The following is a 114,562-nucleotide window of genomic DNA, read 5'->3' as shown; positions in this document are numbered from 1 at the left end:
GCGGCTCCCGGTGGGACGGCGCGCGTGACGATCTACGACGTCGCGCGCGAGGCGGGTGTGAGCGCGTCGACGGTGTCGCGGGCCTTCAGCCGGCCCGGCCGGGTCAGTTCCCGGACGGCGCGGTCGATCCGGGAGGTCGCCGACCGGCTCGGGTATCGCAGCGAGACCGTCGAGCGGTTCGAGCGCGCGCGGCGGACCGACACGATCGCGCTCGCGATCTCCGACGTCGCCAATCCCGTGTACTTCCCGATCATCCGCGGGGCCGAGCACGCCGCCGCCGCGGCGGGGTTCACGATGCTTCTCGCCGACGCGCAGGAGTCGGACGAGATCGAGCGGCAGATGCTCGAGCGCACCCTGCCCCTCGTCGACGGTCTCGTCATCACGAGCTCTCGCCTCTCGGACACCGACCTGCGCACGATCGGCAAGACGCTGCCCGTCGTCGTGCTCAACCGGCACGTGTCCGGCCTCCCGTCGGTCGTGCCCGACACGGCCCGCGGGGTGCGCCGCGCCGTCGAGCACCTCGCCACCCTCGGGCACACGCGCATCGGGTACGCGGCCGGCCCGGAGGCGTCGTGGGCGGACGGGACCCGCTGGCGGGCCGTGCGGGAGGCGTGCCACGAGCTCGAGATCGCCGACGTCCGCCTCGGCCCGTTCCGGCCGTTCGTCGAGGGTGGGGAGGCGGCGGCGCAGGCGGTCGTGGAGCGGGGGCTCGGGGCGGTGCTCGCCTACAACGACCTCGTCGCCATCGGCATCATCCGCGGCCTCGCGCGGCTGGGCGTGGAGGTGCCGCGCGACGTGAGCGTCGTCGGCTTCGACGACATCTTCGCGGCCGACCTCATCACGCCCGGCCTGACGACGGTCGGCGCGCCCCTGGAGTCCCTCGGCCAGGCCGCCGTCCGCAACGTCATCGCGCTGCACCGGGGCGCGACGTGGGAGCGCCCCGACCCGGTCGTCGTCCCCACGCGCCTCGTGGTGCGCGAGTCGACCGCCACGCCGGCCGCCCCCCGAGCCACGTCGTGAGACGACACGTCGTCCCGGCCGGCGCGCGCGCTCGGCGGGAAGAAACGACCTCTCACGAGGTGGACGGGGCCGATGTGTCCCGGACGCGGAAGAGGATCTCGCCGGCGTTGTCGATGACCGTCACGTCCGGTTCGGCGCGCCACGCGTCGACGTCGATGTCGGCCGGGTCGCGGTAGCCGACGCCGATCCGCTCGCACGTCTCGCGGGGGATGGCGGTCGCGAGCGTGACCCCGATGCGCGCGCGTTCCTGCCCCGTCGCGGCGTCGTAGGTGCCCTGCCCGCGCATGTGCGTGGAGTGGGCGAGGACGCCCCAGTGGATGTGCTCGAACGCCTCCCACTGGGCCACGAAGTAGTCGCGGCAGTGGTAGCCGATCTCGTAGATCTCGGGGTGGGTCTCGGAGACCTCGGTGATGTGCGGGGCGTAGATGACGACCTCGCCGCCGTCGGCGACGGCCGGTTCGGTCTTGTAGAAGCCCTTCGCGGCGGTCCAGATGTCCTCGTAGCGCGTCGGCATGACCGCCAGCACGCGCCGGAACGGCTCGTCGACGTAGGTGACGTGCGTCTGCGCGGCGATCTGCGCCGTCGCGGCCCACGCGTCCTGCGTCGTGCCGAACGCGGCGGCCTCCAGCTCGCCGGTCCCCGACTCGACGACGCAGCACAGGGCGAGCCGCTGCGTGGGGATGAGCGCGGAGCCCTCGTCGATCATGGCCCGCACCGGGGTGATCCCGGTCGTGCCGATGATGTCGTAGCTCGTGATGAGCGCCCCGACCCAGTGGGTCATGTCGATGAACTCCTGGCTGGCGACGCCGGGGATGAAGTACTTGTTGCCGCCCGAGATGCCGACGACCTCGTGCGGGAACACCGGCCCGACGACGATCGAGACGTCGGCCTCGACGACGTGCCGGTTGATGACGATGTCGGCCCCGCGGCGCAGCCGCCCTCCCGACAGCTCGTGGATGCGGTCGGCCTCGATGCGCCCGACCTGCACGAGCTGCGCGGGGTCGGCCCACTCGTGGTTGACGACCCGCATCCCGGGGTAGGCGTCGGCGAGCGTCGCCGGCTGCGGCGAGCCGTCGGGGGCGGTGCCGCCGACGCCGAACAGCCGGTCGATCTCGTCGGGCTCCATGTAGGAGTGGGTGCCGAGGGCGATGACCGCCGTGAGCTCGGCGACGCGCTCGTGCAGGTGACGGTGCAGCGTGCCCACCAGCAGCGGCAGCGGGCACGACCGGGTCCCGTCGGGGACGACGAGGCACACCCTCTTTCCGTCGAGGTCGAGCCCGGCCAGCGACCCAGCGACGAGGACGTCGAGCGCCTCCGCCGACACGTGCTCGTGGGGGCCGCCGACCAGGGTGCACGGGATGCTCGCGTCGCTCATGGCGCCAGTCAGCCACGGGCCGGCCGCGCGGGCAAGGCGTTGCCGCGGGTTGGCGCGCAGGTCGGCCCGCGGTGACGCCGGAGGCCGGCACGACGACCGGCCGGCCGGACCTCGAAGGTCCGGCCGGTCGGCCGACACGGTCGACGCGTCAGGCGACGCCGTGCCGCGCGGCGTTGGCCGCGATGATGTCGCGCAGGTAGACGCCCAGGCCGGGCCGTCGCGCGTCGTAGTGCGCGGCGAACCGCGGGTCGTCGACGTACATCGCCGCGATGTTCCGCTGCATCTCGTGCCCGCAGTCGTAGTGGACCCGGATCGAGGCCAGGTGCCGCTCCGCGAGCGCCGCCGCCTCGTCCGAGTCGACGGGCACCCCGCGGTCGAGCGCGTCGGCGACGTCGGCCTCGAGGGCGTCGGTGTCGTCCTTGATGCGCTGCCAGTCGGCCTTGGTCCACCTGCGCTGCCGTTCCTGGCTCTGGGCCCACGCGTCGGTGTCGCCCCAGCGCTCCTGCGCCTCGGCCTGGTAGCTCTCGTCGAAGGAGTCCCCGAAGAGCTCCTTGAGCTGGGCAGGGGTCATGCTCTGGTCGGTCATGGTCGTCTCCAATGCGTCGTCGATGGCGCCGAGCAGCCCGCGCAGCTCCTCGACTCTGGACATGACCGCGGCGCGCTGGCGACGCAGGTGCGCCGCGACGTCCTCGGGCTCGTCGAGCAGACGCGCGATGACGTCCAGCCCGAACTCGAGGCGCCGGTACACGACGACGTGCTGCAGGCGGGTCCGGTCCGCCGCCGTGTAGAGCCGGTAGCCCGACCGGCTGCGCTCGCCGGGGACGACGAGACCGATCTCGTCGTAGTGGTGCAGCGTGCGCCGGGTCACCCCGAACCGCTCCGCCACCTGCCCCACGGTCCACGCGTCCTGGTCGCCGTTCGTCTCGGTCATGGCTCTACCGTGGGCCATCACGTCGCGTGAGGGTCAAGCCCGAACTCTGCTCCCGGGACGGGTCGCTGGGACGGGGCGCCGGGACGGGCCCGGGAACGCCACCGGGGCGGCCTCCGTCGTGGAGGCCGCCCCGGTGGGTCGTGCGATCGCAGCAGACCGCGCGCGTGATCAGGTCACGGCTGGATGTCGCGGTCCCAGAACCGCAGCGCCGCGCAGGTGTCGACGAACGCCGAGGCGTCCTTCGCCGTGCCGAGCGCGACCACGCCGCCGTCGGCGCCGGGCTCGACCCCGGCCGCCGCCATGAGCGCCGCGGCGCCCTCGTCGTGGGCGATGAACTTGTAGTGGTGGAACGCGTCGGTGACGAAGTTCTTCGCGCTCGCCCGCTTGGCCAGGGCCGCGGCCCCCTCCGCCGAGGGCAGGAGGGCGACGGCGTCGAAGAGCACCGACGGCGCCCCGTCGACCCCGTGGTCGACCTTGCACGCGCTGCCGTCGGACAGCGTGACGCCTCCGACGACGGGGCCCACGAGCTCGAGCATCGCGCCCGCCTTCGTCACGGCCGCCCCGAGCGCGGCGACGGCGTCGGCGTCGGTCCCGTTCGAGACGAGGGCGCCGATCTTGCGACCCGCGAACGACGTCGGGCCGTTCTTGAGGATCGAGAGCGCGTCGGAGGTCGGCAGGTCATGCCGCGGCGCCGCGGCCGGGGTGCTCGCCTCGGGCAGGGGCATGCCGAGGCCGTCGGCGACGCGCTGCGCGAGCTCGTCGTCGACGTTGCGCAGGTTCGACAGCATCCGGGTGCGGATGTCCTCGATCTCGCACTTTCCGAGCTCGAACGTGAACGCCGCGACGATGTGCTCCTGCTCGACCGGCGTCTGGCTGCGCCAGAACTGGTTCGCCTGGCTGTAGTGGTCGGCGAACGACTCCGCGCGGATGCGCAGCGTCTGGCCCGACTCCTCGCGCGGCACCGTCGCGAAGCCGCGCGCGTTGTCGGCCCGCGGCCCGCGGTCGGCGCCCGAGAACGAGTTGGGCTCGTAGTTGGCCCGGCCCTGCTGGTGGCTCGTCTGCATGTGCCCGTCGCGCTGGAAGTGCGCGACCGGGCAGCGCGGCGCGTTGACCGGAAGCTGCGTGAAGTTCGTGCTGCCGAGGCGCTTGAGCTGCGTGTCGAGGTAGCTGAAGTTACGGCCCTGCAGCAGCGGGTCGTTGCTGAAGTCGATGCCCGGGATGACGTTCTGCGTCATGAAGGCGACCTGCTCGGTCTCGGCGAACACGTTGTCGACGACGCGGTCGAGCGTGAGCCGCGCGATGGTCCGCACCGGCACGAGCTCCTCGGGGATGATCTTCGTCGCGTCGAGGACGTCGAAGTCGAAGGACTCGGCGAACTTCTCGTCGAAGACCTGCACGCCGAGGTCCCACTGCGGGGCGTCGCCGTTCTGGATCGCGTTCCACAGGTCGCGGCGGTGGAAGTCGGGGTCGGCGCCGTTGATCTTCAGCGCCTCGTCCCACACCACCGACTGCAGGCCCTGCTTCGGCTTCCAGTGGAACTTGACGAACGAGGTCTTGCCCTCCGCGTTGACGAAGCGGAAGGTGTGGACCCCGAAGCCCTCCATGAAGCGGAAGCTGCGCGGGATGGCGCGGTCGGACATGGCCCACAACATCATGTGCGTGGACTCCGGCATGAGGGAGATGAAGTCCCAGAACGTGTCGTGCGCGCTCGCGGCCTGGGGCCACCCGCGGTCCTGCTCCTCCTTGACCGCGTGGACGAGGTCGGGGAACTTGATCGCGTCCTGGATGAAGAACACGGGGATGTTGTTGCCGACGATGTCCCAGTTCCCCGCGCTCGTGTACAGCTTCACGGCGAAGCCGCGCACGTCGCGGGCGACGTCGCCCGAGCCCATGTTGCCGGCGACGGTCGAGAAGCGGACGAACGCCTCCGTCTTCGTGCCCTTCTCCTGGAAGGGGGCCGCCATCGTCAGCTCGGGGATCGCCTCGAGGGTCTCCAGCGTGCCGTGCGCGCCGTAGCCGCGGGCGTGGACGACGCGCTCGGGGATGCGCTCGTGGTCGAAGTGGAACATCTTCTCGCGGAACGCGAAGTCCTCGATGAGGGTGGGGCCGCGGTCGCCGACGCGCAGCGAGTTCTGGTCGTCGGAGATCGCGCCGCCCTGGGCGGTCGTCATGACGGGCCCGTCGGGGGCAGGCGCCTGGTGCAGTTCGCCACCGTTTCCGATGACGTCCGAGTCGTGCGATCCGGGTTGTGACATGTGTTGTTCCTCCGGCGCTGGGGGTGTCGAGCACGGGCGGGCGGCGACGAGTCTGTGCCGTCCTTGCCTCCAGGCTAGGCCGGGGGCGCGTCGTCGGCGCGGGCGCGGGGGCCTCCTACGCTGGGACGATGACCGAACCGGGCAGCGTGCGCGTCGACGTGTGGTTGTGGTCGGTGCGCGTCTTCAAGAGCCGGTCGCAGGCCACCGCCGCCTGCCGGGCGGGTCACGTGCGCATCGGCGGCGCGGGCGTCAAGGCGTCGGCGCCCGTGCGGGTGGGCGACCGGGTGACCGTGACGGGCGGGCCCTACCCGCGCATCCTCGTCGCGCGCACCCTGCTCACCAAGCGCGTCGGTGCCCCGATCGCGGCCGCGGCCTACCTCGACGAGTCGCCCCCGCCCCCGCCGCGGGAGGAGCGGCCCGCCGTCGTCGCCGCCCGCGAGCGCGGCGCCGGCCGCCCCACCAAGCGCGACCGCCGCCGCCTCGACCGCCTCCGGGGGAACTGACCCCGGCCGCACGTTCCGGGGTGCGCGCGGACGTCACGCAGCTTCGGGGGGCTTGCCGGGCCGGCCCGGGCCGGTCGGGGCCTGTCGGGGCCCCTCCTCCCGGGCGGTCCCGGCGGCCGGGAGGTCCGGACCCGCCCTCAGATGACGCCCATCGCCACCATCGCGTCGGCGACCTTGATGTACCCGGCGAGGTTGGCGCCGACGACGTAGTCGCCCTCGTGGCCGTACTCCCGGGCCGTCTCGACGCACTGCGTGTGGATGGTGCGCATGATGTGCCGCAGCCGTTCCTCGGTCTCCTCGAAGGTCCACGAGTCGCGGCTCGCGTTCTGCTGCATCTCGAGCGCGCTCGTGGCGACGCCGCCCGCGTTGCTCGCCTTGCCCGGTCCGAACAGGACCCCGGCCTCGCGGAACACCTCGACGGCCTCCGGCGTGCACGGCATGTTCGCGCCCTCGGCGACGAGCCGCAGTCCCCCCGCGACGAGGCGCGTGGCGTGATCGGCGTCGAGCTCGTTCTGCGTCGCGCAGGGCAGGGCGATGTCGCAGGTCACGTCCCAGACCGAGCCGCCGTCGACGTGATCGACCCCCTTCTCGGCGGCGTACTCGGTGAGGCGGCCGCGGCGCTTCTCCTTGAGGTCCTTGACGAGATCGACGTCGATGCCGTTCTCGTCGACGACGTACCCGCCAGAGTCGGAGCAGGCCACGACGGTGCCCCCGAGCTCGTGCACCTTCTCGATCGCGTAGATCGCGACGTTGCCGGACCCGGAGACGACGACGCGGCGCCCCTCGAAGTCCTCGCCGTGCGTGCGCAGCATCTCCTCGGCGAAGAAGACGGTGCCGTAGCCGGTGGCCTCCGTGCGCACCTGCGACCCGCCCCACGACAGGCCCTTGCCGGTGAGGACGCCGGACTCGTAGCGGTTGGTGATGCGCTTGTACTGCCCGAAGAGGTAGCCCAGCTCGCGCCCGCCCACGCCGATGTCGCCGGCCGGGACGTCGGTGTACTCGCCGAGGTGGCGGTACAGCTCGGTCATGAACGACTGGCAGAAGCGCATGACCTCGCCGTCGGACTTGCCCTTGGGGTCGAAGTCCGACCCGCCCTTGCCGCCGCCGATGGGCAGGCCCGTGAGGGCGTTCTTGAAGATCTGCTCGAAGCCGAGGAACTTGACGATCGAGACGTTGACGCTCGGGTGGAAACGCAGCCCGCCCTTGTACGGGCCGAGGGCCGAGTTGAACTCGACCCGGAACCCGCGGTTGACGCGGACGCTGCCGGCGTCGTCGACCCACGGCACCCGGAAGATGATCTGGCGTTCGGGCTCGCACAGGCGCTGCAGGACCGACCACTGGGCGTAGTCGGGTCGCTGGTCGGCGATGGGGGTGAGGCTGTTCATCACCTCGAAGACGGCCTGGTGGAACTCGCGTTCGCCGGGATTGCGGGCGAGGACCTCGTCGAAGGCGGGGCGCAGGGTGGGGTGGAGTCGCTCGTCCATGACCGACAGCATGCCAGCGCGGCTGCGGTCGAAGGGGCGTCGCGTCCGCGCGACGAGGGCGTGGGCCCGGACGCGCTGCACCGCGGGCCCCGTCGCCCGACCGCCCGCCGGGGGCGTCGCCGCCTCGGGTCAGGACGGCGGCGTCTCGCGGCTGACGGCCACGTGCTGGTGGGCGAGGCGGCGCAGCGCGGCGAGGACAGGGTCGACGAGGACGGTCCCGAGGACGACCTGCCGGACCGCGGCGGCGGGTTCGCGCGGGACGGAGGCGACGTCGACCTCGGCGACGGTCTCGGTGGCGTCGGCGTAGGCCGACATGCGGGCCTCGTCCACGCCGATGCCGGCGGCGTCGCACGCGTCCCAGGCGGCGTCGAGGTCGTCGAGGACGGGGTCGCGGGGGTCGATGCGCCAGCCGCGCGCGGCGGCGAAACGTCGGGCGCGCGACGGCGAGTCGGGGTCGAGCTCGCCGGGGGCGTCGTCGATCTCGACGAACGCCTCGCCGAGCAGGGACCGCTGGGCCGCCCCGAGGATCCCGACGCGTTCGACGTCGGGCTCCGCGATGGTCGCGAGCACCCGTCGGATCGTCGCGAGGTCGAGGCCGCCGACGTCGCCGAGCGCGCGGACGAGCCGGACCCGCTCGACGTGGGTTTCGTCGTAGTCGGCCTGGGTCCGGGAGCGGACCGCTCCCGGGTGGAGCAGCCCCTCCCGCAGGTAGTACTTCAGCGTCGCGACACTCACGCCCGTCGCCTCCGCCAGCGCAGAGATCCGCATCGGTCATCACCCCTTGACATTGGATAGTACCGCTACCCAAGATTGGATAGTCACAGTATCCAGTAGGAGGAGTCGACCGTGTCCGCTCAGTCCCCGCAGCGCAGCCCCGACGCCGCCCCGCACGCCCCCGCCACGCACGCGCACGACGGCGGGCTCGTCGTCTTCCACATCGGGATGACGATACGCAAGCCGCACCGCCCCGACCTGTGGTGGCCCGTCTTCGTCGCCATGCCGAGGATGATCGCGGAGCTGTCCCGCAACAAGGCGGCGGCCGCGCGCGGCGAGGCCGACGACCTCGGCTTCCTCGGGGCCTCGACCCTGGTGGGCGGGTCCGGGCCGTGGGTCGTGCAGTACTGGCGCAGCGTCGAGGACCTCTACCGCTACGCGCACGCCGCCGACCACGCGCACCTGCCCGCCTGGCGCGCCTTCAACCGGGCCGCCCGCACCCACCCCGGGGCCGTGGGCATCTGGCACGAGACGTTCGTCGTGCCGCCCGGCGGCGTCGAGACATTCTACGGTCAGGGCGCCCGCACCGGGCTCGCCGCCGCCACGGGCACGATCGAGGCGGGCCGCCGCGGCCGCGACGCCCGCGAACGGCTGGCGGCCGGCGCCGTCACCGGTCCCGGGGGTCGATGAGCCCCGAGGCGGCGTAGACCTCGCGCAGGGCGGCCAGGGAGGGCAGGGCCGCGTCGGGGTCGATCCAGAACGGCTCGGGGTCGGCGAGCCGGGCGTGGAAGTCGACGATGAGGGCGCCGTGCGAGGCGCCCCAGTAGGCCCGCGCGCCGTCGACGGCTGGCTCGGCCGCGAGCTCGATCGCCGCACCGGCCGCGGCCGGGTGCCAGGTCAGGGTGCCGTCGTCGATCCGCAGCGCGCCGCGGGTCGTGCCCACCTCGAGGAGCACGGGCGCGTTCGAGGCGTGCAGGTTGGTGGCGGTCAGGGTGCTGCGCAGCCCGCCCGGGTGGAGCAGCGACATCGCCGCCGTGTCCTCGACCTCCACGGGCAGCCCGTAGGTGGCCGCGTGGCCGGCCACCTCGAGCGGGGGGCCGAGGAGGAGGCCCAGGAGGTCGATCGTGTGGATCGCTTGGTTCATGAGCACGCCGCCGCCCGACCCGGCCCACGTCCCGCGCCACGGCGCGGCGGCGTAGTACTCCGGGGTGCGGTGCCACCAGAGCCCGGCCCGCGCCCCGACCGGTGACCCGAACTCGCCCGAGGCGAGCGCGTCGCGCAGCGCGAGGGTCGTCGCGTTGTACCGGTTCTGGAGGCACACGCCGGTCTTCCTCCCCGCCGACGCGTAGGCCGCCCGGGCCGCGTCCGCGAACGCGCGCGCGGCCGCGAGGGTGGCGTCGAGGGGCTTCTCGGTGAGCACGTGCGCGCCCGCCGCCAGCGCGTCCGTCCCGACGAGTCCGTGGGTCGCGTGCGGGGTGCACACGTGGACGACGTCGGGGCGGACCCGCTCGAGGAGTTCGCCGTGGGAGGCGAACCCCGGCACGCCGAGCCGCTCCGCGACCTCGGCGCACCGGGCCGCGTCCGTGTCGCACACGGCGACGAGATCGGCGTCGGGCAGGTCGGCGATCGCCGCAAGGTGCAGGGCGCTGATGTCCCCGAGGCCGACGACCGCGACGCGGCGCCGGGGGTGCGTCGACCTCGCCGCCGACGGCGCGGGCTGCTTCGACCGATCGGTCGGCACGCCGGCGGCCGCCTCGGAGCGGTCGTCCACGGACCGCCCGGTCCGACCGATCGGTCCGGCGCCGGACGTGGCCGGGGCGTCCGCGTCGCCGGCGACGCCCTCCTCGGTGGGTGTGGTACCGGGCGCGCCGGCGGGACCCGAGGCGGGATCCGGCCGCCCGGGGCTCACGCGGCCCCCAATCGGGCGACGGCCCACTCGTGGGCCATGCGCGCCGACTCGTACCGGCTCTCGACGCTGGGCACGTCGACCTCGATCATGATGTCGCCGTCGAAGCCCGCGGGCAGGGCGGCGAGGAAGGCGGTGAGGTCGACGACCCCGAGGCCCGGCTCGGCCCAGAGCCGCCGCGTGGCGCCGACGGCGTGGTAGTCCAGCGTCGGAGTCCCGCCGAGGTGGTCGGGGAAGACGTCCTTGACGTGCACTCCCACGACCCGGTCGGCGTACTCGCCCACGAGGGCGGCGGGGTCGGCGCCCGCCCAGGCGAGGTGGCCGGAGTCGGGGGCGAACCCGATCCGCTCCGCCCCGAGGGTCTCCAGCACGTGGCGGGTCTCGGCCTCGGACTCGACGAGGCTCCCGACGTGCTGGTGCAGGGCGGGGAAGAGGCCCTCGCCGCGCAGGACGTCGCACACGGCCGCGAGCCCGCGGGTGGTCGCCTCGATCCGGCGGGCGTCGAGGTCGGCGCCGCGGGTCGACGGGGGAGCGGCGGTCCGGTCGGGCGTCATGGGGGCGATGACCATCGTCGCGGTGTTGCCGAGTTCGAGCTGGTCGGCCGCGAACCGGCGGAGGCGGTCGGCCCCGCCGGGGGCCGGCGCCGCGTCGGTGCCCGCGCCACCGGCCGGGTCCTCGTCGCGCAGCGGTGCCATGACGGTGCTGATCGCGGGCTCCAGGCCGTACGACCCGATCCACTCGCGGTAGCGCGCCGCCGACATCCCGTCGGGCACGTCGGCCTTGACGGCCCGGATGCCGATGCGTCGGTAGTCCTCGAACGCCTCCTCGAACACCTCGGGCCGCTTGTCGACGCCGTCGGGGCGCGCCCAGTACGGGATGGGGTTGACGGCCACCCGTGCGGCGGCGCTCACAGCCGCACCGGCGCGCCGGTGCGGGCGCTCTCGTAGACCCCGCAGATGAGGGCCACGCTGCGCCGGTTCTCCTCGAGGCCGACGACGAGCGGTTCCTCGCCGCGGCGGGCCGCGAGGATGTTCTCGTACTGCCACACGTGGGCCTGCGACAGGGCGGAGGGGTCGGCGCCCGCGGCGCGCGGCGGCGGCGAGGACGCCTCCGGGTGGTCGGCCGCCTGGTTGCCGGCCCGGCTGCCGCCGTAGTCGGGGCCGTCGAGGTCGACGCCCGCCGGCGTCACGTGCAGGAAGGTGAGCGCGTCGTCGTCGATGACCGCGCTGCCGCGCGAGCCGTGGACGTGCAGCCGCGCCGACAGGCCGGGGTACACGGCCGTCGTCGCGTGCAACACGCCGAGCGCGCCGGACTCGAAGCGGACGACCCCGACGGCGGTGTCCTCCACCTCGATCCGCTCGTGCGCGAGGGTGGCCGTGTAGGCCGTGACCTCGACCGGGCGCCCGAACGCGGCCACGAGGAGATCGACGGTGTGCACGCCCTGGTTCATGAGGGCGCCGCCGCCGTCGAGCTCCCACGTGCCGCGCCAGTTCCCCGAGTCGTAGTATCCCTGGCTGCGGTACCAGTCGATCGAGGCGATCCCCGAGACGAGGGTGCCGAGCTCCCCGGCGGCGATCCGGTCGAGGAGCAGCCGCGTCGAGGGGTCGAAGCGGTGCTGGCTGATGACGGAGACGAACCCGCCGCTCTCGTCGCGCGCGGCGATGACCTCGTCGATCTTGGCCGGGGTGATCTCGGCGGGCTTCTCGACGACGACGTCGCGCCCGGCGCGCAGTGCCTGGATCGTCAGCTCGCCGTGCGTGCCGGTGGGGGTGCAGACGGCGACGAGGTCGGTCTGCGCCTGCTCCAGGGCGCTGCGCAGGTCGGGGAAGGTGCGCGCGCCGCGCGGGCCCGCGACCTGCTCCGCCCGCTCCTCGACGGGGTCGACGACGGCGGCCAGCTCGATCGCGCCGCCCAGTTCGTCGACGACGTTGCCGTGGTGCCGGCCGATGACGCCGGCGCCGACGATGGTCAGGGTGGGGGTGCTCATCGGTACTCGATCCCTTCCTCGCGCAGGATGCCGACGAGCGCGGCGTGGGCGCGGCTCCACTCGTCGGCGCCCGAGAACCCGCCGAAGCTGTCCTGGGTGGCGAGGTGCGGTTCGAGCGAGAGGAAGCCGTCGAAGCCGTCGGCGGCCAGGGCGCGGATCGTCTCGCGGACCTGACCGTCGCCCTCCCCGGAGGGGACGACCTCGCCGGAGCCGGCCACGGCGTCCTTGAGCTGCAGGTAGACGACGTGCGGGCGCAGGGCCGCGTACCCCTCGTCGAACGGGCGGGCCACGCCCACCTGGACGAAGTTCGCCGGGTCCCAGGTGAGGCGGTAGGCCGGGTCGGCGACTCTCTCGATGAGGTCGAGGCAGCGCACGGGGGTGTCCCCGTAGATCTCCTTCTCGTTCTCGTGCAGCAGCGTCACCCGCGACCCGTAGGGGTGGTCGTGCGTGGCCTGCGCGAAGGCCCGCGACCGGGCGATCACCTCGTCGCGATGCGAGGCCGGGTCGTCGCCCTCGGGCACGAAGAAGGAGAAGAGCCGGATGAAGGGGGCCTCGAACTCCTCCGCCACGTCGAGGCAGTGGCGGAAGCGCGCCAGGTGGGGCTCGAACGCCTCGGTGATGCCGATCTTGCCGATGGGGGAGCCGATCGAGCTGACGGCCAGCCCGTGCTCGGCGAGGATGCCGCGCGCCCGGGCCCGCTGCTCGGCGTCGAGGTCGAGGACGTTCACCCCCCACGCGCTGCGGAACTCGAGGTGACTCAGCCCCAGGTCGCGCACGTGCGCGCACTGGGTCGCGAAGTCGGGATCGATCTCGTCGGCGAAGCCGGACAGGGTCCACATGCTCGCCACGTCATCACGGCTCGGCCCGCCCGGGGGAGGGGTTGCCACGAGTTGCCACCCGCGTGCGGCCCGAGCGTCGATCGGGTCGCCGCGACAGAGTCGCCGTCGGCGTGACGGGGGAGGCCTGTTCCGGGCCACGGGTCCCAGGTGCGACATCGACCTGCTCCCCGTGTCGCGGTGAGCGCTGTTCGGTCGTGTTCGGTGCCCGCCCCTGCCCCGATCTGACCCCGAGGCCCGGGCCGGGGACGAGGCCGAGCGCCGCTCCGCGTCACGTCGACGAGGGCGGGGTCCCCCATGACGGCGGAAAGGCCCCGCCGATCGACCGTCCCCCTGGCTCGGTTGTTCGGCGGGGCCTTTCGGCGTCGCGCGCCCGTCTCGGCGCGGCTCGCGCTCAGGCCTGCAGGGCCGCGTCGAGGGCGCTGAGGCCGGCGAGGGCGGCGACGCGCTCGTCGATCTCCTGGGCCAGCGTCCACTCGACCGAGCGCTCGCCGCACGTGGGGCAGGCGGCCAGGTCGGCGGCGTCGTCGCCCGGCAGCGGGCCGGCGCCGTCGGACAGGCAGGTCGCGCAGCAGCCGGAGGCCATGACGTACTCGAGGGCGCGGGCGTCGGCCCACTCCCGCGAGACCAGCTCCGGGGCTCCGAAGGACATGAGGGCCAGGAGCTCGGCCTGAGTGGTGACGGTGTTGGTGACGGTGGTCGTGGTGGTCGCGGTGGCGTTCATGGTGTGTCCCCTGTTCGGTGTCACCGGAAGCCCCCTGCCTCCGGGTCGTGCTCGGTGTCGCGTTCCGCTGGGTCGGTTCCCGCCGGACACCCCTCTCATCGGCGTCCAGGACGGCTGTATCAGTCTTTCGTCCAGAAAAACTTGGTCGGTTGTCCTGCATGGCGGATCCCGCTCCGCGACAGGCGGATCGGCAGGAGGGGCGTCGTGGCGGGACCCCTCGCCGCCCCGGATCCCGAGTCGAGTGGGACCACGGCAGGGGCCTGAGCGCGCGCCGGTGACGCCGCAACATCCGGCAACCGATTGGCCGCGCCGACGCCCGCCGACGACGATGCGGGGCATGACGGCTCCGCTGACGCTCCACCCCGACCGGCTCCTGCCGCCCGACCCCGGCACGCGGGAGGTGGCGCGGCGCTTGTACGAGCACGTGCGCGACCTGCCGATCATCTCCCCGCACGGGCACGTGCCGCCGGCTTGGATCGCCCACGACACCCCGTTCCGCGACCCGACGTCGCTGCTCATCACCCCCGACCACTACGTCAACCGGCTCATGCACGCCTCGGGGGTGCCTCTGGCCGACCTCGGCGTCGGGCAGGGCGACCTCGACGAGGCCGCCTCCCGGCGCGCCTTCCGGCTGCTCTGCGAGCACTGGGGCGTGTACGCGGGGACGCCGGTCCGGTACTGGCTGGAGGACGAGTTCGCCGGCATCTTCGGCATCGACGAACGCCCGGACGCCGACAACGCCGACCGCCTCTACGACCGGATCGCCGCCTGGATCGCCCGCCCCGAGAGCCGGCCGCGGGCGCTGCTCGAGGCGTTCGACATCGAGGTCCTCGCGACGACCGACGACCCGCTCGGCGACCTCGCCGACCACGCGGCCATCGCCGCCGACCCGGCCGTGCGCACCCGGGTCGCGCCGACGTTCCGACCCGATCGGTTCCTCGAGCCCGGCCGCCCCGACTGGAACGCGCTCACCGACGCCCTCGCCAAGGCGGCCGGCGCGGACACCGGCGACTGGGCCGGCTGGGTCACCGCCATGGAGAACCGCCGCGCCCACTTCCGGGCCCACGGCGCCGTCTCGACCGACCACTCCCACGCCGACCTGCGCACCGACGTCCTCGACGACGCCGAGGTGCGGCGGGTCTACGCCGCCGCCCGCGCCGGGAGCGCGACCCCCGCGCAGCACCGCGCCCTGCAGCGGCACATGCTCGCCGAGATGGCGCGGATGAGCTGCGACGACGGGCTGACGATGACGCTGCACCCGGCCGTCGCCCGCAACCACCATCCCGGGACGTTCGAGGCGTACGGCGCGGACGTCGGCGTCGACATCCCCACGGCCGTCGAGGCCACCCGGGCCCTGCAGCCGCTGCTGGCGCGGTACGGCACGCATCCGAACCTGAAACTCGTCGTGTTCACCATCGACGAGACCGTGTACTCCCGGGAGCTCGGCCCGCTCGCCGGGTTCTACCCCGCCCTGTACGTCGGCGCGCCGTGGTGGTTCATCGACGCGCCCGACGCGATCCGCCGCTTCCGCCGGGCCGTCACCGAGTCGGCCGGGTTCACCCGCACGAGCGGGTTCATCGACGACACCCGCGCGTTCTGCTCCATCCCCGCCCGGCACGACATGGCGAGGCGCCTCGACGCCGGACACCTCGCCGAACTCGTCGTCGACCACCGACTCGCCGAGGACGAGGCCGCCGACATCGCCCGCGCCCTCGTCGTTGACCAGCCCCGAAAGGTGTTCAAGCTGTGAGCCCCACGACGTCCCGCCGCCTGTCCCGCGCCACCGACGGCCGCCGCGCCGCCCCCGTCCGCCACGTCCACCTCGGCGCCGGCAACTTCTTCCGCGCCCACCAGGCCTGGTACACGCAGCACGCCGGCGACGCCGGCGAGTGGGGCATCGCCGCGTTCACGGGCCGCTCCCCGGCCGTCGCGGAGGACCTCGCCCCCTCCGACGGCCTCTACACCCTCGCGATCCGCGCGGCCGACGGCGACCGGACCGAGGTGATCTCGTCGCTGTCCGCCGTCCATCCCGGCGACGACCTCGAGGCGTGGCGCGGCCACCTCGCCGACCCGGCGGTCGTCCTCGTCACGAGCACCATCACCGAGGCCGGCTACCGCCGCGGGCCCGAGGGTGGCCTCGACCGCGACGACCCCGAGGTGGCCGCCGACATCGAGGCGCTCGCCGCCGACCCGCGCGCCGACGTGCGGACCGCGCCGGGGCGCCTCGTGGCCGGGCTCGCCGCGCGCCGCGCCGCCGGCGCCGGCCCCATCACCCTCGTGCCGTGCGACAACGTGCCCGACAACGGCGAGATGGTCCGCGCCGTCGTCCTCGACCTCGCCGACGCGGTCGACGAGGACCTCGCCGCGTGGATCGACGAGAACATCGCCGTCGTGACGACGATGGTCGACCGGATCACCCCGCGGACGACGGACGAGGACCGCGCGGCCCTCGCGAGTGGCGGCGAGGTGGACGGAGACGCGGCCGGCGTCGTGGGGGGCGGTGAGGGCGGGGGCGTCGACGACCCCGCCCTCGTCGTCACCGAGCCGTTCACCGAGTGGGTGCTCGCGGGCGAGTTCGCCGCGGGCCGGCCCGCCTGGGAGGACGCGGGCGCCCGCTTCGTCGACGACATCACCCCCTTCGAGACGCGCAAGCTGTGGCTCCTCAACGGCTCCCACTCGCTCATGGCGTACGCGGCGACGATCCTCGGCCACGCGACCGTCGCGGACGCGATCGCCGACCCGCAGGTGCGCGGGTGGGTCGAGGCGTGGTGGGACCTCGCCGGCGGCCATCTCGATCTGCAAGCCGACGAGGTGAACGCGTACCGCGCCGCCCTGGTCGAGCGGTACGAGAACCCGCGCATCCGCCACCTGCTCGCGCAGATCGCCTCCGACGGCAGCCAGAAGCTGCCCATCCGGATCGTGCCCGTCCTGCGCGCCGCCCGCGCCGCGGGGGAGCCGACGACGGCGGCCTCCCGCGTCGTGGCCGCGTGGCTGCTGCACCTGCGCGGCGTCGGCGCGCCCGTGACCGACCCGAAGGCCGACACGCTCGCCCCGCTCGTCGCGGGCCCGCTGCGTCAGGCCGCCTCGGCGGTCGTCGCGCACCTCGGCTTCGACGGCGAGGACGCGCGCGCCTTGTCGCAGGAGGTGTTCGCCCTCGCGGAGGAGCTGAACGGGAGAGAATCGGCGACATGAGCGAAGACGACGTGGTCCTGCCTCCCGCCGAGGTCGTCATCGGCCTGGACGTCGGCACGACCGCCGCGAAGGCGTCGGCGTTCGGCATCGACTCGTCCTGGCGGCACACCGTCGTCCGCGAGTACCCGCTGCTGCACCCCAAGCCCGGATGGGAGGTGCAGGACCCGCAGGTCGTGCTCGCCGCCGTGATGGCCTCCCTCTCGGAGGCCGCGGAGGCGGCCGGCGGCGCGAAGGTCGTCGCCATCTCGCTCAGCTCGGCGATGCACGGGCTCATCGGCCTCGGGCCCGGCGGTCGCCCCCTGACGCCGCTGCTCACGTGGGCCGACTCGCGGGCCGGCGACATCGCCCGCGAGCTGCGCGCCGACCCCCGCGCCGCCGAGCTGCACCGCGTGTCGGGGACGCCGGTTCACTCGTTCTCGCCGCTGGCGAAGCTCATGTGGTTCCGCCGGAACGAGCCCGAGCTGTGCGCGAAGGTGACGAGCTGGATCGGGCTCAAGGACTGGATCATCCAGGCGCTGACCGGCACGCTCGCCACCGAGCTGTCGTGCGCGTCGGGCACCGGCCTGCTCGACCTGACGACCCGCGACTGGAACCCGACCGCGCTCGAGCTCGCCGGCGTCGAGTACGAGCAGCTCCCGCCCGTGCTGCCGACCACCTCCGCGCTCGGGCTGAGCCGGTCCGTCGCCGCCCGCATCGGGCTGCCGACGGCCACGGGGGTGGTGCTCGGCGCCGGCGACGGACCCCTCGGCAACCTCGGCACCGGCGCGCTGACGCCCGGTGTGGTCGGGCTCTCCCTCGGCACGAGCGGCGCGCTGCGGATGGCCGTCGACGGGCCGGTCGTCGACCACGGCGGCGGCCTGTTCTGCTACGCCCTCACCGAGCAGACGTGGGTCGTCGGGGGCGCCGTGAGCAACGGCGGCGTCGTCGTCCGCTGGTGCGGCGACGTCTTCGCTCGCGACCTGCTCAAGGCGCGGGCGGGGCAGGAGGACGCGCATGTCGACGCCGAGCTGCTGTCGATGGCGCGTTCCGTGCCCGTCGGGTGCGACGGGCTCGTCATGCTTCCGTACCTGCTCGCCGAGCGGGCCCCCCTGTGGAACCCCGACCTGCCGGGCGCGTACCTCGGCGTGCGCCGCTCGCACACCCGCGGCCACTTCGTGCGCGCCGCCATCGAGGGGGTCGCGCTGCAGATGTCGACGATCCTCGACGACCTCGACGCCGTCCACCCCGTCGAGTCCGTGCGCGCCACGGGCGGGGTGTTCCGCTCCGCGCTGTGGCGCGTCGTGCTCGCCTCCGCGCTCGCCCGGCCGCTGACCGTCACCGGTGGGGCGGAGGGCTCGGCCCTCGGCGCCGCGGCCCTCGCGCTGTACGGGCTCGGCCGCGCCGACTCGCCGCTGGCCGGCCTCGCCCTCCTGCCCGCCGGGCAGGACTCGGAACCCACGATCGCCTCGCAGGCCGACGTCCGCGCCTACCGCGAGCTGCGATCCCGCGTCGTCGCCCTGTCGGAGTCCGTCGCCGAGGCGGTGACGATCTTCGCCGGATGACGGGCGGGCCGAGAGACGGTCCCGAGGATCGAAGAACCGTACGGACGACATGGATCGCGGTGTGCGCGGACTCGCACCCCGGTGACCTGGGCCGATGGGATCGGCGCCGCGGTCGATGTCGTCCGTACGGATCTTCCTCCCGGGAGACGTCGCGGGCCGGGTGGTCCGGCGCGCCTGCGGGTGCGGGGGAGTGGCGGGGGGTCGAATGGGTACTGTCCCAGCGTTCCCGACCTCTCCCACAACCACGGCCGGCCCTCGGCCGGACCGACGAAGGAGTAGCCATGGCCGTCCTCGGCGTCCTGCTCATCCTCATCGCCCTCATCGTCGCCGGAGCCGGCCTCTGGGTGGCGTCCTCAGCGGGGGCGCAGGCCTCGACCGTCGAGATGTTCAACAACACGCTCTCCCTGACCCCGCTGACCATGATGCTCATGGGTGCGGCGGCCGTGCTGCTCCTGCTGCTGGGCATCTGGCTCATGACGTCGGCCGGCAAGCGCCGCTACCGCACCCACCGCGAGCGCCGCGACCTCGAGAAGCAGCAGCGGGCGCAGGAGAAGGAGCTCGAGAAGACGCGCGCCGAGCTGGCGAAGAAGGACCGCGCCGCCGACCGTCACGACGAGCGCGCCGTCGGCCACGACGACCGCGCGGTGGGTCGCGGCGACCACGACCTGCGCCGCGACGACCACGCCGTGGGCCGCGACGAGCGGGACCTGCGCCACGAGGAGCGCGTCGTGGGTCGCGACGACGACCGGATCGGCCACGGGGCCCGCGAGGACGGCACCTACGACCGCGGCGCCCACTCCGGCGGCCTGCGCGAGGCCGGCGGGTCGGGCCTGACCCGCGAGGAGGAGGTCCGCCGGGCCGCCGAGCGTCGCCGCGACGGCGGCATCTGACCGGTTCCCCCAGCGATGCGCCGCCCCCTGCCACCCCGGTGTCAGGGGGCGGCGTGCGTTCGATGAGCAGGGCGGATGACCCAGAGTTGAGCGGAATAGACGCAACTTCGAGCCGGTTGTCCTGAGCAGACATCATTCCGACGGACCAGGAGCCGCCCCACCATGAACCTTCAGCTCACCACGAAGGCCCAGGAGGCCTTCTCCGCGGCGACCCGTTCGGCCGCCGCGGCCGGGCACCCGCACGTCGAGCCCGCCCACCTCCTCCTCGCGCTCACCGAGCAGCCCGAGACGACGACCGGCCCGCTGCTCGACGCCTCCGGCAGCTCGCTGCTCGCCGCGCGCCGCGCCGCCGAGGCCGCCCTGCGCAAGCTGCCCAGCGCGCAGGGGTCGTCGATGACCCAGCCCACGCTGTCCCGCTCCGGCCTCACCGTGCTCGAGCAGGCCCGCCAGATCATGGAGTCGATGGGCGACTCCTACGTCTCGACCGACCACATGCTCCTCGCGCTCGCGCGCACCGGCGAGTTCGGCCTCGACGCCGAGGCCATCGACCGCCTCGTCCCGCAGATGCGCGGCGGCGGCAAGGTGACGACCGAGAACCCGGAGGACCAGTTCAACGCCCTCGCCAAGTACGGCACCGACCTCACCCTCGCCGCGCGCGAGGGCAAGCTCGACCCCGTCATCGGCCGGGACGACGAGATCCGCCGCGTCGTGCAGGTGCTCAGCCGCCGCACGAAGAACAACCCCGTGCTCATCGGCGAGCCCGGCGTCGGCAAGACGGCCGTCGTCGAGGGGCTCGCGCAGCGCATCGTCGCCGGCGACGTGCCGGAGTCGCTGCGCGACAAGCGCCTCATCGCGCTCGACCTCGGCTCGATGGTCGCGGGCGCGAAGTACCGCGGCGAGTTCGAGGAGCGCCTCAAGGCCGTCCTCACCGAGATCCGCGAGTCCGAGGGCAAGGTCGTCACGTTCATCGACGAGATCCACACGATCGTCGGCGCGGGCGCGACCGGCGAGGGCTCGATGGACGCGGGCAACATGATCAAGCCGCTGCTCGCGCGCGGTGAGCTGCGGCTCGTCGGCGCGACGACGCTGGACGAGTACCGCAAGCACATCGAGAAGGACGCCGCGCTCGAGCGACGCTTCCAGCAGGTCTACGTCGGGGAGCCGAGCGTCGAGGACACCATCGCGATCCTGCGCGGGCTCAAGGAGCGGTACGAGGCGCACCACAAGGTGGCCATCGCCGACTCCGCGCTCGTGGCGGCCGCGACGCTGAGTCACCGCTACATCCAGTCGCGTCAGCTGCCCGACAAGGCCATCGACCTCGTCGACGAGGCCGCCTCGCGGCTGCGGATGGAGATCGACTCCTCACCCGTCGAGATCGACGTCCTGCGTCGCCAGGTGGACCGCCTCAAGATGGAGGAGATGCACCTCGCCCGGGAGACCGACGAGGCGAGCATGGAGCGCCTCGACCGGCTCCGCGCCGACCTCGCCGACCGCTCCGAGGAACTCGCCGGGCTCACCGCCCGGTGGGAGGCCGAGAAGGCCGGACTCAACCGGGTCGGCGACCTCAAGGCGCAGCTCGACGAGCTGCGGATGACGGCCGAGCGGCTCCAGCGCGAGGGTGACTTCGCGGGCGCGTCCCGGGTCCTCTACGGCGAGATCCCCGAGCTCGAGAAGCAGCTCGCGGCGGCCTCGTCCGAGGCCGGCGACGCCGAGTCGGCCGCCGGTGCCGCGGGCGAGCCGATGGTCTCCGACGAGGTGGGCGCCGACGACATCGCCGACGTCATCTCGAGCTGGACGGGCATCCCCGCCGGCCGCCTGCTCCAGGGCGAGACCGAGAAGCTCCTGCACATGGAGGAGGTCCTGGGTCGGCGGCTCATCGGGCAGGCCGACGCGGTGCGCGCCGTCAGCGACGCCGTGCGCCGGAGCCGGGCCGGCATCGCCGACCCCGACCGGCCGACCGGCAGCTTCCTCTTCCTCGGCCCGACGGGCGTCGGCAAGACGGAGCTGGCGAAGTCGCTCGCGGACTTCCTCTTCGACGACGAGCGGGCCATGGTCCGCATCGACATGAGTGAATACAAGGAGAGGCACAGTGCGGCACGCCTGTTGGGCGCGCCGCCCGGGTACGTCGGCTACGACGAGGGCGGTCAGCTCACCGAGGCCGTCCGCCGCCGGCCGTACTCGGTCGTGCTGCTCGACGAGGTCGAGAAGGCGCACCCCGAGACGTTCGACATCCTCCTGCAGGTGCTCGACGACGGGCGCCTCACCGACGGCCAGGGCCGCACGGTCGACTTCCGCAACGTCATCCTCGTCATGACGAGCAACCTGGGCAGCCAGTACCTCATCGACGCGACGCTGACGCCGGAGGCGAAGCACGAGGCGGTCCTCGCCACGGTGCGCGGGGCGTTCAAGCCGGAGTTCCTCAACCGGCTCGACGAGACCGTGGTCTTCGAGCCGCTGAGCACGCAGGAGCTGGCCCGGATCGTCGAGCTGCAGGTCGACGCGCTCGCCGGCCGGCTCGCGGCGCGCCGCATCACCCTCGAGGTGACCGAGCCGGCGCGCGAGTGGCTGGCGATCACCGGGTTCGACCCCGCGTTCGGGGCGCGGCCGCTGCGCCGCCTCGTCCAGCGCGAGATCGGCGACCGGCTCGCCCGGGCGCTGCTCGCGGGGGAGGTGCGCGACGGCGACCACGTCACGGTCTACCTCGACGCCGCCGCCGACGCGCTCAGCCTCTCACCGGTCCCGCAGGACGGGCCGGAGGACGGCCCCGTCGCCCTCACCACGGGCGACTGACTGCGTTCGACCGACGCTGCGTGACCGACGCTCCACAGAGAAGCTGCCCGCCGGGACCCGGCGGGCAGCTTCTCCGCGTTCCGGGCCCGCCGCACCGCACCGACGCGAAGGGCCGCACCGACGCGGACGTCCCGCGCGCCGGGCTGCCCCGCTCGCTCGTGCGGCCCGGAGCCCGTGTCACCGGGCGACGGAGACGACGACTCGAACCCGGGGGTCGTCGCGGAGCGAGACCTCCCGACAGCCGGGCCCGGGCACGGTGAACCCGGTCGGCCCCGGCCCCGGGATCCCCGAGGTCGTGGGGGCCAGGTCGACCCGCCCCGTGCCCACGGTGCCCGCCACGCCGACGACGTCGATCGTGGGCAGAACGCGACGCCCCACCCGGACCGGGACCTTCGCGACCCTGGTCCCGTCGTCCCTGGCCTCGAACGACGACACGTCGTCCGGCCCCCGGAACGAACCGATGAAGGTGTCTGCCGTCCCCGACCCGCGGGTGATGCCGACGCGGCCGGCCTCCGGCGGCGCCGGCGCATCCCGGGTGGGCGAACACTCCGGGGGACTGGTCGACGGGCGACCCGTCGGGGGTCCCGGGGACCCGGAACAGCCGACGAGGGGGGGCGGCGAGAAGCGTGACGACCGCGACGCGGCATCGCGTGACGGACGACGGCCCGGGTGCCTCCAGCAGGGTGCGGCGGACCCGGTCGCGCGAAGGGGTCTCGGTGGGAACACGTGCACGGCAACGCCTCTCGCGCGATGTATCGATCCGGCGTACCCACGCGGCGGTCGGGGCGTCTACCCTGCTGCCTGGATCATGACCCGCGGGAGCGGCCGAGGATGCGGGGGCGCCTCGACCGGACCGACCGACCTCCCGGCGTGCGAGCGATCCGTCCGTATCCGTGTCGCCGTTCACCGAAGTCGAGGCCCCCGTGTCATTCCCCCTGCGCTCGCGCGCCGCCGCCCGCCGCGTCGCCCACGTCGTCCCCGCCCTGCTCGCCGGGGCGCTCACGTTCGGCGCCGCGCCGAGCCCCGCCGCCTCCGCGGCGCCGGCCGCGCCGGTCGCGGCCGCACGCCCCGCCGCCGCGGCGGCCGTGCCCGTCCCGGCCACGTGCCGGACGGCCGTGACCGTCGTCCGCCCCGACGGGTCGCTCGCGCTCGGCGCCGTGCGCGGCGCCAAGGGTGCCCTGTACCCGATGGGCGTCAAGCTCGCGTACACGCCCACGGCCGTCGTCTACCTCGGCACGTCGTCGAGCGCGGGCGTCTCGATCGACCGGCACTACGCCATCGACCGCGCCGGCGCCCTGCACCTCGTGTCCGTCGTCGACCGGACCGCCGCCGGAGGCCGCCTGAGCCTGACCGACGCGGTCCTCTCCCGCGGCTGGGGGTCGATCCGCTCGCTCACCTACGCCGGCCCCTACCTCTACGGCCTGACGACGACGGGCGGGCTCAAGCGCTACACGGTCGGCGCCGACCATCGCCCGGTCGGCGCGGGCACGGTCGCCACGCGCGGCTGGAGCGGCGTCACGTCCCTGGGCTACGCGGGCTGGTGGAAGCTGCCCGGCGGGAAGGCCGCCGACGACCTCGTCGGCGCCAACCGCTCCGGCGGGCTCGTCGCCTACGTCGTGCCGCGCGCGACGCCCACGAAGGTGAGCAGCCGCCGGCTCGCGGCGAAGGGGTGGCAGGTGTTCTCCCACGTCGCCGTCGGCGAGTGCTCGACCGGCTCCGCGCGCCCCCTCGTGGGCATCACCCGCGCGGGCGACGTCCGCGTGTACCTCGACGCGAACGGCAACGACCAGTCGGGCGCCGACATCCGCTACGCCGGCCGCGCGGCCACCGGCTGGACGGGCGTGGTCGCGGACTGAGCCGGCGCCGGCCTCAGCCGACGGGCCACCCCTCGAGCCGGTACGCGGCGTCCCAGAACATCCACTCGTACCGGCTCGCGGCGACGAACGCCTCGAGCATCCGCGCCCGGACGGCCGGCGAGGCGGCCCGCGCGGCGGCGTCGGCGATGTCCCGGGCCTGCCGGGTCTGCTCGGCGAAGACCGGGTCGCCGTACGTGCCGATCCAGTCGCCGAACGGGTGGGCGCCGAGATCGTCGACGTCGGCCCTCAGGCGCGTGCCCACGTCGTCGTAGATCCAGAAGCAGGGCAGCACGCCCGCGACGAGGACCGGGTAGCAGCCCTCGCCGGCGAGCGAGAGCAGGTAGGACGAGTACGCCGCGCACGTCGGTGAGAGCGCGGCCCCGTCGGGGTCGGTGATCCGCGCCGCGTGCAGCTCCCGCTCGACGACGATGCAGTCGCGCGCCCGCTCGGCGAAGAAGACGAGCTCGTCCGTCGACGGGCTCTGCGCCGCCGCGAACGCGAGGGCCCGGCCGTACCGGGCGAGGTAGAGGGCGTCCTGGGTCATATAGTGCCGGAACGTCGCCTCGGGCAGGGTGCCGTCGCGCAGCTCCGACAGGAAGGGCAGGGCGTCGATCGCGGCCCGGAGGCCGGCCGTCGCGGCCCACGCCTCGTCGGTGAAGCGGGGGCCGCCGCCGGCGGAGTCTGCGGCGTCACCGGGGTCTGCGGCGTCACCGGGGTCGACGAGCGCCGGTCGCGTCAGGGTCGAGTCGTTCATCGGTCCCCCCAGAGGGCGTGGAAGTGGTGGACGGGTCCGTGGCCCTCGCCGCGCCCGATGTGGAGGCCGGGCCCGGCCTCGATGGCGTCGGTCAGCCACACCTTCGCGTCGGTGCAGGTCGTGGCCCAGTCGCCGCGCCGCGGGCGCAGGGCGGCGAGCGCCGATGACAGGGTGCAGCCGGTGCCGTGGGTGGTCCGCGCGTCGACGCGGCGCCCGCGCAGGTCGACGACGCCGTGTTCGTCGGCGAACACGTCCGTCGCGCCGCCGCCGCGCAGGTGCCCGCCCTTGGCGAGCACGCGGTGCGCGCCCGCCGCCCGCAGGGCCTGCGCCTGCTCGCGCAACCCGTCGAGGTCGGTGGCGGGGTCGGCGTCGAGCAGGACCGCGGTCTCGGCGAGGTTGGGGGTGACGATGCTCGCGCGCGGCATGAGCTCGCGCACGGCCTGCGCCGCGTCCTCGTCGAGGAGGCGGTCGCCGGACGTCGCGACCATGACCGGGTCGAGGACGACGTACGGAGCGCCGCGCTCGTCGGGTCCGGTGCCCAGCCGGTCGAGCACCTCGCCCACCGCGCGCGCGATCCGGGCGTTCGCGAGCATCCCGAGCTTGATGGCGTCGACCCGCACGTCGTCGAGGATCGCCTCGACCTGGTCGAGCACGAACGCGGCCGGCACGACGTGCACGCCGCTCACCCCGCGCGTGTTCTGTGCGGTCAGCGCCGTGATCGCGGCCATGCCGTAGGCGCCCAGGGCCGAGAAGGTCTTGAGGTCGGCCTGGATGCCGGCGCCGCCGGATGGGTCGCTGCCGGCGATGGACAGGACCGAGGGGGGTGGGCCGGTCGCCGCGTCGGGCCGTGGGTCGATCTCCGTCATGGGCGTCTCCTCGTCGGTCGGGGGTCGGTGGGTCTCACGGCGCGACCTCGCCTGGTTGTCGGCGGCGGATGGCGGTCCAGGGTGCGCGGGGGTCGGCGGGTCTCACGACGTGACCTTGCGTGGCTCGCTGCGGCGGGCGGGGGTCCAGGCTGCGCGCGGGGTGGGCGGGCCCTCACGGGACGGGGCGACCTCGCCCGGCTCGTTCCGGCCGGCAGCGGTCCACGCCGCGTGCAGCGCCGCGGCCGCCGAGCGCGGGTCGGGCCGACCGCAGATCGCGCTGACGACGGCCATGCCGGCGATGCCGGCGGTGCGCAGGTCGGCCGCGTCGGCCGCCCCCACGCCGCCGATGGCGACGCACGGCCACGGGGACCGGGCCGCGAGGTGCCCGAGGTGGCCCAGGCCGCGCACGGGCTCGTGATCGAGCTTGCTCCGCGTCGCCCGCAGGGGTCCGATACCGAGGAGATCGATCGTGCCCGGAGGCAGGGCGAGCGCCGCGTCGAGCTCGGCGTCCGTGTGGACCGACAGGCCGAGCAGGCCCTCGTCGCCGAGGATGTCCCGCGCCTCCTCAACGGGGGTGTCGCCCTGGCCGACGTGGGCGCCCTGGGCGCCGATGGCCGCGACGAGGTCGACCCGGTCGTTGACGACGACCGGCACCCCCGTCCCGGCCAGCGCGGCCACGAGGTCCCGGCCGAGCGTGACGAGCTCGGCGTCGCCGGCCGCCGGATCGCGCAGCTGCACGAGGCTCACCCCGCCCTCGACGGCTGAGCGCGCCGTCTCGGCGACCCCGACCTCTCCGCACAGGGCGGTGTCGGTGACGAGGTAGATCGACGGGTCGACGGGGCGCCCGCCCGGGCGTCGGGCCGACGTCTGCGCCGCGGCGTCGTCCCGGGTGCGAGGTGTCGCCGGGCCGGTCACGAGAGGCGGACGCGTGCGGCGAGCTCGTCCGGGCTCAGGGTGTGGAGGCGGTCGAGCAGGCCCACGGCGAACGATCCCGGCCCGGTGGCGGCCTCGGCGGCGTCCTCGGCGGCGACGCACAGCAGGCTCGTCGCGGCGGCGGCCGCGACGAGCGGGGCGTCGACGACGCCGGCGAACCCGGCCATGAGCCCGCCGAGGCTGCACCCGACGCCCGTGACGGCGGTGAGCCACGGGTGGCCGTTGGCGAGGCGGACCGTGGTCTCGCCGTCGGTGAGGTGGTCGACCGGGCCGCTGATCGCGACGACGCACCCGCGCTCGCGGGCGAGGCCCGCACCCGCGTCGAGGGCCGCCTCGACGGGGTCGGAGCTGTCGACCCCGCGCCCGCCCTGCCCGCCGGTGAGGCCGAGGATCTCGGACGCGTTGCCGCGGACGATCGCCGGCGCGCCCTCGTCGACGAGGTCACGCGCCACGTCGGTGCGCCACGGCAGGCCGGCGCCGGCACCGACCGGGTCGAGCACCCAGGGCGTGCCCGCCCCGTCGGCGCCGTGGACCGCCTGGAACATGCCCGCCACGGTGTCGGGCTGGAGGGTGCCGAGGTTGACGAGGACCCCGCTCGCGACACCCGCGAACCCCGCCGCCTCGCGCTCGTTGTCGATCATCGCCGGCGCCGCGCCCGCGGCGAGCAGGACGTTCGCCGTCCAGTTCGTCACCACGGTGTTCGTCAGGCACTGCACGAGCGGGCTGCCCTCGCGCAGGGCGGCCAGGGCGGCCGCGATCGCCTCGGGCGTGACGGCTGAGGCAGGGGATGGCGTCGACATGTGACGTCCCTTCGCTAGTTCGAACTAGATCAGGTTCGACGGGTGTGTTCTCAGCCGGCGACCGGCACCCCGCGTCGAAGCCACTCTAGGGCCTGGGCGCCACGTCCGGCCCTGGCATCAGGTCGGAGCCACTCGTTTCTCACGCCGGCCGACGTCTCGTCGCGGCGGCGGCCACCGGCGCCCGTCGTCCGACCGGTGAGGGTGATGACCGGTTCGCTGCCGGATGCGGGGCGTTTCGCCCGTCTCGCGCGTCGGCGGCGGCCACCGGCGCCTGTCGTCCGACCGGGTGAGGGCGAACACCGGCTCGCCGCCGGAGGGGAGGCGGTTCACCCGTCTCGCGCGTCGGCGGTGGCCACCGGCGCCTGTCGTCCGACCGCGTAAGGGTGAACATCGGCTCGGGGCCGAAACGGAGGCGGTTCGCCCGTCTCACGCGTCGGCGGTGGCCACCGGTGCGTGTCGTCCGACCGCGTGGGGGTGGTCACCGGCTCGGGGCCGAAACGGAGGCGGTTCGCCCGTCTCGCCCGTCGGCGGCGGCCACCGGTGCGTGTCGTCCGACCGGGTGAGGGTGATCACCGGTTCGCCGCTGGAAGCGGGGCGGTGCGCCCCCTCACTCGCGCCCCGAGGCGGTCGGGCCGTCGTGACGGCGTCGGCCTCGTGCCGTCCGGTTCGCAGTCCTCCGGCGGCGGGCCGGGGTCCGGGCGGCGCTAGCGTGACGTGATGACGGTGAGGCACCTCGGGCTCGCGGACCGGGCGGCCGTGGCGGAGCTGTTCGCCGCGACGCCGGACTACGTCGCGCGCCTCTCGGGCCGTGGCCAGACCGAGGCCGATGTGCGGGAGCTCTTCGAGTCGCGGCCCCCGGGTGTTGACGCCGACGCCAAGGTGGTCCTCGGGCGGTTCGAGGGCGGAGAGCTCGTCGGTGTCGCGGACCTCGTCCGAGGGTTCCCCCGCACGGGCGTCGCCTACGTGGGGCTGCTGCTGGTCCGCGGCGACCGGCAGGGGCGCGGGACGGGGCGCGCCCTGCACGAGGACCTGGTGCGGCTGGCTCGCCGGTGGGGCGCGACGACCATGCGGCTCGGCGTCGTGGCCGCGAACGCGGCCGGCGCCGAACCGTTCTGGCACGCGTGCGGCTATCGGCCGACCGGGGAGGTGCGGCCGTACGAGACGGAAGGGGTGCGCTCCGTCGTCACGCTCTGGGAGCGGCCGGTCGGCTCCCCGGCGGTGTCCAGCGGGTCCGACGTCGACCGCATCGTCGCCGACCTCGGCCTCGAGCCGCTGCCGCACGAGGGGGGACGTTTCGCCCGCCATCACCTCGACGAGCACATGTCCGCCATCTACTACCTGCTCGAGCGGGGGGAGTGCTCGGCGATGCACCGGCTCGCCGCGACCGAGGTCTACCACCACTACGCGGGAGCGCCGCTGCGGCTGCTGCTCCTGGACGCCGACGGCGGCGTGCGGGAACCGGTCCTCGGGCCGGACGTCACCGCCGGCCAGCGGCCGTGCGTGGTGGTCCCGGCCGGCACGTGGCAGGGCTCGTCGCCTCTCGGGGACCGGACCCTGATCGGGACGACGATGTCCCCGCCGTTCGACTGGTCCGGCTTCGAGCTGGGCGACCGCGCCGCGCTCGTCGCCCGCTACCCGGCGGCGGAGTCCCGGATCAGGGACCTCACCCCCACCACATCGTGAGATCGCGCGAGTGACCGACGCTCGGGCGCACGGGTCCGGTACCGAGTGATATCTCACCATCCGGACGCCGGCGCGGGTGGAGGAAGTTCACCGGGGCGCGGTGACGCCTGGTGAGATCGCACGAATGACCGTCGATCGGCGCGAGGGCACGGTAGCGAGTGACATCTCACCACCCGGGCGCCGGCTCGGGGTGGGAGCGGGGGAGGCCGCGGCCCGAACGGGCGACCCGGCGGGAGAGTTTTCACGCGAACTGCACTGCCAATGGGTGAGTCGCGGATCAGCCGGGCCCCTGACCAGCATCGACGTGGGAGCGTCGAGCATTGGCAGTGCAGTTGTCGTGAAAACTCCCTGCCTCGACCGCCCTGACTGTCGGGCCCGTCGTGATGCGCGCTGCGCTCGATGGTCGCGGAGGTGTCGGGCGCCGTCCGCGCCGGGACGGGACGGGCTCGGTCGGAGCGGGTGGCGCAGCCCCCGCGGCACGTGAACCGGGCCCGATGCGTCGGGGCCGAGTCGCTCCTCGAGTCGGTCAGGAGCCGTGGGGGGTGAGGTCGTGGCCGTGCGCGCACCGATGGGGGGAGTGGGTGGCGACGTCGACGATCGCGGGCAACGCTGTCCTGGGGCCGGGGGCGGGTCCGCCGCGGCGTCGGGCAAGGAAAGGCGACGTCAGCCGTGCCGCCCGGCTGCACCGGCTTGCCGTCCTCGTCGACGTGCGCGTCCAGAGTCGGAGGGTGATCGGGCGTGGACCGGATGGCCGGGTCGGGTCGGGAGTGGGCGGCGGCGTCGACGATCGCGGGCGACGATGTGCTGCGGTGGGGCGGGTCTTTCTGCGGTGGGGCGGGTCCGCCGCGGCGTCGGGCAAGGAAAGGCGACGTCAGCCGTGCCGCCTGGCTGCTCGGCGAGCCGCCCTCGTCGATGTGGTGCGTCGAGTGTCGGAGGTCGGTCGGGTGCGGACCGGATGGCCGGGTCGGGTCGGGAGCGAGCGGCGGCGTCGACGATCGCGGGCAACGTTGTGCTGCGGTGGGGCGGGTCTTTCTGCGGTGGGGCGGGTCCGCCGTGGTGTCGGCACGTCAGGGCGACGTCGGCCGTGCCGCCCGGCTGCTCGGCGGGCCGTCATCGTCGACGTGGTGCATCGAGTGTCGGAGGTCGATCGGGTCCGAACCGGGTGACCGGGCCGGGGTGGCCGGGGCCCAAGAGATGGGGTGTGTGGACCGGTCGGTCAGGACGCGTCGTGGGCGCGGCGGTAGCCGGCGCGGGCGACGGCGTCGAGGATCGCGTCCTCGTCGAGGGTGAGCGCCCGCCCGTCCCGTACGAGGGTGCGGCCGCCGACGACGACGTCGCGCACGTCCGAGCCCCGGGCCGCGAAGGCGAGGAACGAGACCGGGTCGTACAGGGGCGTCGCGGCCGGGCCGTCGGCGCGGACCACCACGACGTCCGCCCACTTCCCGACCTCCAACGCGCCCGCACGATCGAAACCCAGGGCACGCGCGCCGCCCGTGGTCGCCCACGCCAGCGCCTCGCTACCGAGCACGACGTCGGGGCTCGCGGCCACGCCGCGCTGCAGCAGAGGGGCCGTCTTGATCTCCTCGAACAGGTCGAGGGTGTTGTTGCTGGCCGCCGAGTCGGTGCCCAGGGCGAGCGGCACACCGGCATCGCGCAGCGCGACGAGCGGGGCCACCCCCGCCCCGAGCTTGAGGTTGCTCACCGGGTTGTGCGACACGCTCGCCCCGCGCGCGGCGAGGATCGCCACGTCCTCCGGGGTGGCGTGCACGGCGTGCGCGACGTGGACGGGGACCTCGAACAGCCCGAGCCGCTCGACGTGCGCGATCGGGGTCACCCCGAATCGCTCCCGGCAGACGTCGACCTCGTGGCGCGTCTCGGACAGGTGCGTGTGCACCCCGATCCCGAGCCGGGCGGCCCGACGGGCGACGTCGGCGTAGAGCTCCGGGCTGCACGTGTACGGCGCGTGCGGGCCGAAGGCGAGGCGCACGTGGTCGTCGCCCGCGAACTCCCGCGCGAGGTCCTCCGTCGCGGCGAGCACGCCGGTGCCGTCCGGCCCGGCGGCGCCGGGGTAGCCGACGTCGTCGTAGTCGAACACCGCCGGTGCGGCGACGACGCGCAGCCCCGCGTCGGCGACGATCGCCAGCAGGTCGGCGTCCCAGTGGTACATGTCGGCGAACGCGGTCGTCCCGGTCGTCACCATCTCCAGGAGGGCGAGGCGCAGCCCGGAAGCGACGTCGCGGGCGCTCATGCCGACCTCGAAATCGCGCACGTGCCCCAGCCAGGTCTGCAGGTCGCAGTCGTCGGAGTAGCCGCGCAGCATCGACATGCCCGAGTGGGTGTGGGCGTTGACGAGACCGGGCAGGACCACGCAGCCGGTGGCGTCGACGTCACCCGCCCCCGCCGGCCCGCGCGCCGGGCCGACGTAGGTCAACGTGCCCACCGCGTCCCACGCCACCTCGCCGTCGGCGAGGACGGTGCCGGCTCCGCCACCCGCGCCGTCCATGGTCACCACGTGACCGCCGACGATGCGCCGACCCGAATCCTCGGTCGCGCCGACTGCGGCTCGCGAGCTCGCCTGCGTTCGCCGCTCGGAACCCTCGGTCGCGCTCACGTCCATGCCGTTCTCCCTGCTCGTGGGTCCTCCCGACGCCGGTGAGGGCGCCGTCGCGGATGCGCGCACGGTGACGCGCCCGTTCACTGTGCATCACGCGGTGTGCGGCCCACGGCCGGCGGCGTGTCGCGCGGTGGACTGCGCCGAACGGCCCGCCGGCGGTGCAGCTCGGCGCCCGCGGGGCGTACGCGGGACTCACCAGGCCGGGACGGCCGACATCCCGCCGTCGACGACGAGGTCGGTGCCGGTGACGAACGACGCCGCGTCGGAGGCGAGGAAGACACACGCCTGACCGACGTCCAGCGGCGTGGCCGGGCGGCGCAGGGGCACCGCCTCGGTCCAGCTCGCGAGGCCCTCCGGCCACCGGTCGGCGAGGCCGCCGTCGTCCACGAGGCCCGGCGAGACGGTGTTGATGCGGATCCCCGCGGCCCCGAGCTCCAGCGCCGCGGCGCGGGCGTGCATGAGCAGGGCCGCCTTGGCGGCCGCGTAGTGGGCGTGACCGACGGCGGGGCGGTGGCCCTCCACCGAGGCGATCGCGACGATCGCTCCGCCGCCGCGCGCCGTCATCGGCCCGGCCAGCAGCCGGGTGAGGTCGAACGTCGCGACGACGTTGGCCTCGAACATCGCCCGCACGTCCTCGGCCCTCAGCTCTCGCAGGGGCGTCACCGGCTGCACCCCGGCGGCCAGCACGGCCGCCTCGACCCCGCCGAGCGCCTCGCACTCGGCGACGAGACGCTCCCGGTCGGCCTCGATCGTCAGGTCGGCGCGGACGACGCCCGCGACGGCCTCGCCGTGCGCGTCGGCCAGCTCCCGGACCCGGTCGGGCGACCCACGATGGGCGAGCACGACCCGGGCGCCCGCCGAGACGAACGCCTCGACGATGCCGCCGCCCACCCCGCCGGTCGCGCCCGTGACGAGGACGAGCGGACCGCGGTCGTCGCCCTCGGGACCGCCCTCGGTGCCCTCCGAGATGCCCTTCTCGGCGCTCTCGATGACGCGATCGCGCACCGCCCGCGCCCCGCCCAGGAGGCGACCGCGCCCGGCCCCGGTCACGGCTGCAGCTCGACGACGACGGGCGCGTGATCGCTCGCGCCCTTGCCCTTGCGCTCCTCGCGGTCGATGAACGCCCCGCCGACGCGAGACGCGAACGCCGGCGAGCCCAGGCAGAAGTCGATGCGCATCCCCTGCTTCTTCGGGAACCGCAACTGCGTGTAGTCCCAGTACGTGAAGACCCCCGGCCCGGGCGTGAAGGGCCGCACCACGTCGGCGAATCCGGCGTCGACGACCCCCCGGAACGCCTCCCGCTCCGGCGGCGACACGTGCGTCTTGCCCTCGAAGAACTCGGTCGACCACACGTCGTCGTCGGTGGGGGCGACGTTCCAGTCACCCATGAGCGCGACCGGCAGGTCGGGGTCGGCGGCGAGCCACGACGACCCCGCCGCCCGCAGCGCGTCGAGCCAGGCGAGCTTGTACGCGAGGTGCGGATGCCCGAGCTCGCGGCCGTTGGGCACGTACAGCGACCACAGGCGCACGCCGCCGCACGTCGCGCCGAGCGCGCGGGCCTCGGCGGCGGCGTCGGGCTCGCCGAACGTCGGCATCCCCTCGAAGCCCACGCTCACGTCGGCCAGCCCCACCCGCGAGACGATCGCGACGCCGTTCCACTGCGAGAAGCCGTGCATGGCGACCTCGTACCCGGCGTCGGTGAACCGCTGCAGGGGGAACTGCTCGTCCTTGCACTTGGTCTCCTGCAGGGCGAGCACGTCGAGGTCGTGCCGCTCGAGCAGGGCGACGGCCCGGTCGACGCGGGATCGGATCGAGTTGCAGTTCCACGTAGCAATGCGCACGCTCCACACCCTAGGAGCCGCCACCGACACCGTCTCGTCCCCGTTCCGGCCGCCGGCGCCGCGGCCGACCCGACCCGCCGCTCACCCGGGCCGTTCCCGCTCGCCCGTGCCGCACGAACGGCCCGGGCGAGCGTGACGGGCACGGACCACGATGTGGCGCCCTCAGGCCGAGGCCGGGCCGAGGTCGTCGAGGTAGGCGTCGAGGGCGCCCTGGTCCCAGCGGGCCTCCAGCTCGGCGGAGAGCCGCTCGGCGGCCTCGGTGACGTCGCCCTCGGTGGGGGTCCACTCGCCGCGGGCCCACCCGTCGAGGTAGTCGCCGGACCCCGTGGCCCCGAGGCGCATCGCCGCCTCGTCGATGGCCTCCTGGAAGCGCGGGGCGAGCGAGACCTTCCGCGTCTCGTCGCCGTCGCGGACGGTGAGCATGGAGGGCAGGTCGCGCCACGACATGATCTGGTACTCGGTCATGGACGCATCGTGTCATCGCCGCCGCGCGATCGGGGTGGGGCAGGGCGCCGGTGACACGATGACCAGATGAACGCCGCTGCCGCCGACGACCTGGTGTCGGCCACCGCCATCGAGCTCGTCCGCGGGTACGCCGAGGCCCGGTTCACGCCCACCGAGGTGCTCGAGGCCGTCCTGCGCCGGATCGACGCCCGCGAGCCCACCCTCAACGCCCTCTACGTCCGCGAGGACGAGACCGCGCGTGAGGCGGCCCGCCACAGCGACCGTCGGTGGGCGGAGGGGCGGCCGGCGGGTCCGCTCGACGGGGTCCCGATCACGCTCAAGGAGAACATCGCGACCGTCGGCGCATCCCTGCCCGCCGGCACCGCGGCGAAGGCGGGTGCGCCGCCGGAGACCGTGGACGGGCCGGCCGCGCTGCTCACCGCCGCCGCCGGCGCCGTGCGGATCGGCAAGACCGTCATGCCCGATTACGGAATGCTCTCCTCGGGGGTGTCGAGCCTGCACGGCGTGACGCGCTCGCCGTGGGACGCGGGATGGACCGTGGGCGGGTCCAGCGCCGGGTCGGCGGCCGCCGCCGCGGGACGCTACGGCCCGATCCACGTGGGTTCCGACATCGGCGGCTCGATCCGGCTCCCGGCCGGGTGGACCGGGCTCGCGTCCCTCAAGCCCACGTACGGCCTCGTGCCCGTCGACCCGCCCTACCTCGGGCGGGTCGTCGGCCCGCTGGCCCGCACCGTCGACGACGTGGCGCTCGCCATGGAGGTGCTCGCGGCGCCCGACCCGCACGGGCCGACCCCCGAGGCCCGGGACGTCACCGCTCTCGCCCACGTCGTCCGGCTGGGCACGTGGTCGTCCGTGCGGGAGGCGCCGCTGCGGGAGGCCGACGTCGCCGGACTGCGGGTGGGTCTCCACGCCACGGCGGGCTGCGGGATGCCCACCGACCCCGCCGTGGCCGCGGTCGTCGCCGCGGTCGGGGAGAGGTTCGCGCGGGCCGGCGCGCGGGTCGAGGAGATCGCCCCGATCATCGGGGCCGGGCACCTCGCCGCCCTCGACCGCTTCCTGCGCGCCCGCTCGTGGCTGGACCTGCAACGCCTGGCCCCCGCGGCCCGAGCCCGGGTGCTGCCCTACATCGAGGCGTGGGCCGCCGGCGCCGCCCACCTCACCGGCTCGGACGTCATGGACGCCTATCAGGTGGTCCAGGCGATGCGGGCGGCGACGAGCGCGGCGACCGCGCCCTACGACGTCGTGCTCTCGCCGATCGCGCCCGTCGCCGCGTTCCCGGCCCACCACCACGGCCCGACGAACGACCCGGCCACCGCCCTCGACCACATCGCCTACACGGCGCCGTACAACGTCTCGGAGCAGCCGGCGGCGACGGTCAACGCGGGGTTCCTGCCCGACGGCCGGCCCGTCGGGGTCCAGCTCGCAGGGCGCCGCTTCGACGACGTGCGCCTGCTGGGCGTCGCCCGCTGGTACGAGCAGGCGCGCGGCCCGGCCGCCACGCCGGAGTGGCCGGACTGACGCGTCGGACCGGCGCGCCGGACCGGCCACGGCGAGCACGGCGAGCACAGCGAGGTCGGAGGGTCGTCCGGTCCGCGCTCGTGCCAGGCTGGTCGTCATGACCACCGCCCTCGTCACCGGCGCAAGCGCCGGCCTCGGCGCCGAGTTCGCCCGCCAGCTCGCGGCCACCGGCCACGACCTCGTCCTCGTGGCGCGGACGGAGGCTCGGCTGCGGGAGCTCGCCACCGCACTGGAGGCCGCCCACGGCATCCGCACCGAGGTCCTGCCCGCCGACCTCGCCGACCGCGACGACGTGGAGCGGGTCGCGCGCCGCGTCGCGGGCGACGGGCCGACCGGGCCGGTCGACCTCCTCGTCAACAACGCCGGCTTCGGTCTGCGGACCGGCTTCCTCGACTCCGACGTCGCGGAGGAGGAGCGGATGCTCGACGTCATGTGCCGCGCCACCCTCGTGCTCTCGCACGCGGCGGGGCGCGCGATGGCCGCACGGGGGCACGGCGGCATCCTCACGGTGTCGTCGGTCGCGAGCTTCGTGGCCATGGGCACGTACTCGGCCGCCAAGGCGTGGGAGACGGTCTTCTCGGAGGGCCTGGCCCAGGAACTCGCGCCCCGCGGCGTGGCCGTCACCGCAGTCTGCCCCGGTTTCACCCGCACCGAGTTCCACGATCGTGCCGACATGACCATGTCGCACCTGCCGAACTCGATGTGGCTCGACGCCGAGAAGGTCGTGGCCGACGCCCTGGCCGACCTGCGGCGACGCCGGGCGATCAGTGTGCCGGGGCGGCCGTACCGCGCCCTCGTCGGGGTCCTCGGCGCGACACCGCGGCCCGTCGTCGCCCGGGTCTCCTCGGCCCTCGCGCGCCGGAGACGGCCCGCCCGCGCCGCCGGGAAGGCCGACCGATGAGCGCCGCGCGGATCGGGGTCACCGGTGCCACGGGCCGCCTCGGGGGCAGGGTCGCCCGGCTCCTCGCCGACGCCGGGACGCCCACGCGCCTGCTCGTCCGCGATCCGTCGCGCGCCCCGGAGCTGCCCGGAGCCGAGGTCGCCCGCGCCGTCTACGAGGACTCGCCGGCCACCCGCGAGGCCCTGACCGGGCTCGACGTGCTCTTCCTCGTGTCCGCGGCCGAGGACGAGAAGCGACTCGCCCAGCACCGCGCCGTCATCGACGCCGCGGCCGCCGCCGGTGTGGGGCACGTCGTCTACACGTCCTTCCTCGGCGCCGGCCCGGACGCGACGTTCACCCTGGCGCGCGACCACGGCGCCACCGAGGAGCACCTGCGCGCCTCGGGCATGACCACGACGTTCCTGCGCGACGACTTCTACCTCGACGTGTTCCCCCTGTTCGCCGACGAGGACGGGGTGCTGCGCGGGCCCGCGGGCGACGGGCGGGTGACGGCGGTCGCGATCGCCGACGTCGCCCGCGCGGCCGCGGCGGTGCTCGCCGACCCGGCCGCGCACGCGGGCGCGACGTACGACCTCACCGGCCCGCAGGCGCTGAGCCTGGACGACATCGCGGCGACGATGCGCGAGGTGACCGGGCGCCCGGCCCGCTACGTGCCCGAGACGGTCGAGGAGGCCTACGCCTCCCGCGCGGGGTACGGCGCGCCGGATTGGCAGGTCGACGCGTGGGTCTCGACGTACACCGCGATCGCCTCCGGCGAGCTCGCCGAGGTGACCGACACCGTCGAGCGCCTCACCGGCGCCCCGCCGCGCACCTTCGCGCAGCTCCTCGCCGAGCAGTCCTGACCGCGGGCCGGGCGCCGGCGCGGCACCCGCGGCCGTCGTCGCCTCAGGCGGTGGCCGTGGCGGTGCGGTCGACGGTGCCGCGCCGCGCGCGCAGGGCGGCCCCGACGACGACGAGGGCGGCGATGATCGCGGCGACGGCGGTGGCCGTCGAGGCCGGCGCGTCGGTGAGGCGCCCGACGGCGATCCACGCCAGGCCCCACGCCATCGCCGCGGCGATGCTCAGGCGCCCCCCGAACGTCCGGGCGAAGAGCACGCCCAGACCCGCGGCCACCGCGAGGACGACGACGGCGGCGAGGTCGGCGACCCCGTCCGAGAAGCGGACGCCGGAGGCCACCAGCGTCGCGGTGATGTTCGCGCAGGTCGCGACCGCCACCCAGCCGAGGTAGAGCCCGAGCGTGCCGTCGACGACGACGCGGGTGAGGGCGTCGCCGCGAGGCAGCTCGACGAGCCGGACGTGGACCGCGCCGAGCACGACGGCGAGGGCGAGGATGACGAGGACGCTCACCCACAGCCACCCGACCTGGGTGACGAGCAGCCAGGCCGCGTTGAGCAGCATGGACGCCGCCACGAGCCAGCCGGTGCGGCGGGCCCGCACGTCGGCCGCGCGCCCGGGCAGCCACTGCCACACGGTGTAGGCGAAGAGCCCGAGGTAGATGACCGACCAGATCGAGAACGCCGGTCCCGCCGGCGCGATCCGGGTCGCGTCGGCGGACAGGCTGCCGCCCGAGCTCTCCGCGACCCGTGTCCCGATGACGCCCGTGCCGACGAGGGTCCCGAACAGGCAGGCGATCTCGGCGACCGTCACCCCCACCTGCCGCAGTCGGTCGGCACGGTTCGGGCGCAGGGGTGAGAGGTCGGCGATGCGGTTCATGTCCTGATCCGACCACACGCCACCGACAGCGGCCCGGCGCCACCCCGGGCGCGACCCTGCTCGTCCGGCCCGGCTCCGCGCGGCGATCCGTGCCCTGGTGCGCTGGATAGGCTGTCGCGCGTGACCGACTTCGACACCGCCGCCGACCGTTCCCGCCTGCTCGAGCTCGTCAAGGCCAAGGCCGTCGTGCACGGCCGGGTGACCCTGTCCTCGGGGAAGGAGGCCGACTACTACGTCGACCTGCGCCGCATCACCCTCGACGGCGAGGCGGCCCCGCTCGTGGGGCGCGTCATGCGCGACCTCGTCGCCGACCTGCGCGTCGATGCGGTGGGGGGCCTGACGATGGGCGCCGACCCCGTGGCGACCGCGATGCTGCACGCCGCCGCCGCGGCGGGTGACCGGCTCGACGCCTTCGTCGTCCGCAAGGCCGAGAAGGCGCACGGCCTCCAGCAGCGCATCGAGGGGCCGTCGATCTCGGGCCGCCGCGTGCTCGTCGTCGAGGACACGTCGACGACCGGTGGGTCGCCGCTCACGGCCGTGCAGGCGTGCCGCGAGGCCGGCGCGGAGGTGGTCGCCGTCGCCGTCATCGCCGACCGGTCCTCCGGTGCCGGCGAGAAGATCGAGGCGCAGGGCGTGCCCTACCGGTACGCCTTCGGCCTGTCCGACCTCGGCCTGTCCTGAGTCGGCCCGTCCGCGAGCGGCGGGCCCCCGGCGACTCAGTCCTCGTGGGCGTGGCTCTCGATGATGTCGTGACCGGCGGTGACGGTCTCCGCCACGATCGCCCGGGTGCGACGCCGGTGGAGCAGGAACTCGACGACCATCGGGAGCACCGAGACGAGCACGATCGCCAGGATCGCCGACTCGAGGTGGTCGTGGATGAAGGCGATGCCGCCGAGGAAGTACCCGATCAACGTGACGCCCGTGGCCCAGAGCACGGCGCCGACCGCGCTCCACGTGAAGAACCGGCGGCGGTCCATGCGGCCCACGCCCGCGACCACGGTGACGAAGGTGCGCACGATCGGCACGAACCGACCGAGGACCAGGGCCTTGTTACCGTGCTTGTCGAAGAACGCGTTGGTCTGGTCGAAGTACGTGCGCTTGAGGAACCGTCCGTCGCGGCTGTAGAGCGGGGTGCCCAGCGCTCGCCCGATCTCGTATCCGACGATGTTGCCCAGGAAGGCGCCCACGGACAGGAGGACGCAGGCCGTCACGATGTCGAGGGAGACGTCGCCGCGGCGGACGAACATGCCGACGGCGAAGAGCAGCGAGTCCCCGGGCAACAGCGGGAACAGGAGGCCGCACTCGATGAAGACGATGGCGGTGCTGACCCAGAAGAAGCCGGTTCCGAATCGGCCGAGCAGGTACTGCGGGTCCAACCAGTCGATGGTGGGCGGTGTCATCACGGGCGTGACGGTACGTCACCCACGTCGGAGGTGCCTGCGTCGACCGCTGCGTGGGCGACCGACGTGACCGGTTCGTCGCAGGTCCCGCCGCCGCGGCAGGTGGGGGTCGGACCCTGGACCGGGCCCGGGCCCGACGATCCACGACTCGACCCCGAGTTGCTCGCCGCCGGAGACCGGCGCAACGTCGTCGACGCCTACCGGTACTGGCGGCACGACGCGATCGTCGCCGACCTCGACACCCGCCGGCACGAGCTGCATGTCGGCGTGGAGAACTGGGAGCACGACTTCAACGTCGGCTCGGTCGTGCGGACGGCGAACGCGTTCAACGTCGCCGCGTTCCACGTCGTCGGCCGGCGGCGCTGGAACCGCCGTGGCGCCATGGTCACCGACCGCTACCAGCACGAACTCCACCATCCGACCGTCGCCGACCTCCTCGACTGGGCGGCCGGGCAGCCCGGCGACGACGGCTCCGGGATGCCGGTGCTCGGGGTCGATAACGTGCCCGGATCCGTGCCCCTCGAGACGTACCCGCTGCCGCGCCGCTGCCTCCTGCTCTTCGGACAGGAGGGCCCCGGCCTGTCCGAGGAGGCGCGCGCCGGCGCCGCCGCCGTGCTCGACATCGCGCAGTTCGGCTCCACGCGTTCGATGAACGCCGGCGCCGCCGCCGCGATCGCCATGCACGCCTGGGTCCGCGCGCACGTGTTCGGCCAGGGCCCCGGCCCGTCCGGCCGGCCCACCTAGGCCCCGCGCCGGCGGGACGGGCCCGGTCGGGCGGCGCCGAGGCGCCCCGATCCGCCGTTGCGTCAGTCTCGAGCCGGCACCCGCACGGGTCGCAGCCGCGCCGCTCCGCCCTCGGGCACCCGCAGCCGCCACCTCGCCGTGGCGACGTGGCGGTGGGTCGCGGGCACGTGGGGCCCGGGGCCGGTGCCGTCGGCCTGCGCGGGGTAGACCTCGACGACCTCGCCGTCGACCCACACCTCGGCGGGCACGTCGGGGAGGACGATCTCGCCCTCCTCGGAGAGCAGGGCGCCCCCGAGGGTCCGCACCATCGCCGCGGCGGGCAGGTCGTGCTCGCCCGGGACCAGCTCGTCGGCCCCGTCGACGCTGTCGGCCACGAGCGCGTCGGTCGCGGGATCGCGGGTGACGACGACGCGATCGCCGCCGACGCGCATCCGCCGGGGCAGGGTCAGGCAGCCGGCGACGAGGTCCTCCTCGGGTGCGGTGTCGTCGGCGCGCACCCCCTCCTGGCGCACCCAGCCGAGGTGCCACGCACCGCGGTGGTCGGTCGCGACCTGCGGCGCGTAACAGACGCTTCCGACGTCGAGGAGCTGCGCGGCGGCGGCGCGGAAGGCCGGGTACCCGGGGCGGTCCGCGTCGTCGACGAGGTCGCCGACGACGGCGACGACGTGCTCGAGCCGCCCCTCGAGCTGGGTCGAGACGACGAGCACGGCCCGCCCGTCGACGAACGCGAGCTGGGGGCACTCGTAGATGTCGGCCGTCCACTCCCCGACGAGGTCGGGCCGGTCGCGCCCGAGGAACCACAGCCCCTCGTACGTCCACGCCTCGAGGTCGTCGGCGCAGCACAGGAGCACCGCCGGCGTCCCGTCGGTCAGGCCCGCCCCGTGCAGCGCCCACCGCCGCCCGCCGTACGTGAACACGAACGGGTCGCGCATGACGGCGACCCCGTCGGGCCCGTCGGAGGCCGGGGTCGTGGCCACGGTCCACGGCGCGCTCCACGTGTCGAGGTTCTCGTCGAGGGCGCGCCGCAGCACGGTCGTGCTCGCATACGTCTCGTCGACCACCCCGCTGTAGGCGACGAAGGGGCCGGGCTCGGGTGCGTCGACGAAGACACCGCTCCAGCAGCCGGCCCGGTCGGGTCCGTCGGGATCGGGGCCGAAGGCGACCGGGTGCTCGCGCCACGTGACGAGGTCGTCGCTGGAGGCGTGACCCCAGTGGATGTCGCCGTGGACCGCAGCGGCGGGGTTGTGCTGGTAGAAGACGTGCCACCGCCCGTCGCGGTACGTCATCCCGTTGGGGTCGTTGAGCCACCCGCGGCGCGGCCGGAGGTGGTAGCTCGGGAGGGCGGGTTGGCGGGGCATGGCGCCTTTCTGGTGGATTCGGTCCTGGCAGACGGCCGCGCCTGCGGAGCCGGGAACCGGCGGGCGAGGGCACCGGCCGCTGGTACTTGTTGTGGCTCGCAAGCTCGCCTGCGTTCGCCGCTGGTGCTTGTTGTCGCGCTCACTGCGGCTCGCAAGCTCGCCTGCGTTCGCCGCTGGTGCTTGTTGTCGCGCTCACTGCGGCTCGCAAGCTCGCCTGCGTTCGCCGCTCCGACCATCACCGAAGCGGGCAGCCGGGCCCGTCGAACCTACCGCGGGGCCGGGTCGCCGGCGCCTCGCCGCCTCCGGACCCTCGGGGCCGCATCCCGGACGGGACCTCGCTCCCGGGCTGCCGAACGGGGCAGGGTCATAGGATGGCGGTGATCCAGGTCCGTGCCGCAGGGCCGCTCCGCGGGCGCACGCACGAGTGTGGCCGCCGATCGGCCCGGCGCGACCGTCCCGTGAACCCGACGCAGAAGAGGAGTCGCAGTGCCCATCGCAACCCCCGAGGTCTACGCCGACATGCTCGACCGGGCGAAGTCCGGCGCCTTCGCCTACCCGGCCATCAACATCACCTCCAGCCAGACGATCACCGCCGCCATCCGCGGCTTCGCCGAGGCGGGGTCCGACGGCATCATCCAGGTCTCGACCGGCGGCGCCGAGTACGCCTCCGGCGCCACGATCAAGGACATGGTCACCGGGTCGCTCGCGCTCGCGGCGTACGCCCGCGAGGTCGCCAAGAACTACGACGTCAACATCGCGCTGCACACCGACCACTGCCCGAAGGACAAGCTCGACGGCTTCGTCCGCCCGCTGCTCGAGCTGTCGCGCCAGCAGGTCGAGAAGACCGGCGTGCCGATCTTCAACTCGCACATGTGGGACGGCTCGGCCGTGCCGCTGGAGGAGAACCTCTCCATCGCGCAGGAGCTGCTCGAGAAGTGCGCGGCCGCCAAGGTCGTGCTCGAGGTCGAGATCGGCGTCGTCGGTGGCGAGGAGGACGGCGTCGAGGCCGAGATCAACGAGAAGCTCTACTCGACCCCGGAGGACGCCATCGCCACCGCCAAGGCCCTCGGCACCGGCGAGAACGGCTACTACATGACGGCGCTCACGTTCGGCAACGTGCACGGCGTCTACAAGCCCGGCAACGTCAAGCTGCGCCCCGAGGTGCTCAAGGCCGCGCAGGACGCGGTGCGCCAGGAGTTCGGCACCGACACCGACAAGCCGTTCCACCTCGTCTTCCACGGCGGCTCGGGCTCCCTGCCCGAGGAGATCGCCGCGGCGGTCGACTACGGCGTCGTCAAGATGAACGTCGACACCGACACGCAGTACGCGTTCACGCGCCCCGTCGTGGGCTACATGTTGCAGAACTACGACGGCGTCCTGAAGATCGACGGCGAGGTCGGCAACAAGAAGAAGTACGACCCCCGCTCGTGGGGCAAGGAGGCCGAGGCGGGCATGGCGGCCCGCGTCGTCGAGGCCTGCGAGAACCTGCGCAGCGCGGGCACGCACCGGTGACCTCGGGCGACAACCTGCTCGGCATCCCGGAGACGCTGCTGCCGGAGGACCCGGCCGCGGAGCTGCTCGAGGCCGGTCAGGACCCGGCCGAGGTCGCGGCCCGCCACCCGGTCTCGTCGTTGGCGTGGGCGGTGCTCGCCCAGGACGCGCTGACCGCGGGGTCCACCGTCGAGGCGTACGCGTACGCGCGCACCGGCTACCACCGCGCGCTCGACCAGCTCCGCAAGGCGGGCTGGCGCGGGCAGGGACCGGTGCCGTGGTCGCACGAGCCCAACCGCGGGTTCCTGCGCAGCCTGGCCGCGCTGTCCCGCGCGGCGGGCGAGATCGGCGAGACCGACGAGCAGCAGCGCTGCTCGGCGTTTCTGCGCGACTCCAGCCGCGAAGCGGCCGAGGCGCTCGGCCTCTGAGTCGACCGAGCGCGACGTCGACCAGGCACGACGAACGGCTCCCACCGCACGAGCGGGGGAGCCGTTTCGTCGTCCGGGGCGCCGGGGTGGACCCCGGCCGGTGCGGGTGGGTCGGTCAGGCGGCGGACACCTTGGCGGACACCACCGCGTGGGCGGCGCCGGCCTCGACCTTGGCCCGGTCGAACGTCAGCGTCACGCGGCGCCCGGCCTCGTCGGCGTAGCTGCACATGTCGCCCTCGCAGGCGACCCGCAGCATGCCCGACCCGGCCTTCGCGGCGCCGAGCGCGGCGGCGGCCTTCGGGGCCGCGTGGGACGCGATGGTGGCCTTGTCGCCGCCCTCCCAGGCCGCGACGAGCTCGTCGCCGTAGTCGCCGGCGTCGGTCGGCAGGCCGGCGGCCTTGCCGCCGCCGCTCACGCCGCCCGAGGTGGCCGAGGGCGCCTTCGACGCCGACCCGCCCGGGGTCGCGGTCGCGGCGGCACCGCTCGACGAGCCCGTCTCGGAGGCCTCGCTCGTCTCGGGCGCCTCGCCCGAGGCCGTGGGCTGCGGCGAGGCGCTGGTGCTCGTCGCGGAGGGGCTCGCCGCCGGAGCCACCGACCCGCTCGACGTCGGGGCGTTCGTTCCGCAGGCGCCGAGGAACACCGCCGCGAGGGCGATCGTGCCCAGGCCCGCGATCCGGGCCGTGCGAGGCTGCGTCATTCTGACCTTCCTTCTCCCGGCGCACTGCTCGGGCCGGGCGTGATGGTGGGGCGCGGCCGGGTCGGCGCGCACTGGTCCTCCGTCGTCCTTGTCGGCCGGCCGGCGCCCGACCTGAGGGCCCTACAGGCGCCGGAAAGTCCTTCCCCGCCAACCATTCTCAACCCGGCGACGCCTCAGGTCACGCACCTCGGGATCCGGGCCCGCCGGGGGCCGCCGGCCGGCACGGGACCAGCACAGGGACGATTCGATAGGGTGGGCGGCGGCGAGTCCCGAGCGTTCGGCGCTCCGGGGCTCGCGGCATGTCCGTCGCGGACCCGACCGCGGCAGGTCCGCGTCCGGGATGCCCGGGGGCGGACGACGACGAGGTGGAGAGTAGGTGGCCGCGATGCCGGCGATCGTGCTGGTCGGCGCCCAGTGGGGCGACGAGGGCAAGGGCAAGGCGACGGATCTTCTGGGCGACCGGATCGACTACGTCGTGAAGTTCAACGGCGGCAACAACGCCGGCCACACCGTCGTCGTCGGCGGCGAGAAGTACGCCCTGCACCTGCTGCCCAGCGGCATCCTCACGCCGGGGGTCACGCCGATCATCGGCAACGGCGTCGTCGTCGACCTCGCGGTGCTCTTCACCGAGCTCGACGCCCTGGAGGCCCGCGGCGTCGACACCTCGCTGCTGCGTGTGAGCGCCAACGCGCACCTCATCGCGCCGTACAACACGGTGCTGGACAAGGTCACGGAGCGCTTCCTCGGCCAGCGGAAGATCGGCACGACGGGCCGCGGCATCGGCCCCACGTACGCCGACAAGATGAACCGCGTCGGCATCCGCGTGCAGGACCTCTACGACGAGTCGATCCTGCGCCAGAAGGTCGAGGCCGCTCTCGAGGTGAAGAACCAGCTCCTGGCCAAGGTCTACAACCGTCGCGCCGTCGTGGCCGACGAGGTCGTGGCGGAGCTCCTCTCCTACGCCGACCGGCTCGCGCCGATGGTCGCCGACACCTCCCTCGAGATCAGCCAGGCCCTCGACGCGGGCAAGACCGTGCTGTGCGAGGCCGGCCAGGCGACCCTCCTCGACGTCGACCACGGCACCTACCCGTACGTGACGAGCTCGAACGCGACGGCCGGCGGGGCCTGCACCGGCGCCGGCCTCCCGCCCACCCGCGTCGACCGCGTCATCGCCGTCCTCAAGGCGTTCACGACCCGCGTCGGCGAGGGGCCGTTCCCCACCGAGCTCACCGACGAGGTCGGCGACCGCCTGCGCATCATCGGTCACGAGTTCGGCACGACCACGGGCCGCCCCCGCCGCGTCGGCTGGCTCGACGTCGTCATCGGCCGGTACGCGACCCGCATCAACGGCGTCACCGACTTCGTGCTCACCAAGCTCGACAACCTCGACGAGTTCGAGACCATCCCCGTGTGCGTCGCGTACGACGTCAACGGGGTCCGCGTCGACGAGATGCCGATGAGCCAGAGCGACTTCCACCACGCCGTGCCGATCTACGAGGAGCTGCCGGGCTGGCAGGAGGACATCACCGGGGCGCGCACGTTCGAGGACCTGCCGGCGCGCTGCCAGGAGTACATCCTGTTCGTCGAGAAGCAGATCGGCGCCCGCATCTCGGCCATCGGGGTCGGCCCGGGCCGCGACGAGATCATCCAGCGATACCCCCTGACGGAGGACTGAGCGTTCGGTGGCAGCAGCACGAGCACGGGAAGCGACGCAGCAGGGCGAGGCCGATTGGGTGGCCCGGCTCGCCGACGAGGTCGTCGCCGAAGCGGATCGGCGTCGCGCGGCAGCGGGGCAGGACCGCCCTATCGTGTGCGCGTCGGGCCTGAGCCCGTCGGGCCCCATCCACCTGGGCAACCTGCGGGAGGTCATGGTCCCGCACCTCGTCGCCGACGAGATCGCCCGCCGCGGCCGGGCCGTCGAGCACCTCATCAGCTGGGACGACTACGACCGCTTCCGCAAGGTGCCCGCCGGGGTCCCCGGCGTCGACGCGAGCTGGGCGGAGCACATCGGCAAGCCGCTGACCTCCGTCCCCGCCCCCGCGGGCAGCCCGCACGCGAACTGGGCGGAGCACTTCAAGGCGGCGATGGTCGACGCCCTGAACGAGCTGGGTGTCCGCTTCCGAGGGATCTCGCAGACGCAGATGTACACCTCCGGCGCGTACCGCGACGAGGTGCTGCACGCGATGGCCCGCCGCGCCGACATCGACGCCGTCCTCGACCGGTACCGGACGAAGAAGAAGACCTCGGCCCCGCCCGCCGGTACCTCGCGTCCCGCCCTCGACGCCGAGAGCGCCGCCGCCTCGGATCTCGCCGAGGAGGGCTCGGGAGCAGCGCAGGAGGACGACGGCACGACGGGCGGCGGGTACTTCCCGTTCAAGCCCTACAGCCTCGCCTTCGGCACCGACGAGACCCGCGTGCTGTCCTACGACGACGACACGACGGAGCTGACGTACGTCGCGACGGGCCCCGGAGGTGAGCAGGTCACCGAGTCGATGCGCCTCGACTCCGACTTCCGCGGCAAGCTCGTGTGGAAGGTCGACTGGCCGATGCGGTGGGCCCGCGAGGGCGTCGACTTCGAGCCCTCCGGCGTCGACCACCAGTCGCCGGGGTCGAGCTTCGTCGTCGGGGGGCAGCTCGTCGAGGAGATCTTCGGGGGCCGGCAACCCATCGGCCCGATGTACGCGTTCGTCGGCATCAGCGGCATGGCGAAGATGAGCTCCAGCCGTGGCGGCGTGCCCACCCCCGGCGACGCGTTGCGCGTCATGGAGGCGCCGCTGCTGCGCTGGTTGTACGTGCGGCGCCGGCCCAACCAGTCGTTCACCGTCGCCCTCGACGCCGAGATCCAACGGCTCTACGACGAGTGGGACGCCCTCGGCCGCAAGGTGGGTACCCAGGCGGCCCAGCCGGGGGACCTCGCCGCCCACGCCCGCTCCGTGCGCACGGCGTCGGAGGACCTGCCGCTCACCCCGCGGCCGGTGCCGTTCCGGGCCATCGCCTCGGTCGTCGACATCACCGGCGCCGACGAGGAGCAGTCGCTGCGGATCCTGCGCACCGTGGACCCGCACGTCGAGACCCTCGACGACGTCCGGCCCCGCTTCGACCGGGCCGTCGAGTGGATCGACACCTACGTGCCCGACGAGGACCGCATCCGCGTGCGGGCCGAGCCCGACGTCGACGCTCTCGACGCGCTGTCGGCCGACGACCGCGCCGCCCTCGACCTGCTGCTCGACCACCTCGAGGACGACTGGTCGCTCGACGGGCTCACCACGCTGGTCTACGGGGTGCCCAAGCTGCGGGCCGGCCTGCCCGTCGACGAGAAGAAGCTGCCGCCCGAAGTCAAGGCGGCCCAGCGGTCGCTGTTCGCACTCCTGTATCGCCTGCTCATCGGCTCGGACACCGGCCCACGCATCCCGACGCTGCTGTTGTGCATCGGCCCCGAGCGGGTGCGGCCACTCCTCGGCCGCGGCTGACCCGCCGCGACCCACCGCCCGAAACGCGCGGCCTCGCAAGGAGATTGCGGGGCCGCGCGGTCGTCGTTCCGCTCACGTTCGCGGACCGAGCTGCCGATAGGACCTCGGCAACGGGGGACGATGGCAGGGGTGTCGGGTGCGGGTCTGGAAGATCGTGGCCTCCGTCGCCATCGTGCTGGCCGTCGCCGTCGTCGGCCCGGTCGTCGACGCCTGGCGCCACGGCGGGTCCGCCCTCGGGCTGCCCCTCGGCATCGCCACCGCGCCCGGTCTCCCGCGGCCCACCGTGACCGTGACCGCCGCGCCCACCGACGAGCCCGCCGCGCCACCCGAGGCGGAGCCGAGCACCCCGCCCGCGACGCGTCGACCGTCGACCACCCCCGCCGTCCCGCCGTCGTCGGCGGGCGGCCGTCCGCCGACGCACGACGCGAGCGGCCGGCCGATCCTCTACCTGACGTTCGACGACGGGCCCGACCCCACCTGGACGCCGGCCGTGCTGCGGCTGCTCACCGCGCACCGGCCCAGGCCACGTTCTTCCAGGTGGGCCAGGAGGTCACGCGGTTCCCGGCGCTCGCCCGGAGCGTGCGGGCGCAGGGCCACCTCATCGGGAACCACACGTACACGCACCCGTGGTTGACGGGGAAGCAGGCCGCGGTGGTGTCGAGGGAGCTCGCCGACACCGACGCCGCGCTCGGGCTGTCCACGCGCTGCGTGCGCCCGCCCGGCGGGTTCGTCGACGCGAAGGTGACCCTCGTCGCCTCCCGGCTCGGCAAGTCCGTGGCCATGTGGGACGACGACACGAAGGACTGGGCCCGCCCCGGCACCCCCGCCGTCGTCGCCTCGATCCTGCGCGACGCGGGCCCCGGCAAGATCGTGCTCCTGCACGACGGCGGCGGGGAACGCTCCCAGTCGGTCGCCGCGTTGGGCCAGGTCCTGCCCGTGCTCGCGGCCCGCGGGTACGTCTTTCGCGGCCTACCGTCCTGCTGATCGGTCGCGAGGGATCATCACCGGGGCCCGGGTCGCGGAGCGCCAAGAACCGTACCGACGACATCGACGGGCCCCCCGCCGGAGGGCCGACGCTCTGAGCAGGCCCGATACGGAGCGGCGTCGGATCGATGTCGTCCGTACGGTTCTTCGATCGACGGCATCGCCTCGCGCGAGAGCTCGGGTTGCGTCGGCCCAACACCCGGCCCTGACGCTCAGGGCCGGAGCACGATCATCCGGTGCGCGGCGCGGGTGAGGACGACGTAGAGCACGCGCGCGCCGCCGGGGGACTCGGCGACGATCTCGTCGGGGTCGACGACGACGGTCGCGTCGTACTCCAGCCCCTTGGTCGAGAGAGGGTCGACGACGCTGACGCGCGCGTCGGGCCGCGTCTCGCCCTCGTCGAGGTCGGCCAGCGCCGACCGCCACGCCGCGGGGGCGACGACGGCGATGGCGCCCTCCACCTCGCTGCGCAACGTCTCGACCGCGGCCCGGGTCTCCTCGACGAGGCGAGCGGCGCCGACGACCTCGTCGATCGGGTCGACGCCCGACTCGCGCACGGCGTCGGGGATGTCCGCGTCGGGCATGACGGCGGTGATGACGCGGGCGGCGTGCTCGAAGATCTCGCGCGCGTTGCGGTAGTTCGTGCTCATGTGGAACGAGCGGCGCGGCAGGGAGCCGAACGCCTCGTCGCGCGCGGCGTCGGCCTCGGCTGCGTCGGGCCAGGACGCCTGCGCGGCGTCGCCGACGACGGTCCACGACGCCCAGCGGCCGCGCCGCCCGATCATCCGCCACTGCATGGGGGAGAGGTCCTGGGCCTCGTCGACGAGGACGTGCGCGTACTCCGACGGCGGCTCCATCGGGGTCCGCAGCAGGGCGTCCATGCCGGTCGGGGTGCCGTGGCTCGTCTGCCCGAGGCGGCGGCCCGTGCGGGCGCTCGTCGCGTGGCCGAGCTCGGAGACCTCGCCGAGGGCGTCGTCGAGCTCGTCCACCTCGTAGAAGCCGCGCTCCTCCTTCTCGACGCGGATGGGTCCGAGGCGGGCGGCGAGGTCGTCGACGAGGGCGGCGTCGGCCACCGACCACGAACTCGCCGAGACGGCCGCGCGCACGGACGCGCTCAGGGCGTCGGCCTGCGCGGGTTCGAACACGCCGGCGCAGTAGGAGCGGGCGCGCTCGGGGTCGCCCAGCCAGAGCAGCACCTCGCGGGGATCGACGCCCCGACCCCACGTGCGCAGGAACGACTCGACCTCGCGGGAGGCGGCGAACGCCTCGAGGAAGTCGGCCTTCTCGCCCTCGTGCACCTGGCGCCACGCGGCCTCGGCGAGGGCCTGCTCCAGCGCCGGTCCGGATGCGTTGCGCTGCTGGCGGCGGAGCACCTGGGAGCGCACGCGGTCGAGGTCGCGTGACGTGAGGTGGATCGGGCGGCCGGCGATGAACGTCCGCAACTGGGTGGGCGCGCCGGGGATCGCGTCGCGGGACGCGCGGGCGAGGACGCGGCGGATCGCGAGCGACCCCTTGAGGCGGGCCACGTCCGGCGGGTCGAGGCGGGCCGTGGTGATCGACTCCACGACGTCGCCGACCGAGCGCAGCGTGACCGAGTCCTCGCCGAGGGAGGGCAGCACCCGCTCGATGTAGGCCGTGTACGCCGCCGACGGGCCGACGACGAGGATCCCGCCGCCTTCGAAGCGACGCCGGTCGGAGTAGAGCAGGTAGGCGGCGCGGTGGAGGGCGACGACGGTCTTGCCGGTGCCGGGCCCGCCCGTGATGAAGGTGACGCCGCGGGCAGGGGCGCGGATCGCCTCGTCCTGGTGGGCCTGGATCGTCGCGACGATGTCGCGCATCCGCCCCGAACGGCTGCGACCGAGGGCGGCGAGCAGCGCGCCCTCGCCGAGGACGACGAGATCGTCGGGGGCCTCCGCGACCATGAGGTCGTCCTCGAGGCCGACGACCCTCTCCCCGAGGCAGCGCAGCACGCGGCGACGCAGCACCCCGAGCGGCTCGACGGGGGTCGCGCGGTAGAAGGGGGCGGCGGCGGGTGCGCGCCAGTCGATGACGAGCGGCTCGTACTCGTCGTCGCGGACCCCGAGGCGGCCGATGTAGCGGGCCTCGCGGTCCTCGCCGGTCGAGCCGTCGGCGTGGTCGAGGTCGAGCCGCCCGAAGACGAGGCCCTCGTACTGCCGGTCGAGGGCGTGCCGGCGGCGGCTCGCGTTGAACATCAACGCGTCGCGCTCGAAGAGGCCGGTGATCTCCTCGTCGCGGACGTCGCCCGTCCGGTCGGTCCGGCCGCGCGAGAGCCCTTCCACGGCGACGAGTTCGGCCCGTCGCCCCGCCTTGACGAGCTCGGCGTACACCCGGTCCACGTGAGCCTGCTCGATGGCGATCTCCCGGGCCAGCAGGTCGTCTCCGGTGCCGGGGGTGCGCTCGTCGGTCGTCACGAAACCGCCTGTCGTCGTTCGATGGAGTCCTCGCGCCGCGTCACGGATCGAGCGATGGCGCGAAGAGGGGAGAATCAAGTCTACCCAGGGCCCGCCGGCTCCCACCCGGCCCGTCGGCAGGGGGCGGGTCGTCGTCGCGGCCCGGGACGCCGGACGGAGCGAGGGGGTGCGGAGGAGCGTCAGGTCCCGCAGTACGTGACGTGCGGCATCGCGTCGGCGGGCGCGGGCCCGGCGAGGTCGGCGTACTCGGGGCGTTCGTCGAAGGGGTGGGACACGGCGTCGACGAGGCGCTGCACCGGGTCGAGGTCACCGCCCACGGCCGCCTCGAGCGCCTCCTCGACCCGGTGGTTCCGCGGGATGTACACGGGATTGACCCGGTTCATCGCGGCCGCGACGCTCTCGCCGTCGGTGCCGCCGCCCCGCAGCAGCGCCTCGCGGCGCGCGGCCCAGGCGTCGAACCGATCGGTCAGTCCGGCCGGGAACAGCGTCCGCGCGTCGCCGGCGGCCAGCGCGCGGAAGAAGCCCGTGTGGTCGACGCGGCCCTCCGCCAGCAGGGGCAGCAGGTCGGTGACGAGGGCGCGGGTCGACTCGCCGGGGGCCACGCCGAGCTTGGCGGCCATGCCCCGAGAAACGGCCTCGTCGTAGGCCGGCGCGAACGCGGTGAGGACCCCGGTGGCCGCCTCGACCGCGGCCTGCTCGTCGGTGTCGACGAGCGGCAGGAGCGTCTCCGCGAGTCGGGCGAGGTTCCACTGCGCGACGGCCGGCTGCTGCCCGTAGGCGTACCGGCCGCCGTGGTCGATGGAGCTGAAGACGGCGGCCGGGTCGGCGGCGTCGACGAACGCACACGGGCCGTAGTCGATCGTCTCGCCCGAGATCGTCATGTTGTCGGTGTTCATCACGCCGTGGACGAACCCGACGAGCATCCACCGCGCCACCAGCTCGGCCTGGGCCCGGACGACGCGGGCGAAGAGATCGAGGTAGGGGTTGCTCGCGTCCGCGGCGCCCGGGTGGTGGCGGGCGATGGCGTGGTCGGCGAGGTCTCGCACGAGGGGCGGGCCCCCGGTGGCCGCCGCGAACTGGAAGGTGCCGACCCTCAGGTGGCTCGAGGCGACCCGCGCGAGCACCGCGCCGGGCAGCATCCGACCGTCGCGGAAGACCTGCTCCCCGGTCGTGGTGACGGCCAGCGCCCGCGTCGTCGGGATGCCGAGAGCGTGCATCGCCTCGCCCATGACGTACTCGCGCAGCATCGGCCCGAGGACGGCCTTCCCGTCGCCGCCCCGCGCGAACGGCGTCCGCCCCGAGCCCTTGAGGTGCAGGTCGCGCCGCCGCCCCGCCGCGTCGATCACCTCGCCGAGCAGCACCGCCCTCCCGTCGCCGAGCCGCGGCGAGTACATGCCGAACTGGTGGCCGGAGTACGCCTGCGCGTACGTCGTCACCCCGTCGGGGACGGTGCCGGTGAGCAACCGCGCCCCCTCCGGCTCGCGCAGCGCCTCCGGGTCGACCCCCAGCTCGCCCGCCACGTCGGCGTTGAGCAACCGCACCACGGGGTCGGGCGCCGTGGCCGCCTCCCAGGGCAGCGACAGCGCCGGCACCGCGCGGGCGTAGGTGTCCTCGAAGCGGAACGGCGTCGCGTCGGTCATGGTTCGAGCCTACGGACCGGGCATCCGGCGCGGATCGCCGCGGGAGGTCGAGGAGTGAGTCGACGGGCTCGTCGCCGAACAGCCGGGCGCGATGCACCCACCGCACGGGCCTGCTCGACGGTAGGTTATACCGAGTTATACTGCGAGGGTGAAGACAGCAATCTCCTTGCCGGACGAGACCTTCGAGCAGGTGTCCCGGCGTGCCGAAGCCCTGGGCATGAGCCGGTCGGAATTCTTCGCGCAGGCCGCCAGGCGCTATCTCGACGAACTCGACGCCCGATCCCTGACCGACCACATCGACGACGTCCTCACCCGGCTCGACCTGCACGACGACGGGACCGACGACGCCGTCGACGTCGGTCGGCGGCGGCTCGGCGCGAGCGACGAATGGTGACGCGTCGATCCGAGATCTTCTGGGCCGACCTCGGGCCGCCCGTGGGCAGCCGACCGGCGACACGGCGACCGGTGCTGGTGATCCAGGCGGACCCGTACAACGAGAGTCGCCTGGCGACGGTGCTCGTCGCCGTCATCACCTCGAACACGGGCCTGGCCGCCATGCCGGGCAACGCGTTCCTCCCCGCGGCTCTGACCGGCCTGCCGCGGGACTCCGTCGTGAACGTCACCGCATTGCTCACCCTGGACACCGCCGACCTCACGGACTACGTCGGGAGACTCTCCCCGGGCCTGATGGAGGAGGTGGATCGCGGGCTCCGCGGCGTCCTCGCGCTGTGAGGCATCGGCCGGGGGCTTTCTGTCGCGCTCACTGCGGCTCGCACGCTCGCCTGCGTTCGCCGTTTTGATCACAGAGCCGAGCGGGCCTGCCACTGCGCGTACGTGAAGTTCCAGATGCCGCCGAGGCCGTTCCACGTCTCGGCCTTGCGGCCGGTGCCGGTGGTGACGACGGGGTCGCCGATGAGGGTGCGGGAGTAGAGCCAGGCGGCGGCCGAGGGGGAGAGGTTCGTGCAGCCGTGGGAGACGTTGCGGCGGCCCTGGTCGCCGACCGACCACGGGGCGGCGTGCAGGAACTCGCCCGAGTCGGTGATGCGCTGGGCGTGCGTCACGGTCGTCACGTACGGGTCGGCGGCCTCGCCGCGCATCGTGTACGGCGTGTGCTTCTCGTAGACGATCTTCGTGCCCGACCGCGTCGTGTGCCCCGGCTTGCCGAGGGAGACGGGGAACGTGCCGACCGTCTTGCCGGCCTGCGTCACCGTCATCTCGTGGGTGTCGTCGTTCACCGTCATGCGCAGGTCGCGTCCGACGGTGAACGCCACGGTCCGCTTCGTGCCGCCGAACAGTCCCTTGCCGAGGTGGTGGTCGGCGACGTCGATCGCCGCCGACACCTTCGTGCCGGCCGGCCAGAACGTCTTCGGACGCCACAGGACCGTCACGTCGTCGGCCCAGCCCCACGAACCCGTCACGGGGGGAACGGTCTTGATGCTCAGATGGCGCTCGAGCGCGGCCTTGTCGGGGACCGCCCGGCTGAAGCGGAGCTGGATCGGCATCCCGACCCCCACGACCTGGTCGTCGCCGGGGTTGACCCGCGTCTGGATGCGCGGGGCGTCGTTCGTCGTGAAGGCGAAGGTCCGGCGCGCCTCGACGCCGTCGGCGTTGCGCCCGGTCACCGTGGCGCGGTAGGCCGTCTTCGGGGCGAGCACCCCCGAGAGCCGCCACGCCTGCGGCGTCTTGCTCCATCGGGCGAGCGTCCCGTCGGGCGCGACCGAGGCGGGCAGGGGCGTGCCGTCGGCGCGTTCGACCCGCACGTCGGTGACCTCGCCGCCCTTGGCGCCGAACGCGACGAACTGCGTGGCGAGCACCGGGTCGACGCCGCCCTTCGGCGTCGCCATCGAGACGGTCGCCGGCGGGGCGGGCGTCTTCGTGGGCGGCGCCTCGCCCTGCGGTGCGGCCCCGCCGCTGCACGCGGCCAGGCCCGTCACGAGCAGGCATGACGCAATGGCGACGGCACGGCGGGTGGGCAACGCGACCTCCGGGAGGGTGTGAGCGGTCCTCTCCCCATCGGTCGGAACCGGCGCAGCACAAGCACTTTCGGGTCACGAAGGCCGAGCGTGCCCGGACCGCCCGGCCAGGTCTCCCCGAGCCGCGGAAAGACGGGTGTTCCGGGTCGGGTCGGGGTCGGGGCGGCGGTCGAGCTCGGCCCGGCGGGCTCGGGTCAGGTCAGGTCAGGTCAGGTCAGGTCAGGTACGGAGCCAGCAGCTCGACGGCGCGTCCCACGTCGTCGGGGGTGTTCGGCAGGTGGAACGACAGCCGCAGCCGCCCGGCGCGCATCGCGGCGGTGATGCGGTGCCGCGCGAGGGCCGCGGCCACCTGCTCGGGAGCCACCCCGGGCGCGAGGGGCACGCTCACGATCGGCGACCCGCCCCGCCCCTGGCGCACGCCCACGGCGTCCCGAAAGGCGTCGGCGAGCGCGATCGAGTGGGCGCCGACGGCCCGCACCCCCACGCCCTCGAGCAGCTCCAGCGAAGGCCGGGCCCCGACCCAGGCCGGCCACGCCGGTGAGACGTCGAACCGCCGGGCCGTGTCGGCCAGCCGCAGCGGCCCGCCGTAGATACTCGACCACACGTCGCCGCCGGCGTACCAGTTCGCCGCGTGCGGGACGATTCCGTCGAGCCGGTCGGGGCGCACCGTGAGGAAGGCCGCGCCGCGCGGGCAGAGCAGCCACTTGTAGGCGGCGCACACCGTGTAGTCCGCCCGGCGCGCGTCGATCGGGAGCCACCCGGCGGACTGGGTCAGGTCGAGCAGGAGCCGCGCGTCGCGGGCCTCGCACGCCGCGACGAGCGCGTCGAGGTCCGCCATGGCGCCGTCCGCGGACTGGACGAGGCTGACCGCGACGATCGTCGTCTCGTCGGTGACCGCCTCCGCGAGGTCACCCAGGGGGACCTCGCGCACGGTGATGCGGGGCTCCTGGGCGAGGAACGGGAACGAGACGCTCGTGAAGTCACCGGCCGCGAGCAGCACGGCCGCGCCGTCGGGCAGGCTCGCCGCGACGAGCCCGACGAGCGCGCTCGCCTGGCTGCCGATCGCCACCTCCTCCGGGCCCACCCCGACGAGCCGGGCGTACGTGGCCCGGCTCGCGTCGACGGCGTCGTCGAAGTCGCCCGCGTTGAGCTCGCCGCTCGCGATCGCGTCGACGGTCTCGTGGAGCGCCGCCGTCGTCCGCGCCGGGGGAAGACCCATCGACGCGGTGTTGAGGTAGAGGGTGGTCGGGGCGAACTCCCGTTGCGCCCGCTCGAGGCTCAGGGATCCCGCCCCGCCCGGTGTGCCGTCGGTCATCGTGACTCTCCCGTCGTCGGTGGCCGGTCGGGACCCGCCCGGCGGCGACCGCCGAACGGGTGCCGGCGGTCGGCGGGCGGGCACCCGGCGGGATCAGACGGTGCTGGGCTCCCGCTCGCGCCCCTGCTCCTCCAGGGTGGCCTGCTCGTCCGCCGCGCGCTGGGCGAGCAGCTTGGTCCCCTCGACGTCGAGGTCGGGCAGGATGCGGCCGAGCCAGGCCGGCAGGTACCAGGCCCGCTCGCCCAGCAGGTGCATGAGCGCGGGCATGATCGTCATCCGCACGACGAAGGCGTCGAAGATGACGCCCGCCGCCAGGGCGAAACCGATCGGGCGGATCATCGCCGACGGCGCGTGGACGAAGCCCGCGAACACGCCGACCATGATGAGCGCCGCGGCGGTGACGACCTTCGCGCCGTGCGAGAACCCGGTGCGCACGGCCGTGCGGGCCGCGTGACCGTGCGCCCACGCCTCGCGCATGCCGGACACGAGGAACATCTGGTAGTCCATCGCCAGCCCGAAGAGGATCCCGATGACGAGCGTCGGCAGGAAGCTGAGGATGACGCCCGGCTGCGAGACGCCGAACACCGAGCCGAGCCAGCCCCACTGGTAGACGGCGACGACGGCGCCGAACGACGCGGCCACCGAGAGCAGGAACCCGCCCGTCGCGAGCAACGGGACGATGACCGACCGGAAGACGAGCAGCAGCAGCAGGATCGAGATGCCCACGACCACCGCCAGGTACTTCGGCAGCGCGTCCGCCAGCAGCTCCGACATGTCGATGTTCGCGACGGTCTGACCGGCGAACCCGATCGAGTCCACCGCGGTCGCGTCGACGATCTGCCCGCGCTCGTCGCGCAGCTCGTGGATGAGCTGCTGGGTGGCGTCGTCGTTCGGGCCGCTGCCGGGCACGATCTGGTAGACGAGCGTGCGGTGGTCGTCGCTGACGGCGGCGGGGACGACGTACTCGACGTCGTCGTGCGCCTTGAGCTGCTCGGCGACCGTGAGCTGCAGCTCGGTGACCTGGTCGTCGGTCATGGCGTCGGCCTGCGCCGGGTCGACCTTGGCGACCGCGAGGATCGCCGCGTTCTGACCCGGGCCGAAGGCCTGCGAGATCGTCGAGTAGGTGCGGTAGGCCGTCGAGTCGTGCGCCTCCTGCGAGGCGTCCGGCAGGCCGAGCTTGAGGCTCGCCGCCGGCAGCGCGACGAGGCCGAGCAGCAGCACCGACGCGGCCACGGCGATGACCGGGTGCCGGGTGACGAGCCCGCCCCAGCCGCGCCCGCGCGCGGCGTGGTGCGCCGCGCGGGAGGCAGCAGGTTCGCCGGCCTCCTCGGCGTCCGCCTCGGACTCCTCCTGCGCCCACGACTCCTTCAGCGCGCGGCGCGCCTTCGGCGAGAGCACCCTCGGGCCCATCAGGGAGAGCAGCGCCGGCGTGAGGGTGAGCGCGACGAGCACCGACGTCGCGACCGTCGCCGCCGCCGCGAGACCCATGACCCCGAGGAACGGGATCCCCGTGACCGTCAGGGCCGCGAGGGCCACGACGACCGTCATGCCCGCGAAGAGCACAGCGCTGCCGGCGGTGCCGACGGCCCGGCCGATCGACTCCTGGACGTCGACCTCGCCCGAGGCAAGCGTCTGCCGGTGCCGGTGGACGATGAACAGGGCGTAGTCGATGCCGACCGCGAGGCCGAGCATGACGGCGAGGGCGGGCGTGACGTCGGTCATCTCCACCCAGTGGGTGAGCGCGAGCATCCCGGCCACGCCGGTGCCGACGCCGATCATCGCGATGAGCAGCGGCAGCCCGGCCGCGAGCAGCGACCCGAGCATGACGATGAGCACGATCGCGGCGAGGACGATGCCGACGACCTCGCTCGCCCCGCCGACGGAGATGCTCTCAGCGATGTCCTTGGAGTAGTCGACCCGCACGCCGGCGGCGTCGAGCGCCCCGGCCGACGCGGGCAGCTCGTCCTTCGTGCTCTGGGGGACCTCGTTGAGGGGGGCGTCGAACGACACGTTCGCCATCGCGACGTGCCCGTCCTTGCTCACCGACCGGAGGCCGTCCATGAGGGCGAGGCGACGCTCGCCCTGACGGAGCTCGACCGTCTTCTCGGCGATGGTGGTGCGTCCGTCGGACAGCTTGGCCTCGCCGTCCTTGAGCTGCTTCGCCGCCGCGTCGAGATCGACGCGGCCCTGCGCGAGCTGCGCCTTGCCGGAGGACAACTTCGCCCGGTTCGCCGCGATCTCGGCCTTGCCCGCGTCGAGCTTCTCTCGGCCGGCTGCGAGCTGGGCCTCGCCGTCGCGCAGCTGCGCCCAGCCGGCCTGCAGCTTGCGCTCGCCGGCGGTGAGCTCGGCGGTCTTCTCGCGCAGCGTCGCGCGGCCGGCGTCGATGTTGCGCTGGTTGGCGGCGATCTCACGCTTGCCGGCGGCGAGCTCGGCGGTCTTCTGGTCCAGCGTGCGGCGCGCGGCCACGAGGGGCGCGCTCTGCTGCTTCAGCTGCGCGGCGCCCGCGTCGAGCTGGGCGGACTGCTGCAGGGCCTGCTCGCCCTTGGTGATCTCCGCCTCCGACGCGTTGAGGCGCTCCGTGGCCGCCGCGATCTGGGCCTCCAGCGCCGCGATGCGCTCGGGGTCGGGCGCGGCCGCGACCCGGGCGAACACGCCGACCGCGCCGGCCACGGCCTCGGTGCTCGTGGGCGCGGGCGTCGACGTGGGCTCCTCGGCCGGCGCGTCGTCGGAGGGGGTGGGCGTGGGTGCGTCGGTGGCGCTCGGGGAGGGGGAGGGGTCCCCGTCGGTCGGCTTGGGGGCGTCGGTCTCGTTCTTGAGCGCCTCGAGCTCGGCCCGCTGCGCGGCCACCTGCGCCCGACCCGCCTCGAGGCGGGAGCGCGCGTCGGCGAGTTCGGCCCGCGCGGCGGCGATCTGCTTGCGACCCGCCGCGATCTTGGCCTGCGCGGGGGCGAGCTGCTTCTCGCCCGCCTCGACCTTCGCGCGCGCCGCCGCGAGCTGGTTCTCGCCGTCGGCGAGCTGGGCCTTCCCGGCGTCGAGCTTGCGCTGACCCGCGTCGAGCTCGGCGCGCCCCGCAGCGAGCTGCTCCTTCCCGTCGTCGATCTTCGCCTGGTTGCGTTCGAGCTCGGCGCGACCCTGCTCGAGCTTGCGGGCGTTGGCGACGATCGCCGCCTCGCCGTCGGCGAGCTGCGCCGCGCCCTCGTCGAGCTGGCGCTCACCGTCGGCCAGCTTGTCGGCGTTCTCGTCGATCTTCGCGCGGCCGTCGGCGATCTCGACCTTGCCGTCGGCGATCTTCTTCGCGTTCTCGCGGATCTCCTTCTCGGCGTCCGCGAGCTTCGTCTTCCCCTCCGCCAGGTCGGAGCGGCCCTCGTCGAGGTCCTGCTGCGTCGCGAAGGGGTTGCTCGCCTCGTCGACACCCTGGATGCCCGACCAGGCCTTCGTCACGCGGGCGACGGCGTTCTTCTGCTCCTGCGTGAAGGGGGCGCCGTCCTTCGTGGAGAACACGACGCCCGCCGAGCCGCCGGCCGCGTCGGGCAGCGAGCGGTCGAGGTCGTCGAGCACCTGCTGGAACTCGGTGCCGGGGATCGACAGCTTGCTCGTGAACGGCTTCTGGAGCGCGGCCGCGGCGCCCCCGACGGCGGCGACGACGAGGATCCAGACGAGGACCACGGCCCAGGCGCGACGGGCGGCGAGCCGGCCCAGTCGGTAGAGGTAGACGGCCATGCGGGCACTCCTGACGGGGTGGAGGAGGGTGGTTCGAGAGGCGGCTGGTCGCGGGGTCGGCGACGAGCCGGATCAGTGCGGGCCGAAGGTGGGGCGCACGACGTCGATGGCCCGGCCGACGGTGTCGAGGAACTCCTCGAGGGCGCGCTCGTCGACGTCGCCGGTGTGACCGGCCAGCCAGAGCCGGCGCCCCTGGTCGAAGGCGGTGAGCAGGACGGCGGTGCACACCATGCGTGGCAGAGGGTCGGCGTCGGTGTCGAGTCGGCGCCGCACCCAGTCGAAGGCGAAATCGTTGACCCGCTCGGCGTGCGCCTCGAGGGCGTAGCGGCGGGCGGCGGGGATGCGCTCGACGATGCGCCACGAGCGGGTCGCCTCCGTGAGGAGCTCGACGGTGAAGATGCCGCGCAGCACCGCCTCCATCGCGTCGGGAAGGGGCGCACCGTCGGGCTGGGCGTCGAGGGTCGCGCGGACGCGGTCGAGGACCTCGTCGGCGCCCGCGGCGATGAGCGCGTCGACGGAGGAGAAGTAGTTGAAGAACGTGCGGCGCGAGATCCCGGCCGCGTCGGCCACCCGCTCGGCCGTGAGGGCGTCGACGCCGTCGGTCTCGACGAGGTCGTACACGGCGGCCACGAGGGCGGCGCGCGTGCGGGCCTTGTTGGCCTCGCGGCGGCTCGGGGTCGCCGTGTCCGACGTCGCGCAGGCGGGCTCCGGGGCGGCCGTGCCGGGCGGCGAGCCGAGTGCCGGGCGGGAGGGCGCGGCGGTCGAGGGCGTGGTCACGTCTTCGACGGTAACCCCGTCGATGCGCACCGTGCAAAGTTGCATACCGCGCACGGCGGCATGCTTGCGCAATCGACAAACCTCTTGTCAAGAACGTAGCAGGACTACTACATTTTCGAGCATGACCATCTCACCGCTTCCCACGGTCACGCTGCCGGAGGAGCCGCCCGGCGCCACCGTCGAGGTCCGGGACCTGCGCATGAGTTACGGCACCACGCCGGTCCTGCGCGGCGTCGACCTCACCGTCGGCGCGGGGGAGGTGGTCGCCCTCCTCGGGCCCAACGGCGCCGGGAAGACGACGACGATCGAGATCCTCGAGGGCTTCCGGGCGCCCTCGGCCGGGCACGTGCGGGTGCTCGGCGTCGAGCCGATCACCGGCGACGAGGTGTGGCGAGCCGACCTGGGCGTCGTGCTCCAGTCGTGGCGCGACCACGGCCGGTGGCGGGTCCGTGAGCTGCTCGCGCACCTCGCCGGCTTCTACGTCCCCTACTCCACGCCGCAGCGGCCGCGACCCTGGCCCGTCGACGACCTCCTCGACCGGGTCGGGCTGGCCGACAAGGCGAATCGTCAGATCCTCACCCTCTCGGGCGGGCAGCGGCGGCGTCTCGACGTCGCGATCGGGCTCGTCGGGCGGCCGCGGGTGCTCTTCCTCGACGAGCCGACCGCCGGTTTCGACCCGCAGGCCCGACGCGACTTCCACGACCTCATCCGGTCCCTCGCCGACAGCGACGTGTCGATCCTGTTGACGACCCACGACCTCGACGAGGCCGACAAGCTCGCCGACCGCGTCCTCGTCCTCGCCGGCGGGCGGATCGTCGCCGACGGCAGCCCCGACGACCTGCGCCGCTCCGTCTCGACGACCGCCGAGGTCCGCTGGGCCCGCGACGGGACGACCCACGTCCACTCCACGGACGACCCGGTCACCTATCTGCGCGGGGTGTTCGGCGCGCCCGGCGGGCCGTTCACCGACCTCGAGGTCCGGCGGGCGAGCCTCGAGGAGGCCTACCTCACCCTCGTGCACCGGGTCGAGACCGGCGCCGATGTCGACCACGCCGAGGCGCGCCGCCTGCTGTCCGCCGTCCCCACTCCGACCGAGGAGACCTCATGAGTGCCCCGGCGTTCCCCCCGTCGTTCGCGGCCCGCATCGGCGCGGTCCTGCGTGGCGCGCTGCGGCAGACGGCGATCGAGCTGCGCATCCAGCTCCTGTCGCCGATGCTCGCGAGCTGGCTCTTCCTGCCCGCGGTCGGCCTCATCGGCCTGTCCTTCCTGCGCGACGCGCCGGTCATGGACAGCGCGATGAGCATCGCCCAGCTCGGGGTGCCCGGCATCCTCGTGATGACGCTCGTCACCTCGGGGCTCCCGGGCATCGCCGGCCAGCTCATCACCGAACGCGACGACGGCACCCTGCTGCGCGCCAAGACGATCCCCGGAGGGGTGACGAGCCGGCTCCTCGGTGACGTCCTCGTCACGGCGGGCACCGCGCTGGGCCCGATGCTGCTGCTCATGGCGGCGGCCGCCCCGTTCTTCGACGGCGTGACGCCCGCCTCGGCCGGTGGGTGGTGGACGCTGCTGTGGGTCAGCGTGCTCGGCCTCACCGCGACGCTGCCGTTCGGGGCGCTCTGCGGAGCGCTGCTGCGCAACGCGATGTTGCTGTGGACGCTCGCCATCGGCCTCTACGCCCTGCTCGCGATCAGCGGCGTCTTCTACCCGATCTCCTCCCTGCCCGGGTGGCTGGAGGTCGTCGCTCAGGCCCTGCCCGTGTACTGGATCGGCCTCGGGCTGCGGCACGCGGTTCTGCCCCCAGAGGCGGTCTCCCTCGAGCTCGGGCAGTCGTGGCACGTGCTCGAGACGGTGGCCGTGCTCGGCGGCTGGACCCTCCTCGGGCTGCTCCTCGCCCCCGCCGCGCTGCGCCGCATGGCCCGGCGGCAATCGGGATCGCAGCTCGAGGAGGCGCGCGACCGCGTCCTCGCGCGCGGCTACTGAGCGGCGCCGGTCATGCCCGAACAGATCCACAACCGGATCGCGATGCTGCGCGCCGAGCGCGGCATCAGCCGCCGCGACCTCGCCGACGCCCTCGGCGTGCACTACCAGACGATCGGCTACCTCGAACGGGGCGAGTACGCGCCCAGCCTCACGCTCGCGCTGCAGCTCGCCGCGCACTTCGAGGTGCCCGTCGAGGTCGTCTTCTCCCTCGAACCGTTCCCCCGCCTCGGGTCGGGCCGGGCCGGCTGACGGGGGCGAGGCGCCCGGTCATCGGGCGGCCGCCCCCGCCTCCGGCGCGGACGGCCCGACCGCTCCCGGAGCCGGGCAACTAGCCTGGGGTCGACCCCTTCGCCTCCAGCCCAGGAGACCCGTGCCGATGGCCCCGTCGCCCGCCCACGTGCTCACGACCTACCCGGGCGGCGCCGCCCTCTCCGACTTCCGGGCGGCCGCGCTGCTGCGCCGCCTGCGCACGATCGCGCCCCAGGTCACGGGGGTCGCCGCGCGGTACGTGCACTGGGTCGCGGCCGACGCCGAGCCCACGCCCGAGCAGCGCGCGGCGCTGACCGCCCTCCTCACGTACGGCGACCCCTACGGCGGCCCGGAGGAGGGCACGCGGATCGTCGTCGCCCCCCGGCTGGGCACGATCTCGCCGTGGGCGAGCAAGGCGACCGACATCGCCCACTCCTGCGGGCTGGCGGTGCAGAGGGTCGAGCGCGTCACCGAGCACGTCCTGACGGTCGAGGACGGCGCGCGCCTGTCGGACGTCGAGCGGGCCGCCTGCGCCGACCTCCTGCACGACCGCATGACCGAGACGCCCCTGCCGAGCCCCGAGGCGGCCGCGCTCCTGTTCGACCCCCGCGACCCGCAACCGATGGAGCGCGTCGATGTCCTGGCCCGGGGCCGGGAGGCCCTCGTGGAGGCCGACGCGGCGTTCGGTCTCGCGCTCTCGGACGACGAGATCGACTACCTCGACGCGGCCTTCCGCGGCCTGGGCCGCAACCCTTCCGACGTCGAGCTCATGATGTTCGCGCAGGCCAACAGCGAGCACTGCCGCCACAAGATCTTCAACGCCGACGTCGTCCTCGACGGGCAGCCGCAGCCGCGCTCGCTGTTCGGGATGATCCGCCACACCGAGGACGTCGCCGGCGACGGCACGGTCGTCGCGTACGCGGACAACGCGTCGATCATGGCCGGCGGCCGCGCGACCCGCTGGCTCCCGGAGGGCGACCCGGGCGGCCCGAGCCGGTACGCCGCCCGCGAGGACGACGTCCACGTGCTCATGAAGGTCGAGACGCACAACCACCCCACGGCGATCTCGCCGTTCCCCGGCGCCGCGACCGGCGCCGGCGGCGAGATCCGCGACGAGGGTGCCACCGGCCGCGGTTCGGCGCCCAAGGCGGGGCTCGTCGGGTTCGCCGTGAGCAACCTGCACCTGCCCGGCACCGACGAGCCGTGGGAGCGGGGCCCGGCGGCCGCGCCGGGCCACCTCGCCGGCCCCCTCGACATCATGCTCGAGGGCCCGATCGGGGCGGCGGCGTTCAACAACGAGTTCGGCCGGCCCGGGCTCGGCGGGTTCTTCCGCGTGTACGAGCAGGAGGTCGACGGCGTCCGCCGCGGCTTCCACAAGCCGATCATGAGCGCCGGCGGCCTCGGGTCGATCAGCGCGTCGCAGACGGCCAAGGTGCGCTTCGGCGCGGGCTCGCTGCTCGTGCAGCTCGGCGGGCCCGGCATGCGGATCGGGATGGGCGGCGGCGCGGCGAGCTCGATGGCCTCGGGCGCGAACGCCGCCGAGCTCGACTTCGACTCCGTCCAGCGCGGCAACCCCGAGATGGAGCGGCGCGCGCAGGAGGTCATCAACCACTGCTGGGCGCTCGGGGCGGACAACCCGATCCTCGCGATCCACGACGTCGGGGCGGGCGGGCTGAGCAACGCGTTCCCCGAGCTCGTCGACGACGCGGGCATGGGCGCCCGGTTCGACCTGTCGGCCGTGCCGCTCGAGGAGTCGGGCCTCGCGCCCAAGGAGATCTGGTGCAACGAGAGCCAGGAACGGTACGTCCTCGCCCTCGCGCCGGAGTCGTTGACCGCCTTCGCCGCGCTGTGCGAGCGCGAGCGCTGCCCGTTCGCCGTCGTGGGCGTGGCCCGCGACGACGGGCAGCTCGTCCTCGCCGGCGAGGGCGACGACGCGCCCGTCGACATGCCGATGGAGGTCCTGCTCGGCAAGCCGCCGCGGATGACGCGGGACGCGCGGCGGGTCGAGCGCCGCGTGCCCGCGTTCGACCCCGCCGGCCTCGACCTGCGCGCGACGGCGTACGCGGTGCTGCGGCACCCGAGCGTCGCCTCGAAGCGCTTCCTCGTGACGATCGCCGACCGGACCGTCGGCGGCCTCACCCACCGCGACCAGATGGTCGGACCCCACCAGGTGCCGGTGGCCGACGTCGCGGTGACGCTGAGCGACCACGTCGGGTTCGCCGGCCAGGCGATGAGCAGCGGGGAGCGGATGCCGCTCGCCGCGGTCGACGCACCCGCCTCGGGGCGCATGGCCGTCGGCGAGGCGCTGACGAACCTCCTGGCGGCGCCGGTGGACTCGCTGCGCGGGGTCAAGCTGTCGGCCAACTGGATGGCGGCCTGCGGCGAGCCCGGCGAGGACGCGGCGCTCTACGACACCGTCCACGCCGTCGCCATGGAGCTGTGCCCCGCGCTCGGGGTCTCGATCCCCGTCGGCAAGGACTCCCTGTCGATGCGCACCCGCTGGACCGACGACGACGGGCGCGGCCACCAGGTGACCTCGCCGGTCTCGCTCGTCGTCACGGCGTTCGCCTCGCTGCCCGACGTGCGCGGCACCCTCACCCCGCAGGTGGGGGCGGGCGACGAGCTCGTCCTCGTCGACCTCGGTGCCGGGGCCGACCGTCTCGGCGGCTCGATCCTCGCGCAGACCGCCGCACAGTTCGGGGGTGTCGTGCCCGACCTCGACGACCGCGCGCGGCTCGTCGCGCTCGTCGCCGCCCTCGCCGACCTGCGTCGCGAGGGGCTGCTCACCGCCTTCCACGACCGCTCCGACGGTGGCCTGTGGGCGGTGCTGTCCGAGATGGCGTTCGCCGGCGGCGTCGGGATCGAGGCCCGGGTGGGCTCGCGGGCCGCACTCTTCGCCGAGGAGCTCGGGGTCGTCCTCGGGGTGCCCGCCGGGCGCGCCGAGGACGCCGTCGCCGTCCTCGGCCGCCACGGCCTCGGCGACCTCGCGCGGCGGATCGGCGCCGCCGGCGAGCAGCGCCGCGTCCGCGTCGAGGTGGCCGACGAGGTCCTCGACGAGCCGCTGGCCGACCTCGCCCGGGAGTGGGACGAGCCGTCGTGGCGGATCGCGGAGCTGCGCGACCGCCCGGAGTGCGCGCGCGAGGAGCACGAGGGGTTCGGGGCCGACCGACCCGGTCTCGTCGTCGCCCCCACCTTCGACCCGCGCGACGACGTCGCCGCCCCCTACCTCAACCGGGGTGCGCGGCCCAGGGTCGCGATCCTGCGCGAGCAGGGCGTCAACAGCCACGTCGAGACGGCATTCGCGTTCGACCGCGCCGGCTTCGACGCCTACGACGTCCACATGACCGACCTGCAGGCGGGCCGGTTCGACCTCGCCGAGGTGGTGGGCCTCGTCGCGTGCGGCGGGTTCTCCTACGGCGACACGCTCGGCGCGGGGGAGGGGTGGGCCCGGTCGGTCCTCTTCGACCCCCGCCTCACCGACGCGTTCGGGGCGTTCTTCGACCGGCCCGACACGTTCGGCCTCGGGATCTGCAACGGCTGCCAGATGTTCGCGGCCCTCGCGCGGCTCATCCCCGGCGCCGACGCCTGGCCGCGGTTCACCCGCAACGCCTCCGAGCAGTACGAGGCGCGGCTCTCGCAGGTCGAGGTGCTCGACTCCCCGTCGCTCTTCTTCGCGGGGATGGCGGGCTCGCGCCTGCCCATCGCCGTCGCGCACGGCGAGGGCCGCGCCGACTTCTCCGCCCGCGGCGACGCGTCGGCCGTCCGGGCGGCGATGCGCTTCGTCGACCCCGGACCGGCCGGCGGTCCCGCCACGACCTACCCCGCCAACCCCAACGGCTCGCCCGGCGGCCTGACGGCCGTGACCACCCCCGACGGCCGCTTCACGGCGATGATGCCGCACCCCGAGCGGGTGCAGCGCAACGTGCAGATGTCGTGGACCGACGGGCCGATCGACGCCGAGAGCCCCTGGCTGCGGATGTTCCGCAACGCCCGCGTGCACGTGGGGTGACGTCGCGCGCGGCCCGCTCCGGGCCCGCCGAAGGGGCCGCGGCCGGCGGCCCCGTCGGTAGGGTCGGTCGCATGCGCTCCCGCCCCGATCTTGAGGACGCCCACCGCATCGCCGAGGAGAACCGGCTCCGCACCGCCGACCTCCTCGCCGGGCTCACGCCGGAGCAGTGGGAGACGCCCAGCCTGTGCGCCGGGTGGACGATGCGCGAGGTGGCGGCGCACCTGCTGGACCCGCTGGAGCGGGACTGGCGGTGGCCCAGCGTGATCCGCGAGGTGGTCCGCTACCGGGGCGACCTCGACCGGCTCATGGACGAGAGCACGCGGTCGGTGGCCGCGCGGCCGACCGAAGAGCTCGTCGCGGGGTTGCGGGGCCGCGCCGCGACGCGGCTGCGGGTGCCGATGACCGGCGTGCTCGGCCCGATGTCGGACACGTGCATCCATCTGCGGGACATCGCCCGCCCACTCGGGTCGTCGGTCGGCCCGTCCACTCGGGCGTGGGGCCCGACGATCGACTTCCTCGTCTCGTCGGGGGCGCGGGGCTACATCCCGCGGGAGCGGTCCCGCGGCCTCCGGCTCGTCGCGACCGACCTCGACCGGTTCTGGGGCGAGGGCGAGACCGTGACGGGGACCGGTGAGGCCCTCGCCCTGGCGATCTCCGGGCGCGCGGTGACGCTGCCCGAGCTCGACGGACCCGGCGCCGCGACGCTGCGCCGCCGACTGGCGGCCTGACGCCCCGAGGTCGGCCGGGACCCGGTGACCGGGTCCTAGGACTCCTGGTCCCCCGCGGCCCCCGGCGCCGCGGGCCCGGAGTGGCGGCGGGCGTGCAGGTCGCGGACCCAGGCGGCGAGCGTCGGTGCGGGGCCGTCGACCTCGAGGCCCGGCACGACCTCACGGACGGGCAGGGGCGCGACCGGCCCCGCGGGCACGCCCAGCTCGCGCAGCCAGCCCCCGAGCTGCTCCGACGACGAGGCGTAGACGATCCGGCCCAGGCCGACCCAGCCGTGGGCGGCCGCGCACATGGGGCAGTGCTCGCCCGAGGTGTAGACCGTCGCCGGCGCCCGCTGCTCGGAGGACAGCCGCTGCGCCGCCCACCGGGCGATGGCGAACTCCGGGTGCTGCGTGGCGTCGCCGCCGGCCACGTGGTTGTGGTCCTCGAAGAGGACGCGTCCGCCCTCGGAGACGAGCACCGAACCGAACGGTTCGTCGCCCGTGCCGACGGCCCGCTCGGCGAGATCCACGGCGCGGGTGAGGAACTGCAGGTCGGTCTCGCTCAGGGACATGCGCCGAGTATGCCCGTCCCGCCCGTCGCCTCTGCCCCCCTCCCCGCCCCCGCCCCGGAGGTGCCACGTTCCACGAGGTGCCGGGGATCGAAGAACCGTCCCGACGACATGGACCGGAGACCAGAAACGAGGGCAACGCGCTGACCTGCGGTGATGCCCGTCGCCGCCGGATCGGTGGCGCGTCGATGTCGTCGGAACGGTTCTTCGGTTGACGAGACCGCCGTTCCCGACCAGGAACGCCGGCCTCAGAGCCGGTCGACGAGGACGATCGAGTTGCGCGCGGGGTCGTAGGCGTCCTGGCGCCGGCGCGGGAGGTCGGTGCGTGCGCCGCGCACGAAGCCGTGCTCGATGAACCAGTGTGGGGCGAACGTCGTGAGGGCGAGCACCCGTCGGCGCCCCCGCGCGCGGGCGAGCTTGCGGGCGCGGCGCAGGAGCACGGCCCCGAGGTCCTGCCCGCGATAGTCGGGGTGGACGGCCACGCAGGCGAACTCGACCGCGTCGTCGTCGGGGTAGTCGATGAGGGAGTTGCACGCGATGACCGTCCCGTCGCGCACGACGACCGAGAAGCTGTCGATGTCGAGCTCGAGCTGTTCGCGGCTGCGGGGCAGCAGCGCACCGGAGCGCTCGAGCGGCGCGATGAGCGCCATGATGCCCGCGACGTCGTCGATCGTCGCGTCGCGGGTGGACTCGTAGTCGTCCTGCATGGAGATCATCAGCCCGCAGCCGTCGCGCGTGTACAGCTCGCGCAGCAGGGGACTCGCGCCTGCGGTCCCGATGAGGTGCACGCGACGCACCCCCGACCGGCACGCCGACAGGGCCGCCCGCACGCAGTTGCGGTCCTCGGGGGAGAGGTTGCGCTCCTCCATCTCGGAGGCGAGGATCCCCTCGGCCGCGCCGATCCCCAGCTGGCCGGCGTCGCCCGCGTCGAGCGCGAGCCGCCACGAGCCGGGCTCGGACTCGATGACGAAGATGAGCTTGTCGGCGCCGAGCCCCGCGGCGACGGCCTCGGCGACGTCGGCGTTGCGCAGGTTGAACGCCTCGCCGGTCGGTGAGTACCCGACCGGCGAGATGAGCACGATCCGGTCGGTGTCGAGCTCGCGGCGGATCTCGGCGATGTCGACGCCGCGCACGTCCCCGGTGAGCAGGTGGTCGACGCCGCCCCGTACGCCGACCGGCCGGGCGGTGACCCACGTCCCGCCGACGACCTTGAGGCGCGAGCCGGCCATGGACGTGTTCGCGAGGCTGCAGCTCAGCCGTGCCTCGATGTCCATGCGCAGGACGCCGACGGCGGCCTTGACGGCCTGCATCGCCGCCTCGTCGGTGACCCGCAGGTCGCCCTCGAACCGTGCGGTCAGGCCGCGGATCGCGAGCTCGGCGTCGATCTGCGGGCGCGCGCCGTGCACGAGGACGAGGCGCACCCCGAGCCCCGACAGCAGCGCGATGTCGGCGAGCAGGCGGTCGGTGTCCTCCCGCAGGCAGATCTCACCCGGGAACGCGATGACGAAGGTCTTGCCGTGGTGGGTGTGCACGTAGGGGGCGGCACTGCGGATCGCCGCCACGAAGTCCGCGCCGGTCACGGGAGCCGGGGCTGCCTCGAGGGGGTCGTCGCTCACCCGCCGCAGCCTAGCCCGGCCCCGCCCGCCTGGCATCGAGCGGCGAACGAAGGCGAGCGGGCGAGCCGCAGTGAGCGCGACAGAAGGTTCTGTGCGGCGAACGAAGGCGAGCGGGCGAGCCGCAGTGAGCGCGACAGAAGGTTCTGTGCGGCGAACGAAGGCGAGCGGGCGAGCCGCAGTGAGCGCGACGGGAGGTTCTGTGCGGCGAACGAAGGCGAGCGGGCGAGCCGCAGTGAGCGCGACGGGAGGTTCTGTGCGGCGAACGAAGGCGAGCTTGCGAGCCGCGGTGAGCGCGACAGACGGTGCTGTGCGGCGAGCGGAGGCGAGCTTGCCGGACCCCCGGTCAGGCGTATCGCGCGAGGACGCGGGTCGCGGCGGCACCGTAGTGGCCGCCGAAGAGGATGGCGTGCACGAGCAGGGGGACGAGCTGGTACCACGGCACCCGGTCCGACCAGCCGTCGGCGAGCGGGTAGGCCTCGCCGTAGGCCGACAGGCACGCGTCGCCGAACCCGCCGAAGAGCTGCATCATCGCGAGGTCCACCTCGCGGTGACCCCAGTGCGCGGCGGGGTCGATGAGCCAGTTGACGCCGTCGGCGTCGACGACGCGGTTGCCGGCCCACAGGTCGCCGTGCAGGAGCGCGGGCGGCTCGTCGGGGCCGCACAGCTCGGCCGCGCGGGGGCGGACGCGGTCGAACAGGTCGGCCGCGCCGGGGTCGATCGCGCCCTCGCGGACCGCCCGGTCGAGCAGCGGCCCGACGCGGCGGTCGACGTAGAACTCGACCCAGTCGGTGCTCGGCGTGAGGTCCACCTCGGCGGACCCGAGGTAGCCGAACGTCACACCGTCGAGCCCGCCGAACGTGTCGTGCGTGGTCCGGTGCAGACCCGCCAGTGCGCGGCCGAAATCGGCCTCGGTGGCCCGGTCGCGTCGCCCACCGAGGTCGATCCACTCCAGGACGAGCCCGTGGGGGCTCTCGCGGACCACCTCCGGCACCCGCACCGGCTCGGGCGTGTGCGCTGCGAGCGCCCGGAGACCCGCGGACTCCCGCTCGAACAGGCCGGGCGTGGGGGAGTCGTGGGTCTTGAGGAAGAGGCGCCCGTCGGCGGTGTCGAGCCGGTAGGCGGCGGAGATGTCGCCGCCCGAGAGCGGCGTCGCGTCGTGGACGTCGAGGCCGTCGACGAGGTCGGGCGGGAGGAGATGGGCATCGCTCACGTGTCCTTCTCTACCCGACCGCGCCGCGCCGGCCCGGGGCGGGGGTGGGGTGCGCGCGTCGCGGCCCGACCGGCGCGACGGCGCCCGCGGCGGGCCCGGGGCCCCGTGCCGGCGCCGCGAGCGGTCCGCCGCGACGGCGGATGTTCGCCGATCCCTGGACAGGGGTCAGAACGTTTGCGAGAGTTCAGGTCTCACCGAGGGTCACCGCCCCCTCCCGATGCGGGTGGCGCTCCGGTGGGGAGCCGGACGGTGCCCGTCCCCTGTGGGCGCCGCCCGGCGGACCACCTGCGACCCGCCTGCGGCGGCCGAATGCGGTGGCCGCAGACCTCGAGCGGCGCGCTCCGGACGCCGAGCCCGGCGTGAGGGCCGGTTCGAGGGGCCTGCCCGGCTCCTGATGCGTCGCTCGGCCGCGTCGCCCCGCTCGCCCGCCGCCCGAGCCGACCGACGTACCCCCCGCACGGCCCGGCAGCCGGCCCGCAGCCCGGCACGCCGGACGCCGCCCGAGCGCCGCTGACTAAGGTTGGGCGCGTGAAAATTCTCGTCGTCGGATCCGGTGCCCGTGAGCACGCCCTGGTCCACCGGCTCCACGCGGATCCGGACGTCACTGAGCTGCACGCCGTGCCGGGCAACCCGGGCATCGAGGCCCTCGCGCGTTGCCACGGCGACGTCGACGTGCTCGACGGCCCCTCGGTCGCCGCGCTGGCCCGCGACCTGGGGGTCGACCTCGTCGTCGTCGGCCCCGAGGCGCCCCTCGTGGCGGGGGTCGCCGACGCGGTGCGCGCCGCGGGCATCGACTGCTTCGGCCCCTCCGCCGCGGCCGCGCGCCTCGAGGGCAGCAAGTCGTTCGCGAAGGACGTCATGAGAGCCGCCGGCGTACCGACGGCCCGGTCGCGGACGTGCCGCGACGCCGACGAGGTCGCCGCCGCGCTCGACCTCTTCGGGGCGCCGCACGTCGTCAAGGCCGACGGGCTCGCCGCCGGCAAGGGCGTCGTCGTCACCTCCGACCGGCAGACCGCCCTCGACCACGCCGCCGCGTGCCTCGGCGAGACCCCCTCGACGCGCGCGTCCGACGGCGGGGAGGACCACGGCCCGCGCGTCGTCGTCGAGGAGTACCTCGACGGCCCGGAGGTGTCGCTGTTCTGCGTCAGCGACGGCGAGCACGTCGTCGCGCTCGAGCCCGCCCAGGACTTCAAGCGACTCGGCGACGGCGACGAGGGGCCGAACACCGGTGGCATGGGGGCCTACTCGCCGCTGCCGTGGGCGCCGCCCGGGCTCGTCGACGAGGTGATGCGCACCGTGGCCCGCCCGACGATCGCCGAGATGGCCCGCCGCGGAACCCCCTTCGCGGGCGTGCTCTACGTCGGGCTCGCCCTCACCTCGCGGGGCATCCGCGTCGTCGAGTTCAACGCCCGCTTCGGCGACCCCGAGACGCAGGTCGTCCTCGCCCGGCTGCGCAGCTCCCTCGCGGGTCTGCTCCGGGCCGCCGCCCGCGGCGAGCTCCTGCCCTTCCCCGAGCCGAACTGGAGCGACGACGCCGCGGTGACCGTCGTCGTCGCCGCCGAGGGCTACCCCTCCGGCCCGACGACGGGCGACCGGATCGTGGGGGCCGACGATCTGGGCGACGCCTACGCCCTGCACGCCGGCACCCGCCGCGACGGCGACGCGATCGTCTCCGCGGGCGGCCGGGTGCTCACCGTCGTCGCGACGGGCCCCGACCTCGCCGCCGCCCGCGAGCGCGCCTACGCGGGCGTCGACCGCGTCGGCCTGCGCGGTTCCCGGCACCGCACCGACATCGCGCTCGCCGCCGCGCAGGGGCGCGTCGGCACGCCGTGAGCCCGCGCCACCCCACCGCAGCCTGAGCCACGCCCGAGGAACGGACCGCCATGAGCACGCACGACACCACCGCACCGCAGCTCCCCGGCTACGCCCACGTCTACTCGGGCAAGGTCCGCGACCTCTACGCGCCGCTCGGCCCGGACGGGGAGCCGAGCAGCGACGAGCTGCTCCTCGTCGCCTCCGACCGGATCAGCGCCTACGACCATGTCCTGAGCAGCGTCATCCCCGACAAGGGTGTGCTCCTCACGCAGATGTCGCTGTGGTGGTTCGACCGCTTCGCCGACCTCCTGCCCCACCACGTCGTCTCGACCGACGTCCCCGAGGCCGTCGCCGGCCGCGCGGTCCTCGTCCGGCGCCTGCGCATGGTGCCGGTCGAGTGCATCGGCCGCGCCTACCTCACGGGCAGCGGGCTCGCCGAGTACCGCGAGAGCGGCTCGGTCTGCGGCGTCCCGCTGCCGGCGGGCCTGGGTGAGGCGTCCCGGCTGCCGGAGGCGATCTTCACGCCGACGACGAAGGCGCCGCTCGGGGAGCACGACCAGCCCATGACGTTCGCGCAGGTCGAGGCCGAGGTAGGGGAGTCGCTGGCCGCTCGACTGCGCGCGCTGACGACGGCCGTGCTCGCCCGCGGCAACGAGATCGCCGCCGACCGCGGCATCCTCATCGCCGACACGAAGGTGGAGTTCGGCATCGAGGACGCCCCCGCGGGGGAGGAGCCGCGCCTCGTGCTCGCCGACGAGGTCCTCACCCCCGACTCCTCCCGGTTCTGGCGGGCCGACGACTACGAACCCGGCCGCCCGCAGACCTCCTACGACAAGCAGTACGTGCGTGACTGGCTCACCTCGCCCGAGAGCGGCTGGGACCGGAACTCCGGCGCCGCCCCGCCGCCCCTGCCGCAGGAGGTCATCGCCGCCACGCGCGCGACGTACGTCGCCGCCTACGAGGCACTCACCGGCCGCACGTTCTGACCGGCCCGACCGCCGGCCGCGTAGGGCGGGTCCGGAGCGGCGGGCCTCGGAGCGTCGCGGCGGCGTCGTCGTGTGGCCGACCCTGGCGTACTCGCGGCGCCGGTGGCCGCCCTCGTGCCGCCGAGCCGCTGGTGGCCACCCTCGTGCCGCGGCGCGGATGCCCGGGACGCTTGTATGCAACGTTCCTGGTCGGACGTCCGACTTCATGGTTATGCTCGAGACCGGCCGATCGCCCGTGGGGGGCGTCCTGGGGAGGACGAAGATCGGCCGCCGGCCCGGATCATAGGGTCGGCAGGGGGGATCTTCACTTGGGGGAATCATGCACATCGACCTGCGCGCGCGCCGTCACGCCACCGTGGCCACGCCCTGACCGCCCTGACCGCCGGGGCCGTCTTCGCCGGCCCCGCGTCCGCGACCAACGAGGGCACGAAGAGCGGGAACGCCACCACCGGCTGCGCGCTCTCGTGGGACGCCCACACGATCATGGACCGCGACGGCCTCGCCGACGGCAACGGCGACGGCTCGCCCGACGTGCCCGCCGCGCTCATGACGACGCTGGCCGGCGCCGACCGACTACTCCAACGGCGGCTACGTCCGCGAGGTGTCGCCGAAGCTCGACGGGTCGCCCGGCAACTTCGAGATCCAGCACTGGGTCGAGAAGAAACCAGGTCAACTGGCGCATCTTCGTCGCCACCGACCACCCGATCTCGAACGCCGAGCTCACGCTCGACCTCCCGCCCGTGCCCGGTGGCGGCGCCTACACGGCGTCGGCGACCTCGTGGGGCTCGACCTGCGTCGAGCGGATCAAGGCGCCCTGGACGACGGTGAACACGCCCGAGAGCGTCTCCTCGACCCGGGTGGACCTCGGCGACATGCCGGCCATGTCCCACACGATGATCATGGTGTCGGCGCCGATCGACGCCGACTCCACCGCCTACCTCGACACGTACGAGGCGAGGGCGCACCTCTCGGGCTCGTACGCCCAGGGCGCCGGCTGCCAGGTCTCCCTCCCGCCCGTCCCGGCCACCCCGCAGGAGGGCCGCTGCGAGCAGGTCCTCGCGGGCCGGACCGTCCGTTCGCTGTCGGCGGGCGACATCGAGGTCCGCGACAAGTCGGGCGACGGTGGCGAGACGAACGCCGACGGATGGGGCGCCGCCCCGACCCCGATCTTCCGCCTGTACGGCGCGACGGACCGCGAGCTGACCGACGTCACGTACACGGCGAAGGCCGCGCAGGGCGTCGTCTTCACCAGTCACGACAGCTTTGGCTCCCCGGCCGCCGGACGCCTCACCTGGCCCTCGGCCGGGGCGTACACCGGCGCGGTCCAGGGCGCGAGCGAGCCTGTCATCAGCGCCGACGGCCGGACCGCCTCGATCACCTTCGCCAAGCTGCCCGCCAAGTCGTCGTTCAGCTTCAACGTGGTGGGCAAGGTCGACGGCAGTGGCGCGGCCATGGTTCTCGACCACGTCCTCGCCGGGTCGCTCACCGGGTGCGCCGCGACGCCGACCACGCCGCCCGCTCCGACGACGCCGGCACCGACGACGCCGTCCACGCCTGCGCCGACCACGCCTGCGCCGACCAGGCCGAGCACCCCGGCCCCGACGGTGCCGGCGCCGGCGAAGCCGACCACGCCCGCCACGCCTGCCCCGGCCAACCGGGTCGTCGTGCCGGCGAAGCCCGCGGCCAAGACCGTCACGCGCACGTTCCAGGTCGACCGGTACACCCCGCGCACCGCCGCGCAGGCCGCGGTCGTGGCCCGCCTCGACGACGACGGGCGCCTGCGCTACCGCGAGGACCGGGCGCTGTGGGGCGCGAGCCGCCACCAGTTCGTCCGCGTCACCGTCCCGGCCCGCGCCACGAACGACCAGGTCGCCGCCGCGATCAACCGCGCCACCGGCCGCGCCGTCGGTGACATCGCCACCGGCGCCCGCCTGCGCACCGCCGCCAAGGGCCGCGCCTACGTCATCGCGTGGGAGCTCGGCCGCGGCGCGACCACCAAGGCCGCGTGGGGCCCGCGCACGAACGTCGCGCAGACCTTCTTCGGTCGCTCCTGATCCACGGTCCCGGCTCGGCCGGTGCGGGTCCTGACGGTCCTCCCGGGCCGCCCGCTCCGGCCGATACCGGGGCCGCGCACACCCCCTCCGCCCCCTCCGAGAGCGGGCCCGCCCCCGGGCCCGAGGCGACTCTCGCGCGACGCCCGTCACGGCCTCACTCCGGTGAGGCGGTGGCGGGCGTCGTCGTTCTCGGCGGACGCCCCGGGGCGGGGAGGCGGTCCGACCGGTGGACCATGCCGTTCGTGCACGCCCGGGCGCTGTGGCGGCGTGGTCGAGCGCCGCGGCACAGCTCACGGGGCGGGACCTCGGTTCGCCTGGTGGACGATGCCGTTCGTGCTCGCCCGGCGCGCTCCGACCCCCTCGTCGAGTCGCTACGGCGTGGCTCAGCGTAGGCACCGACGCGCGACGGCAGGGGCGTGCCGTCAGACCGGGCGCCAGCGTTCCCCGCGGGGCGGCTCGGGCGAGCCCGTCGCGTCGTCGGGCGTGAACGGGCGGGCGGTCGCCGACATCTTCGTCACCTGCGCGGGGCCGCGTACCCCCGACGGGAAGGGTGAGGCCCGCAGCCACCGGTCGAGACCCTCGACGTCGAGCGCGGTCGCGCTCGCGGCGAGGACGACGTTGCCGAACCGCCGCCCCTTGAGGATGTCGTGGGTCGCGACGAGGGCGCGCTGACCGAGCCCGGCGGCGGCGCACCCGGCGGCCACGCGCGCGACGAACCGCAGCCCGGGCTCGTCGGTGAGGTTGCACAGGACGATCCCGCCGGTCCGGAGCACCCGCGCGACCTGCGCGAACCACGCCCCCGTCGTCAGCTCCGCCGGGACCCGGCCGTCGGCGAACGCGTCGAGCACGGCGACGTCGGCCGAGGCGTCCTTGAGGGCGGCCATGCCAGCGGCGCCGTCGACCCCGCGGACCCGGATGCGGTGCCCCCGCGGCAGCGGCACGACCTCCCGCACGGCGGCGGTGAGCGCCTCGTCGGGTTCGAGGACGATCTGCGGCGACCCCGGCCGCGTGTGCTGCACGTACCGCGGCACGGCGAGCCCCGCCCCGCCGACGTGCGTCACCGCGAGCGGCGCCGGCGCCGGGGCGGGGAGGGCGTCGAGGCAGGCCGCGAGGTGCTGCACGTACTCGAACGGCAGGAAGCCCGGGTCGTCCGGGTCGACGAACGACTGCGGGAACCCGTCGGCGAGGACGGTCACCCCGCGCTCCTCGTCGCGGAACTCGACGCGGCTCACGCCGGCGGCTCGAACGCGCGCACGGGCGGCGCTTCGCCCTCGAACCGTTCGACCTGCACGAGGACGTGCTGGCCCGTGCACGCCTGCGCGAGCCCCGAGGTGGGGCGGTCGGCCGTGAGCGCGTTGGGGTTGCCGTGCCGGCACGTGCCGGGCAGCCCCGGGGACAGGGCGGCGTCGCCTGGGTGGTCGTGGTCGTGGTCGGGCCGGGGGTGGCCGGCGCCGTCCGAGTGTCCCGAGTGGTCGCCGTCGTCGGGGTCGAACCAGGCGCCCGTCGAGAGCTGCGCGACCCGGGGCCGCACGTCCTCGGTGACGACCGCGCCCGCGAGGCACGCCCCGCGCGCCGAGAACACGCGCACGACGTCGCCGTTCGCGATGCCCCGCGCCGCCGCGTCGGCCGGGTGGAGCCGGATCGGTTCGCGTCCCGCGACCTTGCCCGCCTGCGACGCGGCGCCGTGGTCGAGCTGGCTGTGCAGCCGCGCCGCGGGCTGGTTCGCCACGAGGTGGATCGGGTACTCCTGCGCGACCGGTGAGCCCAGCCACTCGACGGGTTCGAGCCACGTGGGGTGCGGCGGGCAGTCGGGCAGGCCGAACCCGGCGATCGTCTCGCTGTACAGCTCGATCCGCCCCGAGGGCGTCGGCAGCCGGTGCCGCACGGGGTCCCCGCGGAAGTCCGCGAACGCCGTGATCGGGCCGAGCGTGGGCAGGTCGAGCGCGCCGGCGGCGAGGAACTCCTCGACGTCCGGCAGCGTCGGCGTCGGCACGTCCGGCGGCACGACCCGCCGCGCGTGGACGTCCTCGCGCCACCCCTCATACAGGTGCCGGATCCACGCGTCGGCGTCGCGACCCTCGGTGAACGTCTCGCCGACCCCCAGGCGGCCGGCGAGGGCCGCGAAGGTGTCGTAGTCGTCGCGGGCCTGGGCGAAGCGCGGTACCGCGGCCCGCATCGACACGAGCCGGGCCGAGCCCCGCGTGCCGCCGATGTCGTCGCGTTCGAGGCTCGTCGTCGAGGGGATGACGATGTCGGCGTGCCGCGCCATCGGGGTCCAGTACGGGTCGTGGACGACGACCGTGTCGGCCCGCCCGAGCGCGGCCCGGAGCCGGAACAGGTCCTGGTGGTGGTGGAACGGGTTGCCGCCCGCCCAGTACACGAGGCGGATGCCGGGGTAGACGAACCGGCCGCCGTCGTACGTGAACTCCTCGCCCGGCCGGGTGAGCAGGTCGGTGACGCGCGCGACGGGCGCGAACGCCCGCACGGGGTTGACGCCCTGCGGCAGCGACGGCAGCTTGAACGGGGCCGGCGACAGGCCCGGCTTGTTCATCGACCCGTACCCGTTGCTGTAGCCGCCGCCCGGCAGCCCGATCTGCCCGAGGAACGCGGCCAGCGCGAGGGCCGCCCACAGGGGCTGTTCGCCGTACTGGGTGCGCTGCAGCGACCACGTCACCGTCACCATCGTGCGGCTCGCGGCCATGAGCCGGGCGAGCGCGACGATGCGCCCGGCCGGGATCTCGCAGATCGCCTCCGCCCAGGCGGGGGTCTTCGGCACGCCGTCGGACTCCCCGCGCACGTAGGCGCGCACGGCCGGCGCGCCGACGCAGTACCGGGCGAGGAACCCGTCGTCGGCCAGGCCCTCGGCGTCGAGGACGTGCACGAGCGCGAGCATGAGCGCGACGTCGGTCCCGGGCCGGATCGGCAGCCAGGCCGGGGCAGCCGGGCCGCCGTGGCGCCCGGACCCGACGAACCACGTGTCCTCGACGGCCTGCGCCCCGCCGAGGTCGTCGCGCAGCGGGCTCACCGAGACCAGCCGTGCGCGCCGCGCCGCGAGCCCGGCGAGGCCGTCGGGGGCGGGGTGGTCGCCGGTGCCGCCCGAGTCGGTGCCCGTGTTCTTCACCGGCACCCCGCCGAAGCACACGAAGACCTCGGTGTGCTCGGCGAGGACGTCCCACGTCGTCGCGAACTGGGTGAGGACGCCCTCGTCCGTGACGATGTGCGGCAGGATCACCTCGCTCGCGCCCGTCGAGTAGCTGTTGACGGAGCGCGTGTACCCGCCGATGACGTTGAGGAAGCGGTGGAGCTGGCTCTGCGCGTGGTGGAAGCGACCCGCGCTGGCCCACCCGTAGGAGCCGCCGTAGATCGCCGCGTTGCCGTGCTCGCGGCGGACCCGGTCGAGCTCGGCCGCGAGGGCGTCGAGGACCTCGTCCCAGCCGGGGCGGACGAACTCGTCGCGGCCGCGGCGGTCGGTCGGGCCCGGCCCGCCCTCCAGCCAACCGCGGCGCACCGCCGGGCGATCCACCCGGGAGCGGTGCGTCACCGAGCCCGGGATGTTCGCGAGCAGCGGCGACGGCGCGCGATCGCCGCTCCACGGGGTGACCGCGGTGACCTCGCCGCCGTCGGCGTGCGCCGTGAACATGCCCCAGTGCGCGGCCTGGGAGACCTCGGTGCTCATCCCCCTACCTTCCCACCGCCCCGCCGGGCACTGCTCACGCCCGTTGCCCGCCCGCGGCTCGCGCTGTCCCCACGTCTGCCGCCGGTCCCGACACGGCGCGACGCCCGCTCCCCGGGGTGACCGGGGGCGGGCGTCGCGGGTGAGGTGCGCGCTCGCGCTCAGCGCGCGGCGGCGAGCTCGCGCTCGGGCGCCTCCTCGTCGAGGGAGGCGTTGGGGCCGTCGTACACGTCGCGGTCGAGGATCCCCTCGCGGGCGGCGACGAGCGTCGTCATCGCGGCCTGACCCGCGACGTTCGTCGCGGTGCGCATCATGTCGAGGATCGGGTCGATCGCCAGCAGCAGTCCGGCGCCCGCGAGCGGGAGGCCGAGCGTGCTCAGCGTCAGCGTGAGCATGACGATCGCGCCGGTCAGCCCCGCCGTCGCGGCCGAGCCCACCACGGACACGAACGCGATGAGGACGTAGTCGGTGACGTCGAGCGGGACGCCGAAGATCTGCGCCACGAAGATCGCGGCGAGGGCCGGGTAGACCGCCGCGCAGCCGTCCATCTTCGACGTCGCGCCGAAGGGGATGGCGAACGAGGCGTAGTCGCGCGGCACGCCGAGGCGCTCGATCGCCACCCGCTGCGTGAGCGGCATCGTCCCGACGGAGCTGCGCGAGACGAACGCGAGCTGGATCGCCGGCCAGGCGCCCGCGAAGAACCGGCGCGGGTTCAGGCGGCCGAACACCGACAGCAGCAGCGGGTAGACGACGAACATGACGATCGCGCAGCCGACGTACACGTCGACGGTGAACGTCGCGAGCGGGCCGAGGAGGTCCCAGCCGTACTCCGCGACCGCGTGCCCGATGAGGCCGAGCGTGCCGATGGGGGCGAGGCGGATGACCCACCAGAGGGCCTTCTGCGTGATGTCGAGAGCGGCCGTGTTGAGCGTGAGGAACGGGCGGGCCCGCTCGCCGAGCTTCATCGCGGCGAGGCCGACGACGACGCCGAGGAACACGATCTGCAGCACGTTGCCCTCGACGAAGGCCGCGACGGGGTTCTCGGGGACGATGCCGGTGAGGAAGTCGGTCCAGCTGCCGGACTTCTCGGGGGCCTGCGCGCTGCCGGTGTCGAGGGTGACGCCCTGGCCGGGGTTGGTCAGCAGGCCGAGGCCGAGGCCGATCGACACGGCGATGAGCCCCGAGATCGCGAACCACAACAGCGTGCGCCCGGCGAGGCGCGCGGCGTTGTCCACGTGGGCGAGCTGCGCGATGCTCGCCACGACCGCGGTGAACACGAGCGGCGGCACCGCGAGCTTGAGCAGCTGGACGAACAGCGACCCGACGGTGTCGAGGGTCGCGGTCAGCCAGGTGAGGTCGCCCGCGCGGGCGACGAAACCGAGCGCGACGCCCAGGACGAGGGCGAGCAGCACCTGCACGCCGAACGACGGCAATCGGCGCGCCGGCCGGCGCGGGGTGGAGGAGGCCGCCGTGGCGGCCGAGGACGAATCGGACATGGGGGTCCTCCGGGATGTCGGAAGGTGAGGGTGCGGCGAAGGCGGGCCGCGAGGGGTGGGGGCGTCAGGCCGGACAGGCGGAACTGGCCAGCCGTCGCAGGTCGACGTGCCGGCGTCGGGTGAGTCCCCAGACGTTGTCCACGACGGCGTCAACGTGGCCCGCAGGGGGAATCTTCCGCACCCGTGCGCAAGCCCGGTGGGAGGATGAGCGGATGCCACCTCGTCGCCGCATCCCCGAACCGGACGGTCGGGCCGCCCTCGCGAGCTGGCGGGCCGACCCCGCGTCCGCCTCCCGAGCCGTCACCGCCACGGCGGTCCGCTACACCCTCGAGGAGCTGTCGCTGCGGGCTCCGGGCCACACGCTCGAGGTGCGCGTGCCGCCGTTCGGCGCGGTGCAGTGCGTGGAAGGCCCCCGGCACACGCGGGGGACGCCCCCGAACGTCGTCGAGACCGACGCGCCCACGTGGCTGGCGCTCGCGACGGGGGCGACGACCTGGGCGGACGCGGCGGCGTCGGGCGCGGTGCGGGCGAGCGGGCAGCGCGCGGACCTCACCGGTCTGCTGCCGCTGACCTGAGCCGGTCCGAGGCTCCGCGATCGAAGTACCGTACCGACGACATCGACGGGGCGCCGCCGCGCGTTCCCGCGCGTCGTCGCAGGTCGGGGCGGCGCGGGCCCAGTGAGGTTCCGGCCCGTGTCGTCCGGACGGTTCTTCGATCGCGGCGACGCCTCGCCCCGTAGCCTGCGGGCATGCGATTCGGCCTGGTGATCCTGCCCGAATACCCCTGGCGCGGGGCCGCAGCCATGTGGCGAGCGGCCGAGGAGCTGGGCTTCGACCACGCGTGGACCTACGACCACCTCGTGTGGGGCGGCCTCGTCGGGCACCCGTGGCACGCGACGATGCCGACGCTCACCGCCGCGGCCACCGTCACCTCGCGGATCGGGCTCGGCACGTTCGTGGCGAGCCCGAACTTCCGCCACCCCTACCCCTTCGCCCGCGACCTGATCACCCTCGACGACGTCAGCGACGGCCGCGCGATCGTCGGGATCGGCGCCGGGGGCGAACCCGACCTGACGATCCTCGGCGGCGAGGAGCTCACTCCGCGCCGCCGCGGCGACCGGCTCGGGGAGTTCGTCGACCTGCTCGACGCGCTGCTCACCCGCGATCACGTCGACGCCACGGGGGAGTGGTTCACCGTCCGCGACGCCCGCACCGCACCCGGCCCCACCCGGTCGCCGCGGATGCCGTTCGTCGTCGCCGCGAACGGGCCCCGCTCGATGCGCATCGCCGCGCGGCGCGGCCAGGGCTGGGTGACGACCGGACGCGGCGGGGACGACGCCGCCACGTGGTGGCGCCGCGTCGCCGACCTCGTCGACCGGTTCGAGGCGGCCCTCGCCGACGCCGGCCGCGACCCCGCCGGCCTCGACGGTACCTGTCCCTCGACGCGGCTCCCGGCTACTCCCTCGCCTCGGCCGACCGGTTCGTCGACGACGTCGGGCGCGCCGCCGACCTCGGCTTCACCGACGTCGTCGCCCACCGGCCCCGCCGCGACGGCCACTACGCGGGCGACCTCGCGGTGCTCGAGGAGGTCGCCGCCCTCCTGCCCTCCCTGCGTCCAGGCGCGTGGGGGGCGCTCGTAGGCTGGTCCTCATGCCCGAGACGACCGACGAGCCCGACCCCGTCCGCGACGAGCGAGCCGCCGGGCGCACCGGTGCCGGCCCGGCCGGCGACGAGCGGACGGGCGACGAGCCGACGGGTGAGTCCGGCGCGGGACCCGAGCGGCGCGGGGTGGTCTACGTGCCCGTTCGGCGGTCGGTGAACTACCGCGCCTTCCTGCTCACCGGGGCGGTCGTCGGCCTCCTGCTCGGGCTGGCCTTCGACGCGATCACGCCGCAGGCGCCGGCGGTCACCGCCACGTCGGCCGCGGCCTACGTGGCCGTCATCGGCGCCCTGCTCGGGACGCTCGTCGGCGCGATCGTCGCGCTGCTGCTCGACCGCCGACGCTGACGCCACCGACCACCCGCCGGGCGTGTGGGAGACTGGCCGCGTGGCACGTGGTGACGGACGTCTGAACCATGACATTCTCCCCGGCGAGAAGGGCCCTCAGGACGCATGCGGCGTGTTCGGGGTCTGGGCGCCGGGCGAGGAGGTCGCCAAGCTCACCTACTTCGGGCTGTACGCCCTGCAGCATCGCGGGCAGGAGTCCGCGGGCATCGCCGCCAGCGACGGACACCGCCTCCTCGTCTACAAGGACATGGGGCTGGTCAGCCAGGTCTTCGACGAGACGAGCCTGACCATGCTGTCGGGCCACATCGCCGTCGGGCACACCCGCTACTCGACCACGGGCGGCAGCACGTGGGAGAACGCGCAGCCCACGCTCGGCGGCGCGGACGACTCGACCATCGCCCTCGTGCACAACGGCAACCTCGTCAACACCCGCGAGCTGCGCGACCTCGTCGCCGACAGCGGCAGCGCCAACGCCCTGTCGGGCGAGCTGCGGCGGGGCAACACGACCGACACGGCCCTGGTCACGGCCCTGCTCGCCGACGGCGAGCACCCCGACCTCGAGCAGCGCGCGATGCAGGTGCTGCCCCTGGTCAAGGGCGCGTTCACGTTCGTCTTCATGGACGAGCACACGCTGTACGCGGCGCGAGACCCCCAGGGCATCCGTCCCCTCGTCCTCGGCCGCCTCGAGCGGGGGTGGGTCGTCGCGAGCGAGACCGCCGCCCTCGACATCGTCGGGGCCAGCTTCGTGCGCGAGGTCGAACCCGGGGAGCTCGTCGTCGTCGACGTCGACGGGCTGCGGTCCCGGCAGTTCGCCACGCCGGACCCGAAGGGCTGCGTCTTCGAGTACGTCTACCTCGCGCGCCCCGACACGACGATCAGCGGCCGCGGCGTCCACGAGTCGCGCGTCGAGATGGGCCGCGTCCTCGCGCGTGAGCACCCGGTCGAGGCCGACATGGTCATGCCCACCCCGGAGTCGGGGACCCCGTCGGCCATCGGGTACGCCGAGGAGTCGGGCATCGCGTACGGGCAGGGCCTCGTCAAGAACGCCTACGTGGGCCGGACGTTCATCGCCCCCAGCCAGACCATCCGCCAGCTCGGCATCCGCCTCAAGCTCAACCCGTTGCGCGAGGTCATCCACGGCAAGCGCCTCGTCGTCGTCGACGACTCCATCGTGCGCGGCAACACCCAACGCGCGCTCGTGCGGATGCTGCGCGAGGCCGGCGCCCGCGAGGTGCACGTGCGCATCAGTTCGCCGCCCGTGAAGTGGCCGTGCTTCTACGGCATCGACTTCGCGACCCGGGCCGAGCTCATCGCCAACGGGCTCGACACCGACGAGATCTGCCGCTCCCTCGGCGCCGACTCGCTCGGCTACATCTCGGCCGACGGCATGATCGCCGCGACGCAGCAGCCGCGGGAGCGGCTGTGCACGGCGTGCTTCTCGGGCGAGTACCCCATCCCGGTGCCGACGGCCACCGCCACCGAGCACCTCTTCGAGCTCGAGCTCATGCCCGACAACACCGGCCCCGACAACGTGGCCGGCGGCCACGACGTCGCCCGGACCGCCCCGGTCGACGCCCGCTAGCCTGCGCGGTCGAGCGGCCGGGCCGGCCGTGCCGGCATCGCCACCGGCGCCGTGCCGGTCAGACCCTTCCGCCACCCTTCCCGCCCCCTCCACCCGCGTCGCGACGGCGACGCCCAGGAAAGGACCCACGAGCATGAGCGAGCCCAGCGGCACCCCCGGACTCACCTACGCCGCGGCGGGGGTCGACGTCGAGGCGGGCGACCGGGCCGTCGAGATCATGAAGGCGCACGTCGCCCGGGCGCAGCGGCCCGAGGTGATCGGTGGCCTCGGCGGCTTCGCCGGCATGTTCGACGCGTCCGCGCTGCGCGGCATGCGGCGCCCCGTGCTCGCGACGAGCACCGACGGGGTGGGCACCAAGGTCGCCGTCGCGCAGGCGATGGACAAGCACGACACCGTCGGCTTCGACCTCGTCGGGATGGTCGTCGACGACATCGTCGTCAGCGGGGCCGAACCCCTGTGCATGACCGACTACATCGCGTGCGGGAAGGTCGTCCCCGAGCGGATCGCCGCGATCGTGTCGGGCATCGCGGAGGCGTGCCGGGTCGCCGGCGTCGCGCTCGTCGGCGGCGAGACCGCGGAGCACCCGGGGCTGCTCGGCCCCGACGAGTACGACATGGCCGGGGCGGCGACCGGCGTCGTCGAGTTCGACGACGTGCTCGGGCCGCAGCGTGTCCGCGCGGGGGACGCCGTCGTGGCGCTCGCGTCGTCGGGTCTGCACTCGAACGGCTACTCGCTCGTCCGGGCCGTGTTCGGCGCCGCCGGCTGGGGGTACGACCGGTACGTCGAGGAGTTCGGGCGCAGCCTCGGCGAGGAGCTGCTCGAGCCCACGCGCGTGTACGCCGCGATGCTCCTGCAGCTCGCGCGGGACCCGGAGATCGACCTGCACGCCCTGAGCCACGTCACGGGGGGCGGGCTCGCCGCGAACCTCGCGCGCGTGATCCCCGCTGGGGTCGTCGCGACGATCGACCGGTCCACGTGGGAGCCCCCGGCCGTGTTCGAGGTCGTGCGCGGCCTCGGCGACGTGCCCGTCGCCGACCTCGAGCGCACCCTCAACATGGGGGTCGGGTTCGTGGCCGTGCTCCCCGCGGAGCAGGCCGAGGCCGCCATCACCCGCAGCACCGAACTCGGGGTCGAGGCCTGGGCGCTGGGCACGGTCGAGGACGACATCGACGGTGACACCGAGGGCGCGGCCGACCCGGACGTGGTCCGCGGGGCCAAGGGCGTCGACGGGGGCGCCGTGAGGATGATCGGGCGCTACGACGGGGCGTGACGCACGTCCACCCCGCAACCGCCGACCCGCCGGCCTCCCTGCCCCGTCCGTGGGGGACGTGGAGGGGAGGCCGGCGGGTCGTGGTGGAGGGGTGGTGTGGCGGGTGCTCCCGGAGGAGCGATGCTCAGCGGTCGCCCGACACCCAGCGGTCGTCGTCGTCGTCGGCGTAGTCGTCGGAGTCCCGACTCGGCCCTCGGCTCGAGTCCGGCACCCTCGGTCCGTGAAGCTCACGCTCCAGGGCGCTGAAGTCCGTGTTGGGCGTCGAGTACTTCAACTCGCGCGCCACCTTGGTCTGCTTCGCCTTTGCACGGCCGCGCCCCATGGCGTCGACCCCCTCACGCGTCTGCCGGAGCCGCATCATCCGGGCCCGCTGTGCGGAGTCGCACACCCGCGCGGGTCGAGACGGAGCAGCTCCGGGAATCTCGTATGTTCGTGCTGACCACCGTACAGGAGCGGCGCGCGTCCTCGGAACCGCAGGGCGGTGTCGCGGGCGCCCGACGGGAGGACTCGTCGGTCCTCAGCGCGTGGTCCCGTGGTCCGTCAAGGATACGCTCGTGGTCCATTGCCCCGTCGCCCATCGCTGATCGCCAGCGGCCGGGAGCGCCGGCAAGACTTCCCCTGAAGACAGCGCTGAGAAGCAAGCGTGAGGCCAACCCCATGAATGATCGTTCCCCGTCCCCGTCCGCCACCGTGCCTGCCGCCCCGCCCGCCCCCCGGCCGGGCGATCCCCCGGAGCCGTCGGGCGCGGACACCCTGATGACCCCCGCCGAGGTGGCGGCCCTGTTCCGGGTCGATCCCAAGACGGTCACGCGGTGGGCCGTGGCGGGCAAGCTCCAGTCGTTCCGCACCCTCGGCGGCCATCGGCGGTACCGCTCGTCCGAGGTGCACGCGCTGCTCGCCGACGCGCGCGGAGAGCGCCAGGGCGACTAGCGGACGGGCGTACGCGAACCGCCCGGGACGCAGGGAGCGTCTCGGGCGGTTCGGCGGACCGGGCTCAGGCCTGATCGGGTGGCGGCGACGCGCAGCCCCCCGAGGTCGGCCCGTCGGCGCCGGTCCCGCGCGGCGAGGCCGCGTGGATGCGCTTGGCGAGGGCGGCGGCGGAGCCGGGCTTGACGGCCGAATCCGCGTTCGCCTTCTGGAGGTCGTGGTAGATCTCCTCCCGGTGGATGTCGACGTCGGACGGTGCCTTGATGCCGATGCGCACCGTGTCACCGTTCACCTCGAGCACGGTGACCACGACGTCGTGGCCGATCAGCAGGCTCTGCTGCGGGCGGCGACTGAGAACCAACACGGGAAGGTCCTTCTCTTGGAGGGGAGTTGCTGTTGCCTTCTCGTCAGGCTACAGCGCGGGCGTGAGCCCCGGGCGTCCTCGACGCGCCGTCCTGCGCGCTCTCGGGTCCGCCCGGGGCCGCACGTGGTGCGTGGCGGCGCCCCCGGTCGAGGGGCCGGGATCAGGAGGTCGGGAACGCCGCCCGGAGCGGGAGCTCCTGGTTGACGAGCACGACCTGCATCGCGTTCTTCGTCCGCTTGTTGACGACGACGGGGGCCAGGAGGTTCGCGCCGGGCGGCTCCTCCTCGCTACCGAGGTTGACGAGCAGGAGCACGAGGGCGTCGTCGGCGCTCTCGAGCTCGAGGCGCTGCGCCGTCTCGGGGTCGATGACCGGCGAGTACTCCGGGAAGTAGGGGCTCGGGACGACGACGACGAATCCCATGTCGGGCACGTCGAGGCAGTCCATCTCGTACAGGCCGCCCTCGCTCTCGGTGAGCCGGAAGCGCTGGGCCGCCGGGAAGCCGACGAGGCCCATCGGCAGGTTCAGGTCGACGTGCGTCATGGTCTGCGCGGTCGTGGTCATGTGTTCGTGCTCCCCACTCAGGTTCTCTGATCGAACAGGTGAAGCGAACGGCGGCTCTCTCGGGTGCCGCTCGCGGTGTACGTCGCCCCTTCGGGCGAGTGATTGAAGCGTTCGAGCGTCTCCTGAACGGCCCGGTAGCTCGCCTCGAGCATCTCGCTGTTGGACCGGCTCAGCCGGGACAGCTCGTTCGTGGCGGTCGTGAGGGCGTTCCGGTGCTCGCCCAGGACCTGGTCCCAGGGGGCCGGCGCCGCGGCGGCGATCTCGGAGAGGGGAGTGTCCGGGGCCAGGCCCAGTGCGTCGCACACCGGGCCCGCGTCGACCGCGCGCATGAGTTCGGCCTCGCGCATCTCGGCGATGACCGCCTCGATCTCGCGAGTGGAACGGCCCATCCACCTGGTGCGGCCGTTCTCCATGAGGACCTGCTGCACCTCGAGCTTGTACGACAGGACCTCGATGAGTTCCTGGATACGCCACAGGCCGGTCGACAGACCGGACAGTGCCATCAGGGCGGCGTCGGAGGGGAGGGCCGTGTTCACGCGTGCCTCGCTTCGTTCACGAGTCCCACATCGACCCCGGGCGGGCACACCTGAGGGGTTCGTTCGCGCGGCCTGAGTCAGAGTCGGCCCGTGTTGGCCACGGCGGCAGGGGGATTGGTTCGCGGGCGCGAAGGGGGTGCGCGCCGCGGCCGCGGGAGGGGCGCCGAGCCGCGTCGCGCCGCGGGCGGTGGATCGAGGGGATGCGTGGGCCGGCGTCGCCGGGCGGCCGGCCGTGGCCGGGCCGGGGCGGCCGTGGCGAATCGGCGCGCCATTGCAGAATGTTCGTCGAATTCCGGGGTGGAACGACACCATTGTCATTCGTGTGCGGATGCGCCGGACGATCGTTCAGGAATTGCACCGAAGCGGCCTTGCCGGCCCTTTATTGGACACTCGTTCATCAATCCTCGGACCATCGTCCTGAAAGTAGGCTGGATGCATGCAACTCGAACTCTCAGACCCCTTGGGGACGATAAAAAGGCGTCTTGACCTGCGACGTCTCGAATAGTGGACTTAGTTGAGGGTTCAATGAATCCCGTCTGTACTGCGTAGGTGACTGCTTCTGAGAACCACCCGAAGGGCGCCTTGCCGGGCGTCGACGTGGATGAGCTGTGTCGGGCGCATGTGCCGTTGGTGCATTTTGAGGTGCGGGCGATCTCGTCGAGGTTGCCGGGTCATGTGTTCACGGATGATCTGGTGTCGGCGGGGATGGCTGCGTTGGCGATGGCGGCGCGGAGTTTTGATGTGAGTTTGGGTGTGCCGTTCGGTCGGTATGCGGTGCGTCGGATTCGTGGTGCGTTGTTGGATGAGTTGCGGTCGGCGGATTGGGCGACGCGGTCGTTGCGGTCGAAGGTGCGTCGTCGTGATGGGGTGCATGATGCGTTGGCGGCGTCGTTGGGTCGGCGTCCGTCGGATGTTGAGGTGGCGGCCGAGATGGGTGTGTCGGTGGCTGAGTTGGAGCGGGTGGATGCGGATCTGCATTCGTCGGTGGTGTTGCGGTTGGATGTGATCACGGACAGTGTGGGGGCGGATGCGGTGTTGCCGTCGTCGTCGGCGACGCCGGAGGCGGTGTTGGTGGCGCGGGAGCGGGCGGCGTATTTGCGGGATGCGGTGGAGGCGTTGCCGGAGCGGTTGGCTGCGGTGGTGCGGGGGTGTTTTTTCGAGGATCGGCCGATGCGGGAGTTGGCGGAGGAGCTCGGGGTGACGGAGTCGCGGATTTCGCAGATGCGGGCTGAGGCGTTGAAGTTGTTGCGGGATGGGATGAATGCGCAGTTGGCGCCGGAGTTGGTGGAGGCGGCGTCTGGTGGGGCGGTGGCGCGTCGGAAGGCGGCGTATTACGCGCAGATCGCGGCGCGGTCGTCGTATCGGGATCGGTTGACGTTGCCGGAGGGCATGAACCCCGCCCACGAGACCTACGAAGCGGTGTGAGTCGGCCGATAGGACGACCGGAACCACATGAGCCCGGGTGCGAGGCCCCCCAACCTCGACACCCGTGACGCCGGCTCCCCCTGCCGGTGTCGTCCAAGAGCCCCCGATGGTGTGCCCCCCAACACTCCAGCGGGGGCTCTTGCCGTCCCCGTGCCCGTCGGGCCGCCGCTCAGCGCCGTCCCGGCGTCACCCGGCGTCGGCGTGGCCGTGCCCGGAGGCGTCGCGGTGCGGGGCGTCGACTGGTGGCGATCATCGGACCGGCTCGCTCGGCAGGGCCCCGGAGGAAGCAGTTGCGGCGATCGCCGACGCGGAGGACCCGCGCCCCCCGCAGTTCCGCCCCGCCCCTGTCGGGAGGCTCAGGGGAGCGTCGTCGTCCACAGGCCGGGCGACGCGGCGTCGCCGGCGATGACGTCGATTCCGCCGGCCCGCAGGTGGACCTCACGCACGGGCGCGGCCGGCGTCGCGAGGCTCGCCCAACGCCCACCCGTCCGCAGGAAGACCCGGTCCCCGGCCGCCACGGCGAGGCGGTCGCCCCTCAGTGCCGGCGCCGGCGCCGGTGCGCCGGTCGGCGCGGGCGCGTCCGGCGCCGCCAGCCGCAGGGCGGGCCCCGAGCCCGGCGCCCACCACCACGCCCCGCGGTCGTCGACCCGCCCCAAGACGACGCATCCCGACGGGTCGCAGTCGGCGCCGGTGGCCTCGCCGACCGAGCCGCCCTCGGGGAGGTCGACCCGGGCGGCCCCGTCCGCGCCGGACCGCGTGCGCCACACCGCCGGTGCCCGCTGTACCGACCCCGGCCTCAGGTGGGTGACGCTGCCGGCCACGAGGACGCCGTCCCCGGCCGCCGTCACGCCGCTCACTCCGGCCAGCTCCGTCGCGGTGCTCGCCAGCGGGGTCGCGGCGGAGTCGCGCCGGACCCAGCGCCGGCGGGAGTCGAGGGTCCACAGCGCCGCGTCGAGCCCCGCCGCGCCCTCCCAGGACCCGGCGAGTACCGGCCCCGCCGGCGTGATCGCGGCCCCGACGAGGCCACCCGCACCCCACCCGCCGAACGCGTAGAAGCTCTGTGGGCGTTCGCGGATCTCGGCAAGGTCGCCCTCCCACGTCGTCCAGCGGGTGTTGGCGTGCGCGCCGCCGGGAGCGCCGCCGACGGCGACGACCCGCCGCCCGTCGGTCGCGAGCGATGTCCATCGGGCGAGCGGCGCGTAGGGCGACCCGGCGCCGGGCCGCGCCGGGACGTCACGCGTCACGGACCCCTCCTCCACGAGGAGCAGCCGCGGGCGGACCGCGGCGTCCGGGGCGTAGCCGCCGACGAGCAGGGAGGTGCCGGCGACGACCGCCGTGACGGGTAGGACGCCGTCGCGCAGCGCCACTTCGCGCCAGTCGGGGGTGACCTCGGTCGCCGGGATCTGCGCGCTCGGCGGTAGGACGGACGGGCCCCGGGAGGTGGTCTCGGCCGGGCCGGCCGGCGCGCTCGTGCACGCGGCGGCGACGCACCAGGCGAGGACGAGGACCGACGCCCAGGCCCGGCGGCGCGAGCGCCCCCGCGGGTGCGCGAATGGGCGTTCGGGTGGGCGGTGGCTCGGCCCCGCCCACCGCCCGGGGCTCATCGCCCCTCCGCCGCCTCGCCCGCGTCGGTCCCCGAGCTGGTCCTGCCCGCGTCCGTCCCCGAGTCGGTCCTGCCCGGGTTCGTCCCGGCCGCGTGGGTCCTCGTGTCTGTCGCGCCCGGGTTCGCCGTGGCTGCGTGGGTCGTCGTGTCTGTCGCGCCCGGGTTCGCCGTGGCTGCGTGGGTCGTCGTGTCCGTCCCGCCCGAGCTCGGCCCGGCCGCGTCGGTCCTCGTGTCTGTCCCGGGTGACGCCTTCCGGGCCGCGTCGGCTTCTGCGTCTGTCCCGGGCAGGTTGGGCCGGGACGGATCGGTCTTTATGTCTGTCCCGGGCGGGTTCACCCCTGCCGTGTGGGTCTTCGTGTCCGTCCCGTCCAGGTTCGTCCCGGCCGCGTCAGCCCCCGCGGCCGCTTCGCCGGCGTCCCCGTCGCCCAGAGTCGCCCCGTCCGCGTGCGCTCCGGCCCTGTCGGCGTCCACGTATCCGAGCAGCTCGGTCCAGGTGGCGATCTTCGTCCGCGGGCGGCCCTGGGCCCGGCCCAGCGCCGTCTCCGCCGCGTCGATGTCGCGCCAGTCGGCGAAGGTCGACGGGGAGAACCCGCGGCGGCGCATGGCCTCGCGGAGGTCGAGGGTCGGGGCGGGAGCGTCGGGGGTCGCAGCGAGGTCGTCGAGCAGGTGCCCGACGGTCTGCGCGGCGTCGGACTTGTTCGTGCCGATGACGCCGATCGGCCCCCGCTTGACCCACCCGACGCAATACTCCCCGCGCAGGGGTCGGCCGTCGGTACCGAGCACCCGGCCTTCGTCGTTGGGCACGATCGCGCGGTTCGGCTCGAACGGGACGTCGGGCAGCGGGCTGCCGCGGTACCCGATGGCGCGCAGCACGAGCTGCACGGGCACGGCCTCGAGGTCCCCGGTGCCCTCGAGCGCGCCGTCGCCGCCGATCCGGGTGCGCTCGAGGACCATGGCCCGGAGCCGGCCGTCGAGGCCGTCCATCTCGACCGGGCGCCGCCAGAACGCGAAGTGCAGACGCCGCGCGGCGTCCGGTCTGGCGCGGGCGGCGGCCGCCCGCAGCGCCTCGACGTTCCCGCGGGTGCGGCGGTCGAGGTCGGCGTCGTCGATGCCGTCGAACGCACCGGGCGACACGTGCACGGCGACGCCGGGGGTGTCGAGGAGCTCCCGCAGCTCCCGCGTCGTGTAGCTCGCGTGCTGGGGCCCGCGTCGGCCGACCACCCACACGTCCCGGACGGTGTGACGCCGGAGCTCGTCGAGGACGGCGGCGGGCATGTCGGTGTCCGCGAGCATGTGCGGCTCCTTGAGGAGGATGCGCGCGACGTCGACGGCCACGTTGCCCACACCGACCGTGGCGGCGCCCCTCACCCCGCGCAGGTGTTGGGGTCGGGCGTCGGGGTGCCCGCCGTACCAGGCGACGAACTCGCGGGCGCTGCGGCTGCCCTGAAGGTCCTCGCCGGGCACGCCCATGTGGACGTCCTCGGCCGCGCCCACCGCGTAGACGACGGCGTCGTAGGCGTCGAGCAGCTCGGCCCGGGTCGTGTCGCGGCCGAACTCGATCAGCCCCCAGAAGCGCACGTCGTCGTGGTCGAACGTGCGGGCCAGGGCCGTGGCGACGGCCTTGATGTTCTCGTGGTCGGGCGCGACCCCGTAGCGCAGGAGGCCGTACGGCGTCGGCAGCCGTTCGAGGAGGTCGATGCGCACGGGCACCCGGTCTTGGGCGGCGAGGGCCTGGGCCGTGAAGAGCCCCGACGGTCCTGCCCCGACGATCGCGATCCTGCGCCTTCGCTGCCGCATCCCCCCACCCTGGCACGAGCGCCGCCCCGCCCGCCCGCGCGCGCGTCGTCGGGGCCGACGGCGTCGGCCGGGTCAGCGCGGGCCGGGCGGCCGGTTCGAGAGCCCGTCGCGGCGGTAGGACAGCAGGCAGATCCCGGTGCGCGGCGACCAGTCCCGGTCGGCGAGCCGGCGGAAGCCGAGGCGCTCGTACAGGCGGTGGGCGGCGTGCATCCAGTCGCCGGTGGACAGCACGAGGGTGTCGAGGCCGGCGTCGCAGGCCCGGTCGAGACAGAGCTCGACGAGGGCCTGCCCGACGCCGCGCCCGCGCGCGGCCTCGTCGACCGCGAGCATCCGGAACTCGCCCTCGCCGGGCCGCGCCACCTCCTGCAGCGGCGACCCGGGGGGACACCACGTCACCGTGCCGAGCAGGTCGGCGCCGTCGAGGGCCACCCACAGCTCCGCGGCCGCCGCCCGCGTGGCCGCGTCGCGCAGCGTCGCCGCGTAGGGGTGGTCGGGGCCGATCACTCCGTCGGCCGCATACGCGGCGAGGGTCAGCTCGCCCACGGCGTCGAGCTCGGCGGGTGCGGCGAGGCGCAGGTCCATGCAGGCAGCGTAGGCCGACCCGTGCGCGGGGCGACCACCCTCGGGCGTCCGGGTCCAGGTCCGCGGCGGGGGCCGGAACGTCCGTGGGGTGGAGGTTCTCGGGCCTCCAGGTCCAGGCCCGCAGCGGGGCCGGCCCGTGCGCGGGGCGACCACCCTCGGGCGTCCAGGTCCAGGTCCGCGGCGGGGGCCGGAACGTCCGTGGGGTGGAGGTTCTTGTGCGGCTGGGGCCGGGTCCGCCGCGGGCCTGCCCGTCCGCGGGGGGCGTCCGCCGCGTCCGGGGCCAGGTGCGACGAGAAGGCCGGAACGTCCGTGGGGCGGAGGTCCTCGGGCGTCCGGGGCCGGGTCCGCCCCGGGCCGGCCCGTCCGCGGATGGGCGTCCGCGGCGTCCAGGTCCAGGTCCGCGGCGGGGGCCGGCCCGTCCGTGGGGTGGACGTCCCCGGACGCCGCCGACCCCCGTCCTTCGGCCCTGCGACGGTGACGGCCGGCCGGAGCAGGCGGGGTTTTCACGACAACTGCACTGCCAATGGGGAGGCGGCCGCGGCGCCGACCCCTGACCTGCGACGTCGTAACAGCCTCCGCCATTGGCAGTGCAGCTGTCGTGAAAACGATCGTGTAGACCCGGCCTCGTCGACCACACGAACGCGGCGGCGGTCCTGTACGTCCTCGCCTCGAGCCCGTCGGGCGGCCCTCCGGCCGCTGCGCGCCACACTCGTGCGCGGACCCCGCGGACCCCGTGGACCCCGCGGACCGCGTGGGAGGCCGAGCCTCCACCGGCTAGGTCAGTCCGGCAGGGCGGCGACGACGAGGTACTCGTAGGAGTCGAGCAGCGTGCCGGCCTCCTCGCCGTCGACGCCGTAGGCCTGCAGGCAGGCGCGCAGCGGCTCGAGTTGGGCGGGGTCCCCGAGGGGGATCTGGTTCGCGGCGCACACCTCGAACCCGCCGAACCCGGCGGCGCGGAACATCGCGGCGGCCTCGACCATCGTGAAGAACCGCAGGCTCGAGCGGGCGAGGAGACCGGTGTCGGTGTACTCCCACCGGTCCTGGACGAGCAGGGGCAGGACGACGGACCAGTGCTTGACGTTCGGCACGGTCGCGACGATGCGGCCGCCGGGACGCAGGTAGGCGGCGGCCAGCTCGAGCGCGTGGGCGGGGTCGGCGAGGCGCTCCAGGAGCCCCGCGGCGACGACGACGTCGAACGATCCGCGGTCGAACGGCAGGGTCGTCGTCTCGTCGAGGTGGGCGAGGGCGACGTCGGCGAGGCGCGTGCGCGCGAGGTCCGCCTGCGCGGGCTGGTCGGTGACGCCCACGACGTGGGCGCCGGTGCCGGAGGCGATGGCGGCCCCGAGCGTCCCCGCGCCGCATCCGAGGTCGAGGACCCGGTGGGCGTCGGAGGGCAGGTGGGCGATGAGCTCAGGGTGGTCGAAGGCGATGAAGGCCTCCGAGGCGCGTCGGGCCGCACCGGCCGCGGGCCCCGTGGGCCGCCCCGCCGGGTCGTCGTGGCGGGCGAGCACGCGGGTGAGCACCTCGCGGCCGACCCGCCGGGCGTGCTGCCCCTGCGAGACCACGGCGGCGCTGCGGGCGGAGGCGGTGGCCGCGTCGGCGTGCGGGGCGACGGCGATCGAGGCGACGCTCACCCGCTCGCCCGCGTCGCGGACGCGGCGGCACAGGTCGAGGGCGTGGCCGTGGGTGCCGGTGAGCGCTTCGTCGAAACGCACCCGGGTCAGGAGCCGCGGGTGCAGGACGAGACACGCGCCGTCCGCCGCGGCGAGCGGGTCGGCGCCGCCGCGGGTGTCCGCCGGCAGGAGGACGGAGAGGGTGTCGTCGGAGGCGAAGGCGGCCCGCACCTTTTCGCGGAAGCCCGGGTCGGCGAGCGTGACGTCCTGGCGGAGGATGACGACCGCCTCGACGTCGCCGAGGTCGCCTGCGGCGTCGAGCATCTGGTTGTAGGTCGCGGCGACGGGCAGGTCGCCGGAGGTGATGAGGGTGGCGTCGGCGCCGCCGTGCGCGGCGATGCCGGGCAGGCAGTGGCGCTCGAAGACCTCGGGGCTGTCGACGAACACTCCGAACACGAACACAGGCGTCCTCCTACGGTGCGGCCTCTTCTCCCATCGACCGCCGACGGGTGCCGATGAGGCGAGGACGGCCCGCGGTGCCGCCGCCGGGATCGACCAGGGCGGGCGAAAAACCTTGAATGCCAAGGAAAGGGATGCGGAACTCACCGAGGTCGAGCGTCCGTGACGCATTCCGGTGCGTGTCGTCATCGAATGTCCAATACGTTCGTCCAAATATCGACAGGATGTCTCCAATTGCCGTCCTCACCAGGCGTTTCGCTGTTGCGCAAGACGAACAGAAACAGTCGAGCGATGCATCTAACCTAGGGTCTTGGGGGCTCACTGAGCGCTCGCTTACCCTATTTGACCTGCGATTTCTCGAAATGTGGACGCAACCTGGGACTCTGATGGGAGAGTTCCTAGCTTTCTACTTGTGACTGTTTCTGAAAGCGTGACGGGGGTTGCCGCTCCCATGGGCGATCGAGAGCTCGACGAGCTGTGTCGGGCGCATGTGCCGTTGGTGCATTTTGAGGTGCGGGCGATCTCGTCGAGGTTGCCGGGTCATGTGTTCACGGATGATCTGGTGTCGGCGGGGATGGCTGCGTTGGCGATGGCGGCGCGGAGTTTTGATGTGAGTTTGGGTGTGCCGTTCGGTCGGTATGCGGTGCGTCGGATTCGTGGTGCGTTGTTGGATGAGTTGCGGTCGGCGGATTGGGCGACGCGGTCGTTGCGGTCGAAGGTGCGTCGTCGTGATGGGGTGCATGATGCGTTGGCGGCGTCGTTGGGTCGGCGTCCGTCGGATGTTGAGGTGGCGGCCGAGATGGGTGTGTCGGTGGCTGAGTTGGAGCGGGTGGATGCGGATCTGCATTCGTCGGTGGTGTTGCGGTTGGATGTGATCACGGACAGTGTGGGGGCGGATGCGGTGTTGCCGTCGTCGTCGGCGACGCCGGAGGCGGTGTTGGTGGCGCGGGAGCGGGCGGCGTATTTGCGGGATGCGGTGGAGGCGTTGCCGGAGCGGTTGGCTGCGGTGGTGCGGGGGTGTTTTTTCGAGGATCGGCCGATGCGGGAGTTGGCGGAGGAGCTCGGGGTGACGGAGTCGCGGATTTCGCAGATGCGGGCTGAGGCGTTGAAGTTGTTGCGGGATGGGATGAATGCGCAGTTGGCGCCGGAGTTGGTGGAGGCGGCGTCTGGTGGGGCGGTGGCGCGTCGGAAGGCGGCGTATTACGCGCAGATCGCGGCGCGGTCGTCGTATCGGGATCGGTTGACGTTGCCGGAGGGCATGAACCCCGCCCACGAGACCTACCAGGCCGTCTGACCCGCCTGGCCGACGTCGCCGCCCGCCCCTTCGGGGCGACGGGCGACGACGTGCGTGCGGCCCCGTCCGGGTACCCCGCCGGACGGAGAAGTTAAAGAAATCGTCAAGACGCTTGGTCGTCAGGGCGAACGTCCGAAGGGAAGGGTGTCGGACGGCGGCAACCGCCCGGCGGCACGACACACGGGAGCGGTCACACGCACGCAGGGACGCGACGAACCCTTGGGTTCACTTGGAGAAGACGACCTCCGCACGACGTCGACCCGGCGCGGGCATCATCCGCACGAGCCGGCTCACAGGCCCCGCCTCGCCACCGCGAGGGCGGGGCCTCGTCGTATCCGGCCCGTGGGCGAAGCTGCGGGAGTCGCCGCGGCCTGTCCCGCATTGCCGCGTGGGCCCCTGGCCGAGAACCCGCCCCGGGTCGGCACGGAGCTGAGGGCGCCGCTGGACGGCCGGTGGACGGCCCGCGGCGGGGCCGATACGGCGTGGTCTACCGCATCCGCGAATCCGCCGTCGAGGTGCTCGTGCTGCCGTTGCGCATGGGCGTGACGTGTACCGCACCTGAACCTCGACGCCGGGTCCTCGATCACGGGTCGAGGTCGACCGTTCATGTCGGGTCGCGCGCGGTCGATGAGGAGGGCGGTCGACACCATCGGACGGTGTCGCGGACCGCAGGGAGGTGGTCGTCGTGAGGATTCCCGTCGATGTCGACGCGCTGGCGCGGTCCGCCGCGCGCGCCTGGGAGACCGCCGCGTCCGACGCGACCGTCGCCACCCGCCGCCTCGCCAGGGGCACCCGGGTCATGTCCGCGGTGGACGACGCCGCCGGCCTCGCGATCGCCGAGCGGATGCGGGCCCAGTTCGAGGGGCTGTTCCAGGCGAGCCGCAACGCGCAGGAGGGCGTCACCTTCCTCGCGGTGGCGGAGGGGGCGCTGTCGCGCACCGGCGACATGCTGCACCGCATCCGGGTCCTCGCGGTGCAGTCGGCCAACGGCACGTACAACGACGCCCAGCGCGCCGTGCTCCAGGGCGTCGTGGACCGCACCCTCGACGAGATCGACGCCGTCGCGCACGGCACCCGGTACAACGGCGCGGCGCTGCTCGACGGCACGCGCACCCAGTGGACCCTCCAGGTGGGGGCCGACACGGGCGACACGTTCACGGTCACGCTCGGCGCCGCGACCGCCGACGCACTCGGCCTCGACGGCACCCTCGACGAACGAGCCGCCGCCGAGGCGCGCTTCGCCCGTGCCGCCCTCGATCTCGGACCGCTGTCGATCGCCACGCAGCACCAGGCCGTGAACGCCCTCGACATCGTCGACCGCGCCCTCGCCTACCTGCTCACCGAGCGCGCCGAGCACGGCGCCTCCCTCGAGCGGCTCGAGGCGATGATCGACTCGCTCGGCGCGAGCGCCCAGGCCGTGGACGGCGCCCGGGCCCGCATCACCGACGCCGACGTGCCCGCCGAGACCGCCCGCCTGCTCCGCGCGCGGATCGCCGGCGAGAGCAGCGCGGCGGTGATGGCGCAGGCCCAGCGCGCGCAGGCCCTCGTGCTCGAGCTGCTCCGCCCGCTCGCGTCGTCGACCGCGCCGACCGGACCCGTGCGGACCGTCGCGGCCTCCGCGGCCTCCGCGGCGTCGGCCGCCGACGGCCCGGGGGGTGCGGCGGCGACCGGCGCTCCGGCGCGCTCGTCGGGCCCGTCGTCCGCGCCGGCCGCACCCTCCGCGCCCGCGACCACCGGCTCGATCCCCGTCGCGACCGGCGCCCGCCCCGCCGCGTGGGCGCCCGCACCCGCCGCCGCGTTGCCGGCGCCCACCTCGCCCCGCCCCGGCCGGGCGTGGGACACCCCGACCGGCGAGCGGACGCACGCCCTCGGCGCCGGCTGACCGGCGTCCCGGACGGCCCGCCTTTCCGGCCCTCTCAAGCGGTACCCGGGCCCGCCCGACGGGAACTCCGCAGGTCAGCGCCCCTCTCACCGAAGAGGAGGTCGCCCAGGCGGTCGAGTGGGCGAGACAATCCCGATGAGCACGCGGCAGCCGGCCTCGTCATCGGCGATCTCGCCGTGGCGGCCGAGCAGAGTCCGTCACGCAGCTCGGCCCCGCCCGGTCGTCGACTCGCCCCGCCCGGTCGTCGACCGGGTCGAATGAACCAGCTCTCGTGCGAGCCGCGCTCAGGCCACCTGCACGAACGCGGGCTCGAGGCGGGCGAAGAGGCGGTCGAAGACGGCTTCACGGTCGAACTGGAGCGCGAACGAGCGGGCGCGCAGCTTGGCCTGGCCGACCTGCTCGGGGGTCCAGTCGCACACGACGTCGTCGAGGGCGGCGCGCAGGGCGGCGGGGTCGCTCGGCGGCACGATGATCGCCGTGTCGCCGACGGCCTCCGGCACGCCGCCGGTGGCGCACGTGATGACGGGGCCGCCACCGGCGAGCATCGACTCGGCGAGGGCGATGCCGAACGTCTCGACGAACTCCGGCTGGGCGCGGGTCGGCAGCACGTAGGCGGCGCTGCCGGCCATGAGCGCGGGCTTCTCGGCGTCGTCGACGTCGGTGAGCAGGTGCACCCGGTCGGTCAGGCCGGCCTCCCGCACCCAGCGCCGCACGTCGGCCTCCTGCGGCCCGCGGCCGGCGACGACGAGCTGCACCCGCTGCGCGGCGCGGCTGCCGGCGTACGCCTCGACGAGGTCGTCGAGGCCCTTCGCCGAGGCGATGCGGGACAGGAACAACACGTAGCCGCCGCGGGTCAGCCCCCGGCGGGCCAGGGCGGCGTCGACCTCGCCCGTCGCCAGGCCGAGGTAGGCCGACGACTCGACGGCGGGGTAGGAGATCCCGATGCGCGCCCGGCACCGCTCGCCGAAGCGGGTCCCGTGCAGCGCGTCGAGCTTGTCCGCCTCGGCGACGATGAGGTCCTTCGTGTACTGCGACACCGCGACGCAGTGGTCGGCGCGCAGGTAGGTGGACAACAGCTGGAACGCCGCGCCGAAACGGCCCTGCTCGACGCAGGTGCGGACGATGTTCGTCACGTCGGAGCCCACGGCCTCCGCGACGGTGGTAACGCGGTCGTGGCCCATCTCGCGCGCCACCCGCACGGCCTCGTCGATGACGACGGTGTGCGGCGAGAGGTACAGCGACATGGCCACGGTGGGCACGTCCTCGCAGAACAGCTCGACCAACCGACCGGTCAGGCCGGCGGTCCAGCGCCCGTCGGGCACGCGGTAGTCGCCGACCGGGTCGGGGCGCTCCACGGTGATGCCCGGGCTGTACGGCGTGATCTGGTCCAGCGGTTTGAGCGGCAGACCCGCCGCCTCGAGCCGGTCGAGCGGCCATGTGAGGATCCGGACGTCATCGAAGCCGCGGGTGAGGGCGACCTCGGCGAGGCACCGTGCCTCGCCCGAGTGTCCGCAGATGACCGGGTCGGCGCGGACGACGATGACGAGGCGGCGGTGGGCCGGCTGGGGCTGCGTGGTCATACGACACCTCCGGAGGCAGGGGCGGATGCGGGGGGCGGGAGCGCGGCCGTGGACGTGGCCACGGTCGGGCCGTGCGGGTCCGACCGATCGGTCGCATCGGTCGGATCGGGCCGAGCAAGAGGATCGCCCGGATCGGGCGGGAGGGGTGCGGCGCCCGGGCCGGGCCGGGACAGTGACGGCGGGCGCACGCCGGTGCCCCACGACGTCGGCTCGGGGGCGAGCGTGACGTGCACGTGGCGGGCGGCGCGCAGTTCCGGGCCGGTGAGCCAGCTGTTCTCGTGGGGTCGGCCGTCGACCTCGACGGCGGCGACGTAGTCGACCGGGCCCCCGCGCCGGGGTGGGCGCAGGCCGCTCGCGGTGACGAGCAGCTCGCCCTCGGGGCGGGCGATGCGGGCCTGCTGCACCAGGGGCGCCCCGAGGAACACGAGGTCCTGCCCCGCGGCGGGGAACAGCCCGATCGTCGCCCACACGTACCAGGCGGACAGTCCGCCGGAGTCGTCGTTGCCCGGCAGCCCGCCCCGGCCGAGGCCGAATTGGTTGCGCACCGCGGCCTGCACGATCTCGGCGGTGCGGTCCGGTCGGCCGACGTAGTAGTAGCCCCAGGGCGCCTCGAAGTCGGGCTCGTTGTTGAGTCCCTCGAACCGCCCGAGCGCGTACCCCGCGGCGAGCTCGTCGGCGCCGGGGGCCACGCCCGGCTGGGTGACGGGCTCGGCGCCGTACCCGAAGAACCGGTCGAGCAGGGCGGTGTACGCCGCCTCGCCGCCGGCCAGCTCGATGCGGGCGGCCATGTCGTGCATGACGCGGAAGCTGTAGTTCCACTTCCCGCCCTCGTAGTACGTCGAGTCGACGAGCAGCCCGTTCTCGGGGTCGACGGCGGCGCGCCACCCGCCCGAGAGGGCCTCCATCTGCTCGGCGAGCGCCGCGTCGTCCACCTTGGCCGCCACGGCGGCCGTGCAGTGGTAGGCGAACGCGAGGTCGAGGGTGTGGCTGACCGGGTGGGCGATGCCGTAGACGAGGTAGTCCTCGCCGTACGTGCGGCGCAGGTCCATCTCGAGGTTGACGAGGGCCCAGTCCCAGTCGAGGCCGGGCTCGTCGCGGGCGGCGAGGTCGGCGAAGAGGGGGTGCGCGAGGGCGCTGCCCTGGCGCGAGAACCGGTCGGCGCCCGTGGCCATCCGGTAGCCGACGGGCAGGTTGCCCTCCCGCTCGCAGATCGCGAGCAGGGCGTTCGCGAGCTCGACCGCCCGGCCCGGCAGCAGCATCGTCAGCAGGGGGAGCTGGGTGCGGTAGACGTCCCACATCGTGCACAGGTCGAAGGCGTACGGGCCGTCGGTCGCCCACGCGGGGCTCTCGTCGGGGGCGAAGCACGGCTTGATGAGGGAGTGGTAGAGCGCGGTGGCGAAGACGGTGCGCTGCTCGTCGTCGTCGGTCGTGATGGTGATCCGGTCGAGCAGGTCGCCCCAGCGCCGGGCGGTGGCGCCGCGCACGGCGTCGAACGTGCCCTCGAGCGTGCTGCCCCTCGTGGCGCCGGCCGCGGCCAGGTCGGCGTGGAGGTTGGCCCGGGCGCGCTCGACGCCGCGCAGCGAGAACCCGAGGCGCACCTCGACCTCGCTGCCCGCCGGGGCCGGACCCATCCACATGAGCCCGAACGGGCGCAGCGTCGTCGGGCGGATGTAGTCGAAGTCGAGGCGCGTCCCGCCGGGCATGAGCCGCCGGTCATACCAGAGGAGTTGGCGCCACCCGGGCGCGTCGACCTCGAGGTGCACGGCCAGCGGCACGCCCTCGACGACGATCTCGCCCTGCGCGACCCCGGGCCCGAGGAGCTCGAGGTGGGCCCGCAGCGGCACCGTCCGGCTGCGCGGGATGACGAGGCCGCCGATGGACGCGTCGACGACGATCCGGGCGGCCTCGTGCTCGGGGAAGGTGAACCGGTGCACCGCCGACTTGGGCCCGACGGTGCTCTCGCACCCGATGCGGGAGCCGGGCCCGCCCAGCGTGGCCGCGTAGTAGCCGGGCTGCGCGCGTTCGTCGTTCAGGTCCCAGGAGTCGCCGAGGGCGTCGAGCGGCTCGAGCATCGGAGTGACGCGGAAGTAGTTGTAGTACTTGCGGATCGCGCCCGTCCCCGACTGCTGGAAGTGGGTGAACCCCGACGCGAGCGGCCGGTCGTGGATGGTGCGCGGCACGCCCTCGGTATTGAAGTCGTAGCAGCCGTAGCCGGTCGGGTAGCCGCCCGAGTAGGCGCACGAGGACACCATGCCGAGCGGGGACGTCGCGCCCGGGTGGGTGTTGCCGACCTGCGGCTTGGGCCACCACCAGGTGGCGGCCAGGCCCTGCGGGGGCGGCAGGTCGGTGGCGCCGGTGCCGATGAACGGGTCGACCGCGTCGTACACGGGCCCACCCCCCTCCTCCGGTCGGCGCGTCGGGAGGGGCCTCCCGGCGCGGACGTCTCCCGCGTGTCACGTTCAACGTAGGGCGGGGGTGTTTCGCCCGTGTGACGGTCGCGTACGGCTCCGGTGTCGTCGCGGGCGCCGGGGGATCGGCGGGGTGACGGCGGGGGCCGGCTCGTCCGAGTTCGCCCGAACGCTCAGGTGATTCGCGTGTCGGCCGACTGGCGCAGGGAAGGTCTGTCATCTCTTTCAGGAGGTTCCGGGTGGGTCGCGTCGCCGTCGTCATGATCTGCCGGGACGACGCCCGGGGGGTGGAACGGGCGCTGCTCAGCGTCAAGCCGTACGTCGACGAGCTCGTCGTCGTCGACCTGGGCTCCGTCGACGACACCCCCGAGCGGGCCCGCCGCTGCGGCGCGCGGGTCGAGACCGCCGTCTGGGGCGCCGACCGGGCCGCCCTGCGCAACCACGCGCTGCAGCGCACCGACGCCGAGTGGGCCGTCGTGCTCGAGGCGGGGGAGTGGCTCGACGGCGGCGGCGCCGGGCTCGAGGAGCTGCGCGGGCTCGCCCCCGACCGGGTCGGGCTCGTCGACGTCGTGCCGGGGGCCGCGTCGCGCGGCCTCGCGCCGGTGTCGATGGCGCCCCGCATCCTGCCCCGGGGCGTCCGCTTCGCGGGCGGACACCGCGAGCACGTCGTCATCGACGGGCTCGACGTGTGGCGCACGGGGGTCGTCATCGCCTCCGACGACGCCGACGCCGCGCGCTGGCGCCACGACCGCAGCTCGGGCGAGATGCTGCTCCTGCAGGCCCTGAGCGTGCAGCCGGACGACCCGCACCTGCTCGCGCAGCTCGGCGACATCCTGCGCAGCCAGGGCCGCCTCGCCGAGGCGTGCGAGGTGCTCGCCGCCGCGCTCGAGGTGACCGACGCCGGCGAGGCCACGCGGCACGCGCTCGTCGTCGACACCCTCGACACCCTGCGCCAGGCGGGCCGGTTCGCCGAGGCGATCGCGCTCATGGACGCCGAGATGCCGCACTGGACCGGCTCGCCCGACTTCTCGTTCGCCATCGGCGACCTCTTCTTCGAGATCATGCTCGCGCAGCCCGAGCAGGCCCCGCAGCTCGCGCCGCTCGCGGAGACGAGCTGGCTGCGCTGCCTCGAGATCGGCGACCGCCCCGACCTGCCCGGCACGCTCACCGGGCGCGGCAGCTTCCTCGCCGCGCAGAACCTCGCGACGCTGCGCCTCGTGCTCGGCGACGAGGCCGGCGCGCAGGAGTGGTGGACCCGCGCCGACCGCCTGCGCCTCGACGAGTCCCTCGGCCGCTCCGCCCGCCTCCCGGGCTGACGCGCCTGGCGCTCCCGCGGGGGCCGGGGACCGGCTCGGGCGACGCCGCGCGGCAGCGGGCCGCGCCCGCGCTGAGCGGCTAGCAGATTCAAGGTGATTCGCGCCTCAGGACACGCCGGGGGGCGTCGATAGGTGGGCATGACCACGCCGCAGATCGCCGCCGCTCTCGTCGTCACCGACGACGCCCGGGATCTCCACGGGTGCCTGCAGTCGCTGCGGCAGCTCGGTGGGCTGCTGTCGGAGATCTGCATCTACGGCGTCGGCGCGCCCGAGCTCACGCTCGCGTACGCGCGCAACGCCGGCGCCAAGGTCGAGGTCGGCGACATCGACGGCGGCCTCGCGGTGGCCCGCAACCGGGCCGCCTGCATGACGGACGCCCCCTGGGTCCTCGCGCTCGACCCGAACGAGCGGCTCCGCTGCGACCCCGACAAGATCGCCCGGCTCGTCGCCGTGCGCGCGGACATGGTCGTCGAGCCCGACGCGCTGTCGGTCGAGGTGAGCCGCGGGCGCGGGTACGGCGTCGAGCCGCAGCGCCAGCCGCGCCTCTACCGCCCCGACCGGGCGCACTTCGTCGGCGCCGTCGACGAGCACCTCGTGCCCGTGGAGGGCGACCGCAAGCTCGTGGCCCTCACGCCCGGTGCCGACGTGCTCTCGGTGTGGGCGCTCGTCGACGAGCACGTGCCCGGCGTCGAGCGGGAGCGGCTCGAGCGGCGGCACGCCCGGGCCTGCGCGGCGCTCGCGCGGCTCGAGGCCGAGGGCATCGGCGGCAACGACCTCGTGGGGGCGCTCGTCGAGCGCTCGCGCGTGCGGCGGGCGCTCGGCGACGACAACGGCGCCCTGGACGACCTCAACCGGGCGCGGCACACCCCCGCCTCGGACTCCTACCGCTGGCGCGCCCGGCAGGACCTCGCGACGCTGCTCATCGAGCACGGCTACTACGAGGGCGCCTCGAACCTCATCGGCCAGCTGCGCGCCGACGGCGCCGACGAAGGCTACTCCGACTGGCTCACCGCGCAGGTCGCCGCCGCCCAGGGGCAGGCGCGCGACGCGCTGCGCATCCTGCGCCGGCTCTCCGAGGTGAGCAGCGCCGACGGCCGGATCATCGCGACCCCCGAGATCCTCACCGAGACGATGGTCATGGCCACCCGCCTCGGGCGCGTCGACGAGGCCCTCGACTGCTGCCTGCAGCTCGTCGCCCGCCACCGCCTCGTGGAGCGGCACGGCCGGATGCTGCTCAAGCTGTGGGGATCCCGCGGCCCCGACGGCCTCGCCCGCGCCCTGATCGGCGCCGGCGGACCCCACCTCGACGACGTCGCCGAGGGCTTCGACCGGTTCGGCGGCCTCGGCTCCGACGTCGCCGCCGCCCTCCGCGCCGTCAAGGAGGAGAAGCCCGTCGCGATGCGGGTGATGTAGCTACCGCGCGCCGCGCCTCACGCCCGTCGTCGGGCCCGGTCGAGCCCCGCCTCCAGGAGCTCCCGGGTCAGCGAGAAGTGCGCCGTGGCGAGGCGCGCCGCCTCCTCCGCCCGGCCCGCCGCGACGGCGTCGGCGAGCTCGGCGTGCTCGTGGGCGGCCCGCGCCAGGGAGTCCGCCGGGTACGGCTCGGAGGCGAACCCCAGGGTCGCCTCCGTCGTGAGCTGCACGCACAGCGCGGCGAGGTGGTCGTTGTGGGTCATCGCCGTGACCTGTCCGTGCAGGAGGCGGTCGAGCTCGCGGGCGCGGGCCGGCTCGCTCGTGGCGCGGAACTGCGCGAGCAGGTCGCGCAGCGCGGCCCGCTCCGACTCCGTCCCACGGATCGCCGCGGTCCGGGCCACCGTCCCCTCGACGAGGCACCGGTAGTCGAAGAGGTCGGCCAGCCGGGCGAGTTCGTCCTCGAGGACCCGTCGCGTGCCCTCGGCCCCGGCGGCCTGCGGGTCCGTGGCCGTGACGAAGGTGCCGCCGTCGCGGCCGCGCCGTGCCTCGACCAATCCCAGCTCGGCCACCTGCTTCAGCGCGTCGCGCACGGTGACGCGGCTGACGTCCTGCAAGCGGGCGAGCTCGCGCTCCGGGGGGAGGCGTTCACCGGGTGAGAAGGCGCCGACGGCGATGGCCGCGACGAGCCGGTCGGCGAGCTGCTGGGTGCGGGTGCGGCGGCCGAGCGCGCGCGGGTCCGGCGCCGCGTCTGCCGCGTCCACCGCCATCGCCCGACCTCCTCGTTCGTCGTGGACGCCCACGGTAGGCCAGCGGCCGCCGCCGGTGACGCCACGGGCAAAGGTATTGTCACCTGACCTTTGGGGTGGTTCACTACTCGCGCACACCGTCCCGAGCTCCCGAGGTGATGACGTTGGCCACGACGATCGATGCGCGTTTCCCGCCCGCGACGACGGAGGGCGCCGTGCCCTTCCGCGGCGGGCAGACCTGGTACCGGATCACCGGCGACCTCCAGGCCGGCGGCCCCGCCCCGCTCGTCGTGCTCCACGGCGGCCCCGGCGTCGGCCACAACTACGCGCTGATGATGGCCAACCTGGCCCGGCAGGGGCGGGCCGTCGTCCACTACGACCAGCTCGGCTGCGGGGGCAGCACGCACCTGCCCGAGGCACCGGCGGACTTCTGGACACCTGAGCTGTTCGTCGCCGAGTTGCGCGCGGTCGTCGAGGCGCTCGGCATCGCCGACCGCTTCCATCTGCTCGGCCAGTCGTGGGGCGGCATGCTCGCGCCGGAGGTCGTGCTCGCCGACCCTCGCGGCGTCCGCTCGATGACGGTCTGCGACTCGCCGGCGTCGATGGAGCTGTGGCTGCGTGCCGCGAACGAGCTGCGCGACCGGCTGCCGCGGGAGGTGCAGGAGACGCTGCTCGAGCACGAGGAGGCGGGGACGACCGACTCGCCCGAGTACGAGCGGGCCATGCAGGTGTTCTACGACCGGCACGTGTGCCGGGTCGTGCCGAACCCGCCCGAGGTGGCCGACTCGTTCGCGCAGCTGGCCGAGGACCCGACCGTCTACCACACGATGAACGGGCCCAGCGAGTTCCACGTCGTCGGCTCGCTGCGCTCCTGGAGCGTCGTCGACCGCCTGGGCGGGATCGACGTGCCCACGCTCGTCGTCGCCGGCGCCCACGACGAGGCGCGGCCGGAGACGTGGGCCCCGTTCGTCGAGCGCATCCCCGACGTCCGCTCCCACGTGTTCGGCGACTCCAGCCACATGCCGCACGTGGAGGAGCCCGAGGCGTTCCTGAGCGTCGTCGGCGACTTCCTCCGCTCCCACGACTGATTCTCGAAGGACCTACATGACCGATGACCACCGTTCCGCGGGCGACCTCGAACAATTCGGGCACAAGCAGGAGCTTTCCCGAGGACTGTCCACCGTGGACCTCCTCGTCTACGGCCTCGTTTTCATGGTGCCCATCGCGCCGTGGGCGATCTACGGCACCGTCTACAACGAGGCCGCCGGCATGGTGCCGTTCGTCTACCTCGTGGGGCTCGTCGCGATGACGTTCACGGCGCTGTCCTACGCGCAAATGTCGCGCGCCTTTCCCATCGCCGGCTCGGTCTATTCCTACGTCGGGCGGGGCATCGACCCGCGCCTGGGCTTCATCGCCGGGTGGACGATCCTGCTCGACTACCTGCTCGTCCCGACGCTGCTCTACGTGTTCGCCGCCGAGTCGATGTCGGGGATCTTCCCGGCCGTGCCCAAGTGGGCCTGGATCGTCGTCTTCCTCGTCATCAACACGGCGATCAACTACATCGGCATCTCGTTCACGGCCGTCGTCAACCGATTGTTCCTCACGGCCGAGGTGCTCTTCATCGTCATCTTCGCCGTCATGGCGGTGACGGCGATCTCGAAGGGCCTCAACGGGGCCCGGTTCACGACGGCGCCCCTGTTCAACCCCGAGCAGTTCAGCGCGCCCCTCGTCGCGACGGCCCTGTCGATCGCCGTCCTCTCCTTCCTCGGGTTCGACGGCATCGCCACGCTGGCCGAGGAGAGCAAGGGCGGCCACCGCTCGGCGGGCTTCGCGATGATCACGGGCCTCTTCGTCGTCGCCTTCTTCTTCGTGACGCAGACCTGGCTCGCGGGGATGCTCGTCCCCGACACGGCCTCGTTCCCGGAGGAGGAGACCGGCAACGCGTTCTTCGGCATCGTCGAGTCGGTGTCGTCGCACGGCTGGCAGCTGGCCTTCCTCGCGATGAACGCGCTCGCCGTCGGCATCGCGAACGCCGTCGCGGCCCAGAGCGCGACCTCGCGGCTATTGTTCTCGATGAGCCGCGACGGCCAGTTGCCGCGCTTCCTCTCCCACGTGAACGTGCGGAACCGCGTGCCCGAGCGGGCCATTCTTCTCGTCGCGGGCCTGACCCTCGTGCTCGGGCTGTTCTTCGTCGGGCAGATCGGCCTCATCTCGAGCCTCGTCAATTTCGGGGCCCTGACGAGCTTCATGCTGCTGCACGTCTCGGTCATCGTGTACTTCGGCGTCCGCCGCCGGTCGCGGAACGTCGTCCTGCACTGGATCGGGCCTATCATCGGCTTCCTCATCATCGGCTTCGTCCTCGTCAACGCCGATCCGGCCGCGAAGATCGGCGGGCTCGTGTGGCTCGCGATCGGCGTCCTCGTCATGCTCTATTACCAGCGCCGCGGGATCGGCATCCTGCCCGAACACCGCGCCGACAGCGCCACCCAGGAGATCCGATGACCACGCACGTCCTCACCAAGGAGCAGTCCGGCCCCGGCTGGTCGCCCGACGCCGAGCCGGTCCTGCGCGTCGCGCCCGGCACGGGGGAGCGGATCGCGTTCGAGACCGACGACGCCGCGTACGCCCAGATGGAGGAGTTCCGCGACCTGTCCAAGGTGACCGCGACCCTCAACCCGATCACCGGCCCGGTGTTCGTCGAGGGCGCCGAGTCGGGCGACGCGCTCGCGGTGACGATCCACGACATCGAGCTCGCGGAGCAGGGCTGGTCGCTCTACATCCCCGGGGCCGGGGCGCTCGCCGACCCGATGGGGGAGGAATTCTACGTGCGGCGCATCCCGGTGTCGGACGGCGTCGTGCGGCTCACGGACTCGATCTCGTGCCCGGCCCGCCCGATGGTCGGGTGCATCGGCGTCGCCGCCGCCGAACAGGACATGTCGACGGTCATGCCGTCGTACCCCACCGGCGGCAACATGGACCTCACCGACGCCCGCCCCGGCTCGACCGTCTACCTCCCGGTGCAGGTGCCCGGCGCGCTGCTCGCGATCGGCGACATCCACGCCGTGATGAGCCGCGGCGAGTCGTCGTTCGTCGCCATCGAGATCGCCGGCCGCGCCACCGTGAGCGTCGACCTGCTCAAGGGCAAGAACCTGCGGGCGCCGCGCGTCGACACCGGCGACGAGATCGTGTGCGTCGGCCTCGGCGACCCGGTCCAGACCTCCATCGACCGCGCCTACGAGGACCTCTTCGCCGTCCTCACCGACGAGCGCGGCTTCTCCGCCGGCGACGCCTACACGGTGATGAGCGCCCTCGCCCACACCGAGCTCGGCGGGCCGACCGGGTCCGTCGCCCCCGACCCCCTGCATCCGTTCCGGGCCATCGGGCAGGTGACGCTCGCGCGGATCGCGAAGGACGTGCTGGGGCGCTGATCGCAGAAGGCCGAGCACGACGGCGCCGCCGACCCCCTGCAGGTCGGCGGCGCCGTCGTGTGCGATCAGCCGTGGATCAGTTGGCGAGGCGGTAGTCCTTGGCCAGCTTCGGGGTGACCTTCGGGGTGGACGGGAACACGATGGTCGCGCTCGTCGCACCCAGGGCCTCGATCTCGCCGGGCTTGACCGACAGCGTCTTCGTCGTCGTCCTGGTGCCCACGGTCTGCGTGTACTTGACGTCCCACGCCGTCACGCCGAGGTACGGCTTGAAGGTGACGCTCTCGGCCGAGACGCTGTTGTTGTCGGCGGCGACGATGGTCGCTTCGCGGGTGAAGGCGTGGCTCGGGGTGATCAGCTTCGTGGTGTCGAGCACGTATCCGCGGTTCGGGACCGGCTTGAGGTACACCGTCGCGTCGGTCGTCGCCTTGGCCGCGTGCTTCACCTTGTAGACGACCGCGCCGTTCTTACCCGGCTTCTGGGCGGCGTAGACGATCCTGCCCTTCGCGTCGGCCTGACCGACCCACCAGGCCATGCCCTGCTGCGCGGCGAGCGTGATCGTGTCGGCGGAGATTCCGCCCCGGTCCGTGGTCTTCACGTCGGCGTCCTGCACGACGATCGTGGGGATGGTGGCGCCGTCCGTGAAGTCGAGCACCTTCGACCAGCCGGCCGGAACCGTGTACCCCTTGGCCGCCACGGCCGTCACCGTCATCATGCCGGAGACGATGTCGTCGTCGTCGACGGGCAGGTAACCGACGCCGGTGACTGCCTTGGGCGCGAGGCTGCCGACCTTCCACTTCACGCCGGGGATGCCGGTGACCTTGACGGACTCCTTGGCCGCGCCGGGCCCGTAGCCCTTGATCTTGTCGCTGGGGTTCTCGCCGACCTGGACCAGCGAGTCGAGGTAGGTGGCACTGAGCGCGACCTCGGGGGTCGCGGTGACGGAATTGGAGAACGTGGGCAACGCTGCGCTGCCGGTGTAACCGGGCATGAGGCGCGCCGCCACCGTGGAGGTGCTCGTGACCGGGACCGCGACGGAGGCCTTGCCGGCCAGAGTCGTCGAGTCGTGCGTCGTCACGGTCGTGCCCGACGTGACGGTCCAGGCGACACCCTTGACGTTGGTGAGGGTCACGGTGTCCTTCGTGGCGCCGGGCAGGTCGTTGAAGACGGCGGTGATCGTGGAGACGTCCACGGCCGGCGCGAGGTCGGCGCTCGGGGCCGGGTAGTTCCATGCGGTCGGCATCCCGACGGGGACCGCCCACGTGGTCTCGTCACCGGTGACGGCCGCGAGCGTGGCAGTCGAGGCGGCGGTGACGTTGACGTCGGCCGTCGTGCGACCCGAGGCAAACGTGACCGGGGCAGCTCCGAGCTTCCACGCGGCGCCGGGGACGTTCGTGAAGCGGACCACGTCGTCGGCGGCGCCCGGGTTGTCGATGAGGCGCGGGTACTGCGTGGCCTTGACCGCGATGTTCTTGGGAGCCGGAGTGGTGGCGGCCAGGGCCGGGGCGGCGAGTCCGGCGCCGGCCAGGCCGAACGCGACCAGCGTGGCCAGGGTGCGGGGCGTATGGGTGCTCATCAGAGATCCTTCTCTCGTCGTGTCGTCCTTGATGCACGGAGCCACAGGTCCCCCCCGCAGCGCCCGGCGGTGCGCGTCCGGCGCGCGGCGAGCTGACGATCTATACGGCCGTCCGAGTCGCGCCTCGACCTGAAACTTGATAACGGCCTGATAACGCTGCCGGGATCAAGGGGTCAGAGTCCTGTCAGGTGTCGTCACGACTCGCGTCATCGGCGTGTCGCCTGAATCGACCCTGTTGCAGACCGGCGCCGACGGGCCTAGATGGGCCGCCCGGAGGCAGCGGATCTCGTTGGCATCTCAGAAAACTCCCAGGTCCGCCGATAGGGGAAATCGCAGGGCCGCGCTCGGTATGTTGCACTCCGTGGCGATGGTCCATGGTCCGCGTGGGTAAGCACGGCTAGCATCCGGGAGGGTACGTGTCCGACGCTAAGGCCGTCTATGTAGGTGACGGGCGTCTGTTGGTTCAAACGGTTTGGGGCTTCCATCTCTACTGTCCGTCGAGAGAGATGAGTATCGTCCCCCATCTTGCCTTGTCGGGCTCCTTTGAGAATGAGTTGGCGAGCTACCTGATGACGGCCGTCAAGCCGGGGGATACGGTCATCGACATTGGCGCCAACATAGGGGTCTTCACGACATTGCTGGGGCATCTTGTCGGATCCGAGGGGCAGGTCCTGGCGTTCGAGCCAGTTCTAGAGAACTATATGTTCCTACGCGATAATGTCGAATCTAACTGGCTTGGCCAGCGCGTATCCACACACCGAATGGCGCTGGGGGACGCTAACGGCGAAATTCGTATCAAATCAGACCCTCGCTGGGGTGGGCTCTCGTCCGCCATGACCGTCGACGACGGGACCATGACCATGGGGGTTGGCGATGATACGTCCCATGTCGAGCAAGTTGATTGTTTTGTATTGGATGACATTATCGAAGGAGTAGACGACATATCCCTCGTCAAAATTGATGTTGAAGGTGCAGAGCTCCGAGTCTTTCGGGGTATGCTGGGTCTTCTGAGGGCTAACCGCGTGGCCCGCGTTGTTTTTGAGTGCATCGCGCCGCGCATGAAGTCCGACTGGAAGCCCTTTGTGAGCTTGCTCAATGGTCTCGAGAATGATGGTTGGACCTTCTCGCTCCTGGGTTCTGCTGGGACATCTCCTGTTCCCGCCACCGTTTCTGCGATTGCTGCGCATGGGTACCTCTATCACGTGCTTATGGAGCACTCGACGAGTGTGTCCGATAGTGAGATTCTGCTGCAGCCAGCGCTCATCGTTGGGCCAGAAGATCTGAATAGCTCAAAGTGACCTTTACTCGGACGGAGAAATAGGCCATGACCGTTCCCAAGATTCTGCATTTTGTTTGGGTCGGCGACGATTCCAAGCGCCCAAACGGTTGCATAGATTCCTGGCGCATCCAAAATCCCGAGTATGAAGTTCGGGTGTGGGGAAACTCAGAGCTGGCCGCGCAGCCGTGGGTGAATGCAAGTCATATGCGAGAGATGAGTCGTCGTGAGTTGTGTGGCGTGGCTGACCTCATGCGCTACGAGATCCTGTATTCTCACGGCGGGGTCGCGTTGGATGCCGACTCAATGTGTGTTCGGCCACTCGAGGACTGGCTTCTGGAGCCCGAAGATTTCACCTGCTGGAGTAATGAATTACATCTACCAGGACTTCTCGCCAACGGTGTAATGGGAGCGAAAGCAGGCTCCTCGTACATTGCGGCCATAATTATGGCCATCCAAGACGCGCCGTCAGTTGTTCACGATAGGGCTTGGAAGACAACTGGTCCGATGGTCACAACCTCGGTATGGCACGAGTATGGCTACCCGTTGACAGTCTATCCGTCGCATTACTTTCTCCCGGACTATCACTCGGGGCCTTCGTATGCAGGAAGCGGTGCTGTTTTCTCACGCCAGTTCTACGGATCTACTTACAATGGAATAGAGGGAGTTGACGCCTATGATCGCATCAGTGCCCTGACCCTCGAAGATTTCTAGTGGGCCGTGTTTGAAGTTGATGGACGGTTGGCTTTCTTGAGGATGTGGTCGGCGGTCATGGTCCACACGAAGGGGTGCTTGCGGTCGTTCCAGCCGGTGATGAAGGCACGGATCTTGGCGTTGAGGTCGGCCACGGATCGGAAGGTACCGCGGTGGATGGCTTGGCGTTCGATGATGCCGAACCAGACCTCGACGAGGTTGCGCCAGGATCCCGAGGTCGGCGTGAAGTGGACGTGGACGCGGGGATTGGCGCCCAGCCAGTCACGGACCTCGGACTTCTTGTGCGCGGCGTAGTTATCCATGGCCAGGTGCAACTCGCGGTCGGGGTAGGCCTTGGCGACCTGCTTGAGGAAGGCCAGGAACTCCTGGTGGCGATGCCGGGGTTTGCAGGCCGCGGTGACCTGCCCCGTGGCGATCTCCGGTGCCGCGAACAGGGTCGTCGTCCCGTGCTGGCGGTAGTCGTGTGTGCGACGCTCGGGCAGGCCGGGCTGCATCGGCAGCATCGGCGCGGTCCGGTCCAGCGCTTGGATCTGGGACTTCTCATCCACGCAGAGCACGACCGCGTTCTGCGGTGGCCCCACGTAGAGCCCGACGACGTCGGTGACCTTGGCCACCAGCTCGGGATCAATCGAGAACTGGAACGTCTCCGACCGCCACGGCTGGATTCCGTACTCCTTCCACGCCGTGGCCGGTGAGGGACCAAGGGGGGCCTCCTTACGGAGGGAATTAAGCATTCCAAGTCGATACGGGATCGTTCCGACGGAGGCCTTCGGGTAGCCGGGGTTAGCCCGGAGATTTCATCGGGTGAGTGACCCCTGAACGCGAGAAGTGCCCTTGACCTGCAAGGATGTCGATTGCTGAAGTCGATAACCGCAGGATCTGAAGGGCACTTCTCAGGTGAGTAAGCGTAGCGGGCTGTACCCGCATGTCCGAGTCGACGCCGCTCATGTGCCGGCGGTGGCGCAGGCGGGCGGTGCGCTGCTGACGCGCACGGTGCGGGTCGCGGGCCTGGACGCGGTATTGAGTGAGGCGTTGCGGCCGTGGCGTAAGCCGCTGGCCAGGCACGATCCCGCGAAAGTGCTGCTGGATGTCGCGGTCTCGTTGGCGTTGGGTGGGGACGCCTGCCGTGACGCAGCCCTGTTGCGGGCCGAGCCGGGGGTGTACGGGCTGGTGGCCTCGGACGCCACGATCTGCCGCACTATCGCCGCCCTGGCCCGCGATGTGGCGCGGGTGGAGAAGGTCATCGCAGCCGCCCGCGGCACCGCGCGTGGCCACGTGTGGGACCTTGCCGCCGACGCGTCGCCGAGTCACGCTATCGACG

General features: G+C 73.8%; 96 protein-coding genes, 1 pseudogene and 1 riboswitch (1 of these 98 cut by a window edge). Of the genes and pseudogenes, 47 read left to right on the top strand and 50 right to left on the bottom strand.

Annotated features, from left to right (window positions below; translation table 11 throughout):
• Nucleotides 1-1,020: the 3' portion of a LacI family DNA-binding transcriptional regulator gene (locus ICW24_RS09245; RefSeq protein WP_226345437.1), read on the top strand. Its footprint begins 6 nt before the window's first position; the window shows 1,020 of its 1,026 coding nt (coding positions 7-1,026); its start codon lies off the left edge, out of view; it ends in the stop codon at nt 1,018-1,020.
• Between the two features lie 52 nt (nt 1,021-1,072).
• Here the strand turns inward: ICW24_RS09245 and ICW24_RS09240 are convergent, their stop codons facing one another.
• From ICW24_RS09240 to ICW24_RS09230, 3 genes are all read right to left on the bottom strand, one after another.
• Nucleotides 1,073-2,395 carry a lactate racemase domain-containing protein gene (locus tag ICW24_RS09240; protein ID WP_226345436.1) on the bottom strand — a complete coding sequence of 441 codons (1,323 nt, stop codon included), beginning with the start codon at nt 2,393-2,395 and terminating at the stop codon, nt 1,073-1,075.
• Nucleotides 2,396-2,543: 148 nt separating this feature from the next.
• The gene (locus ICW24_RS09235; protein WP_226345435.1) at nt 2,544-3,326 is read right to left on the bottom strand and encodes a MerR family transcriptional regulator; all 783 of its coding nucleotides are present in this window, start codon (nt 3,324-3,326) and stop codon (nt 2,544-2,546) included.
• A 173-nt stretch (nt 3,327-3,499) separates the two neighbouring features.
• On the bottom strand, nt 3,500-5,581 hold the full coding sequence (locus tag ICW24_RS09230; RefSeq protein ID WP_226345434.1) for a catalase: 2,082 nt from the start codon (nt 5,579-5,581) through the stop codon (nt 3,500-3,502).
• 128 nt (nt 5,582-5,709) lie between these two features.
• Here ICW24_RS09230 and ICW24_RS09225 point away from each other — a divergent pair, with 128 nt between their 5' ends.
• Complete coding sequence (locus tag ICW24_RS09225; protein WP_226345433.1) at nt 5,710-6,084, top strand: RNA-binding S4 domain-containing protein; 375 nt, start codon at nt 5,710-5,712, stop codon at nt 6,082-6,084.
• A gap of 137 nt (nt 6,085-6,221) precedes the next feature.
• On the opposite strand, the gene gdhA is transcribed toward ICW24_RS09225, so the two are convergent.
• Together gdhA and ICW24_RS09215 are read right to left on the bottom strand one after the other, a co-directional pair.
• Nucleotides 6,222-7,568, bottom strand: coding sequence for an NADP-specific glutamate dehydrogenase (gdhA, locus tag ICW24_RS09220; RefSeq protein WP_226345432.1), 1,347 nt, complete (start codon nt 7,566-7,568; stop codon nt 6,222-6,224).
• A 129-nt stretch (nt 7,569-7,697) separates the two neighbouring features.
• Nucleotides 7,698-8,336 (bottom strand): MerR family transcriptional regulator, encoded by a 639-nt coding sequence (locus ICW24_RS09215; protein WP_226345431.1) that lies wholly within the window; start codon nt 8,334-8,336, stop codon nt 7,698-7,700.
• Nucleotides 8,337-8,414: 78 nt separating this feature from the next.
• Between ICW24_RS09215 and ICW24_RS09210 the strand changes: the two genes are divergently transcribed.
• Nucleotides 8,415-8,972: a DUF4188 domain-containing protein gene (locus ICW24_RS09210; protein WP_226345430.1), complete on the top strand. Its 558-nt coding sequence runs from the start codon at nt 8,415-8,417 to the stop codon at nt 8,970-8,972.
• Here ICW24_RS09210 and ICW24_RS19700 read toward each other — a convergent pair.
• The 5 genes from ICW24_RS19700 to ICW24_RS09185 all read right to left on the bottom strand — a co-directional run bounded on the left by ICW24_RS19700 (nt 8,950) and on the right by ICW24_RS09185 (nt 13,735).
• Complete coding sequence (locus ICW24_RS19700) at nt 8,950-10,053, bottom strand: Gfo/Idh/MocA family protein (RefSeq protein WP_226345429.1); 1,104 nt, start codon at nt 10,051-10,053, stop codon at nt 8,950-8,952. The genes ICW24_RS09210 and ICW24_RS19700 overlap by 23 nt on opposite strands.
• Nucleotides 10,054-10,187: 134 nt before the next feature.
• The gene (locus ICW24_RS09200; RefSeq protein ID WP_226345428.1) at nt 10,188-11,099 is read right to left on the bottom strand and encodes a sugar phosphate isomerase/epimerase family protein; all 912 of its coding nucleotides are present in this window, start codon (nt 11,097-11,099) and stop codon (nt 10,188-10,190) included.
• On the bottom strand, nt 11,096-12,175 hold the full coding sequence (locus ICW24_RS09195) for a Gfo/Idh/MocA family protein (RefSeq protein WP_226345427.1): 1,080 nt from the start codon (nt 12,173-12,175) through the stop codon (nt 11,096-11,098). The genes ICW24_RS09200 and ICW24_RS09195 overlap by 4 nt, the downstream gene beginning before the upstream one ends.
• Nucleotides 12,172-13,014, bottom strand: coding sequence for a sugar phosphate isomerase/epimerase family protein (locus ICW24_RS09190; protein WP_226345426.1), 843 nt, complete (start codon nt 13,012-13,014; stop codon nt 12,172-12,174). Before ICW24_RS09190 ends, ICW24_RS09195 begins: the two co-directional genes overlap by 4 nt.
• Before the next feature lie 391 nt (nt 13,015-13,405).
• Complete coding sequence (locus tag ICW24_RS09185) at nt 13,406-13,735, bottom strand: hypothetical protein (RefSeq protein WP_226345425.1); 330 nt, start codon at nt 13,733-13,735, stop codon at nt 13,406-13,408.
• Between the two features lie 337 nt (nt 13,736-14,072).
• Between ICW24_RS09185 and uxaC the strand changes: the two genes are divergently transcribed.
• The 5 genes from uxaC to clpB all read left to right on the top strand — a co-directional run bounded on the left by uxaC (nt 14,073) and on the right by clpB (nt 22,148).
• Nucleotides 14,073-15,485: a glucuronate isomerase gene (gene uxaC, locus ICW24_RS09180; protein ID WP_226345424.1), complete on the top strand. Its 1,413-nt coding sequence runs from the start codon at nt 14,073-14,075 to the stop codon at nt 15,483-15,485.
• Entirely contained in the window at nt 15,482-16,927 is a 1,446-nt protein-coding gene (locus ICW24_RS09175) for a mannitol dehydrogenase family protein (protein ID WP_226345423.1), read from the top strand. Before uxaC ends, ICW24_RS09175 begins: the two co-directional genes overlap by 4 nt.
• Nucleotides 16,924-18,468, top strand: coding sequence for a gluconokinase (locus tag ICW24_RS09170; RefSeq protein ID WP_226345422.1), 1,545 nt, complete (start codon nt 16,924-16,926; stop codon nt 18,466-18,468). Before ICW24_RS09175 ends, ICW24_RS09170 begins: the two co-directional genes overlap by 4 nt.
• 281 nt (nt 18,469-18,749) lie before the next feature.
• Nucleotides 18,750-19,358, top strand: a complete 609-nt coding sequence (locus tag ICW24_RS09165) for a hypothetical protein (protein ID WP_226345421.1) — start codon at nt 18,750-18,752, stop codon at nt 19,356-19,358.
• Nucleotides 19,359-19,520: 162 nt separating this feature from the next.
• Nucleotides 19,521-22,148, top strand: coding sequence for an ATP-dependent chaperone ClpB (clpB, locus tag ICW24_RS09160; RefSeq protein ID WP_226345420.1), 2,628 nt, complete (start codon nt 19,521-19,523; stop codon nt 22,146-22,148).
• A 177-nt stretch (nt 22,149-22,325) separates the two neighbouring features.
• Here the strand turns inward: clpB and ICW24_RS09155 are convergent, their stop codons facing one another.
• Complete coding sequence (locus tag ICW24_RS09155) at nt 22,326-22,526, bottom strand: hypothetical protein (RefSeq protein ID WP_226345419.1); 201 nt, start codon at nt 22,524-22,526, stop codon at nt 22,326-22,328.
• 545 nt (nt 22,527-23,071) lie between these two features.
• Here ICW24_RS09155 and ICW24_RS09150 point away from each other — a divergent pair.
• Complete coding sequence (locus ICW24_RS09150) at nt 23,072-24,004, top strand: hypothetical protein (protein WP_226345418.1); 933 nt, start codon at nt 23,072-23,074, stop codon at nt 24,002-24,004.
• A gap of 13 nt (nt 24,005-24,017) precedes the next feature.
• On the opposite strand, the gene ICW24_RS09145 is transcribed toward ICW24_RS09150, so the two are convergent.
• The 4 genes from ICW24_RS09145 to thiM all read right to left on the bottom strand — a co-directional run bounded on the left by ICW24_RS09145 (nt 24,018) and on the right by thiM (nt 27,357).
• Nucleotides 24,018-24,758, bottom strand: coding sequence for a TenA family protein (locus tag ICW24_RS09145; protein WP_226345417.1), 741 nt, complete (start codon nt 24,756-24,758; stop codon nt 24,018-24,020).
• Complete coding sequence (gene thiD / locus ICW24_RS09140; RefSeq protein WP_226345416.1) at nt 24,755-25,624, bottom strand: bifunctional hydroxymethylpyrimidine kinase/phosphomethylpyrimidine kinase; 870 nt, start codon at nt 25,622-25,624, stop codon at nt 24,755-24,757. The genes ICW24_RS09145 and thiD overlap by 4 nt, the downstream gene beginning before the upstream one ends.
• A 102-nt stretch (nt 25,625-25,726) precedes the next feature.
• Nucleotides 25,727-26,539, bottom strand: a complete 813-nt coding sequence (thiE, locus tag ICW24_RS09135) for a thiamine phosphate synthase (protein WP_226345415.1) — start codon at nt 26,537-26,539, stop codon at nt 25,727-25,729.
• On the bottom strand, nt 26,536-27,357 hold the full coding sequence (gene thiM / locus ICW24_RS09130; protein WP_226345414.1) for a hydroxyethylthiazole kinase: 822 nt from the start codon (nt 27,355-27,357) through the stop codon (nt 26,536-26,538). The genes thiE and thiM overlap by 4 nt, the downstream gene beginning before the upstream one ends.
• A riboswitch (TPP riboswitch) is annotated at nt 27,347-27,439 on the bottom strand. Its footprint overlaps the gene before it by 11 nt.
• Nucleotides 27,440-28,074: 635 nt before the next feature.
• On the opposite strand from thiM, the gene ICW24_RS09125 reads away from it, so the two are divergent.
• On the top strand, nt 28,075-29,040 hold the full coding sequence (locus tag ICW24_RS09125) for a GNAT family N-acetyltransferase (RefSeq protein ID WP_226345413.1): 966 nt from the start codon (nt 28,075-28,077) through the stop codon (nt 29,038-29,040).
• 1,216 nt (nt 29,041-30,256) lie between these two features.
• On the opposite strand, the gene ICW24_RS09120 is transcribed toward ICW24_RS09125, so the two are convergent.
• The 4 genes from ICW24_RS09120 to ICW24_RS09105 form a co-directional block, all read right to left on the bottom strand.
• Nucleotides 30,257-31,657 carry an amidohydrolase family protein gene (locus ICW24_RS09120; RefSeq protein ID WP_226345412.1) on the bottom strand — a complete coding sequence of 467 codons (1,401 nt, stop codon included), beginning with the start codon at nt 31,655-31,657 and terminating at the stop codon, nt 30,257-30,259.
• A gap of 189 nt (nt 31,658-31,846) precedes the next feature.
• A complete protein-coding gene (locus ICW24_RS09115) occupies nt 31,847-32,704 on the bottom strand; it encodes an SDR family NAD(P)-dependent oxidoreductase (RefSeq protein WP_226345411.1) in 858 nt (285 codons plus the stop codon).
• Entirely contained in the window at nt 32,701-33,495 is a 795-nt protein-coding gene (locus ICW24_RS09110; protein ID WP_226345410.1) for an exodeoxyribonuclease III, read from the bottom strand. The genes ICW24_RS09115 and ICW24_RS09110 overlap by 4 nt, the downstream gene beginning before the upstream one ends.
• Nucleotides 33,496-33,657: 162 nt before the next feature.
• Complete coding sequence (locus ICW24_RS09105) at nt 33,658-33,960, bottom strand: virulence factor (protein ID WP_226345409.1); 303 nt, start codon at nt 33,958-33,960, stop codon at nt 33,658-33,660.
• Nucleotides 33,961-34,026: 66 nt separating this feature from the next.
• Between ICW24_RS09105 and ICW24_RS09100 the strand changes: the two genes are divergently transcribed.
• From ICW24_RS09100 to ICW24_RS09090, 3 genes are all read left to right on the top strand, one after another.
• Entirely contained in the window at nt 34,027-35,478 is a 1,452-nt protein-coding gene (locus ICW24_RS09100) for an amidase (protein ID WP_226345408.1), read from the top strand.
• 97 nt (nt 35,479-35,575) lie between these two features.
• Nucleotides 35,576-36,379 (top strand): SDR family NAD(P)-dependent oxidoreductase, encoded by an 804-nt coding sequence (locus tag ICW24_RS09095; RefSeq protein ID WP_226345407.1) that lies wholly within the window; start codon nt 35,576-35,578, stop codon nt 36,377-36,379.
• Nucleotides 36,376-37,221 (top strand): NmrA family NAD(P)-binding protein, encoded by an 846-nt coding sequence (locus tag ICW24_RS09090; RefSeq protein ID WP_226345406.1) that lies wholly within the window; start codon nt 36,376-36,378, stop codon nt 37,219-37,221. Before ICW24_RS09095 ends, ICW24_RS09090 begins: the two co-directional genes overlap by 4 nt.
• Nucleotides 37,222-37,264: 43 nt before the next feature.
• Here the strand turns inward: ICW24_RS09090 and ICW24_RS09085 are convergent, their stop codons facing one another.
• Nucleotides 37,265-38,092: a TspO/MBR family protein gene (locus tag ICW24_RS09085; RefSeq protein ID WP_226345405.1), complete on the bottom strand. Its 828-nt coding sequence runs from the start codon at nt 38,090-38,092 to the stop codon at nt 37,265-37,267.
• 120 nt (nt 38,093-38,212) lie between these two features.
• Between ICW24_RS09085 and pyrE the strand changes: the two genes are divergently transcribed.
• Entirely contained in the window at nt 38,213-38,773 is a 561-nt protein-coding gene (gene pyrE / locus ICW24_RS09080) for an orotate phosphoribosyltransferase (RefSeq protein ID WP_226345404.1), read from the top strand.
• A gap of 35 nt (nt 38,774-38,808) precedes the next feature.
• Here the strand turns inward: pyrE and ICW24_RS09075 are convergent, their stop codons facing one another.
• Nucleotides 38,809-39,492 carry a DedA family protein gene (locus ICW24_RS09075; RefSeq protein ID WP_226345575.1) on the bottom strand — a complete coding sequence of 228 codons (684 nt, stop codon included), beginning with the start codon at nt 39,490-39,492 and terminating at the stop codon, nt 38,809-38,811.
• A gap of 66 nt (nt 39,493-39,558) precedes the next feature.
• Between ICW24_RS09075 and ICW24_RS09070 the strand changes: the two genes are divergently transcribed.
• A complete protein-coding gene (locus tag ICW24_RS09070) occupies nt 39,559-40,236 on the top strand; it encodes a TrmH family RNA methyltransferase (RefSeq protein ID WP_307781323.1) in 678 nt (225 codons plus the stop codon).
• 62 nt (nt 40,237-40,298) lie between these two features.
• On the opposite strand, the gene ICW24_RS09065 is transcribed toward ICW24_RS09070, so the two are convergent.
• Nucleotides 40,299-41,594, bottom strand: coding sequence for a glycoside hydrolase family 32 protein (locus ICW24_RS09065; protein ID WP_226345403.1), 1,296 nt, complete (start codon nt 41,592-41,594; stop codon nt 40,299-40,301).
• 486 nt (nt 41,595-42,080) lie between these two features.
• Between ICW24_RS09065 and fbaA the strand changes: the two genes are divergently transcribed.
• A complete protein-coding gene (fbaA, locus tag ICW24_RS09060; protein ID WP_226345402.1) occupies nt 42,081-43,106 on the top strand; it encodes a class II fructose-bisphosphate aldolase in 1,026 nt (341 codons plus the stop codon).
• Nucleotides 43,103-43,513, top strand: coding sequence for a DUF3151 domain-containing protein (locus tag ICW24_RS09055; RefSeq protein ID WP_226345401.1), 411 nt, complete (start codon nt 43,103-43,105; stop codon nt 43,511-43,513). Before fbaA ends, ICW24_RS09055 begins: the two co-directional genes overlap by 4 nt.
• A gap of 115 nt (nt 43,514-43,628) precedes the next feature.
• Here ICW24_RS09055 and ICW24_RS09050 read toward each other — a convergent pair whose 3' ends face one another.
• Nucleotides 43,629-44,210, bottom strand: a complete 582-nt coding sequence (locus ICW24_RS09050; RefSeq protein ID WP_226345400.1) for a hypothetical protein — start codon at nt 44,208-44,210, stop codon at nt 43,629-43,631.
• 385 nt (nt 44,211-44,595) lie between these two features.
• On the opposite strand from ICW24_RS09050, the gene ICW24_RS09045 reads away from it, so the two are divergent.
• The 3 genes from ICW24_RS09045 (at nt 44,596) to ICW24_RS09035 (ending at nt 48,664) form a co-directional block, all read left to right on the top strand.
• Nucleotides 44,596-45,885 (top strand): adenylosuccinate synthase, encoded by a 1,290-nt coding sequence (locus ICW24_RS09045; protein ID WP_226345399.1) that lies wholly within the window; start codon nt 44,596-44,598, stop codon nt 45,883-45,885.
• A gap of 7 nt (nt 45,886-45,892) precedes the next feature.
• The gene (locus tag ICW24_RS09040) at nt 45,893-47,680 is read left to right on the top strand and encodes a lysine--tRNA ligase (RefSeq protein ID WP_226345398.1); all 1,788 of its coding nucleotides are present in this window, start codon (nt 45,893-45,895) and stop codon (nt 47,678-47,680) included.
• A gap of 120 nt (nt 47,681-47,800) precedes the next feature.
• Nucleotides 47,801-48,664 (top strand): polysaccharide deacetylase family protein, encoded by an 864-nt coding sequence (locus ICW24_RS09035; RefSeq protein ID WP_226345397.1) that lies wholly within the window; start codon nt 47,801-47,803, stop codon nt 48,662-48,664.
• 212 nt (nt 48,665-48,876) lie between these two features.
• On the opposite strand, the gene ICW24_RS09030 is transcribed toward ICW24_RS09035, so the two are convergent.
• Both ICW24_RS09030 and ICW24_RS09025 read right to left on the bottom strand, forming a co-directional pair.
• Nucleotides 48,877-51,096 carry a HelD family protein gene (locus ICW24_RS09030; RefSeq protein WP_226345396.1) on the bottom strand — a complete coding sequence of 740 codons (2,220 nt, stop codon included), beginning with the start codon at nt 51,094-51,096 and terminating at the stop codon, nt 48,877-48,879.
• 179 nt (nt 51,097-51,275) lie between these two features.
• On the bottom strand, nt 51,276-52,736 hold the full coding sequence (locus ICW24_RS09025; protein ID WP_226345395.1) for a protein adenylyltransferase SelO: 1,461 nt from the start codon (nt 52,734-52,736) through the stop codon (nt 51,276-51,278).
• A 148-nt stretch (nt 52,737-52,884) separates the two neighbouring features.
• On the opposite strand from ICW24_RS09025, the gene ICW24_RS09020 reads away from it, so the two are divergent.
• Both ICW24_RS09020 and ICW24_RS09015 read left to right on the top strand, forming a co-directional pair.
• The gene (locus ICW24_RS09020) at nt 52,885-53,130 is read left to right on the top strand and encodes a ribbon-helix-helix domain-containing protein (protein WP_226345394.1); all 246 of its coding nucleotides are present in this window, start codon (nt 52,885-52,887) and stop codon (nt 53,128-53,130) included.
• The gene (locus ICW24_RS09015; RefSeq protein ID WP_226345393.1) at nt 53,124-53,468 is read left to right on the top strand and encodes a type II toxin-antitoxin system PemK/MazF family toxin; all 345 of its coding nucleotides are present in this window, start codon (nt 53,124-53,126) and stop codon (nt 53,466-53,468) included. Before ICW24_RS09020 ends, ICW24_RS09015 begins: the two co-directional genes overlap by 7 nt.
• Nucleotides 53,469-53,536: 68 nt before the next feature.
• On the opposite strand, the gene ICW24_RS09010 is transcribed toward ICW24_RS09015, so the two are convergent.
• The 4 genes from ICW24_RS09010 to ICW24_RS08995 form a co-directional block, all read right to left on the bottom strand.
• Nucleotides 53,537-54,712, bottom strand: coding sequence for a L,D-transpeptidase (locus ICW24_RS09010; protein ID WP_226345392.1), 1,176 nt, complete (start codon nt 54,710-54,712; stop codon nt 53,537-53,539).
• Between the two features lie 211 nt (nt 54,713-54,923).
• The gene (locus ICW24_RS09005) at nt 54,924-56,024 is read right to left on the bottom strand and encodes an aminotransferase class V-fold PLP-dependent enzyme (RefSeq protein WP_226345391.1); all 1,101 of its coding nucleotides are present in this window, start codon (nt 56,022-56,024) and stop codon (nt 54,924-54,926) included.
• Between the two features lie 93 nt (nt 56,025-56,117).
• Nucleotides 56,118-59,744, bottom strand: a complete 3,627-nt coding sequence (locus ICW24_RS09000; protein WP_226345390.1) for an MMPL family transporter — start codon at nt 59,742-59,744, stop codon at nt 56,118-56,120.
• A gap of 72 nt (nt 59,745-59,816) precedes the next feature.
• Nucleotides 59,817-60,521, bottom strand: coding sequence for a TetR/AcrR family transcriptional regulator (locus tag ICW24_RS08995; protein WP_226345389.1), 705 nt, complete (start codon nt 60,519-60,521; stop codon nt 59,817-59,819).
• Between the two features lie 121 nt (nt 60,522-60,642).
• Between ICW24_RS08995 and ICW24_RS08990 the strand changes: the two genes are divergently transcribed.
• The 5 genes from ICW24_RS08990 (at nt 60,643) to ICW24_RS08970 (ending at nt 67,490) form a co-directional block, all read left to right on the top strand.
• Nucleotides 60,643-61,629, top strand: coding sequence for an ABC transporter ATP-binding protein (locus tag ICW24_RS08990; RefSeq protein WP_226345388.1), 987 nt, complete (start codon nt 60,643-60,645; stop codon nt 61,627-61,629).
• Nucleotides 61,626-62,504: an ABC transporter permease gene (locus ICW24_RS08985; protein WP_226345387.1), complete on the top strand. Its 879-nt coding sequence runs from the start codon at nt 61,626-61,628 to the stop codon at nt 62,502-62,504. Before ICW24_RS08990 ends, ICW24_RS08985 begins: the two co-directional genes overlap by 4 nt.
• A gap of 12 nt (nt 62,505-62,516) precedes the next feature.
• A complete protein-coding gene (locus ICW24_RS08980; protein ID WP_226345386.1) occupies nt 62,517-62,753 on the top strand; it encodes a helix-turn-helix transcriptional regulator in 237 nt (78 codons plus the stop codon).
• Between the two features lie 127 nt (nt 62,754-62,880).
• On the top strand, nt 62,881-66,762 hold the full coding sequence (gene purL, locus ICW24_RS08975) for a phosphoribosylformylglycinamidine synthase (RefSeq protein WP_226345385.1): 3,882 nt from the start codon (nt 62,881-62,883) through the stop codon (nt 66,760-66,762).
• Between the two features lie 71 nt (nt 66,763-66,833).
• Nucleotides 66,834-67,490, top strand: coding sequence for a maleylpyruvate isomerase family mycothiol-dependent enzyme (locus ICW24_RS08970; RefSeq protein ID WP_226345384.1), 657 nt, complete (start codon nt 66,834-66,836; stop codon nt 67,488-67,490).
• Nucleotides 67,491-67,525: 35 nt separating this feature from the next.
• Here the strand turns inward: ICW24_RS08970 and ICW24_RS08965 are convergent, their stop codons facing one another.
• The 3 genes from ICW24_RS08965 to ICW24_RS08955 all read right to left on the bottom strand — a co-directional run bounded on the left by ICW24_RS08965 (nt 67,526) and on the right by ICW24_RS08955 (nt 70,864).
• Nucleotides 67,526-68,041 (bottom strand): nucleoside deaminase, encoded by a 516-nt coding sequence (locus ICW24_RS08965; protein WP_226345383.1) that lies wholly within the window; start codon nt 68,039-68,041, stop codon nt 67,526-67,528.
• A 245-nt stretch (nt 68,042-68,286) separates the two neighbouring features.
• Nucleotides 68,287-69,654 (bottom strand): amino-acid N-acetyltransferase, encoded by a 1,368-nt coding sequence (gene argA / locus ICW24_RS08960; protein ID WP_226345382.1) that lies wholly within the window; start codon nt 69,652-69,654, stop codon nt 68,287-68,289.
• Nucleotides 69,655-69,997: 343 nt separating this feature from the next.
• Nucleotides 69,998-70,864 (bottom strand): fructosamine kinase family protein, encoded by an 867-nt coding sequence (locus ICW24_RS08955; RefSeq protein ID WP_226345381.1) that lies wholly within the window; start codon nt 70,862-70,864, stop codon nt 69,998-70,000.
• 528 nt (nt 70,865-71,392) lie between these two features.
• On the opposite strand from ICW24_RS08955, the gene purD reads away from it, so the two are divergent.
• Together purD and ICW24_RS08945 are read left to right on the top strand one after the other, a co-directional pair.
• Nucleotides 71,393-72,697 (top strand): phosphoribosylamine--glycine ligase, encoded by a 1,305-nt coding sequence (gene purD / locus ICW24_RS08950; RefSeq protein WP_226345380.1) that lies wholly within the window; start codon nt 71,393-71,395, stop codon nt 72,695-72,697.
• Between the two features lie 50 nt (nt 72,698-72,747).
• A complete protein-coding gene (locus tag ICW24_RS08945; protein ID WP_226345379.1) occupies nt 72,748-73,665 on the top strand; it encodes a phosphoribosylaminoimidazolesuccinocarboxamide synthase in 918 nt (305 codons plus the stop codon).
• Nucleotides 73,666-74,422: 757 nt separating this feature from the next.
• Here the strand turns inward: ICW24_RS08945 and ICW24_RS19300 are convergent.
• Complete coding sequence (locus ICW24_RS19300) at nt 74,423-74,548, bottom strand: hypothetical protein (RefSeq protein ID WP_264176421.1); 126 nt, start codon at nt 74,546-74,548, stop codon at nt 74,423-74,425.
• On the opposite strand from ICW24_RS19300, the gene ICW24_RS08940 reads away from it, so the two are divergent.
• Nucleotides 74,547-75,719: a hypothetical protein gene (locus tag ICW24_RS08940; protein WP_226345378.1), complete on the top strand. Its 1,173-nt coding sequence runs from the start codon at nt 74,547-74,549 to the stop codon at nt 75,717-75,719. The two genes, ICW24_RS19300 and ICW24_RS08940, sit on opposite strands and share 2 nt — an antisense overlap.
• 422 nt (nt 75,720-76,141) lie before the next feature.
• Here ICW24_RS08940 and ICW24_RS08935 read toward each other — a convergent pair whose 3' ends face one another.
• The 4 genes from ICW24_RS08935 to ICW24_RS19910 all read right to left on the bottom strand — a co-directional run bounded on the left by ICW24_RS08935 (nt 76,142) and on the right by ICW24_RS19910 (nt 81,120).
• A complete protein-coding gene (locus ICW24_RS08935) occupies nt 76,142-76,951 on the bottom strand; it encodes a spermidine synthase (RefSeq protein WP_226345377.1) in 810 nt (269 codons plus the stop codon).
• Nucleotides 76,948-79,395 (bottom strand): molybdopterin-dependent oxidoreductase, encoded by a 2,448-nt coding sequence (locus tag ICW24_RS08930; RefSeq protein ID WP_226345376.1) that lies wholly within the window; start codon nt 79,393-79,395, stop codon nt 76,948-76,950. The genes ICW24_RS08935 and ICW24_RS08930 overlap by 4 nt, the downstream gene beginning before the upstream one ends.
• A 158-nt stretch (nt 79,396-79,553) precedes the next feature.
• On the bottom strand, nt 79,554-80,888 hold the full coding sequence (locus ICW24_RS08925) for a dicarboxylate/amino acid:cation symporter (RefSeq protein WP_226345375.1): 1,335 nt from the start codon (nt 80,886-80,888) through the stop codon (nt 79,554-79,556).
• 64 nt (nt 80,889-80,952) lie between these two features.
• Complete coding sequence (locus ICW24_RS19910; RefSeq protein WP_372360566.1) at nt 80,953-81,120, bottom strand: putative leader peptide; 168 nt, start codon at nt 81,118-81,120, stop codon at nt 80,953-80,955.
• On the opposite strand from ICW24_RS19910, the gene ICW24_RS08920 reads away from it, so the two are divergent.
• The 5 genes from ICW24_RS08920 (at nt 81,101) to purM (ending at nt 85,746) form a co-directional block, all read left to right on the top strand.
• Nucleotides 81,101-81,463 carry a sterol carrier family protein gene (locus ICW24_RS08920; RefSeq protein ID WP_226345374.1) on the top strand — a complete coding sequence of 121 codons (363 nt, stop codon included), beginning with the start codon at nt 81,101-81,103 and terminating at the stop codon, nt 81,461-81,463. The two genes, ICW24_RS19910 and ICW24_RS08920, sit on opposite strands and share 20 nt — an antisense overlap.
• 173 nt (nt 81,464-81,636) lie before the next feature.
• A complete protein-coding gene (locus ICW24_RS08915) occupies nt 81,637-82,527 on the top strand; it encodes an LLM class flavin-dependent oxidoreductase (RefSeq protein ID WP_307781322.1) in 891 nt (296 codons plus the stop codon).
• A 10-nt stretch (nt 82,528-82,537) separates the two neighbouring features.
• The gene (locus ICW24_RS08910) at nt 82,538-82,894 is read left to right on the top strand and encodes a hypothetical protein (RefSeq protein WP_226345581.1); all 357 of its coding nucleotides are present in this window, start codon (nt 82,538-82,540) and stop codon (nt 82,892-82,894) included.
• 40 nt (nt 82,895-82,934) lie between these two features.
• The gene (purF, locus tag ICW24_RS08905) at nt 82,935-84,476 is read left to right on the top strand and encodes an amidophosphoribosyltransferase (RefSeq protein ID WP_226345373.1); all 1,542 of its coding nucleotides are present in this window, start codon (nt 82,935-82,937) and stop codon (nt 84,474-84,476) included.
• A 133-nt stretch (nt 84,477-84,609) separates the two neighbouring features.
• Nucleotides 84,610-85,746, top strand: coding sequence for a phosphoribosylformylglycinamidine cyclo-ligase (gene purM, locus ICW24_RS08900; RefSeq protein WP_226345372.1), 1,137 nt, complete (start codon nt 84,610-84,612; stop codon nt 85,744-85,746).
• A 124-nt stretch (nt 85,747-85,870) separates the two neighbouring features.
• On the opposite strand, the gene ICW24_RS08895 is transcribed toward purM, so the two are convergent.
• The gene (locus ICW24_RS08895) at nt 85,871-86,068 is read right to left on the bottom strand and encodes a DUF3073 domain-containing protein (protein WP_226345573.1); all 198 of its coding nucleotides are present in this window, start codon (nt 86,066-86,068) and stop codon (nt 85,871-85,873) included.
• Nucleotides 86,069-86,502: 434 nt separating this feature from the next.
• Here ICW24_RS08895 and ICW24_RS08890 point away from each other — a divergent pair, with 434 nt between their 5' ends.
• On the top strand, nt 86,503-86,676 hold the full coding sequence (locus ICW24_RS08890; RefSeq protein WP_226345371.1) for a BldC family transcriptional regulator: 174 nt from the start codon (nt 86,503-86,505) through the stop codon (nt 86,674-86,676).
• Nucleotides 86,677-86,740: 64 nt separating this feature from the next.
• Here ICW24_RS08890 and csrA read toward each other — a convergent pair whose 3' ends face one another.
• The 3 genes from csrA to flgN all read right to left on the bottom strand — a co-directional run bounded on the left by csrA (nt 86,741) and on the right by flgN (nt 88,135).
• Complete coding sequence (csrA, locus tag ICW24_RS19295) at nt 86,741-87,037, bottom strand: carbon storage regulator CsrA (RefSeq protein ID WP_307781321.1); 297 nt, start codon at nt 87,035-87,037, stop codon at nt 86,741-86,743.
• A gap of 160 nt (nt 87,038-87,197) precedes the next feature.
• Nucleotides 87,198-87,599, bottom strand: coding sequence for a flagellar assembly protein FliW (locus ICW24_RS08880; protein ID WP_226345370.1), 402 nt, complete (start codon nt 87,597-87,599; stop codon nt 87,198-87,200).
• Nucleotides 87,600-87,616: 17 nt separating this feature from the next.
• Nucleotides 87,617-88,135, bottom strand: coding sequence for a flagellar export chaperone FlgN (gene flgN / locus ICW24_RS08875; protein WP_226345369.1), 519 nt, complete (start codon nt 88,133-88,135; stop codon nt 87,617-87,619).
• Nucleotides 88,136-88,684: 549 nt separating this feature from the next.
• On the opposite strand from flgN, the gene ICW24_RS08870 reads away from it, so the two are divergent.
• A complete protein-coding gene (locus ICW24_RS08870) occupies nt 88,685-89,560 on the top strand; it encodes a sigma-70 family RNA polymerase sigma factor (protein WP_226345368.1) in 876 nt (291 codons plus the stop codon).
• A gap of 356 nt (nt 89,561-89,916) precedes the next feature.
• Here ICW24_RS08870 and ICW24_RS08865 read toward each other — a convergent pair whose 3' ends face one another.
• From ICW24_RS08865 to ICW24_RS08850, 4 genes are all read right to left on the bottom strand, one after another.
• The gene (locus ICW24_RS08865; protein WP_226345367.1) at nt 89,917-91,164 is read right to left on the bottom strand and encodes a hypothetical protein; all 1,248 of its coding nucleotides are present in this window, start codon (nt 91,162-91,164) and stop codon (nt 89,917-89,919) included.
• A complete protein-coding gene (locus ICW24_RS08860) occupies nt 91,161-92,960 on the bottom strand; it encodes an NAD(P)-binding protein (RefSeq protein ID WP_226345366.1) in 1,800 nt (599 codons plus the stop codon). Before ICW24_RS08860 ends, ICW24_RS08865 begins: the two co-directional genes overlap by 4 nt.
• Nucleotides 92,961-93,032: 72 nt before the next feature.
• A complete protein-coding gene (locus ICW24_RS08855; RefSeq protein WP_226345365.1) occupies nt 93,033-93,542 on the bottom strand; it encodes a GNAT family N-acetyltransferase in 510 nt (169 codons plus the stop codon).
• A gap of 779 nt (nt 93,543-94,321) precedes the next feature.
• Nucleotides 94,322-95,617 carry a class I SAM-dependent methyltransferase gene (locus tag ICW24_RS08850; RefSeq protein ID WP_226345364.1) on the bottom strand — a complete coding sequence of 432 codons (1,296 nt, stop codon included), beginning with the start codon at nt 95,615-95,617 and terminating at the stop codon, nt 94,322-94,324.
• A gap of 409 nt (nt 95,618-96,026) precedes the next feature.
• On the opposite strand from ICW24_RS08850, the gene ICW24_RS08845 reads away from it, so the two are divergent.
• Both ICW24_RS08845 and ICW24_RS08840 read left to right on the top strand, forming a co-directional pair.
• Nucleotides 96,027-96,908 (top strand): sigma-70 family RNA polymerase sigma factor, encoded by an 882-nt coding sequence (locus ICW24_RS08845; RefSeq protein WP_226345363.1) that lies wholly within the window; start codon nt 96,027-96,029, stop codon nt 96,906-96,908.
• Between the two features lie 685 nt (nt 96,909-97,593).
• A complete protein-coding gene (locus ICW24_RS08840; RefSeq protein ID WP_226345362.1) occupies nt 97,594-98,790 on the top strand; it encodes a flagellin N-terminal helical domain-containing protein in 1,197 nt (398 codons plus the stop codon).
• A gap of 284 nt (nt 98,791-99,074) precedes the next feature.
• Here ICW24_RS08840 and ICW24_RS08835 read toward each other — a convergent pair whose 3' ends face one another.
• A complete protein-coding gene (locus ICW24_RS08835) occupies nt 99,075-100,370 on the bottom strand; it encodes a glycosyltransferase (protein ID WP_226345361.1) in 1,296 nt (431 codons plus the stop codon).
• A complete protein-coding gene (locus tag ICW24_RS08830; RefSeq protein WP_226345360.1) occupies nt 100,367-102,757 on the bottom strand; it encodes a glycoside hydrolase domain-containing protein in 2,391 nt (796 codons plus the stop codon). The genes ICW24_RS08835 and ICW24_RS08830 overlap by 4 nt, the downstream gene beginning before the upstream one ends.
• A gap of 260 nt (nt 102,758-103,017) precedes the next feature.
• On the opposite strand from ICW24_RS08830, the gene ICW24_RS08825 reads away from it, so the two are divergent.
• Together ICW24_RS08825 and ICW24_RS08820 are read left to right on the top strand one after the other, a co-directional pair.
• Entirely contained in the window at nt 103,018-104,094 is a 1,077-nt protein-coding gene (locus tag ICW24_RS08825; protein WP_226345359.1) for a hypothetical protein, read from the top strand.
• Nucleotides 104,095-104,232: 138 nt separating this feature from the next.
• Entirely contained in the window at nt 104,233-105,507 is a 1,275-nt protein-coding gene (locus ICW24_RS08820) for a glycosyltransferase family protein (RefSeq protein ID WP_226345358.1), read from the top strand.
• A gap of 17 nt (nt 105,508-105,524) precedes the next feature.
• Here ICW24_RS08820 and ICW24_RS08815 read toward each other — a convergent pair whose 3' ends face one another.
• Nucleotides 105,525-106,271, bottom strand: coding sequence for a FadR/GntR family transcriptional regulator (locus ICW24_RS08815; protein WP_226345357.1), 747 nt, complete (start codon nt 106,269-106,271; stop codon nt 105,525-105,527).
• A 143-nt stretch (nt 106,272-106,414) separates the two neighbouring features.
• Here ICW24_RS08815 and ICW24_RS08810 point away from each other — a divergent pair, with 143 nt between their 5' ends.
• Genes ICW24_RS08810 through ICW24_RS08800 form a run of 3 tightly spaced genes read left to right on the top strand, consistent with a single transcriptional unit; the run spans nt 106,415 to nt 109,678 of the window.
• Complete coding sequence (locus ICW24_RS08810) at nt 106,415-107,338, top strand: proline iminopeptidase-family hydrolase (RefSeq protein ID WP_226345356.1); 924 nt, start codon at nt 106,415-106,417, stop codon at nt 107,336-107,338.
• 16 nt (nt 107,339-107,354) lie between these two features.
• Nucleotides 107,355-108,752, top strand: a complete 1,398-nt coding sequence (locus ICW24_RS08805) for an APC family permease (RefSeq protein ID WP_226345355.1) — start codon at nt 107,355-107,357, stop codon at nt 108,750-108,752.
• A complete protein-coding gene (locus ICW24_RS08800) occupies nt 108,749-109,678 on the top strand; it encodes an acetamidase/formamidase family protein (protein ID WP_226345354.1) in 930 nt (309 codons plus the stop codon). Before ICW24_RS08805 ends, ICW24_RS08800 begins: the two co-directional genes overlap by 4 nt.
• A gap of 76 nt (nt 109,679-109,754) precedes the next feature.
• On the opposite strand, the gene ICW24_RS08795 is transcribed toward ICW24_RS08800, so the two are convergent.
• Nucleotides 109,755-111,251, bottom strand: coding sequence for a hypothetical protein (locus ICW24_RS08795; protein ID WP_226345353.1), 1,497 nt, complete (start codon nt 111,249-111,251; stop codon nt 109,755-109,757).
• Nucleotides 111,252-111,667: 416 nt separating this feature from the next.
• Between ICW24_RS08795 and ICW24_RS08790 the strand changes: the two genes are divergently transcribed.
• On the top strand, nt 111,668-112,549 hold the full coding sequence (locus tag ICW24_RS08790; protein WP_226345352.1) for an FkbM family methyltransferase: 882 nt from the start codon (nt 111,668-111,670) through the stop codon (nt 112,547-112,549).
• Between the two features lie 26 nt (nt 112,550-112,575).
• Complete coding sequence (locus tag ICW24_RS08785; protein WP_226345351.1) at nt 112,576-113,241, top strand: glycosyltransferase family 32 protein; 666 nt, start codon at nt 112,576-112,578, stop codon at nt 113,239-113,241.
• On the opposite strand, the pseudogene ICW24_RS08780 reads toward ICW24_RS08785, so the two are convergent.
• Nucleotides 113,238-113,930 (bottom strand): annotated as a pseudogene (locus ICW24_RS08780) (IS630 family transposase); the annotation flags it as partial. The gene ICW24_RS08785 and the pseudogene ICW24_RS08780 sit on opposite strands and share 4 nt — an antisense overlap.
• A 208-nt stretch (nt 113,931-114,138) precedes the next feature.
• Between ICW24_RS08780 and ICW24_RS08775 the strand changes: the two are divergent.
• Nucleotides 114,139-114,562: transposase (locus tag ICW24_RS08775; protein WP_226345350.1), on the top strand; the 424-nt coding region annotated here is incomplete at its 3' end.

Origin of the sequence: Agilicoccus flavus (genome assembly GCF_014857905.1) — a bacterium.
GTDB classification, from domain to species: domain Bacteria; phylum Actinomycetota; class Actinomycetes; order Actinomycetales; family Dermatophilaceae; genus Agilicoccus; species Agilicoccus flavus.
Note: the sequence above shows the minus strand (reverse complement) of the source record. Positions and strands in the feature narration are given on the sequence as shown.

Excerpts from the sequence above, each read along its gene's own strand:
- ICW24_RS09240 (WP_226345436.1), bottom strand. The coding sequence starts at position 2,395 with ATGAGCGACGCGAGCATCCCGTGCACCCTGGTCGGCGGCCCCCACGAG.
- ICW24_RS09235 (WP_226345435.1), bottom strand. The coding sequence starts at position 3,326 with ATGACCGAGACGAACGGCGACCAGGACGCGTGGACCGTGGGGCAGGTG.
- ICW24_RS09230 (WP_226345434.1), bottom strand. The coding sequence starts at position 5,581 with ATGTCACAACCCGGATCGCACGACTCGGACGTCATCGGAAACGGTGGC.
- ICW24_RS09225 (WP_226345433.1), top strand. The coding sequence starts at position 5,710 with ATGACCGAACCGGGCAGCGTGCGCGTCGACGTGTGGTTGTGGTCGGTG.
- gdhA (WP_226345432.1), bottom strand. The coding sequence starts at position 7,568 with ATGGACGAGCGACTCCACCCCACCCTGCGCCCCGCCTTCGACGAGGTC.
- ICW24_RS09215 (WP_226345431.1), bottom strand. The coding sequence starts at position 8,336 with ATGCGGATCTCTGCGCTGGCGGAGGCGACGGGCGTGAGTGTCGCGACG.
- ICW24_RS09195 (WP_226345427.1), bottom strand. The coding sequence starts at position 12,175 with ATGAGCACCCCCACCCTGACCATCGTCGGCGCCGGCGTCATCGGCCGG.
- ICW24_RS09190 (WP_226345426.1), bottom strand. The coding sequence starts at position 13,014 with ATGTGGACCCTGTCCGGCTTCGCCGACGAGATCGATCCCGACTTCGCG.
- ICW24_RS09185 (WP_226345425.1), bottom strand. The coding sequence starts at position 13,735 with ATGAACGCCACCGCGACCACCACGACCACCGTCACCAACACCGTCACC.
- uxaC (WP_226345424.1), top strand. The coding sequence starts at position 14,073 with ATGACGGCTCCGCTGACGCTCCACCCCGACCGGCTCCTGCCGCCCGAC.
- ICW24_RS09170 (WP_226345422.1), top strand. The coding sequence starts at position 16,924 with ATGAGCGAAGACGACGTGGTCCTGCCTCCCGCCGAGGTCGTCATCGGC.
- ICW24_RS09165 (WP_226345421.1), top strand. The coding sequence starts at position 18,750 with ATGGCCGTCCTCGGCGTCCTGCTCATCCTCATCGCCCTCATCGTCGCC.
- clpB (WP_226345420.1), top strand. The coding sequence starts at position 19,521 with ATGAACCTTCAGCTCACCACGAAGGCCCAGGAGGCCTTCTCCGCGGCG.
- ICW24_RS09145 (WP_226345417.1), bottom strand. The coding sequence starts at position 24,758 with ATGAACGACTCGACCCTGACGCGACCGGCGCTCGTCGACCCCGGTGAC.
- thiD (WP_226345416.1), bottom strand. The coding sequence starts at position 25,624 with ATGACGGAGATCGACCCACGGCCCGACGCGGCGACCGGCCCACCCCCC.
- thiM (WP_226345414.1), bottom strand. The coding sequence starts at position 27,357 with ATGTCGACGCCATCCCCTGCCTCAGCCGTCACGCCCGAGGCGATCGCG.
- ICW24_RS09125 (WP_226345413.1), top strand. The coding sequence starts at position 28,075 with ATGACGGTGAGGCACCTCGGGCTCGCGGACCGGGCGGCCGTGGCGGAG.
- ICW24_RS09120 (WP_226345412.1), bottom strand. The coding sequence starts at position 31,657 with ATGGACGTGAGCGCGACCGAGGGTTCCGAGCGGCGAACGCAGGCGAGC.
- ICW24_RS09105 (WP_226345409.1), bottom strand. The coding sequence starts at position 33,960 with ATGACCGAGTACCAGATCATGTCGTGGCGCGACCTGCCCTCCATGCTC.
- ICW24_RS09100 (WP_226345408.1), top strand. The coding sequence starts at position 34,027 with ATGAACGCCGCTGCCGCCGACGACCTGGTGTCGGCCACCGCCATCGAG.
- ICW24_RS09095 (WP_226345407.1), top strand. The coding sequence starts at position 35,576 with ATGACCACCGCCCTCGTCACCGGCGCAAGCGCCGGCCTCGGCGCCGAG.
- ICW24_RS09090 (WP_226345406.1), top strand. The coding sequence starts at position 36,376 with ATGAGCGCCGCGCGGATCGGGGTCACCGGTGCCACGGGCCGCCTCGGG.
- ICW24_RS09085 (WP_226345405.1), bottom strand. The coding sequence starts at position 38,092 with ATGAACCGCATCGCCGACCTCTCACCCCTGCGCCCGAACCGTGCCGAC.
- ICW24_RS09075 (WP_226345575.1), bottom strand. The coding sequence starts at position 39,492 with ATGACACCGCCCACCATCGACTGGTTGGACCCGCAGTACCTGCTCGGC.
- ICW24_RS09065 (WP_226345403.1), bottom strand. The coding sequence starts at position 41,594 with ATGCCCCGCCAACCCGCCCTCCCGAGCTACCACCTCCGGCCGCGCCGC.
- ICW24_RS09050 (WP_226345400.1), bottom strand. The coding sequence starts at position 44,210 with ATGACGCAGCCTCGCACGGCCCGGATCGCGGGCCTGGGCACGATCGCC.
- ICW24_RS09045 (WP_226345399.1), top strand. The coding sequence starts at position 44,596 with ATGCCGGCGATCGTGCTGGTCGGCGCCCAGTGGGGCGACGAGGGCAAG.
- ICW24_RS09035 (WP_226345397.1), top strand. The coding sequence starts at position 47,801 with ATGGCAGGGGTGTCGGGTGCGGGTCTGGAAGATCGTGGCCTCCGTCGC.
- ICW24_RS09025 (WP_226345395.1), bottom strand. The coding sequence starts at position 52,736 with ATGACCGACGCGACGCCGTTCCGCTTCGAGGACACCTACGCCCGCGCG.
- ICW24_RS09015 (WP_226345393.1), top strand. The coding sequence starts at position 53,124 with ATGGTGACGCGTCGATCCGAGATCTTCTGGGCCGACCTCGGGCCGCCC.
- ICW24_RS09005 (WP_226345391.1), bottom strand. The coding sequence starts at position 56,024 with ATGACCGACGGCACACCGGGCGGGGCGGGATCCCTGAGCCTCGAGCGG.
- ICW24_RS09000 (WP_226345390.1), bottom strand. The coding sequence starts at position 59,744 with ATGGCCGTCTACCTCTACCGACTGGGCCGGCTCGCCGCCCGTCGCGCC.
- ICW24_RS08990 (WP_226345388.1), top strand. The coding sequence starts at position 60,643 with ATGACCATCTCACCGCTTCCCACGGTCACGCTGCCGGAGGAGCCGCCC.
- ICW24_RS08985 (WP_226345387.1), top strand. The coding sequence starts at position 61,626 with ATGAGTGCCCCGGCGTTCCCCCCGTCGTTCGCGGCCCGCATCGGCGCG.
- ICW24_RS08980 (WP_226345386.1), top strand. The coding sequence starts at position 62,517 with ATGCCCGAACAGATCCACAACCGGATCGCGATGCTGCGCGCCGAGCGC.
- purL (WP_226345385.1), top strand. The coding sequence starts at position 62,881 with ATGGCCCCGTCGCCCGCCCACGTGCTCACGACCTACCCGGGCGGCGCC.
- ICW24_RS08970 (WP_226345384.1), top strand. The coding sequence starts at position 66,834 with ATGCGCTCCCGCCCCGATCTTGAGGACGCCCACCGCATCGCCGAGGAG.
- ICW24_RS08965 (WP_226345383.1), bottom strand. The coding sequence starts at position 68,041 with ATGTCCCTGAGCGAGACCGACCTGCAGTTCCTCACCCGCGCCGTGGAT.
- ICW24_RS08945 (WP_226345379.1), top strand. The coding sequence starts at position 72,748 with ATGAGCACGCACGACACCACCGCACCGCAGCTCCCCGGCTACGCCCAC.
- ICW24_RS08940 (WP_226345378.1), top strand. The coding sequence starts at position 74,547 with ATGTCCCACACGATGATCATGGTGTCGGCGCCGATCGACGCCGACTCC.
- ICW24_RS19300 (WP_264176421.1), bottom strand. The coding sequence starts at position 74,548 with ATGGCCGGCATGTCGCCGAGGTCCACCCGGGTCGAGGAGACGCTCTCG.
- ICW24_RS08930 (WP_226345376.1), bottom strand. The coding sequence starts at position 79,395 with ATGAGCACCGAGGTCTCCCAGGCCGCGCACTGGGGCATGTTCACGGCG.
- ICW24_RS08925 (WP_226345375.1), bottom strand. The coding sequence starts at position 80,888 with ATGTCCGATTCGTCCTCGGCCGCCACGGCGGCCTCCTCCACCCCGCGC.
- ICW24_RS08920 (WP_226345374.1), top strand. The coding sequence starts at position 81,101 with ATGCCACCTCGTCGCCGCATCCCCGAACCGGACGGTCGGGCCGCCCTC.
- ICW24_RS19910 (WP_372360566.1), bottom strand. The coding sequence starts at position 81,120 with ATGCGGCGACGAGGTGGCATCCGCTCATCCTCCCACCGGGCTTGCGCA.
- ICW24_RS08915 (WP_307781322.1), top strand. The coding sequence starts at position 81,637 with ATGCGATTCGGCCTGGTGATCCTGCCCGAATACCCCTGGCGCGGGGCC.
- ICW24_RS08910 (WP_226345581.1), top strand. The coding sequence starts at position 82,538 with ATGCCCGAGACGACCGACGAGCCCGACCCCGTCCGCGACGAGCGAGCC.
- purM (WP_226345372.1), top strand. The coding sequence starts at position 84,610 with ATGAGCGAGCCCAGCGGCACCCCCGGACTCACCTACGCCGCGGCGGGG.
- ICW24_RS08895 (WP_226345573.1), bottom strand. The coding sequence starts at position 86,068 with ATGGGGCGCGGCCGTGCAAAGGCGAAGCAGACCAAGGTGGCGCGCGAG.
- ICW24_RS08890 (WP_226345371.1), top strand. The coding sequence starts at position 86,503 with ATGACCCCCGCCGAGGTGGCGGCCCTGTTCCGGGTCGATCCCAAGACG.
- ICW24_RS08880 (WP_226345370.1), bottom strand. The coding sequence starts at position 87,599 with ATGACCACGACCGCGCAGACCATGACGCACGTCGACCTGAACCTGCCG.
- ICW24_RS08865 (WP_226345367.1), bottom strand. The coding sequence starts at position 91,164 with ATGAGCCCCGGGCGGTGGGCGGGGCCGAGCCACCGCCCACCCGAACGC.
- ICW24_RS08860 (WP_226345366.1), bottom strand. The coding sequence starts at position 92,960 with ATGCGGCAGCGAAGGCGCAGGATCGCGATCGTCGGGGCAGGACCGTCG.
- ICW24_RS08855 (WP_226345365.1), bottom strand. The coding sequence starts at position 93,542 with ATGGACCTGCGCCTCGCCGCACCCGCCGAGCTCGACGCCGTGGGCGAG.
- ICW24_RS08835 (WP_226345361.1), bottom strand. The coding sequence starts at position 100,370 with ATGACCACGCAGCCCCAGCCGGCCCACCGCCGCCTCGTCATCGTCGTC.
- ICW24_RS08820 (WP_226345358.1), top strand. The coding sequence starts at position 104,233 with ATGACCACGCCGCAGATCGCCGCCGCTCTCGTCGTCACCGACGACGCC.
- ICW24_RS08815 (WP_226345357.1), bottom strand. The coding sequence starts at position 106,271 with ATGGCGGTGGACGCGGCAGACGCGGCGCCGGACCCGCGCGCGCTCGGC.
- ICW24_RS08805 (WP_226345355.1), top strand. The coding sequence starts at position 107,355 with ATGACCGATGACCACCGTTCCGCGGGCGACCTCGAACAATTCGGGCAC.
- ICW24_RS08800 (WP_226345354.1), top strand. The coding sequence starts at position 108,749 with ATGACCACGCACGTCCTCACCAAGGAGCAGTCCGGCCCCGGCTGGTCG.
- ICW24_RS08795 (WP_226345353.1), bottom strand. The coding sequence starts at position 111,251 with ATGAGCACCCATACGCCCCGCACCCTGGCCACGCTGGTCGCGTTCGGC.
- ICW24_RS08785 (WP_226345351.1), top strand. The coding sequence starts at position 112,576 with ATGACCGTTCCCAAGATTCTGCATTTTGTTTGGGTCGGCGACGATTCC.